Origin of the sequence: Pedobacter zeae (genome assembly GCF_014196715.1) — a bacterium.
In the GTDB taxonomy this organism is placed as follows: Bacteria; Bacteroidota; Bacteroidia; order Sphingobacteriales; family Sphingobacteriaceae; genus Pedobacter; species Pedobacter zeae.
On record NZ_JACIEF010000001.1, the window covers coordinates 918,599 to 1,033,941 of the forward strand.

Consider the following 115,343-nt stretch of genomic DNA (forward strand, 5'->3'; position numbering starts at 1 on the left):
TTTACATCAGCCTGACCAGAAGTAATGGCGATGGAAGTATAGGTTTTTTATCTGATACGAGAAGAATGAATGTAGCCATGACCAGGGCCAGGAAAAAGCTGGTTGTGATCGGGGATAGTGCTACATTATCGAAATCCAGTTTTTATGCTGAGTTTATCCGGTATACAGAGCAACTGAATGCTTACCACAGTGCCTGGGAATTTACAGACTTATATCCATAAAGGTGTTGCATTGTGGTTCTCAGCAGGAAAGTCATTAAAGGTGTTTATTGTTCAACCTTTTCAGCTTTCTTTTCCTCTTCAAGTTTGCCTGATATACTTGCACCGGCAATTAACAGTTCGTGTGTAATGGTTTTAGTATATTCTGTAATTTCAGATTTAAAATCCTTTACCGATGATCCGGAACGAATTTCTTCCAACCTTTTTTCCCATTGTCCGGTAAGTTCGGCCTGCGCGATTTTTTTATCTTTTACTACTTCGTAAACAGCCAAACCTTTATTAGTAGGTACAAGATTTCTCTTTTCCCTTGTGATATATTCTCTGGTAATTAACGTTTCTATAATAGACGCCCGTGTGGCCGGAGTGCCTAGGCCGCTATCTTTCATTGCATAACGCAGCTCTTCATCTTCAATCTCCTTCCCGCAGGTTTCGAGTGCTTTTAACAGTGATGCCTCGTTATACATAGGCTTTGGTTTGGTCTGCTTTTCCAGAAGTGATTTTTCGGTGATAGGCAACTGTTCGCCAACCGCAATTTTCGGTAGTGCGGCATTATCTTCGTCTTTTTTATCATCTTCGGGATCATTAAAAACAGCTCGCCAACCTGCAGATCGGATTACTGTTCCATTGGCTACAAAGGTAACACCCGATTGTATGGTGATTTTAGTAAGCTCTTTTAAGCATTCCTGGTGAAATGCTTCAATCATGCGACCAACAACCATATCATAAACCGCCTGTTTATCCGCACTTAAGCCATATGCCTGTTCGCCGGTAGGTAAAATAGCATGGTGATCGGTTACTTTTTTGGCATTAACACTTCGTTTATTTAATGCAACGGTTTGCAGAAACTGTGCTTGTTTTCCAAAATCAGGATGACCGGTAAATTTTGCAATCAGATCCGGAACGCCGGCAAAAATATCGTCGCCAATATAGCGCGAACCGGTACGGGGATAAGAAACCAATTTACTCTCGTACAGGTTTTGTAGGATACTAAGTGTTTGATCGGCAGTGTATCCTTTTTTCTTATTGGCTTCCTGTTGCAAACTACTCAAATCATGCAGGAGCGGCGGAGGTTCTTTTCTTGGTTTAGCTTCAACCGCCGTAATATTGCCTCCGGCCGGGAAACCCGAAGCTACATCCTCAACCAGTACAAATAACTTTTCTGCTTCTTCCTTTTCTTTATAATTAGCGGTTGATATGGCCTTAAAAACCTGTTCATCTTTGGAAAGTAAGATGCTGATCTGATAGTAAGTTTGAGGAACGAAATTTTTAATCTCCAAAAAACGGGCACAGATCATAGCCAGGGTAGGTGTTTGTACCCGCCCCAACGAAAGAACAGTTCTGTTGCCGGCAGAAATACTCAGTGCCTGTGTAGCATTCATTCCTACCAACCAATCGGATTCTGAACGACAGTGGGCCGAATTAAACAAGGTATCGTAATCTGTACCCGGTTTTAGGTTTCTGAAGCCGTCTTTTATCGCCTCGTCGGTTTGTGAGGAGATCCAAAGGCGTTTAAAAGGCTTTTTGCATTTGAGGTAATAGTAAATATACCTAAAGATCAATTCGCCCTCACGTCCCGCATCTGTTGCTACAATAATTTCTGTAGCCTCATCGAAAAGCTTTTTGATGGTATCCAGCTGTTTCCTCACCGCCGGATCTTCCACAAAACCATCTTTGGTTTTGATTTTTCTTACCGCGAGTTTAAATTTTTGGGGCAGCATGGGTAAATGCTGTTTCCGCCAGCCGATAAAGCCATAATCCTGTGGTGGTGCCAATTGTAACAAATGCCCAAATGCCCAGGTAAAAGAATATCCTTTACCTTCAATGTATCCATCTTTTCTGGTGGTTGCCCCGAAAACTTTGGCAAGCTCACGGCCAACAGAGGGCTTTTCTGCAATTACAATCTTCATGAATGGACTTATCTTTTCAACCCCAAAGATGATTAAAATATCGGCAACAGATTAAAAAAAATTACTCACAATGTATTTAATACCCGTTTTTGGTAAACAATTATCTGAAAATTTTGTCCATCATTTGGATCGGTAATTTTTATATCGAATTGATTAACAATTCAGTAATATATCCATCTAATGGTTACAATTTATTTCAATGAATGGATAAAATTTATGAATTGGCGGGAAATAAAATAAAAGTAGTGCTCGAGCCTCAATTAATCAGGGTATATGGTAATGCTCAACTTTGGGCTTACCTCAAGGGCAAAGCAGATAGGAGGTCTGAGCGGTCTGAGCTTTTGGTAAATACGATTAAAGCCGACTATGAACATCATTTTGGCCAGGCACTTGCTATTTCTAATGCTTCGTTAATAGTAGAAATACTGGTGCATATTTATTGCGATTACCTGGGTTTATCTTTCAACCGTATCGTGCCAATAAAATGGATTCGGAATGTGGTTAAAAAGCTGCTTAAAAGAGCCGAAGTAGTAGATTGCGGTGAAAAAAGTGTAGACAGCAACCGCTGGGTATGGGATTTGTTGGCAGGGAGTAAAGCCCTGTTTATCAGGATTCTTCCTGAAAACCTTAACGCCAGGAATATCAAACAGCATTAATCTAACTGCGCAGTGAACACCTGTTCCTGGTTTAAAACAACGCTGGCTGCCAGGCTTTCATTTAAAAATACCGAGTGGTATTGCTGGTCTGAATTATTGATAAAAAGCACTGTCCGGTCTGAAATGTTGTTGATCACCTGGTCGACCAGTTTTGCAGAAACTGCCGGACAACCCTGGCTTCTACCCAGCCTGCCCAACTGATCGATAGTTTCCTGACTTACGTAACTTGCTCCATGTACCACAATTGATCTTTCTCTGGCATTGCTGTTAAACCCCTGGTCCATACCATCCAATTTGAGCGAACGGCCGTGTTTACCGCTATAAATTTCGCCGGTTAAATAGAAGCCTAAACTACTTTGATTGGAATTTATCGTGTTGGAAAAAGATGAAGGTTTATCGCCACCACTGTTCTGGCCATGTGCCACCCAGGTGTTCATTAATAGTTTCTTACTGGCCAGGTCGATGATATAAAGCCGCTTTTTACAGCTTTCCTGATCAAAATCGGCTATGGTTAAAATGGATTTAGCATGGAGTAAACCAGAATATTTCATGTTGTAAAATCCGGTTAATGCCTTTTCGAAAACCTGTTCACTTAATCCGGCAGAATCTAAACGCACCTGACGATAAATGGTTGAAATGTATCGGTTATACAGGCTGTCTGCAGCAATGGCCTTAACTGCTTCTTGTTGTGTACGTGGAAGCTCCGTAGCTTTCCAGCTTGTTCCGACAATGCTTATACCCACCAAAAAAAACGTAGCAATGCCCAGGATGTATTTCTTCATTCAGTATACTTTGGCTTAATATTGAGTTATTTATACGGTTGTTTAGCCCAGATGTTGCCTATGTTTATTTCGAAATCCCGAAAATGGGACTTGTTTTACATGCTCATGACCTAAATGCCAGTTATAGAGCTGTTAAGAATGTGAATTTGTGATTATTCAGAGAATTGAGCTAACAAAGTCTTTTATTTAGTGTTATCATTTAAATTCCAACCTATGAAAGTTTTATTAACAGGTGCAAATGGCTATATCGGTACCCGATTAATTCCACTTCTACTGGAAGAAAAACATGAAGTTATTTGTATGGTCAGGGATAAGCGGAGGTTCATTTCCGAATCTGAATTAAGTGATCAGGTAAAGATAATTACCGGCGATTTGCTTAAAGCCGAAAGCTTAACTGAAATTCCCGAAGATATAGATGCCGCTTATTACCTCGTACATTCCATGTCATCCAGCCAAACCGGATTTTCAGATATGGAAAAAACTTCTTCTGAAAATTTTTCAGAAGTCATTAAAAAAACAAATTGCAAACAGCTTATTTATTTAACGGGCATAGCAAACGATGAACATTTATCGAGGCATTTAGGATCAAGGTTAGCCGTTGAAGAAGAGCTTAAATTATCAGGAAAAGCCTGCACCATTTTGCGGGCGGCCATTATTATTGGTTCAGGGAGCGCCTCATTTGAGATTATACGCGATTTAACTGAGAAAATACCTTTTATGATTACGCCCAAATGGGTAGAAACACGCTGTCAGCCAATTGGTATACGCGATGTTTTGGCTTATCTCATCGGTGTGCTGCACAATGATAAAGCTTATAATCAAACTTTTGATATCGGTGGACCTGATATTTTAACTTATCGTGAAATGCTTTTGGGGTATGCCAAAGAGCGGGGATTGAAAAGATGGATCGTCACCGTACCCGTATTAACACCAAGGTTATCTTCTTTATGGCTAAACATGATTACAGCTGTACCATATTCGCTTGCCAGAAGTTTGGTAGATAGCATGAAAAACGAAGTGATATGTAAAGATAACCGCATACAGGAAGTAGTTCCCCGTAATTGTTTAAGCTATGCAGAATGCCTGCACCTGGCTTTTGAAAAAATTGATCAGAATTCTATTGTTTCGAGCTGGAAAGATGCTTTGAACCGTGGTTATCTCCATTCGAATTTTATGGACCAGATTAAGGTTCCGCAAAACGGAACCCTGGAGTATAAAGTTAAAATGCCTTTTGAACGCAAAGCGGAAGAAGTATTTGATAATATTTGGAGCATTGGGGGCAATAGGGGCTGGTATTTTATGGATTGGCTTTGGCATTTGCGTGGGTTTTTAGACAAAATGTTTGGTGGGGTAGGAACGCGAAGGGGTAGAACCAGCAACACTGATCTGCAGGCAGGTGATGTGCTGGACTTTTGGCGGGTCTTGCTGGCCGATAAAAAAGCGAAAAGGCTGCTGCTTTATGCAGAAATGAAAGTACCTGGAGAGGCCTGGCTGGAACTTAAATTAATCGAATTTCGAGGAAAAGCCTTTCTGTCTCAGATTGCCACATTCAGGCCGAAGGGTTTATGGGGCAGGATATATTGGTATGCCATGTGGCCTTTTCATATTGTCCTTTTTAAAGGTATGGCTAAAGAGATTACCACCTATAAACCCAAATAATTAAATCTATTTTGCTATTTTTGCAGCAAAAAAGTAGATAAATGCCCAACGAGGAAAATGATTACTCTTTCTGGACCAAGTACAAGCGATTTGCATCAACCGAGATTTTAATGTACCTGATCATGATTATCGGTATTGGCCTCGGAATTATTTTTTTAAGCTGAGGGCAAGTTTTAAATAATCAGCCTCATTGATGTCGTTAATAAATTTAGAAAAGTCGGCATATTTTTCAGCAGGAAACGTTCCGTCATTTAAAACTAACTTTCTATAATACGTTAGTTTTTTGCCTTCCAAAGATGTTTTACAAACATACTGCCCAAAATCACTTTTAAATTTTTTATCCTGTTCCATAATTAAGGCCGTATCTACATTATCAGGCAGCATGTAAACGATGGTATCTTCATCAGTATAACCCCGGTTAATGTAAACGGGAAGATTCCTGTTTCTTATTTCAGGGATTGATCGTTTTATGTTAAACGCATTAAGCTGTAAAAACATCTTATTTCCGTTAACTGGCGCATAATTACGGATATTGACGACGATATCTTCCGTTAATGTAGGGGATAGATCTTTTTTCTGTGCTAAAGATACTGTTCCGAAATCGATGTTATCAATGTTATATGCTTTCTTTAATAACTGATGCTGCTCGGTTGTTGATTTACCAATCAGCGATTCCTGATTTTCATACTGTGAACCAGCATAAACGGTATTCATTTTTCCAGAGACGCTCCCGTCTAAATGAAGGGTTAAATCGGCCTTACGTACCTGTAAATTTTCAGCAGTTGTAAGCTTGGGAGTATGCAGTAGTTTTCCTCCGTCAGCTGTACAGGCCAGTACCAGCCTATCGTCGGTAAAATCGCTTAAAAAACCAAACGGAATCTTTTGGCTGGTGCATTCTAACCAGGTGGTATCGCCCTTTAGTGGCATGCAAAGGATAACATGATTGCCCTGCGCCATACTGGCGTATGTTGGATCTATGCTTTTCTTTTCCGAACCTGCAGATACCACACAGTAATACGCCTCTATATCTGCTGCACCAAGCAGGCTCTGCATATAATTTACCAAAGCTTTACAATCGCCATAACCCAGCCGGTCTACTTCGCTGGCTGCAATGGGCTGAAAACCACCAATACCAATTTGTACACTAACATACCTTGTTTTGTCCTGTAAATACTGATAAATTTTACGCGCTTTGTCTTTCTCTGTTTTTTCGTTTTTTACCAGGTTTTTGACCATTTCTACAGTGGCAGGAGGTAAGGTTTTGCGGGCTGACAACAAATCGTCATATATCCATTTACCCAATTCTTTCCAGTTGCTATAACTCCCTTTATGGTTGTAATAATAAAACTCTTGCGGCGTAATTTGGATATGGGTAGCATAAGTTTCATGTGCCGGACTATAAGGTTCAGTTCTAACGGCCTGGATATTGTTTACTTTCCAGGTTGTTTTTTTCTGCTTGTCATCCGTAAATATTTCAGGCGCCTCGCTATAATTTTGGGTTTTTATTCTTACCTGGTCTGTCGGTTTGCAAATAAAGGTATAAGTACTTTTCTCTACTGAAACATCGGCTGCCGGTTTGGGGCTCCAATCGGGTATAATGAGGTTTTGCTTATTTCTAATTTCATAATTGTAAACCACCGTGTAGGGATATTGGTTTACCGATGGCAGATAGTGTTTTACACGGCTATCAACAAAAAGTGAAAACCCATCGGCGGCACTCATGTCGGAAAAATCATTTTGCGAGAATTTATTGGTGAGTTTACCTACACTGTTGTAAACTTCTCCTTTTATGCCTTTAATGGAAACGGTTTTATCATAGTAGATTACCAAACGGGCTTCGTCCTCTCCGTTTTGGTTAAATACCGTAATCGCCTTTTTAACATTGAGGATTACATTATCGTACGATCGCATATCAATCGTTGTTTCTTCATTTCTGATACAGGCATTGGCCCTGTTACGGAGGCCGGATGGAATTAAATCGACATCATAATTGTCTTGTGCCAAACTGATAGCAGAAACCAAAAGCAAAGAAAACACTGTGAATAAGAATCTCATTTAATTTGCCTTTTTTAGTAAAAGTTCTGTTTTTTGGTTTTGTATAATCTTGCTATAGAATTCTTTTAGGTAAGGATATTCTTCCGGTTGATAAATAGCATTATTAAACTGTAAAACCTGATTCATTGAAATGGTATTTTCATCCATGCCGGTTTGCAACAGATATTTTCCACCGGCGTTGGGTAAAGCAATAGCAAGATCTTTAGGTTTTTCCAGCAATTGGTATTTTTCGGGCAAAATTACATTGATCACAATTCGCTCCTCAGATGCTGCACCCAGATCAACAGGGTAGGTACGGACGTTTAAATTAAACGGGTTTTTGGAAATCGTGTTGATAAAAAACGGGCTAAAATAAAACTGATCTTTATTGGTACCATCGTTTATGCTAAACTCCACGTCATATTTTTCTGTTAAAGAATTTTCTACACTATCCAGGTTCGAAATCTGATGGTTCAGTATCTTAATTCTGGTTAAGCGCTCATCCAGTTTTTCTACATACTCATCAGGAGAATTGTACCTGAGAATCTCTTTACGTTTGCTGTAGGCTGCGTAACCCATGGTATGGGTAGTTAATGTGCCGATAATTTTTCCGTCGGTTGTCATTTTTCCGGTCAGGATATAACTGCTGCTTGTTTTCTGACTTGCCTTTAAATCGATCCAGTAAGATGGTTTTTTTAAATTAATTACCCTTCCCTGATCGTTAATACAACGCAGGGGTAGCAAGCCGAAGGGCAACAGTGGTTCTGTTGCATCCAATAAATAACTTTTATCGGCAATATTTACCTTGGCAATGAGGTAATTAAAATCACTCATTACCGGATAAAGTTTGTTTACGGTTCCATTATCGCGGGTAGAAAGTATAACGGCTTCAGCATCCAAACCAGCTGCAGAAAGTGCTGCAATTAAGCTCAGGTTAATATCTGCCACATTGCCTGATCTGTTCTCGAGTGCCTTTTTAATGTTATCTTCTGAGTATTTTCCGTAATAATTATTCCATTTGATCTGTTTCTTGATGTAGTTATAAATGGATTTTGCTTTGTCTAAATCTGTTGAACTTCCCTTGGTGATTGTTGGAATGAGGTCTTTAAAAACATCTTTCCTTTTCATCTGGTCGCCCAGTGTCTTGTAAGATGACAGTTCGTAATCAATATCCTTCCAAGTTTTGGTATAATACGTTTTGCTGCCATTTAAATTCTGGACATCCGAAAGCTCAAAATAAATAGCCGATTTGAAGTTACTGGGAGCAGTCATGTTATCTTCCTCAATAAATGCCGGGATATTTTTCATCATATAGTTGATTTTTGAGCAATCGATAGCTATCCCCGAAAGCCTTAAACATTCTTTGCTCAACTCTACTTTTTGATCGGTCAGTTTTTGAAATCCGCGCAACGAAACATTGTAATTGTAAATGCCCGGAATGTAAACCAGGTATTCACTGATCACTTTAGGAATATTGCTTTGAAATTCCCATGTTTTGAAATTAAATAAATTGGGAGATTTTAACCTATAGCTGTATTCTATTACCGACCCTTCGCTAAGGTTTGGAAGCGTAAATTTGGTGAGCCGGGTATATTTCGACCGGTTTTCGGTAAAAACAGCCTTTTTGTCCATCACTGTTTCTATAAAATTATTATCAACATAATTAAAAGTAGATGCTTTTAAATCGCTGATCGTTTCTTCGCGGGATTCGTCTTTATAGGTAGGAATAATGATATTGGCTTCCTTAAAGCCATCTTTATTGTAGATTTTAATTTTTACATGGTATTCAAAAATCAGTTCTAAGCTGCCGGTATTATCGTCTCGCTGGATCGATGCCGTACCAAATTCTTTTAAAACAATAGCATTGGCAGTACTGTCTAATTTTTTTCTGTCGAATTCATAATCGTCGTGGGTGATCGATCCAAAGGTAAAATCTTGAGCGTAAAGGTTTAGTGATAAAAACAGGAAGAATATTATGGATAATGCCTTATTCATTTGAGCGTATATAAATTGCCGCAATTTAGTCTTAGAAACCTGTATTCTAAAATAATTTTTGAATTAAAATTATAAATTAATAAAGCGGTTTTACAGAACTAATGAAACCTTTTTAGCACTTTTGAAAAAAAGAATCCGACATTCCGATTCAGATCTAAATGTCGCCAATCTCACATAATAAGAAATGAAATTAAATTTAAAACGCCCTTTAGCATTTTTTGATTTAGAAGCTACCGGAATTAATGTTGGAGCCGACAGGATCGTTGAAATAGCGATTTTAAAAGCCATGCCAGATGGTTCTGAGCTTGTTAAAACCTGGCGCATAAATCCTGAAATGCCTATTCCGTTACAAACTTCGCTAATACACGGTATTTACGATGAAGATGTTGCCAATGAGCCTACTTTTAAAGCCCTGGCAGCAGAAATTGCCGCTTTTATTGGAGAAAGTGACCTGGCCGGATACAATTCAAATAAATTTGATATTCCAATGCTCCTGGAAGAATTTTTAAGGGCAGAAGTGGATTTTGATATGAACAATCGCAAGTTTGTTGATGTACAGAATATTTTCCACCAAATGGAACAGCGTACCTTAAAAGCGGCATATAAATTCTATTGCCAGGAAGACCTGGTTAACGCACATAATGCAGAGGCAGATGTAATTGCAACCTATAAGGTTTTACTCGGGCAACTGGAAATGTACAAGGAAACGGAGTTCGAAAACAAACAGGGCGTAAAAAGTATTCCGGTTGTAAATGATGTAGATGCCTTACATGTATTTACCAATATCAACAAACCCGTAGATTTTGCCGGCCGCCTGGTATACAATGATCATGATGAGGTGTGCTTTAACTTTGGTAAGCACAAAGGTAAAACCACCGCTCAGGTATTTTCGGTAGAGCCTAGTTATTATGCATGGATGAAGAATGGCGATTTTCCATTGTACACGAAAAAGAAGTTAGATGAAGAGTGGGCGAAGTTCAATGCGAAGAAAAATGAGAGCAAGGTGGCAAAACCTCAACCCAATGCGCCGGCAAACAAACCTCAATATCAACGGAAACCCCAGCCGAAGCAGGAGGAACCAGCAAAGCCGATCAATTCAGATATGTTGGAACAATTGAAAATGAAGTTTGGTAAGTAAATAACTTGTTAGGCGGTTAATTGTTTAAACTGGTTAACTGATGTTAAACGCTATGCGCATTGCGCTAAGCCCTAAGCTCAAAAAATGAAATCTATAAAAATATTTGGTCTTTTATTGTGTGGAGCATTTTATGCGGATGCACAAACAATTTTACCGGTAGCTCCCGAATTTCAGAAAGCCTACCAGAAAGAAACCAGGAACACAAATGGTAAGCCTGGTAAGAATTACTGGCAGAATAGTTCAAAGTACGATTTAAATGTAGATTTTAATCCTGTAAGCAGGCTGCTGAAAGGAAAAGTACAGGTTACTTATAGCAACAACAGTCCGGATACTTTGAAAGAAATCTGGTTTAAGCTTTATCCTAATCTTTACAAAAAAGGGACACCAAGGAAAGCAAAGTTTGCAGAGTTAGACCTGGGCGATGGTGTGGCAATTGAAAAATTGATAGCCAACGGAAAGGCAGTAACTGACTTTAAGATTGACGGTACCAATATGACCGTTAATGTTCCGGCTGTTTTACCCGGAAAAACAATCAGTTTTTCTATTAATTACAGTTATACTTTAAATAAAGGGTCGCATATGCGTACTGGTCAGGTAGATGAGGGTTCTCATTTTGTGGCTTACTTCTTTCCGCGTATTGCAGTTTATGATGATATTGATGGCTGGAATAAATATCCTTACACCGGTGCCGAGGAGTTTTATAACGATTTCGATCAGTTTAATGCGGCCATTACCGTACCGGGCGATTATGGCGTTTGGGCAACCGGCGATTTGAAAAATCCCTCCGAGGTTTTTCAAAAAGATGTGGTGTCGAGAATGCTGGCTGCTGAAAAAAACAATAATGTTGTTGATGTGATTACGGATAAAGATCTGGCTGATAAAAAAGTAACACAACCCAATGCTTTCAATACTTTTAAGTTTGAAGCCAAAAATGTTACCGATTTTGTATTTGCCTTGAGCGATCATTACCTGTGGAAATCGAGCAGTTTGGTTGTTGATCCCAAAACGAAAAGAAGAACCCGCGTGGATGCGGTTTTTAATTCAAAACATAAAGATTATTACGAGGTAATCGATTTTGCCAGTAAAACGGTAGAAGCCATGAGTTATACTTTCCCGAAATGGCCTTTTCCGTATAACCACGAAACAATATTTGATGGTTTAGACCAGATGGAATACCCTATGATGGTGAACGACAACCCTGTTGATAACCGTACTGATGCCATTACCTTAACCGATCATGAAATTTTCCACACCATGTTTCCGTTTTACATGGGCATAAACGAAACCAAATATGGCTGGATGGATGAGGGCTGGGCAACTATTGGCGAGTGGCTTATCTCACCAATGATCGATTCTACCATCGTAGACGAGTATGGTGTTCAGCCTACTGCATCATCTTCAGGAGGCAAAGATGATACGCCGATTATGACCTTAACGCCAGATTTAAAAGGATCAGGCTCTTTTACCAACTCTTACCCTAAACCTGGTTTAGCTTATTTATATGTTAAAGATTACCTGGGGGATGAATTGTTTACCAAAGCTTTGCACACCTATATTCAAAACTGGAATGGTAAACACCCCATGCCCTATGATTTCTTTAATAGCATAAATGCAGGTAGTGGTAAAGATTTGAACTGGTTTTGGAAAGCCTGGTTTTTTGAAGATGGCGTAACCGATATGGCCATAAAAGCTGTTGATCAAACTTCAGGCGGTTATACGGTTACTGTAGAAAATAAGAGCATTAAGCCTTTACCTATCGATTTAACCCTGACTTATGAAGATGGTTCTGTTGAAAAGCGCCACAGTACGATCGGCATTTGGGAAAAAGGAGATAAACAGGTTAAAATAAATGTAAAAACGAGCAAAAAATTATCAAAGGTGGTGATGGGAGATCCGCATACACCCGATAAGGTGAAAAGCGATAATAGTTTTTCGGTAAAATAGGTTCGCCTAAGCAAGCCAGGTTGCGCTATAATTTGCTTAGTTCGGCCTGACTTGCTTAATACTGATAGTTTTGTTATGCTTCGTCATCCCGACTGTAGCAAAGCGAGGGGAGAGATCTTTAAATATAATATTGTCCCGGGTCTTCGACTCCGCTCAGACTGACATATTGATATGGATTTCTGGACCAGTTGCAGTTCGCCCGAAATGACGAAAATATTATTCAGGTTTCAAAAAATCGATATTTCTTTTCAAACCGGCAAATTTGGTGCGCTTCACTGCTGAGCCCTTAAAAACCTTTTTAAAAACATCATCCGTAATTTCGGTCAGGTCTTTTGCATTCAAGTCCAGCAATCCATTTACGGGCTTAAAGGCTTCCTCATCGTGTGCTTTAGAGAAACGGTTCCACGGGCAAACATCCTGGCAGATATCGCAACCGAACATCCAGTTGCTCATTTTATTTCTAAATTCTGCGGGAATTTCATTTTTGAGCTCAATAGTGAGGTAGGAGATACATTTTGTTCCATCTACAACCTGCGGTGCGATAATCGCATCGGTAGGGCATGCATCTAAACAGCGGGTGCAGGTTCCGCAGTAATCGGCATGGTATGGATGATCGTATTCCAGTTCCAAATCAACAATTAACTCAGCCAGGAAGAAAAAAGAACCAGCGGTTTTACTGATCAGGTTAGAATTTTTGCCTATCCAGCCGATACCCGATTTTTTCGCCCAGGCACGGTCTAAAACCGGAGCTGAATCTACAAATGCCCTTCCGGAAACCTCTCCGATATTTTCTTCTATAAAATGAGTGAGTTCCTTTAATTTTTCCTTGATTACGGTATGGTAGTCCTGTCCATAGGCATACTTTGAAATCTTCGGCGCATTGGGGTCTGACTGTTTTTCTTCGGTGTAATAGTTTAGCGACAAGGAAATTACTGATTTAGCCCCATCAACCAGCAGCCTGGGATCGAGTCGTTTATCAAAATAATTTTCCATGTATTTCATTTCGCCATGGTGATTTTGCATCAACCATTTTTCCAGCCTTGGCGCTTCTTCTTCAAGAAACTCGGCCTTTGAAATGCCACAGGCCATAAAACCCAAACGGAGGGCTTCATCTTTAATCAACTGGCTATATTTTGCAGAATTGTTATACACCGAAATGCAAAGATAAGGCTTATGATTTAAAACATTTTTATTAATCGCTTGTTCTGAATATGAAAACTAAATTAATTGATTATCGTTCTTCCCCACCAGGATTTACCGAAAAGGAGGGACTTATTAAAGATAAGATATGGAAAATACCGATCCACAACATACGGAATCAGGAGGAGCTCCTAAACCGATTGAAAAAGATTACGAAAGTCATAAAGAAGATCCGGGACCAGCCAAACCGGCAGTTACCGAAAAAGATGAGAACGGCGCCGGACAGGCCTTGAAATGGGTATTGCCCCTAGCGGTAATTATTGGCCTGGTGATATGGTTTTTGATGAGAAAATAATTAGCTTTAGATAAAAATGAAATGCCGGTACATTAATTTGACCGGCATTTCTTTATGGTACTTATTTTAAAAGTTTAACCTGGTAAAGATCTCTCCGCCTGTCTTTCATCACTTTTACTGTTCCATAATGATGCAGTTCTTCCAATAAATGCAGATCAACGTCTACTACCAGTACCATTTCGGTATTCGGCGTTGCCTCGGCTTTGATCGCATTGGTTGGAAAAGCAAAGTCGGATGGGGTAAAAACTGCAGATTGCGCAAACTGGATATCCATGTTATTGACCTTCGGCAAATTGCCCACACAGCCTGCAATGGCCACGTAACATTCGTTCTCTATGGCCCTTGCCTGTGCACAATGGCGAACGCGCGTATAACCGTTCTGGGTATCGGTTAAAAAGGGTACAAATAAAATTTGCATACCCTGCTCGGCATAAATACGGCTCAATTCAGGGAATTCTACATCATAGCAAATCAAAATACCTACTTTACCACAATCGGTATCGAAAACCTGTACTTTATCTCCACCAATCATACCGTAATATTTTTGCTCGTTGGGCGTAATGTGAATTTTCCTATATTCATCTATTTTCCCGGTGCGGTGACACAGGTAAGTGGCATTGTATAGTTTACCATCCTCAATAAGCGGCATGCTGCCGGTAATGATGTTGGTATTGTAGCTTAATGAATATTCGTGCATTTTCTGTACGATCTCTTCTGTTTTTTCAGCGAGCTTGCGCATAGCCTCAATTTCCGGTAAATGGTTATATGGCTGCAGCAGGGGCGTATTAAACAGCTCCGGGAACATGACGAAATCTGATTTGTAACCACTCAAAGCATCTACAAAAAATTCTACCTGTTCGTAAAAGGCCTCCATATTTGGGAATAACCTCATTTCCCATTGCACCAAGCCTAAACGGATGGTCATTGCCGATCGCGCTGAGGCATCAATGCCCTGGTAATAAATATTATTCCACTCAATGAGGGTGGCATATTCTTTCGATTCTTTATCCCCAGGTAAATAATTTTTTAATACTTTCCTGACGTGAAAATCATTAGAGATCTGGAAAGTGAGGGTAGGATCGTAAATTTCTTTAGCTTTTACTTTATCAATGTACTGTCTCGGGCTAAGCTGCTCTGCATATTGATGGTATCCCGGAATTCGGCCACCGGCTATGATGCTTTTTAAGTTTAAGCTTTCGCAAAGTTCTTTGCGCGCTTCATACAATCTTCTGCCTAAACGCAGGCCACGGAAATCAGGATGCACGAAAATTTCTATGCCATAAAGCGTATCGCCATTTGGATCGTGTGTGGTAAAAGAGTAGTCGCCAGTAATTAATTTATAGGTGTGCCGGTCTCCGTACTCATCATAGTTTACAATAATGGCAAGCGAGCAGGCCACAACTTTATCATCAACGGCAATGCAAAGTTGTCCTTCCGGGAAAATATTTAAAAGTTTTGCAATACTTGATTTTGGCCAGATGGAACCGCCCATGCTATCGTAGGCCTGTAACATTGATTCTTTAAGATCAGCATAATCTTCGAGCGTTAGTTTACGTAATTCAATATTCATACGGTTTGATTTGTATTTAATGAACACAGAAGTTACCTTAATGTTTTCCTTAAATCTGTTAAACAAGTTTTTCCAGATAGAGCTCGATATATATGTTTCTGGAATAAATTATTTAGATTTAAGCAATGACAGAAAACGAAGTATCTTATATTATTAGAGGAAGTATTTTTAATGTATATAATACACTTGGCCCAGGATTGCTTGAATCTGCTTATGAAGCTCCTTAAAATATGAAATAGAAAAAGCAGGTTTGTTTATAGAAAGACAGGTTTCTTTACCAATGCAGTACGAAGAAATCACTGTTGATGTAGGATATAGATTGGATCTTTTAGTAGAAAAAAAGGTTGTCATTGAATTAAAATCAGTTGAATTTGTTACGAACGTCCATCATAAACAATTACTTACCTATTTGAAGTTGTCAGGGTATAAATTGGGGTTATTAGTCAATTTTAATACCGATAATATTGCAGATAATATTTTCAGGAAAGCTTATCGGTTAGATCTTTAAATACCTTTTCATTTTTTCCCACAGATGTAGCAGATCAGGCGCGCAGATTAAAAAGATTTTTTGGATCTGTAGCCAACATATCAAATCTGTGATGATCTGTGTTTTTTATCTGAGTTAATCTGTGGGATAATATTTAATTAAAACAGTTTTCCTGCTTGTCCCGGATAATTTTTCTTTAAGTGTTTATAAGCCGCTTCGGTAACTTCGCGTCCACGTGAAGTGCGCATAATATAACCTTCCTGGATTAAAAATGGTTCATAAACCTCTTCTATAGTACCTTCATCTTCTCCAACGGCAGTTGCAATGGTTTTTAAACCAACCGGACCGCCCTTAAACTTGTCGATGATAGTAAGCAAAATTCTGTTATCCATTTCATCCAAGCCATGCTCATCTACATTCAATGCATCCAATGCATAACGGGCAATTTCGGTATCAATACTTCCATTTCCCTTAATTTGTGCGAAATCCCTTGTTCTCCGCAAAAGTGCATTGGCAATACGGGGTGTACCGCGGCTGCGGCGTGCTATTTCGTAAGCACCCTCATCGCTTATTGGAGTTTTTAATATTTCGGACGACCTTAAAACAATCGTTGTTAATAATTTAGCGTCGTAATAAGCTAAGCGCGCATTAATCCCAAAACGCGCCCTTAAAGGAGCGGTTAGCAAGCCAGAACGGGTGGTAGCGCCAACCAGCGTAAAAGGATTAAGCGATATCTGCACAGAACGGGCATTAGGGCCGGTTTCTAACATGATATCGATCTTAAAATCCTCCATGGCCGAATAGAGGTATTCTTCTACCAAAGGCGATAAACGGTGAATTTCATCAATAAAAAGAATATCGCCTTCGTCCAGTCCGGTTAACAAGCCGGCTAAATCGCCAGGTTTATCCAAAACAGGGCCTGAAGTTACCTTTATACCGGTGGCCATTTCATTAGCGATGATATGTGAGAGGGTAGTTTTGCCCAATCCCGGAGGACCATGCAAAAGCACGTGGTCTAAGGCTTCTCCACGGAGTTTTGCGGCCTGAACAAAAATCTTCAGGTTTTCCATCACTTTTTCCTGCCCTGTAAAGTCTTCAAAAGCCTGCGGCCTTAAAACCCGTTCGATATCACGATCGGTAGGGGTTAGGTTGCTTGCTTCAGGGTCCAGATGCTCATTCATACAGCAAATATAAAATTAAATGCTAAAAAAATTAGGAATTTTTAAATTTATCAGAAACCACAAGTTCTTTTGATCCCGGAGTATATTTATAAAAACCTTCGCCACTTTTGGCACCCTTTTTGCCTGCAGTAACCATATTTACCAATAAAGGACAAGGCGCATATTTAGGATTTCCAAAACCATCATGCAGCACCTTTAAAATTGCTAAACAAACATCGAGGCCTATAAAATCGGCTAATTGCAGCGGACCCATAGGATGGGCCATTCCCAGTTTCATTACCGTATCGATTTCATGAACACCTGCAACGCCTTCATATAAAGTATATATGGCTTCATTAATCATTGGCATTAAAATGCGGTTGGCTACAAAGCCAGGGTAATCATTTACTTCTACCGGTACTTTTTCTAAACTTTGCGAAAGCGACATAATTGTACCGGTTGTTTCATCACTCGTGGCATAACCCCTTATTACCTCAACCAATTTCATCACCGGAACCGGGTTCATAAAGTGCATGCCGATTACCTTATCACCTCTACCGGTTACGGAAGCAATCTGCGTAATGGAAATGGAGGAGGTATTGGAAGCCAGGATAGCATGTGCAGGTGCATACGCATCCAAATCCTTAAAAATATTTAGTTTTAAGTCTATATTCTCGGTAGCGGCTTCTACAATCAAATCGGCACTTTGAACGCCATCTTTTATTGAGGTATAGGTGGTGATGTGATTAAGAGTGGCCGCTTTCTGATCCTCCGTTAAGGTTCCTTTGGCAACCTGCCTGTCTAAATTTTTGGTAATGGTTTGTATTGCCTTATCCAATGCAGGCTGGTTGATATCAACCAGGTTTACTTTATAATTGAACTGTGCAAAAGTATGGGCGATGCCATTTCCCATGGTACCCGATCCTATAACTGCGATTTGTTTCATCTTTAGGCGATTAAAAAAGAGAATTTAATGGTAAACAATTAATTGAATAAAGATCTTGCGCTGTAGGTGATCTCTTTTAATTTTATAACAACCTTATGGTGCCAACCTGGTTTTGGTCCAGGTTCCTTTAACCTTTTCGAAATTTATCCGGTCGTGCAGCCGGCTGCTTCTGCCTTGCCAAAATTCTATCCGGGTAGGTTTAACGATATAACCGCCCCAATGTGCAGGTTTGGCTATACCTTTACCAGCACTTTCAGTTTTTAAAGCTTCAAATTTTTCCTCCAGAAATACCCTGTTTGGAATAACCTGACTCTGTGGAGAGGCTACCGCTCCGATCTGACTATCAACAGGTCTGGTATTGAAATATTCTTCGGAAGTTTCTTTATCCAGTTTTTCTACCGTTCCTTCAATTCTTACCTGTCTTTCCAGTTCGGGCCAGAAAAATACCAATGCTGCAAAAGGGTTCCGCTTCAGTTCTTTTCCTTTTGCACTCAGGTAATTCGTAAAGAACCTGAATCCATCTGTATCAACGCCTTTAAGTAACACGATACGGGCATCTGGCCGGCCGGCTTTATCTGCCGTAGCCAAAGTCATTACATTGGGCTCGTAGATCTGGGCGTCAACTGCATCCTGAAACCATTTCTGAAACTGGACAACCGGATCCTGGTCAACATCAGATTCGTCCAGTGAAGCGCTTTTGTAATCTTGGCGCAGGTTTTGTAGAAATTCATTTGTAACTTGCATTTAACAAAAATAGGCATCTTTTACGGTGTAACAAATGATTATCATCATGCTGAACAATATAAAACCAAAAACCGGCCGCTTGCTTATCTCAGAACCCTTTATGGCCGATCCCAATTTTAAGAGATCTGTTGTGCTCCTGACCGAACATGGTGAAGATGGTACGGTGGGTTATATCCTTAACCAGGTAGGAAACCTGGTTTTAAATGATGTGATCCAGGATTTGTGGAGCGCGCAAAATTATATCTATTTCGGCGGACCTGTTGCAGCTGATACCCTGCATTTTATCCATAGAAGTTACGATAAACTTCAAAGCGGCGAAGATATCGGAAATGGTTTGTACTGGGGTGGGAACTTTGAAACGCTTAAAATCCTCATTAATACCAATGCAATTAATGCTGATGAAATTAAATTTTTTATGGGTTATTCGGGATGGGATAAGGGCCAGTTAGACCGCGAAATAGAGCAAAATGCCTGGATGGTGAGCGATAAATTTAACCCTGACCTTATTTTCAGTAACGACGACGAAAAGTTATGGAGAGACGTGATTGTAAACTTAGGCCCGAAATACGCACACATCAGTAATTTTCCGGCAGATCCAAGTTTGAACTGATCCGTTTTCAGTCGGCAATTAATAGTTGGCAGATACAATCGAATTATGTTTTTAAAATAAAACGATAAATTTTTATTGTTTTATTTTAAATATTGTTTTATGTTTGTTTCATACTCAAATGAATTGATGATGAAACTCTCAGAAAGCAAAGTAATTAAAGCCTTAAATGGATTGGCAACTGTGGCATTGGTTTTATACGTTATAATCCTGTTGATTAAGTTATTTAGCTCAGGTGTACCAAGTGCTACTCAAGGCATCAAATGGTATGGGGTATACAATGTAAAAGCAGAGCCATCAATAAAAAATAAGGTTGTATCTAAAAATGAAGGATTAGCCAAATGGTTTAATAATAAGGTTTTAGTAAGTGAAACCAAGAGGGCGATGGTGCAATTAAGGTTTAAAACTTATACCGAGTTATTTTCTTTGCCTGCGATCGGTTTTCAATTGGTTTATTTAATTTATTTTCTCAGTATAGGTTTTATAATTCTTTCTGTGAAACGGTTTTTTAAATCCCTTACTGTAAATGAGGTATTTACCAGGAAAAACACATCAATTATTATGTGGTGCAGTGTAATATTAATCTGTTTGCCTATTATAAGGTGGCTTACTCAAGAATTATTTATTAATTGTATCCTCAATTTAAACCTGAACGATTCGGGTTATTATCTGAGCAATGGTGTAGGATTATTGGATACGGAAACAATTATCGGCTTAGTTTTAATGGCATTTGGTTTTGCTTTTAAAGTTGGCGTTGATATCAAACAAGAAAATGAATCATTTGTATAAAGCTGATCATGCCTATCGTTATTAATTTAGATATCATGTTAGCCAAACGAAAGATGTCGTTAACCGAGCTCTCAGAAAAGGTTGGCTTAACGATTGTAAATCTATCGATATTAAAAACCGGAAAGGCAAAAGGAGTAAGGTTCGATACTTTAGAAGCGATCTGTAAGGTTTTAGATTGCAAACCCGGCGATATTATAGATATCGAATAATATATTGGTGATATATTATATAAAGTTGTCGTCATCTCGACTGAAGCGCAGCGGAATGGAGAGATCTATCTAAATAGATTTCTCGGCTGCGTTGCAACTCCGCTCGAAATGACGACTCTTTAAGTTTATGATTTACATTTAAAACTAAAGACTATCAGCACTTTCCTCAACCTTTTTTCTCAAATCATCTTTATAAGCCTGCATTTTAACTGTTAAAGTGTCATCAGCTGTGGCCAGGATTTGCGTAGCCAGTAAACCTGCATTTTTAGCAGCATTTAAGGCCACTGTAGCTACCGGAATGCCATTGGGCATCTGTAAAATCGATAAAATGCTGTCCCAGCCATCTATTGAGTTTGATGATTTAACGGGAACGCCGATTACGGGTAAGGTAGTGATGGAAGCTACCATACCTGGCAAATGAGCAGCACCGCCGGCACCGGCAATAATTACCTTCAAACCACGGCCTTGTGCATCTTTAGCATAATTAAACATGCGTTCTGGTGTTCTGTGAGCAGAAACAACCGTAATTTCGTAGTTTATTCCAAATTCTTTTAATACATCAGCAGCATCCTGCATTACAGGCAGATCTGATTTACTGCCCATTATAATTCCAACCAATGCCGAATTTGAATTTTCTTGACTCATATTTATTTGATTTCTTTTTTAATTTCCTTTGATCTGTGCCATCCTGGTTTTAGCTTTCATTCCAGAACTTATGCGATTACTTTTAATGTTTTTTGTACAAACCGTGCTTTTTCGATCGCTTTTTCCCTGTCGATATCTACAATGGTTACATGGCCCATTTTGCGGAAGGGTTTGGTATACTTTTTACCGTACAAGTGAACATAAACACCATCAACAGCCAGAATTTTCTCTAAATTTTCGTATCTGGCTACACCTTCATGGCCTTTTTCACCTAGCAGATTAATCATGATGGCATTGGTAATGCTGCTGGTATCGCCCAATGGTAAATTATAGATGGAGCGTAAATGTTGCTCAAATTGAGAAACATAATTGCCTTCAATGGTTTGGTGACCGCTATTGTGCGGGCGGGGAGCAACTTCATTAACCAATAATTCTCCATCTTTGCAAACAAACATCTCAACGGCTAAGATTCCGGTGATGTTCATGGCTGAAGCAATGTTTTTGGCAATATTTTCTGCCCTTTGCTGTAAACTTTCCGCAAAAGTTGAAGGAGAAATCAAAAATTCGACCAGGTTGGCTTCCGGATTAAATTCCATCTCCACCATAGGGAAGGTTTTCATATCGCCATTGGCATTGCGCGCCACAATTACGGCAACTTCTTTATCAAAATCGACTAATTTTTCAATAATACATGGGGCATCAAAGGCATTATCAAGGTCTTTTGCACTATTGATTTTCATTACACCTTTACCATCGTAACCATCTTTTCTTAATTTCAGAATGTATGGAAAATGGAAAGGACTGTTCTCCATATCTTCCCTGGTATTTACAATCTGGAAAGGAGAGGTAGGAATATCATTTTCTTTAAAAAACTGCTTCTGTACACCTTTATCCTGAATTAAACGGATCACCCTCGATTGAGGAAAAACTTTTTTACCTTCTTTTTCGAGCTGTTCCAGCGCATCGATATTTACCTTTTCAATTTCAATGGTGATGATATCAGCTTTTTTTCCAAAGTTATAAACGGTATCAAAATCAGTAATGGAACCATTTTCGAAATAATTTGAAATATGTTTACAGGGAGCATCAGGATCCGGGTCTAAAACTAATGTGGTTACATTGTAATTGATTGCCTGTTGAATGAGCATCCTGCCCAATTGCCCGCCACCTAAAATACCTAATTTTAATTCGCTAATCTGTTTTGCCATGCGCTTGAAAATAATGCTACTTTTGTGCAAAAGTAACCATAATAAATTTATTGATGAATGCTGATGCAATAATTATTGGGGCTGGTGCTTGCGGATTGATGTGTGCGGTACAGGCAGGATATCTGGGAAAGAAGGTAATTGTACTCGAGAAAAACGAAAAACCCGGTGCTAAAATTTTAATTTCTGGAGGCGGTCGCTGCAACTTTACAAACCAATTTACATCAGCTGAGCAGTTTATATCTGCCAACCCGCATTTTGTAAAATCGGCCTTTACCCAGTGGACGGTTGACGATACCATCAGCTTTTTTGAAACCTATGGCATTCAGGGCAAAGAAAAAACCCTGGGGCAATTGTTCCCTGATGATAAAAATGCCAAAGACGTAGTGCAGGTTTTTACTTCAGTTTGTGAAGATTTTGGTCAGGAAATTAGGTGCAGTGCTGATGTAAAGGATATTGAAATACTACCTGCTGGCTTTAAAGTAACTTATGAGAAAAATGGAAAAACAGTTGTTTTAGCTTCCGAAAAGCTCGTTATTGCTACGGGTGGTCTCCCTATTCCAAAAATGGGTGCTACCGATTTTGCCTTGCGTTTTGCCAGAAAACAGGGGCTGAAAATAATCGAAACCGCTCCGGCGTTGGTTCCCTTAACCATTACTGGAAAAGATGAAGAGTGGTTTGCACGGCTTTCGGGTAATTCTGTTTTTTGTGAAGCAAGTAATAATGAGATAGCTTTCGAAGAAAACATTCTTTTTACCCATTGGGGATTAAGCGGTCCGGCTATTTTGCAGATTTCTTCATTCTGGAGAAGGGGCGAAACCATCAACCTGAACCTGTTGCCTCAACAGAATATAGTCGCATTACTGGATGAGGAAAGGAAAACAAACGGCAAAACATTATTGTCGACCATGCTGAACCGGATTTATACCAGGAAGTTCACTGATGCTTTAGACAAGTTTTTGCCTTTAAATAAACCCGTTGCTGCATTAACAAAAGGAGAAATTGATTTAATTGAACAAACGATCCACCATTTTAAGGTTAAACCTGCAGGCGATAAAGGTTACGATAAGGCGGAAGTAATGCGTGGCGGAATTGATACCAACGAAATTTCTTCTAAAACGCTGGAATGTAAAAAAATCCCCAACCTGTTTTTTGGCGGCGAATGTTTGGATGTTACCGGTTGGCTGGGGGGCTATAACTTTCAATGGGCCTGGGCAAGTGGTTTTGTGATAGCGCAGAATTTATAAAACCTATCAGGTTTCAAAACCTGATAGGTTTGAAGATTGTTCCTTTACAAATAAACATCCGGCATAATTTCCCATGCCCAGGGTTTTTTAAATGTTTTAAAAGTTCTCAGTTGCGAAAAATATAAAACTTCACTGGTTTTCTTGTTGCCGATATCCCTTCTGTGCAGATTACCAACGGTGGTAAATAATTCACGCGTTTTAAAATCATAAACCCTTTCGGTCATGTCGCCGTTATTTTGGTTGTAATAAAGGTTAATCGCACTGGTTAAAAACCAATCTTTATTTTCGAATTTAAAAGTATAGCCTAATTCCCAGCGCCATTCAGAACCTCCCTGAAAACGTAGATAAAGCTGTTGGTCTTTAATCGCCATCTGCTGCAGTGGGTCACCCAGTTTACCACCTTCTTCTGAGCGTAAGATAAAATCGTTATTCTGCGTAGATAAACTTAAAATACCTGTCGATTTATCCCTGAAAAATATGGCTAAAATTCTCGGTTTTTGTGTTTCTTTTATGAAGGCATTGCTATTGTCGCCATACGCACGGGTTTCATCAACCGCTTTACTGTATTCAAAAACCACAGCTAAATCTGCTGAATCATCATTGTTCAGGTCGCCGTTAACCTGATCGATCACTTTCCAGCTGGCCGGTGTAAGCTGCTCCACAGCAGTACCTTGTGTTTTAATTTTAGGGAATATAAATGTTTTCTGCGCAAAGCTGATTTGCGTCCAAAGCATCAGAATGTACAAATAAAAAACTTTCATGCAGGCCAAAAAGGTGTTGATGTAAGGATAAAACGTGTTAAGTGGGCTTTTAGTTTGTTGTTGAGCGGAAAGGCAATCAACGGTCACTGAATCACAGAAAACGTGGAAACTTAATCGCAGTTCATATTGAGTTAGTGCTATAGTGTTAAAATTACACCGCTAAAACTTATAAAAATCCTGTACTTTTGCAGAAAAACAATTCCTTTTGAAAACCGAAATTTTTGCCATTACACCGCCATTTACCCAGCTGAATACCCCATATCCAGCAACGGCGTATATAAAAGGTTTTCTGAACACCAAAAATATCAGCTCATCACAGGCTGATTTGGGAATTGAGGTTATTTTAGAGCTGTTTTCTAAAAAAGGATTAGAGGATCTATTCTGTCACACGGAGCGGAGTCGAAGTGAAGACGGTCCAAAACCAAAAAGCGATAATGCCAGGCGTATTTTTGCTTTACAGGATGAGTATTTAAAAACCATTGATGCTGTAATCGGCTTCCTTCAAGGGAAAAACCCAACACTGGCCTTACAAATCTGTAGTGATGATTTTTTGCCTCAGGCTTCCCGCTTTTCGCAGTTAGAAGAGCTCGACTGGGCCTTTGGGGCTATGGGTACACAGGATAAAGCAAAACATCTGGCCACACTTTATCTTGAGGATATATCCGATTATATCGTAGAGTGCATCGACGAAAATTTTGGTTTTAGCCGCTATGCCGAACGTTTAGGCAGGAGTGCGAACTCTTTTGATGAGTTATATAATGCCTTATCAAAAGAACCCACTTATATTGATCATATCCTGATTTCGATTTTAAAAAGGAAAATTGAAACGGTACAACCCAAATTATTTTTGATTTCCGTGCCTTTTCCGGGCAATTTGTACAGTGCTTTCCGTTGTGCACAATGGGTAAAAGCCAATCATCCTGAGATCAAAATTTCTATGGGGGGTGGTTTTCCAAACACCGAATTAAGATCCTTGTCGGATGTAAGGGTTTTCGAATTTTTTGATTACATCACCCTCGACGACGGGGAGCTGCCGATCGAATTGCTGTACCATAATATTACACATCCCATCCCTGAAGAAGCCCATTTTTATAAGCGAACTTTTCTGCTTGAAAAAGGTAAAGTGGTTTATCGCAACGATGCTTTCAGAAACGACTACAAACAGGCCGATGTAGGCACTCCCGATTATACAGGGCTGTTTTTAGATAAGTACATTTCAGTAATTGAAATTGTTAACCCCATGCACCGCATGTGGAGCGATGGGAGGTGGAACAAACTTACGATGGCACATGGCTGCTATTGGGGCAAGTGTACCTTTTGCGATATTTCATTGGATTACATCAAAGTTTACGAACCTGTTGCTGCCAAATTAATTGTTGACCGCATGGAGGTTTTATGTGCTAAAACCGGGCAAAATGGATTCCATTTTGTGGATGAAGCAGCTCCGCCAGCACTCATGCGTGAAGTGGCATTAGAGATTATCAGAAGGAAATTGGCGGTTACCTGGTGGACAAATATCCGGTTTGAGAAAAGCTTTAGCCGTGATTTATGCTTGTTGCTCAAGGCTTCAGGTTGTATTGCTGTTTCTGGCGGGTTGGAAGTAGCATCCGATCGTTTGTTAAAACTGATCGATAAAGGGGTAACAGTAGAACAGGTAGCTCGGGTAACCCGTAATTTCACCGAAGCCGGGATTATGGTACATGCTTATTTAATGTATGGTTATCCTACTCAAACGGTACAGGAAACAGTCGATAGTTTGGAAATGGTTCGTCAATTATTTGAATTAGGCATACTGCAATCTGGCTTTTGGCACCAGTTTGCCATGACCGCGCATAGCCCGGTTGGGATGTACCCAGAAAAATTTGGCGTAGTTAAAGAAACCGAAGCCATTGGCACTTTTGCCAACAACGATATTAACTATATTGATAAAACCGGAATCGACCACAATAAATTCAGCTATGGACTGAAAAAATCACTTTTCAATTTTATGCACGGTATCTGTTTTGATTATGAACTGCAAGATTGGTTTGATTTTAAGATTCCCAGGACGAAAATCCCTGCCGATTTTATCGAAAGCGCATTAGATGAAGGGGATCATTTTAATATCAAACCCACAGCAAAAGTAGTGTGGATAGGAGGAAAGCCTGTATCTGATTATTTTACGAAATCTAAAAAAGGAAATACCTGGGAAATGGTTTCACTTACATTTCACGATAAAAAGGAAACTTTTACGATTCAAACGAATAAAAAAGAAGGCGAATGGTTAATCACCCTTTTAGATAAAATTTCGGTATCGAATGAAAAAGTATATACTTTTCAGGAGATTAAGGCCGATTTTGAAACAACATTGGAAAACTTTGAACTTTTTTGGTATTCTAAACCCATCAATACGTTAAGAGCATATGGCTTGTTGGTTTTGTGAGTACTTCTCAAAAAATCAGGTTGACTGTCGTCCTTTATTTTTAATGACGCCCTTTTCGTATTAAAGATTCTTCACTGCGTTCAGAATGACAAGAATGGGAGCTTTATTCGGGCTAACTATTTCCAGTTAAAATTTATAATGCTTTTTTTCATCTAAAAATATCTAATGAAATAGCCTTCTTCTCGCATTTCCGTCGCCCTAAACTCGATTCAGGGTCTATTTGGGGTAAAAATACAGGTTCCAATTTGAGAGCTCAGTTAAGTGTCGTTCTTAAATCTACCCTTTAGACGATTCTTCACTGCGTTCAAGAACGACAGGTATGAGAGCTTTAAAAAGGTAACAAGTTGTATCATAACTTACTCAGGTATCCATCACTACATCTTCATTTTAAAATGCGTCAGAAAGTAAATGATGCAAATGAGTACAATCGAGTTTACGATAAGCAGCAACCATGCAATAACAAATTTTCGGTTTTTCATTACGGCAATAAAAGAAGTAATGTAAGCCATTGCAATCAGTGCTAGAAACAGGTTTACCGTTTGGATACCCAAAATGTAATAACCGCTATACGAGAAAACCAGTACGCTTAGTAGTAGGAATACAAGCGACGAAGCAAGGTATAGTTTGTTGGGTTTCATATCCTGTAAATTACCTGTTGTAGCACATATTTATATTGACCAAAAAATTAGTCACAATGCGGAACCGTAAAAGTCCAGGTTTCTGATTCTCCGGTTGGAATGATATAACCATTTCCCTTAATATTCTCAAACCACAATTTTCCGCGGAGTTTTTCCCTTGTACCTACTTCGTTTAGGGTAGCGCTGTCATAAAGACGACCATTGATCATCACATATTTGATCTTTTCCGAATTCCTGATGTCATCTAAGGGATTGGCATCCATAATCACCATATCTGCTAATTTACCCACTTCCAATGAACCAATTTCTTTGTTCATACCCAAATAGCTCGCACCATTTAACGTTGCTGCCCTAATGGCCTGCAGCGGACTAAAACCACCCTGAACCAGCATCCACAACTCCCAATGTGCCCCTAAACCCTGGATCTGTCCGTGTGCGCCCAGGTTAACTTTGGTACCCCCATCTGCAATCTGTTTCGCTGCTTTGGCAATATCGATGTGGTTATAATCGCTGTATTCTGAAGTGGTTCTGCGTCTGGCCCTTGCGTCTATTATGGAGCGTGGCGTATAAGTCATCAATTTTTCGTTTTCCCAAACATTTGTTCTATCGTACCAATAGTTTTCGCCCCATTGCCCTCCATAAGCCACAATTAATGTAGGGGTATAAGCCACTTCGGTACTGTTCCAAAGTGTGGTTACATCTTTATAAACCGGTAAAACCGGGATACTGTGCTCAATTCCGGTATGGCCGTCAGCAACCATATTCATATTGGTGAAAAAAGTAGAGCCCCCTTCAGGTACAACTTCCATTTTTAACTGCCTGGCGGCTTCTAAAATCTGCTGGCGCTGCTCTCTCCGTGGCTGATTGTACGATTTTACCGAAAAGGCTCCAACTGCTTTTAACCTGCGTAAATGGGCCAGTGCATCATCCAAACTGTTAATCACTACTTTAAAATCGCCATCGGCACCATATAAAATAGAACCTGTAGAATAAACTCTTGGTCCAATCATTCTGCCCGCCCTAAGCATTTCGCTTTGGCTAAAAACCATTTCCGTATTACTCGATGGATCGTGCGAAGTAGTTACGCCGAAGGCCAAATTGGCCATATAACTCCAGTCGCTCTGCGGTGTAATCCCATCCGGACTGGTGCGTAAATGCGCGTGAACATCAACAATACCGGGCATAATGGTTTTGCCGTTAACATCAATTACTTTGGCATTGGCAGGGATAGTTACCGCATCAGATTTTCCGATCGCCGTAATTTTATTTCCGTCAGTAAGAATGGTTCCATTTTCAATTACTTCGTCACCCTTCATCGAAATGATTCTGGCGCCTTTTAAAGCCACGGTGCCGGTAGGAACATCAGATTTTAAAGTCAGATTAATCTCGACAGAGGAAGCCTCGGTTTTTGGAGTGGTTCCGTCAAAATTAAAGGCACTGTTTACATCAATGGTGAAATATTTTGGTCCTAATGTCCAATGGAGGGTTTTACTATCAGTACTCCATTGTATGTAGGTTCCGCCGTCGGTAGTTACTTTAGCAACAGGGATGGCTTTATTTCCGGCAGAAGCATCCTGAGCAGTCCCAACATTGATCATCGGTGTGATGTAAACGTTAAAAAGCTCGTTAAAGGCCAGCCATTTATTGTCAGGACTGATAACAAACTGGTTTGCATATTGCGAAGTAAAATGCGTTCTTTCATTTGCACCATTTAGATCGATGCTTTTTAAAGCCTTTTTGCCATCCGCATAACTTTGGAAATAAATACGGGTATCGGTATTGTTAAACTGCGGGCGTATGCCGTTATCAGAAATTAAAGTTTTCGCCCCCCCGCTAGCCGGCATAATAAAAATGCCGGTTCCACGGCCATAATTGTAACCTAATACGTCATTTCCGCTTCCTTTTCTGAAAACAATCTTATCGCCTTTGGTCGAATATTGTGGGGAGTAATAAAAACCTTTTTCATCGCTCAGCGTAATGGTTTTACCTGATTTTAGATCGGTTCTTTTTATTGCTCCGCGTAATTCATCACTCCAGGTAGTATACACTACATATTTCCCATCCGGACTAAAAGCCGGTTCGAATTCGAAATCTAAACCATTGGTTAGCCTCTCGGGTATTCCTACGGGTAATTCCTGTTTATATAGATATCCTGCAGCATTAAAAACGATTGTTTTTCCATCAGGGGAGGTCGTAAGTTGTCTCAGCATTTTGGATGAAAACTCGTTGCTGAAAACCTGTTGCTCAAAATGTAAAGCCTGCTGTACAGTTTGAATGGTATTGGCCTGAAAAGGAATGGTAGTGTTGATCAATGTGCTGATTTCCGTTTTCCTGATTTTTCCTTTCGCATAAAAAACAATGCTTTTGCTGTCTGGGGTCCACGCAAAATTCGGATAAACACCAAAGATTGCCCAGGTTTCCTGCTGATCATGCGATAAATCTTCATTTACAGGCCATTCTTCGCCAGTTTTAAGATTTTGTACATACAAAGTAGATTTTAAACGCACACGTTTTACAAAAGCGATCATATTTCCGTCAGGTGAAACCTGTGGGCGACAGGCGCCGCCCTGCTCATTAATCAAGGTAGTTAATTTTCCTGTGGTTAAATCGAGCTGACGGATGGCATAAATGGTTGCATTGGGATCTTTGCTGTATTCGAAATTCGGCCCAGGACTAACATCTTCGCTAAAATAAACGTACCTTCCATCTGGCGAAACATTTGGCTCACCGGCATCCTGTTGATCATTTTTTCGCTTGGTTAATTGTACACCATCGCCACCATTTATGCTGTACATCCACATTTCACCGGCACCTAATGACCGGCTGGCCGTAAAATGCTTTCTGGCTACCAGGTATTCGCTATTTGGCATCCAGGTAGCATTATTCAATAACCTGAAATTCTCTTTGGTAACCTGTTTTTTGCCTGAACCATCGCGGTTCATGATCCAGATATTATCGCCTCCGCTTTTATCACTTGTGTAAGAGATGTATTTCCCGTTTGGACTAAACCTTGGCTGTACATCCCAGGCAGCACCTCCACTGATCAGTTTGGCCATGCCACCGGTAATTGGCATCACATAGATATCGCCCAGTAAATCAAAAACAATTTCTTGTCCATCGGCACTTACATCAAGGTTCATCCAGGTACCTTCATCTGTATTTAGGGTGAAGTTTTTTGTAGTACCCAGATATTTTTCAATGTCCCATTTTTTTTCCTGGGCATAAGAACTGAAAAACAGCAAGGAGAGAGCAGAGAGAAAATAGAGGTGTTTCATCAAATTTTTGATTAATTGTGCTGCAATTTAGCAATATCAACAGCTTTTTTATAGTTTTGATACTGCCGATTTATGACAGCAATAGAGATTTTACAAAAATATTGGGGATACCAGGCTTTCAGGCCACTGCAGGAAGATATTATTGCTTCGGTTTTAGAAGGGAAAGATAGCTTAGCCCTTTTACCCACCGGGGGTGGCAAATCGATTTGCTTTCAGGTGCCTGCAATGGTAAAAGAAGGCATTTGCATTGTGGTTTCGCCCCTTATTGCCCTGATGAAAGATCAGGTAGAAAACCTAAAATCGAAAGGGATCGAAGCCATAGCGATCTACGCAGGAATGGGTAAACGCGAAATAGATATTCTGCTCGACAACTGTATCTACGGTAAAATTAAATTCCTTTATCTGTCTCCGGAACGCTTATTGGCCGATTTAGTACGCGTGCGTATTTCGTATATGAATGTAAACCTTATTGCGGTTGATGAGGCACACTGCATTTCGCAATGGGGTTACGATTTTCGGCCACCCTACCTGGAGCTGTCCAAACTCCGCGAAATTTTGCCGGATGTTCCGGTTTTAGCACTTACTGCCACTGCCACTGATTTTGTAAGAAAAGACATTATAGAAAAACTCGAAATGAAAGCCCCAGAGGTTTTTGTTAAAAGTTTCGCCAGGGAAAATTTAAGTTATGTGGTTTTCGGTAACGAAGATAAATACAAAAAGCTGATCGATATTTGCCAGAATGTAAAAGGAGCGGGACTGGTTTATGTGCGTAACCGCAGGGAAACTGCCGAAGTAGCCAATTTTATTAACCGAAATGGTATCAAGGCCGATTTTTACCATGCTGGGTTAGAACGTGGCGTTCGTTTTTTGAAACAGGAGGAATGGAAAAACAATAAAACCCGGATCATGGTGGCAACCAATGCTTTCGGAATGGGTATCGATAAAGCCGATGTGCGTTTTGTGGTGCACCTTGATCTGCCCGAGAGCCTGGAGGCGTATTACCAGGAAGCCGGAAGGGCCGGACGTGATGAAAAAAGGAGCTATGCGGTGCTATTGGCCCATCAGTCTGATATCCTTGGCCTGGAATCCCGGTATTTAGATAGTTTTCCTTTACCGGATGAGATCAGAAAAACCTATCATTACCTGGGCAATTATTTTCAATTGGCCTTTGGAGCAGGAGAAGGTTTAACCTTTGATTTTGATATTGCCGATTTTTGCAAACGGTTTAATATAAGTATATTAAAAACCATTTCTGCACTTAAATTTTTAGAGCATGATGGCTACTTAACCCTTTCCGAAAGTGTTTTTCTGCCATCCAGGATAATGTTTATTGCCGGTCATGAAGATATTTACCGTTTCCAGATCGAAAATAAAGCTTACGATGGCATTATCAAAACCATTTTGCGCTCACATGGAGGTGCCTTTGATGGTTTTGTGAAAATAAATGAAGCTGATCTTGCTAAAAAAACCGGACACTCTTACCAAGAAATTATCGCACTGCTTAATAAACTCCAAAGCATTGAACTGCTTACCTATATCCCGCAAACTGATCAGCCCCAATTGCAATATGTCAGGCCCCGGGTAGATATGGATCATTTCGACCTTGATGTAAAATACCTCAACCTGAGAAAAGAGATTTTACATAAACAGATTAATGCGGTGGTGGCTTATGCTACCTCTAATGTATGCCGGAGTGTGCAATTGTTAAACTATTTTGATGAATACCATGCTTCAAAATGTGGTGTCTGCGATGTTTGTCTGGCTGAAAAAAGAGCGGAAAACCAAAATAAGATGGGAGAACAAATCGAATTTGAAATTTTCTCTTTACTTCAGCAGCAACCTTTAGGCCTCGATGACCTGGTTACCAATATTAAAAATGGAACTGAAACTGAAAGGATTGAAACGATCAGGGAATTATTAGATGCCGGTAAGATTAAAACTGACGGGAAGAAATATTATATTTAGATGTGAGATGTGAGATGTGAGATGTGAGAGGTGAGAGGTGAGATGTGAGAGGTGAGAGGTGAGAGGTGAGAGGTGAGAGGTGAGAGGTGAGAGGTGAGAGGTGAGAGGTGAGAAAAATGACCAAACAAGTTAGCAATAAAATATTAGTTTTGTAATGAACTATAATCTGTAATCAAACAATCAATATAATCTTTCCGCGAAGCGAAAAAAATGATAGAAAAAGACAATAAGAAAACCATCCGTTCTTGGGCTTTCTTCGATTGGGCAAATTCTGCCTATAACCTGGTCATCACCTCAACAATTTTTCCCGTTTATTATGTAGCCATTACCACCACAAAGGAACATGGGGATGAAGTTACCTTTTTCGGAAGAACGTTCATTAATACCGTTTTATCCAATTATGCACTGTCATTCGCTTACCTGATTATGGTGGTTTTGCTGCCAATATTATCGTCTTATGCCGATGCCAAGGGGAAAAAGAAATTTTTTATGCAATTGTTCACTTATATCGGTTCAATTGCCTGTATGGGATTGTTTTTCTTTAAACTTGAAACGCTGGAAGCGGGAATTATCTGCTTTGTTCTGGCCGCTATGGGCTATGTAGGCGGAGTAATGTTTAACAATTCTTACCTGCCAATTGTTGCTTCTGCCGAAAATCAGGATAAGGTTAGTGCTCAGGGTTTTTCTTATGGCTATGTTGGAAGTGTTTTGTTACAACTCATCTGCTTTGTTTTTGTATTGAAACCCGAACTATTCGGTATAACGGATAAATCGCTGCCTGCACAGATCTCATTTTTGCTTGTGGGCATCTGGTGGTTTTTATTTGCCCAGATTCCATTTAAGGTGTTACCCAAAGATTTACCCAATCCTTCAGCAGCAGGTAGGGGGATTATAAAAAGTAGTTTCCACGAATTTGTGAAAGTGTGGAACCAACTTAAACAGATGAGTTTTTTAAAAACCTATCTCCTTGCTTTTTTCTTTTATTCAATGGGCGTACAAACCATTATGCTGGCAGCAGCCGGTTTTGGTGCCAAGGTTTTAAAACTGGAATCGGGAAGTTTGATTGCCGTAATACTCATTATTCAATTGGTTGCCATTTTAGGCGCCTGGTTAATGTCGCTTTTAGCAAAGAAACTGGGGAATATAAATGTTTTAATCATTGTGGTGCTCATCTGGATAGGTTGCTGTATTTATGGCTATACCATCACAAACGCTTTGCAGTTTTATGTCCTGGCAGCAATAGTGGGATTAATAATGGGGGGTATACAATCATTGTCGCGCTCCACTTATTCGAAAAACATTCCTGAAAACACTACAGATACGGCGTCTTTTTTTAGTTTTTACGATGCTACAGAGAAATTGGCAATTGTTATCGGTTTATTCAGTTTTGCGCTTATTGAGGGGATTACGCATAATATGCGTCAATCGATCATCGCTTTGGCATCATTTTTTATAATTGGATTAATCTTTTTGCTGATCTCAAGGAAAATTGAGCGCAAATAACCGGCAAAATTGTAAGTTTGCAGTCGTTTAGTATATGATGAAAGTAGAATTATTTGTTCCCTGTTTTGTAGATCAGTTATACCCCGAAACTGCCTTTAATACGCTAAGGTTACTGGAAAAATCGGGATGTGAGGTGAGCTATAATTCAAAGCAAACCTGTTGCGGACAACCGGCATATAATGCGGGGTATTGGGATGAAGCGAAAGAAGTGGGTACGAAATTTCTGAACGATTTTACCGAAAATACTTATGTGGTAGCACCATCGGCATCGTGCGTAGGGATGGTGAAAGGTGGTTTTAACGATCTTTTTACCAATACTATTGTACACAACAAATGCCGTAGCCTGCAATCGAATATCTGGGAGCTTTCTGATTTCCTGATCAATGTGGCCAAAAAAGATTATTTCGGTGCTGAACTGGAAGGTAAAGCGGTTTATCACGATTCGTGCAGCGCTTTACGCGAATGCAAAATCAAAGATGAACCCCGCCAGCTTTTATCAAAAGTACATGGTTTGGAAATGATCGAAATGGAAGATACCGATATGTGCTGCGGTTTTGGCGGTACTTTTGCCGTAAAATTCGACGCTATTTCTTCAGCCATGGCCGAACAGAAAGTTAACCATGCATTGGCTCAACAAGCCGATTATATTATTTCTACGGATTTATCGTGCCTTTTACACCTTCAGGGGTATATCGATAAAAATAAGCTGCCGATCAAAACCATGCACATTGCCGATGTGCTTTGTAACGGTTGGCTGGAGAGTACTGAATATTAGCCCTCAGCCCCTAAAGGGAGAAGATCTTTAAATCTACCAGATTTCTGAAACCTGATAGGTTTTCTATTTAATTTAACGTGTTTTTATCGGGATTAAGCAAGGGGCGGGATTGTTGCAAAAGAACTACGGGTATTGCTTTCCTGAAAGAAAAGATCAGATCAATTGGATGAGTTGATCAATGATCGGAAATCATCAGGATTGTAATATTTAAATTACTTTCAGCACAAATCTGTCTTTAGGGCATCTAATTACAATCTTTAACATGTTTTATATTGCAATCTACAATATCTTTGTTAAACCTTTTAAAGGCTTTTATATCTAACAGACAAAACAAAATCATAATGAAAAAAATATTCATCGCGTTAATGGGAGTAATGTCTATTGTGGCTGTTGCAAATGCACAAAAGAAAACTTCAGGCGCAATACAGTTTGAAAATACCATCGATCCGGCTGCTATGGCCTCGGCCAGCGGTATACAGTTAACCGACCAGATGAAGGCTAGGATGCCTTCATCAAGTAAAACCAATTTCGAATTATTGTTTACGGCAACAAATGCCAGTTATATGCCTGTTGAAGAAACCGAAGACAGCAATGGTGCAGGTGGCGGTGGCGGCGGAATGGGCCGTATGATGATGCGTTTTGGTGGCGGAGGTGGTAACCGCGAATACTATTATACTTTCGCTGATAAAAGCCTGGTAGAAGTTTTTGACCTGAACGATACAACATACTACATGCCAAGCAAGTTAACCTTGTCTACATCGGGCCCTATAGGTTCGTTCAGGATGGGTGGCGGAAACCCGAACGATACAACCAAGGCAAAACCTGTGGCGCCAACCATCGAAGTGGTTAAAACCGATTCTACCAAACAGATTTTAGGTTTTACCTGTCACCAGGCAATTGTAAGATCGACCAGGCCAATCAAAATTTTGGATATGGATAAAAACGTTGTCGAAGAAACCAAAATCTGGTACACCAAAGATTTAGGCTTCGATTTTTCTCCAAATCCAAATATGTGGACAGAAGGCGCGGTTCTGGCTATTGAAGGGCGGGGCAACAGTTCTATTGCCAAAAGCATCGAATACAGAAATGTAAGTTCGAAAGATGTAACCGCACCCAAAAAGGCAAAACTGATTACTGCTGAAGAATATAAAACTAAAATGGAGAACATGATGAAACGTTTTAGACAGAACAGACCTGGTGGCGGTGGCCAGATCAGGGCATTTGGGATGAACTAGTATCTTAGACTTTAGATTTCAGAAGTTGGCATGGCACAGCGCAAGGCACAAACTTCGGAAGTCAGGAATTACAACCACCATAATAATTCTATTTGGCCCTTAAAGCTTAAGCTTTAAGGGCTTTTTTGTATCATTTTTGAATATTATACTTCATTGTATGCCGTAATTTTGCCATATAAAACAAGAATGACTATTATTGATAGAAAATATTAACTAGCCAAAGTGATTACAACTGAAAACCGTACGAATTTACTAGCAAGCAAGCAGCATTTTGAAATTTTGGATGGATTAAGAGGGGTAGCAGCCATTGTAGTGGTGATTTATCATTTTATGGAAATCGCCATTACCAATTACAATAAGAACTTTCTTTCGCATGGTTTCCTGGCAGTCGATTTCTTTTTCTGTTTATCCGGTTTTGTTATTGCCTATGCTTACGATAGCCGTGCACCACATATCGGCATTACACAGTTTTTTAAATTAAGACTGATCCGTTTGCATCCGCTGGTGGTTATCGGTTCGGTTTTAGGGCTGATCACTTTCCTTGTTGATCCGTATAGCGATCTTTATGACGTTTATGGGCTCGGAAAGACCTTTCTTTTATTTTTATCCTCGGTTTTTTTAATCCCATATCCGGCTATGCCCGAGCGGTATACCAATTTATTCTGCTTAAATGCACCGGCCTGGTCGTTATTTTGGGAGTATATTGCCAATATCTTTTACATCATTGTGCTTTATCGCCTGGGCAAAAAAAAACTAATCCCTTTGGTGGTTATTGGGGCAGTATGCCTCTGTTATGTTGCGGTTCGTGCTACCAATGTAGGTGGTGGATGGGGCGGACAGAATTTTTGGGACGGCGGGGCGCGTGTGCTGTACTCTTTTACGGCAGGTATGTTGGTTTATCGCTTAAACTGGATAATCAAAAATAGGCTTGGCTTTTTAGGGATGATTGTATTGTTGCTCGCAGCCTTTTTAGTTCCTTTTAACGATAAATACAATTTCATTACCGAACCTATACTCGTACTGTTTTACTTTCCACTTTTAGTGGCTTTGGGCGCAGGAGCAACATTAAACCCATCGTTTAAAAAGATCTGTAACCTATCAGGCGAAATCTCGTACCCGCTTTACATGGTACATTATCCATTTGTTTGGATATTTTTAACTTATGTGGCCGAAGTTCAGCCGGCAGCATCGTCGCTTTGGGTAGTTATCCCCGTTTCGGTACTGCTTTTAATTATTTTCTCTTATTTGGTGATGAAATTCGTGGACATTCCTTTGCGCAGGTACCTTAAAGAAAAATTTTTAAACCATAACAGAAAATGAAACCGTTAAAGTTTGCCTTGCTTTTCTTTCCCCTAAGTTTATTGTTTAGCTGTGTGTCATCTACCAATGATTATGCCTATAACGAGAAGGTGACTTCAATTTTCTTAAGTCAGATGAAGCAGATCGATGAAACAGACAGCGTCTTCAAAGATACATTAAAGGTTTATCTGAACGGATTTCCTGATTCTATTTTCTTATCGAACAAAGCTGAAAACCTGATCAATAACTCGAAAACAGATCTTGCTGATATCATGTCACTGAAACCCAGCAAGGCTGCTGAAAAATTTAATAATGACGTAATTTCCTATCTAAAAGCGATAAACGATTATGGTAAAACGGCAAAGCAGATGCTGCACACGCAAAACATGAATGAAAAGAAGAAAATACATGAACAGCTGATGCTGAAGTATAAGAAACTGAATACTTACCCTGATCGGGTATTAGCTGTACAGAAAAAATACCTGAATGAAGTGGGCCTGCAAGCCAGGTAAAATTTCAAGTTTATCTATCAATAACCATCTAAAATTCGTACCTTTGCACAAAATAAAATCACATTGTAAGTGATCTTTAAAACTTTTTTATTTAAAAATTTAAATCATAGTTGTAGATGATTAACATTACTTTACCTGACGGTTCTGTACGTCAGTATGAAAAGGGCACTTCTGCCCATCAAATTGCATTGTCAATTTCTGAGGGCCTGGCCCGTAACGTATTAGCCGCTGAGGTTAATGGCGAGGTTTGGGATTCAACAAGACCCATCGAATCTGATTCGTCAGTAAAATTGTTAACCTGGAGTGATGCTGCCGGAAAATCGACCTTTTGGCATTCATCGGCGCATTTAATGGCCGAGGCTTTAGAAGCGCTTTATCCTGGAACCAAATTTGGTATCGGTCCGGCAATTGAAACCGGTTTTTATTATGACGTAGACTTTGGCGGCCGCGAATTTTCTTCGGATGATTTCAAAGCCATCGAAACCAAAATGATCGAACTGGCCAAACAAAAGGAAACTTTTGTGCGTGAAAGTGTAAGCAAAGCTGATGCTGTTAAATATTTCACCGAGAAGGGTGATGAATATAAGCTGGATTTGATTGATGGCCTTGAAGATGGTAAAATTACCTTTTATACCCAGGGCGCATTTACCGATTTATGCCGTGGTCCGCATATTCCGAACACAGGTTTTATAAAAGCGGTAAAACTGATGAATGTGGCCGGCGCTTACTGGCGCGGCGACGAAACCAAAAAACAGCTGACCCGTATTTATGGCGTAACTTTTCCTAAAGCCAGCGAGCTTAGTGAATACCTGTTGATGATCGAAGAAGCTAAAAAACGCGATCACCGTAAACTGGGTAAAGAACTGGAATTGTTTGCTTTCTCAGAAAAAGTGGGCATGGGCTTGCCATTATGGTTACCAAAAGGAACCGCTTTGCGCGAGCGTTTGGTTAACTTCTTGACTAAGGCACAAGCTAAAGCGGGTTACGAGCAAGTGGTTACACCACATATCGGCCATAAAAACCTGTATGTCACTTCAGGCCACTGGGAAAAATATGGTAAAGATTCGTTCCAGCCGATTAAAACCCCGCAGGAAGGAGAGGAGTTTTTCTTAAAACCAATGAACTGCCCGCACCACTGCGAGATTTACAAAACAAAACCACGTTCTTATAAAGATCTTCCGGTTCGTTTTGCTGAATTTGGTACCGTTTACCGTTACGAACAAAGTGGCGAATTACACGGTTTAACCCGTGTACGTGGCTTTACTCAGGATGATGCACACTTGTTCTGTATGCCGGAGCAGGTTAAAGATGAGTTTAAAAAAGTAATCGATCTGGTGCTTTATGTATTTAAATCTTTAGGTTTTGAAAACTATACTGCCCAGGTTTCGTTAAGGGATCCGGAGAATAAAGCCAAATATATCGGTTCTGATGAGAACTGGAGGCTATCTGAAAATGCCATCATCGAAGCAGCGGCCGAAAAAGGTTTAAATACCGTTGTAGAATATGGCGAAGCCGCTTTCTATGGTCCGAAGCTCGATTTTATGGTTAAAGATGCTTTAGGCAGAAAATGGCAGCTGGGTACTATCCAGGTTGATTATAACCTTCCGGAGCGTTTCGAACTGGAATACACCGGTAGCGATAACCAGAAGCACCGTCCGGTAATGATCCACCGTGCACCATTTGGTTCGCTGGAAAGATTTATCGCCGTACTGATCGAACACTGTGCCGGAAACTTCCCTTTATGGTTGAGTCCGGAGCAATTTATTATTCTTCCTATTTCAGAAAAATATGAAGAATATGCAAAAAAAGTTTTAGATGAACTAAATAATTCCGATATTCGCGGGCTGATTGACTTTCGTGATGAAAAAATCGGTCGCAAAATACGTGATTCGGAAGTTAAAAAGATCCCTTACATGCTCATTATCGGCGATAAAGAGATGGCAGAAGGAAAAGTTTCTGTGCGTAAACATGGTGAGGGAGATTTAGGCGAAATGACGTTGGAAGAGTTCAACAATTTATTAAGAAAAGAAATAACAGTTTAAATTAAAATAATACAAATTTGGCATTAGGAAGACCAGGATTTAACAGGGGACCACGTCCACCTTTTAAGAAAAAAGAAGCAGAGCATAACATTAATCAGTATATAAAATCGCCTGAAGTGCGTTTAGCTGGCGATAATGTTGAACCGGGGATTTATCCTTTGGCGAAAGCTTTGGCACTTGCTGATGAACTGGAACTGGATTTGGTAGAGATTTCTCCAAATGCTGTACCACCAGTTTGTAGAATTATTGATTACAGTAAATTTGTTTACGAGCAAAAGAAAAAGCAAAAAGAAATTAAAGCTAATGCCAAACAAACTGTAATTAAGGAGATCCGTTTTGGACCTAATACGAACGATCACGATTTCCAGTTTAAATTAAAACATGCCGTAAGCTTTTTGGAGAACGGAGAGAAAGTTAGGGCTTATGTGCATTTTAAAGGTAGGGCAATTGTGTACAAAGAACAGGGAGAAATTTTATTATTGAAATTTGCCCAGGCTTTGGAAGATGTAGGGAAGGTAGAGTTGTTACCAAAGTTGGAAGGTAAACGGATGTTCCTTACTGTTGCGCCTAAAGTAGCAAAAAAATAAAAACAATTTTATAAATTAAATAACAGGTTATGCCAAAAATGAAAACCAATTCCAGTGCCAAAAAGCGTTTTTCGCTTACTGGAACAGGTAAAATCAAAAGAAACAAAGCATACAAAAGTCACATCTTAACCAAGATGAGTACTAAACGTAAACGTGCGCTTGGAAATGCAGGAATTGTAACAGATGCAGATTCAGGTAACGTAAAACGTATGCTTTGCATCGGAAAGTAATTCATTAATTTCACCAGGTATCAGGCATTAAAGTTCCTTAACTGGACGCCGCTTACCAAAAAACAACAACAACATGCCACGTTCGGTAAACGCAGTAGCTTCGAGAAGAAGAAGAAAAAAGATCCTTAATTTAGCCAAAGGTTATTGGGGAGCAAGAAGTAAGGTTTATACTGTTGCCAAAAACACAGTAGAAAAAGGTTTGCAATATGCATACCGTGACCGTAAAGTTAAGAAAAGAGAATTCCGCGGATTGTGGATCCAACGTATCAACGCTGGTGCACGTCAGCACGGTATTTCTTACTCTCAATTAATCGGTAAATTAGCTTCAAAAGAAATCGGTTTAAACCGTAAAGTATTGGCTGATTTAGCAATGAATCATCCTGAAGCTTTCAAAGCTGTAATTGATGCAGTAAAATAGAATTTTCGTTTCGACGATAATCATATTTAAAAAAGGGAACCAAATGGGTTCCCTTTTTTAATGGGCTTAACTTTGGTCATCTGTTTCGGCATCCGGTGCATTTTTTTGAACAGATTCGATTCCATTATCTCTCGCGGAAGTACTTTCGTACATTTCGCTAGAACCTATAATCTGACCGTTTGTTGCTTTTAAGCTAAAATAATACTTGCAATTGCTTGAGGTTTTCCGTTCAAATTTCGAATCGTCCTTCGCATTCTTTTTAACCGATTCAATTCCGTTTTCGCAGCTCGATTTCGCGGCATAACCTTCACTGCTTAAAATAACCTGACCATTTCCGGCTTTCAGATTAAACTGGTATTCGCCATTGCTCCTTTTAGTAATCACAAATTTTCCCATAGTGCTGATATTTAATTATTTGGTTTAAAGTACCTTACTCTTAAAGTTATAAAAATTTCGAAGCAAAATCAATATGCTTTCGAGAATTAAAAATAAGTTAATATTTAATATGGAGTGTTATATCGCTAAAAGCAAGATCGTCATTTCTGCGAAAGTGTGAATCTTCGAATAGTTTTTTAGACTCCGTTATACTCCGCTCGAAATGACGATAATTTTATTAATATAATCCCAGTTCTGCTAAACAGGCAAATTGCTGACCATCATGTGCAGATTTAGCGATAATTTTATAGTATAGGAATGTTTGAGGAGAAGCGAAATCAAAATACTGTACTCCGGTTACGTTTTTAGCAACGTAATTGCCCTGTGATGTAAAATTGATGCCATCTGTACTGGTTAAAATTTCAAAATCGTTAACCGCCCTGCTTAAGCTGCTGCGCTGCAATAAACTTACGCCACTCGCTGTTTTAGAAGTTGTACCAACTTTAATAACCACATTGTGAGGGTAAGAAGTGGCAGATGTTCTCCATCTCGAATGCCAAACAGTAGCCGGATCATTATCAATTAAACTGGTCGCTTTACCATCTGAACTTTCTTCAGAACTGAACGAAGCAATGCTCCATCCTGTTTTGCTTAGCTCGTTCTTTGTTGAGAAACCTAATACAGGTAATCCTCCGGAAAAGGTATAGCTATAAATCTGTTCGGTTACTGTGCCATTATCGTGTACAAGTTTTACTTTTAGTTCGTAAGGAATACCATCGGCTTTTTCCTGCAGATCGGCAATTGGCATCACCACCCTGAAACTATCTGTACCAATTTTTTTCGACTCCCAGGTGATGGCATTGTAATCCTTGTTTACGCCTGTACCTTCATTGTTTACATTTGGATCATTGTAATATAAAATGCTGGTTACGTTACCGGTAGAGGTAAATTTTCCGGATACCACTATTGATGCCAGGCCACTATCGTAACTGGCGTATATTTTAGGGATGCTGGTGGTAACCGAGCCGTAATAACTATTGGAGTTATTATTAAAAACCTGGTTAACATTTAAAATAGCAGCATCGGCAGCGGTTAAAAAAGTTGGGCTCTTGCCCAGTGTTCCATTACCGGCCCACATTAATGCCATACCCAATGTAGAATTTTCAGAAACTTTTTGTCTGTTGTGCGGTAAATTTAAACCATGGCCCAATTCGTGAACCATGCCGCCAAACCAAACGCTGAATCGGTTACCTACCGTTGTATTTAAGCCAAGGTTGGCAATATCCATTTCCTCATAATCAAGGGCATAGCACCAGCGGCCGGTACCATAAAACGGACCACCGCTTGGCGTACCATTGGTGCCGATGGAATACCTCGGGATAATCACCAGGGTATGATCGCTGGTTTTATCTGCAGGGTGGGCTGCAAAATAAGCGTTTATTTCGCTGGCAACAGCTCCTGAACCGCCTGAGTAGGGGTAACTGCTTTTTGGTAAATTTCCCCTGATGGTTAAGATTTTTACGCCACCAGAGCCATCATCGGCCAGGCCAAAAGTTTTATTGCCATAACCGTTCCGGTTCATTTCCTGTTTATACCAGTCTTGGGTCCACAGCAAAAGGTCGCTTAATCTTTTCCGATAACCCGCTAAGGTATCCAGATCGTTAGGTACAAAATACACGATGTTTACATTGCGTGTTTGCGTAACAATACTGGCCGTGGCCATCTTCTGGCTAATTTTAAATGTTTTTTCTTCATTTTGTAAGTTTTCGGCTTTTTTACAAGATAAGACAGCCAGACAGGCGGATACAAGGCCCGCAAGAAGTACACTGTTTTTTTTCATTTGATAATTTTTAGGTTTGGATTGATAATATGCAATTTGGTTAATACTGCCTTGTTTAACGTGCTGAGCTCAGCCACATGCCCTGGTTCTTGTAAAGAAAACACATCATCATCATTTGCCAAACCTGGCCGCTATCCTCTGTATTCTGTTTAAAAATGATGTGTAATAAGCCGGTTCCTATTTGTCCTGTAACCCTTAAGTTACACACAGTAGCCGTACTTTATTAAAATAAATCAGCGCAAACGTTTGTGTTACAATTGTATGAAGTGTATATATCGATTAAGCCAGAAAAACGTATAAAGCGTGTTTTTCAAATCTTTTATCGCAATCAATCATGAATTTGAAGATTACAACACGCAAACGTTTGATTTTATAGTCGGGAAGGCCCTAATTTGCTTACGTTTTGCGGTTATTTTAGTTATGTAGTATTTTTTAGGCTTTTAAGTTTATGTTTTGTATAGCGAAAGGGGCAGGAAGAAATCGCAGCTTGATTGCTACAAAAGAATGAAAGACCAGCAGGTTAATTTGCAGAAAATTAGCGTTGTATGAAGTAGAACAACCTGAACGTACTGATGATCCGGAGGCAAGAATAATTCAAAAATAAACCGGGTTTTTAACCTAAAGTATTGGTGAATTTCATTCTGATTCCACTTTGAAAATTAAGAATAATTTTAAAGATCTCAACAAGTGTTACCTTTTCGATTTTGGATAGTGTATCTATTTCGATAAAATTGTTGGGTACAGACTGGTGATTGATAATTAAATTGGCCTGGTGTTTTAACCTTAAACCCATCAGGTAATAATAAGATTGGGAGAGTTCATTAAACTGTTGTTCGGTAAAAATGCCCAGTTCTTTTAAAGCTTTTAAACGTTCGCCGGTATTTTCTTTCTGAAATATCCTGTTTTGCAGGGCGTAAACCCTTGCCAGATCGACAATAGGGGTCATGGCGGTTTTAATATCGAAAACTTCCTTTTTATGTATTTTTTGGGTCCTGATATTTCTGAAATAGGTTAGTGGAGGTTCATACAGTAAGGCATTTTTGGCCAGGTAGACATAAAATTTTTCAATGGGTTTCTGCAGTTCTTCATCTACAAAAGACCTTAAGCTTTCCATAATGCTTAAATCGCCATAAATTGCCCGGCAATCGAAAAAAGCTGCAAATTTTACTGCCGCTTCGGGCAAGGCTTCTTCAATCCAGTTTTTGTAGTTGTATTTCCAGTGCGATAAAGAGTGTGTCCAGTTTGGATTGGTAGCCATATAATCTCCATCGCAGTATACAAAGCCAACATGATTCAGCTTATCAGAAACCTGCGTGGCCAGGTCGAGAAAATAGGTGCGTACAGCCGCCCTTTTATCTTCAGGTGTATCTTCATAAATAATTGCGTTATCCTGATCGGTTTTAAGGCTTAGCTCTTTACGGCCCTCGCTACCTAAAACCATAAACACAAATTTTGCTGGTGGTGGTCCGAGTTTAGCAATTACTTCTTCAATAATTTTAAATGAAATGGTATCTGCAATGGTAGTAACCACCTCGTTTACAATCTTTGCATGAACTCCTCTGTTTAATAGCTGTGCAACAATATGTGGTACTTTCTGCCATTTTAACTTCAGGTCGTTGGTGTTAACAGCCGATTTAACCGACTGAATGAAAACCAAAGGAGATTCTGCCTGCTCGCTCAGGAGCCTGTTCCGGCTTAAAAAACCTACGTAGTTGCCATGATCATTTATCAGCAAATAGCGCGACTTTTTACTGAACATCATCAGGATAGCTTCGTAAACGTAAGCATCGGGTGTTATGGATACGATATTTTTATCCATAACCGTTTCAATGGGCAGGCTGGCACTTAACTGTTTTGCAATAACTTCATCCCTTAAAGTAATATCGGTTACGAAACCCAGGTAACCTTGCAGCTCATCTTTAATAAAAAGGCAGCTGGTTTTCTGTTCAGCCATTTTAATCGCTGCTTCAAAAATAGGCGTTTTGGGCCCGCAACTCACTATTTTTTTAAAGGTGATGTCCCCGATACGGGCTGTATAAATACGGTCGGTTAATTTATCTTCCATTAAAAATACCCTTTAAAACTTTTTTGAATGAAAATGCTTCTGCTTTCTTCTTTTCACGGTTAAAGCCGTGTTGCTGACTATAAACTGATGACAGGCTGATTTTTTTACTTTCGATGAGGTGAAAAAATATTTTAGCGGCGCTTAATGCATCAGAAAGAGCATTATGCATATTCTCCGGTACCTCGTTAAATAATATGGTATAGAATTTATCGAGTTTCAGGTGGCTGATTACAGAATCGGTAATATACAGCGCACTGGCTTTCATGGTACAGAAAAAAGATAAGCCTTTAAAAACATCTTCCTTGCCCATTCTAAATAGCTCCACATTCAGCATATGATAATCGAGTTCAATAAAATGGCCGATAACCAGGGGTTTATATTTTTTAATATCAGCATAGAAACTGAGCATAATTTCTCTCTTGTCTTCCCCGTGTAGCTGCAGGTATTCTGCGCTGATGTTATGAATTTTTTGTGCAGCTTTATCAATTTTAATTCCCGTATTGCTGATGTAGTGGTTGGCCCGCTTGATTTCGTTATGCTGCTGATCGTAAATAATCCAGGCAATTTGAACGATATGGGGCCAGTTTTTTTCATTTCCATAAGGTGCCGACCAGTTTTTTGGTAAACCAGATGTTTCGGTATCAACAACTAAGAAATATTCCTCCAATTTTAGATGGTTGGTTAGGTAAAAAGTGGCACAATCTTAATCAAAGATAATTATTATTTGGCAGCTGTATGAAAGAAATATTAAAGCAGCGAAAGAAATTGATCCTCCTTTCGAGAGATCAGTTTTTTGGAAAAACAGGAGTATAGCTGATCTGGTAACTATTTAGTAATCAATGAATATGGTGCTGTATGGAGGTGAATCGTTCCAAGATTATCATCACCCTGAATCCCTTTCAGGGTCTTTCAAACGAGGTAAATCTCTTGGTTTCACGATGTTTCAGTCGAGATGACGATTCTATTTCTATTTAATCAACCAACCTTAACCATTAAGAATATTTAAGAACTTAAATGCCTATATGGTGAATAATTAGCGCTCGATGAAGCCAAATCTGTGCAGACAGATCTCTTCATTTCACTATATTCCGGTCGAGATGACGATGTGCCATCACTACTTACCAATTAACAGAAATGCTATCGCGGCCAATACGGATCCAATAATTGGACCTACAACAGGTATCCAGGCATAAGCCCAGTCGCTGCTGCCTTTTCCTTTCATTGGGATTAAAGCATGAACAATCCGGGGACCTAAATCTCTTGCCGGGTTGATGGCATATCCTGTTGTTCCGCCCAGTGCCAAACCGATAACCCACACTAAAAATGCAACAGGTATGGCACCCATCGAGCCTAATCCTATAGGTGTAACGGTTTCTTTAGTACCCATACTGGCATCTGTAAAATAAAAAATCACAAATATGAGTACAAAAGTGCCAATGATTTCGGAAGCAAGATTTGATGTTTTGTTTCTGATCGCCGGCGAAGTGGCAAAAGGTGCGGCTTTTAAACCGGAATCGTCTGTAGCATCGAAGTGATCCTTGTAAATAACCCAGACCAAAAAAGAACCGGTCATGGCACCAGCCAGCTGTGCCAGGATATAATATGGTACAAGGGCCCAGCTAAAGCCTTTTCCAATGGCCAAGCCTAAGGTTACCACAGGATTTAAATGTGCGCCACTGTATGGCCCTGCCACCACAACGCCTACGAAAACAGCAAGAGCCCAGGCGGTTGTAATGACAATCCAGCCACTGTTATTTCCTTTTGTGGCCTTTAATACTACATTCGCAACCACACCATTTCCCAGGAGGATCATTAAAGCAGTGCCAATAAATTCTGCGAGATATACATTCATTGTAAAAAAAATAAGCGATTAATAATTAATTTACTATTCCAGACAGATTAATTTCTTTATCTGAATAAAGGCTTAAAACTAAACTAACTTCGTTGAGCCAGCAATACCCGGTTTCAGGATGATGATGGCTTATGGTTAGTCCTCCGCATTTACCCTGGCCGCTTTTACAGCCCTGTTCCAGCCTTTTATTCTTTCTGTATTGTCTATGCCTTCTTCAGCCGTGAAAGTTCTGTTTATTTTCCATTGCTTGCGGATCTGGTCGATATTTTCCCAAAAACCCGTAGCCAGGCCTGCCAGGTAAGCAGCACCTATGGCCGTTACCTCGGTAACTTCCGGCCTGATGACCTCGCACTTTAAAAGATCTGCCTGAAACTGCATCAATAAATCGTTTGCGGTAACACCGCCATCTACGCGGAGTTCGGTGATATTTACCCCTGCGTCAGCTTCCATGGCCTTTAATACATCCATGGTTTGGTAAGCAATGCTCTCTAAGGCAGCCCTTGCAATGTGCGATTTATTTGTTCCCCTCGTTAATCCGGTTATTGTTCCGCGCGCATGCTGGTCCCAATGTGGTGCACCTAAACCTGCAAAAGCAGGCACTACGTATACACCATCGGTATCTTTTACCTTTTTAGCCAGGGTTTCTACATCGGCCGACCTTGAAATAAAACCCATCTCGTCCCTCAACCATTGTACAACCGCACCGCCTATAAAAATACTTCCTTCAAGTGCATAATTTACCTGACCGTTAATTTGCCAGGCGATGGTGGTTAAAAGGTTATTGGCAGAAATCCGTGGTTTTTCCCCGATATTCATCAGCATGAAACAGCCTGTGCCATAGGTATTTTTTACCATACCTGTTTCAGTACACATCTGGCCAAACAGCGCCGATTGCTGGTCGCCGGCTATGCCTGCTATCGGGATTTTAGCGGCCAGTATTCTTCCTGCCGTTTCGCCATAAACCTCGCTTGATGATTTTACCTCAGGAAGCATCTCTTTCGGGATAGAAAATAATTCGAGCAGTTCTTCATCCCAGTTAAGGGTATGGATGTTATAAAGCATGGTACGCGAGGCGTTGGTTACATCGGTAACATGTTTCCCGCCGGCTGTTAATTTCCAGATCAACCAGGTATCTATTGTACCGAAGGCCAGTTTTCCTGCTTCGGCCTTTTCCCTTGCGCCTTCTACATTTTCCAAAATCCATCTGGCTTTGGTTGCAGAAAAATAAGAATCGATAATCAGACCGGTTTTTTCCTGGATTTTTCCTGCTAAACCTTTAGCCTTAATTTCATCACAATAGGCAGAAGTACGCCTGTCTTGCCAAACAATGGCGTTATAAATGGGCATTCCACTTTCTTTATCCCATACCACGGTAGTTTCGCGCTGGTTGGTAATGCCAATGGCGGCTATATCGTTTACCGTAAGGCTCGCTTTAACAATTACTTCGGTAACAACAGCCAGCTGTGTCGACCAGATTTCCATAGGGTCGTGTTCTACCCATCCGGCTTTCGGGTATACCTGAGTGAATTCTTTTTGTGCAATGGCAACAATTTCGCCATTGTGGTTAAAAATAATGGCTCTCGAACTTGTGGTTCCCTGATCGATAGACAAGATGTATTTGCTCATAATTAAGAATTTGGTTAGAGGGTTATGCCTTCTCGGTTATAATAGGTTAATGATAAAGGTAACCATCAGCTAGTTTATTAAATGTTTCAATTTGCTCGACCTCCCAACGCTCATCTGCAGATAATTCTTTCGAGAGGAGTGAGGCCACCCTTGGTGCCATACTTTTCGCAGCCTGCGCATCAATAAATAATACCCTAAGTCTTCTGCTTAAAATATCCTCTACGGTTTCGGCCATTTCGTTCCTTGCTGACCAAATTACTTCGGCTTCAACAAAGGGGAAAGATGGATGTAACTGCTGCCCAAGGCTTGGGTTTTGTTTGATTAAAGCTTCAATTTTATCCCGGTCAGATCCATATATCGATAAATGATCATCTTCCTTCATGAGTTGGCTTCCGTGAATGCTCAGATTTTCTGTTATACATACTTTCGGTTCTAAACCGGCCTGTTTAATGGCTAAGTCTACAGTTTCTTGGGCCATGCGACGGTAGGTTGTCCATTTTCCACCGGTTATGGTAATCAATCCCTTTGCCGAAACAATCAGTTTATGGTCTCTGCTGATTTCTTTTGTGCTGTTCCCATCGCCATTTGTTGGTGCTGCCAGTGGTCTTAAGCCAGAGAATACGCTCAATATATCTTTTTCCTGTGGCTTGCGGTTGAAGTAACCAGCGGCGGTACCCATAATAAAATCTACTTCTTCTTTTAAAGCGTGTGGTTCAAGGCTATGCTCGTTCAGTGGGGTATCGGTGGTACCTACAAGTAAATGTTCGTGCCAGGGAACTGCAAATAATACACGGCCATCAGATGTTTTTGGAATCATCAACGCCGACTCGCTGTTTAAGAAACTTTTTTCCAGCACTACATGAACACCCTGGCTTGGGCGCACCAGTTTTTTTGTGTTGGGATTGTTCATCAGCAGGATATCATCCACAAAAACCCCGGTGGCATTGATTACTATTTTGCCTGTAAACTGGGATTTCAAGCCCGTAATGGTATCTTTTGTTTCAATACCAGTAACGGTTTCGCCATTTTTTAATAAACCGGTTACTTTTGTGTAGTTTAATAGTGTAGCTCCTTTTTCAATGGCTGTTTGAGCAATATTGATGGCTAAACGGGCATCGTCAAACTTTCCGTCGTAATACCTGATGCTGCCTTTTAAACCTTTTGCTTTAATGCCGGGCATCATGGCCAGCGTTTCCTTTTTAGAGAAATAGCTGGATTTGCCGAAGCTGTATTTTCCTGCCAGCCAATCGTACAGGGTAAGCCCTGTTAAATATTTAATAATGGAAAACCAATTGTAGCAGGGGATCAGGAATGCTTCTTTATGTACGAGGTGTTTAGCGTTCTGTTGTAATAACCCACGCTCTTTAAGGGCATGTCTCACCAGTCCGATATCTCCCTGGGCCAAATAGCGCACCCCTCCGTGCACCAGCTTTGTGCTCCGGCTCGATGTTCCTTTTGCATAATCAGCCTGTTCTACCAATAAGGTTTTATAGCCACGGCTGGCTGCATCAAGTGCTGTACCCAGGCCCGTTGCCCCACCACCAATGATAATCAGGTCCCAATTTATGTTTTCTGCAATGAGCGGCTGGTGTAATCTTTTCATTCTTATGATTAAAAGTAATAAATCGAAACAATACGCAATTATAAGAAATCATAATCGGAATAATATAATATCTTCGTGAAAAAATTATTAATTATTTGATCAAAATATTCTAAAGACTGTTTTTATTGTTAATTTGCAGGCTGCAAATTAAATATACTATGATGAATTTGGCTGAAAGGCACCAGTTTATATTAAGTCGCCTGCAACGTGATCAATACATAAATGTAGTCGATTTATGTAAGGAGTTGAAAGTATCTTCCGTAACAATAAGAAAGGATTTAAAACTACTTGAGGATAAGAGTCTGTTATTTAGAACCCATGGTGGTGCTACCGTAAATAATCCATACACGGTAGACCGCCCGGTTAATGAGAAAGAAAAATTACAATCTACCGAAAAAAATAAAATAGGTATAGCTGCTGCAGCCTTATTAAATGAAAATGATTCAATCGTTATCGCCTCAGGTACTACGGTGCTTTATTTTGCGAAGAACATTGCGCCTGCAACAAACTTAACCGTAGTTACTTCTGCATTAAATGTGGCCTTAGAATTAATGCGCGAACCAAGTATCGAAGTGATTCAGTTGGGTGGCCTGTTAAGAAAAAGTTCCTCATCGGTAATGGGTGCCTATGCTGAACAGGTTTTACAGGATTTTTATTTCAACAAGCTGTTTTTGGGGGTAGATGGCATTGACCTGGATTTCGGATTAACCACCACAAATGCCATGGAGGCTCATTTGAACCGAAAAATGATCGCTGCATCACAAAAAACAATTGTACTTGCAGATTCAACCAAATTTGGGAAACGGGGCTTTGGAAAAATATGCGGGTTAGAAGAAATTGATCATATTATTACCGATAAAGGAATTTCTGAACAAATTGTTAAACATTTAGAGAGTTTAGGTGTTACTGTTACTATCGTATAGTGCATTCCACACGAGAACGGTATAATCCAAACATATAATTTGAACATGGAAAGAAAACGAATACACATTTTAGAAGACGATCAGGAGATCAGAAACGTTATTGAAATCCTTTTAAAGGATGAGGGGTTTGAACTGCAGCTTTCATCATCATTTGAGGAATTAAAGAAAAACATTCAGGACGCAATGCCCGATCTTTTCTTGCTTGATGTCATGTTGCCGGATGGAAACGGAGCAGAAATCTGCGAAGATTTAAAAAATGATATTTTTACTAAACACATTCCAATCATTGTAATGTCTGCGCAAAACAACAGCCAACAAAAGGCCATTGATGCATTAGCTGATGATTATATCAGTAAACCTTTTGATATCGATGATATTTTAAAGCGTATTAACGCCCAATTGAAGCGAAGTGCTGAAAACAGCGTTAAAAGTTAATTGAAAATTAGCAGCCTGTTTAAAATCAATATAAGCTAGATAGATAAAAGAAATGTCGTCATTGCGAGAAGGCTTTGTCCTTCCTTCCCGTAATGACGATTTTTGGAGGAATGAATACCGTTGCATTTTCCTGTTATTTTATTCATTTTATACAATAAATTAACCTTCAGGATAGCATAGTACAACCTCTGTTTGATGAAAGTGATTTATGGTGGTCATTAATATTCGATTACCACTTTACCAATAGTTTTTCCGCTTTCTAGTAAACGATGGGCTTCCTTTAGGTTTTCTACTGTAAATCCTTTCAGGGTAGTATTTAATGTGGTTTTAAGCGTGCCATTATCAAGTAATGAGGCGAGTTTGTTTAAAATATGGTGCTGCTCTTCCATATCGTCGGTTTGGTACATCGAACGGGTGTACATCAGTTCCCAAGAAAAAGTAACGCTTTTGTTTTTTAATTTGTTTAAAGCAATAGGGCTGGCTGATCCGGTGATAGAAACGATATGGCCCTGCGGTTTAATCAGTTCTACCAGGTCATCCCAATAGCTGTTCAGGTCTACAAAATCGAGAATAAAATCTACTTCTTTAAAACCTGCTGCCCGTACTTCTTCAACCAGGTTTTTATGGTCGACCACCACATCGGCCCCCATGGCTTTACACCAGTCTTTTGTTTCCGGTCTAGAGGCGGTAGTAATTACTTTAAGGCCGCTTATTTTTTTTGCAAGCTGTATGGCAATAGACCCTACGCCACCGGCGCCACCTATAATCAGAATGCTTTTACCATTGTCTTTTTGATTGTTCATCCGGATACGGTCGTACAGCGATTCCCATGCTGTAAGTGCCGTTAAGGGCATAGCAGCAGCTTCCGCACTACTTAGCTTAACGGGTTTTAGGCCTGCAATCCGTTCATCTATCAATTGATATTCGCTATTGGAGCCACTACGGGTAAGATCGCCGGCATAATAAACCTCATCTCCGGGTTTAAAAAAAGTTACACCTTCTCCAATAGCCTCTACTGTTCCTGTTGCATCCCATCCAATTACTTTGGGATTTTCCAATATGGTATCTTTTGCACTGTTCTGACGGATTTTAAAATCAACCGGATTTACGCTGATGGCCTTAATTTTTACAAGGATATCGCGCCCTTTTGCTTCAGGGATCGGGGTTTCAAATTCAATAAAACTTTCGCTTTCGTTAATGGGTAATGAGGTTTTAAATCCTATCGCTTTCATAGCTTCCTAATTATTTTAATATTAAGTTATTCTTTTTTTTGTATGGCAAATATAAACTGCAAAATTTTAATAATCCGGTATAAATTCGCTTTTAATCGGTAAATTTGTGCCTGGTTTTTTACAGTATGATTAAAGAAACTTTATACGAGCCATACGAAATTGTATATCAAAAGCTTGATGAATGCCCGAAATATGGCCATAAGCACCTGTTTTTCGAACTGGTTTATATTTTATCGGGTAGTGGTAAACAATGCATCAATAATAACAAGTTTGACTATCGTGCCGGGCACATGTTCCTGATCACGCCGGATGATTGTCATTCTTTCGATATTGAAAACACAACCGAATTTTTCTTTCTACGCTTTGGCAACGTATACCTGCGCTCCAAAGATTTTAATACCGACGATTTGAAAAGAATGGAATATATCCTTCAAAATGCCAGCCACCAGCCTGGATGTATACTTAAAAACTTTTCAGACAAGCCCCTGGTTAAATCATTGATTGAGGCCATGATTGCGGAATATGTAAACCGCGATATTTATAACAAAGAATTGATCACCAAAATGGTCGATACCATGATTGTACTGGTAGCACGTAATATTGCCAAATACCTGCCCGCTGGTATTAAGGAAGATTCTGAACAAAAAACACTTGATCTGTTAAACTATATCCAGGCAAACATCTACAATCCAGAGAAACTCAGGGCCGAAAAGCTCAGTGCCGAATTCGGAATCTCAGAAAATTACTTCGGCAAATATTTTAAAAAGCAGACGAAAGAAACGTTACAGCAATACATTGCCAATTTGAGGATCAAACTGATAGAAGCCCGTTTACGTTTTAGCGATATGCGGATCAACGAAATTGCTTTCGAACTTGGTTTTACCGATGAGAGCCATTTGAACAAATTTTTTAAATCGCACAAGGGTATGAGCCTTAAAGCTTACAGGAGCTCGGTAGCGAGTTAAAGGTTATAATTTACTGCGTCCGTTTCTTTTCTTCTTCACTCGCTGAAGTTCTTTTCCTTACGGCAGTTGGATTACCGCCCAACCGGTAAGAGAAGCTTAACGTAACACTGCGCGTGTCGTTTTTTTCAATAAAACCATTTTTCTGATCCTGGTAATCAACATCGATCCGGTAGGCATTACTGTAAAAAATGTCGTTTACAGCAAGCCTGATTGTTCCTTGTCCCTTAAGTAATGTTTTTCGTAGTCCGGCACTTATATCGTACAACCGTGCAATATGGTAAATGCCCTGTATGGTAGGGGAAGAATACCATGCGCTGATTTCGGCCTTGAGCCCCTGTGCCTTGTTCAGGGTAAAGGCGTGGTTAGAACTTAAATAAATGCCCCAAGCGTGGTAATCGTAACGGGCCTGCAGGTATCCCGACTTTTCCTGGCGGTAAGAGCCCTGAGCATAATTGTTGATTTCCCACCACGAAGTTGGCTTGGTTGGAAAAGAGACTGAAAAACCCATCTCCTGGCTTAGGTCCAGGTTTCTCTGGGTATCATAAAAAAGTTTTGTGGTATTATCCTGTATGGTGATATTACTGAAATAATTGGTTGTCCGCCTTAAATAAAATGAAATATTATATTGCTGCTTATAGGTATAACCCAGTTCACTGTTATAAATAAAGGCAGGTTGCAATGCGGGATTACCCTCAAGGTAAGCGTACGGACTTGTGTAGGATTTAAAAGGGTTAAGCCTCCAATATTCTGGCCGGCTGATCCTTGAATTATAATTGAAATTGATTTCGTTGTCTTTATTTACCTTATAAACCACAAAAAGTGTTGGGAAAAGTTTAAAATAGTTGTTCTGGCTATTGGTGTTTAATACGATCGATCTGCCAGTTGTGCGGGTATATTCGCCACGCAAACCACCTTCAAAACTCCATTTGCCTAAATCTCCTGTAAGGCTGGTGTAAATGGCTGATACATTTTCTGAATATTCGAAGCGGTCGCTACGGTTTGGTACCAATTCGGGACCGCTAGCCGGATTGTTATAAAAATCAAAACTGTTGCGTGTACGGATACTGCTGTATTTCAGACCCGATTCAAATGTCCATTTCTTCCAGAATTTATCGGTATAATCCAGTTTTCCGGAATAGATATCAATATGCTGATCGGAAGGGGTAAAGATGTGGTAAGTGTCAGGAAGCAAGCTACCGGTCCCTAATGTTCCGTAAGTATTTACCTGCTGGCTGTTTTTGTTCTGATAGGGTACATAATCAAGATCTACATTAATATTCCTGCCATTTGTGTCCAATTTGATTTTGTAATTAAGATTAAAACTATACTGATATGCTTTCCCGTTAGAAAAATTTTGGGTATGCAGAAGGGAATCAGGCGTAACGGCGTGATTGTTAGTGATAGTGGTTAATATGTTGTTTGGCCTGCTGTTGGCACCGTTGTAACCATTTACCAAAATACCGATCACTTGTTGAGCGTTAAGGTTGTAATCGGCACCAATTTTATAACTGTTGGCATTTCCCAGGCGTAAACCCGATTTTTCATTCCGCCAATCAGAATAGCCACCAGGAGCATCATAAATGATATATTCACTTTCGTCGTGGTCTTTTTTACGCCTGTTATAGCCATAACTGCCATAAATATTCAATTTATCTTTACGGTAGTTGAATACCATGCTCGGGCTATAGCTACTGTAGGTAGATTGTGTATAGGCACCTGAAAGTACCAGGTTAAAACCGTCGCCTTTTGGCTTTTTGGAAATAATGTTGATTACGGCGCCGCCCTGGGCGTCATACCGGGCAGTAGGGTTGGCAATAATTTCTATTTTGGCAATATTATCTGAAGGCAGGCTGCGGAGATAGGCCGCCAGATCTTCGCCCGATAACCTGATCGGTTTATCATCCATATAAATTACCACGTTTTTATTATTTGCCGTTACCCCGCCATCAAAACGTGTTTGTACGCCCGGTGCTTTACCCAGCGCATCCCAAACTGTTGCACTACTGGCAACAATGCTGTTTTCGACATTAAATATCACCCGGTCTATTTTTCTAACGATAAGCGGTTTTGAGGCCGATACCGTTACCTGGTCGAGGGTTTTGTCGTCACTGATCATTACTATGGTAACCGAATCCATTGGAAGATTTATCGGTTTGCTCATCTCTTTATATCCAACAGCTTTCAGCATTAAAATATAACGGCCTTTTAAAGGCTGCAAGAAACTGAACAGGCCATTTTTTGAAACGTGGAGGGCTAGGGACGAGTCTGCCTGGCGAAGGCTGATGTTGACCCCGTCAATCGGTTCGCCCTTTTTATCGGTTACCAAACCTTTATGTAATTGCGCAAAAGTGATCAGAGGAGAAAAGAAAAGAAGGGCAAGGATTAACTTTTTCATGTTTCAAAACTAAGTGCCCTGCATGTTAAGTAAAGTTAACCTCAGTTAAATATGGTTAAATCTTCCGTGCATACTTTCATTGATAAAATGATTTGTTCAATTTAGAAGGATGAAATGGCTTACGTCCAGATATGTTTTTCTTTTGGCGGTTATCACACTGATCATTAGCCTTTGCCTGCAGTGTGCATGGATCCGGCAACTGTATACGGCGCAAAAGAAATCGGTTGCAACAGCACTCGAATCTATTGTTAGTGATGCTTCAAGGCGGGTGACCTATCAGAGCATCGCCAGAGGGCATGAGAAAAGCATCCGTTTTCAGCAGTTTTTCCTTTCACCGGAATGGTTAGCGCTCAGGCAGGCTTTTGACGACCTGAAAGTAGATAACCTGCGTAGCCAGTTTCATTATGGAATTACCAATGATAGTTCGGTAGTAGAAATGAAAATGTCGTTTCTGAACGATCCTAAAAAGAAAATCAGCCATCGCTCGAGTGCCGTTACCGATGGCAAATCGCAGCAGGAGGTTTCGCTGCAAGATCGGCGCGACCTGAAAGTAATGGACAGTTTAGTCAACCATCAGCTGGATTTATTGGGTTTGCATATTAATAGAAGTTATGCGCTTTATGATTATGCTGATGGGAAATTGGTAAAAGGCAGGGCGATCCCTAATGCTTCATCTGCTTTTGTTAGTGGCAAATATACTTATAACCTTAAATTTCAGAACCGGTACCAGCTGGTGGTTCCAACCATAACCTGGTTAATCATTTATCAGATGAAGTATTATCTCATTTCGTCATTTATGATGTTGGCGCTTACAGCGGCGGCCTTTTACCTGCTGATCAGGCTGATGAAAAAACAGCAGCTTTATGCGCAGGCGAAAATGAGTTTTACCAGTAATATGACACATGAGCTCCAAACTCCGATCTCAACGATTGCTGTTGCGCTGGAATCGATCAATAAGTACCATTTAATTGAAGAACCCGAAAAGCTGGAAAATTACATCAATATAAGCCGTCACGAATTACAGCGCTTACAGGCAATGATCGAAAAGGTGCTGAAGCAGGAGCAGATGGATATCGGAAAAACAAAGCTGCAATTCAGTCTCATTGAAATTCAATCTGTGCTGAAACAGGTGACGCGCTCTATGGATATTCAGGTGCGCGAAAAAAACATGCAACTGTTACTTGCATCCGCCAATGAACCTTATTTTATTAAAGGTGATGCCATGCATATCGCTAATGTATGTTATAACCTGATCGATAATGCATTGAAATATTCGCCTGCACAATCGAGGATTGAGGTATCATGCAGTATTGCTGATCATGAGCTAACCATCAGTGTTAAAGATAATGGTCCGGGGATTAAGGAGATTTATCATCAACAGGTTTTTGAGCGCTTTTTCAGGATTTTTAACCAGGATAATATTCATAATGTGAAAGGCTCTGGGCTGGGGCTTCACTATGTAAAGCAGGTGGTAACGCTCCACGGCGGACGTGTTGCCCTGCAGAGTAAAATAGGAAAAGGAAGTAATTTTATGATCATTTTGCCCTTGTATGAAGAAAACTAAGGTTTTATATGCCGAGGATGAGCCTTTTTTGGCGAGGATTGTGCTCGATGGTTTAACCAGTAGTGGTTACGAGGTAAAACTTGCTGCCGACGGAGCGCAGGCCTGGAAACAATTTTTAGCAGAAAAACCCGATATCTGTGTGTTCGATATTATGATGCCGGAGAAGGATGGTTATACACTGGCAGCTGAAATCAGAAAATCAGACCCCAATGTTCCGATTATCTTTTTGAGTGCCAAAGCCCTCACAGAAGATGTGGTGATGGGGTTTAAAAAGGGAGGGAATGACTACCTTAAAAAACCTTTTAGTATTGATGAGCTGCTGGTGCGGATGGAATCACTTTTAGTCAGATTTGGTTCTGCAGGTAAAGAAGAAAATAAAAAATACCGGTTCAGAAACTGCGAACTCGATCCAATAGCCCAAAAATTAAAAACGTCTGCGGGCGAATATTCTCTTTCTTATAAAGAAACCGTTCTGCTCGAATTGCTGCTGAGAAACCGCAATAACATTTTAGAACGGGAAGATGCATTGGTTCAAATATGGGGGGAAGATAGTTTTTACAATGGCCGTAGTATGGATGTTTTTATGGCACACCTGCGCAAACTGTTAAAAAGTGAAGCAGAAATCCAGATCATCAGTTTAAGGGGAGTGGGATATAAGCTGATCTGTTGATTGGCAGATTATCACATAACAATTTACACATAGCAGTTGATGTTGTAGAAATCTTTATGTTAGGTTATTATCGTGCACGGGTTGCTTTGTCGAAGGAAAAGATTAGGCTCTTCTCCTCTATTTTATTTAATGGTACCTCTGTTGTCGTTTTTCCGTTATCTTCCGTGAAATAAACCTTCGCGCTGTAATCCTTGTTTTTCTTCACTCCGTCTTCGAACAAAGCAATACCGAAAAGGGATGGATCCGTGGAGGATTTCGCTATGATACTTACTGTACCCAGATCGTAATCACCACGGTTTTTCAAAGTTATGATTCCGTTCCTGTACGAATAGCTGAGCCCTTTTATCGTCTCGAGGTAGGTTTTATTCGTACTGGTAGATGGCCTGTATGTTTGTGAATATCCTGAAGTTGTTATGGCCAATAATAAAGCGATTGATGCAAATAATTTCATTTTTTTTATTTTAAAATTACGGATAAGAAACGCCAACTTTAACGATTACAATATTTCTTTTGTCAGGCAAATATGATTTTTTTAAAGGGAGGATTGAAAAGGAAATAGCGGCTACTAGACTAAACATATTATAAGATTTTTTGTCATTGCGAGGCGGGATATGAGCAAACCCAAGCAATCTATTATCAAAAAATATTTTTCATTTGTGACTTATTGTTTTATGGTATTCAAGCTCGCTTTGGGGGTGCTTCACTTCTATAAAAAGCCATTGCTTCAGTTCGCAACGACGAAATTAGGAACCAAAACTCAAGTTATAAGGGCTTAATTTAATTATTAGAAGGGTTTACTAATGAAACGCTTATGCTTTTTTTGTTAAATTCAATATTCAGGTGAACGAATATCCTTACTGTTATCTTCTGTTTATCTTGTTCCCCAGGAATCCAAGGAGGTGCGCTTAACATCGCATCAATAATAGCCTTATCTACTTCTAAGTTTATATCTTCATCGATAATTTTTCTTGTTGTCATCACACTTGGCTGAATAATTCGTCCTGCTGTATCTACGTTAAAGGTATAAACCGATCTTTTTGTGCCAATTTATTCCAGGTTTTTAGTAGCCAGCCTCCGGATCTATCTGGATTTTCCACATTGTCTGCTCACCATTACCCAACTGATTAAACCAAATGGCTTTCATAAAGAGATATTCCCACTTGGAATGCATGGCAAACTTTTACTTTGGCTAAAGTACCGGTACACAGGAATAGCCGTTTATCTTATCAGTGTTAAACTTCCGGTAATATTAGAGCAACCCGTTCTCAAAGAAATTATAAAATAATAAACACCCACAGGCAACTGTCCGTTATTTTGCGTGCCGTTAAAACTGAATTTTGGATCTTGCGTACTATAAACATTCTGTCCCATTCGATTAAAGATTTTGAGTGTGAATTCTGGATAATTTTCCAAACCGCCAATCCCCCAAGTATCATTAAAACCATCATTGTTTGGAGTAAATGATGAGGCAATCTTCAGGGCTTTTTCTGCAACTTCTACAGTTACCGGTATCCTTTTGCTCTCGCAGATACCTATAGTATAACTTACATAGTAGGTTACATTTTTATCAACCTGGATCCTGAATATGTTTGTTGTTGATGCAAGGGGCTGACTGGATGTTTCCGTTTGGTAAAGCAAAAATTTCCCTTCTTTTTGTTGTGCGGGTATGATGATGGCATTTCCAGGAGCGCAGATCTGTACGGGCAATACTTCAGGCGCTTCAAGCATTGCCGTCTCTGTATTTATGGTATAAATTTCACTATTAACCTCGCACTTTTCTCCATCTACCACTTTTAGCCTATATTTCCCAGCAAAGGCATTCTCCAATGAAGGCTTATTGCTGACTATTTTATTGTCTTGATCAAGCCAGGTATAATTATACGGAAGGCTACCACCTGATATGGATATTCCCTTAATACTACCAGTTCCTAAACCACATTTATCTGTTTCTATCGTAATAGCACGTTCCGTTATCACTGGTGGTAAAATAGAGGTAATTTCGTAAGCATCATACAACGATTCGCAATTATTCTCATCGGTAATATAAAGTTTATAAATGCCGGCTCCCAGATTCGTTAATGTCGAAGATAAGCTTAATGTTACCGATGGATTATTTTCATCAATCCATCTTAACGATTTTGGCGCTTCGCCGAAATTGATGGATATACTACCATTTTTTTGGTTACAGGTGGCGTTTCTTACTTTTTTTTCCGAGATGTAATTCTTTGTGCTGGCCTCACTTATGGTAAATACCGAACTCATTTTGGTGCAATATGGGCCTGTAACCATAAGTTTATATCTTCCTTTAGGTACCTGTTTAAGTTCAATGCCTGTTCCTACCACTTCTCCATTTTCATTTAACCACTTAAATGTGCCATTTCCATTAATTTTGATTCCGGTTATGGATCCGTTAGCTTTTCCACATGTAGTTTTTGAACTCAATGCCAACATTTCATCTATTTCGATGTTGTTCTCTGAAGCGATGTCAAAGGTATTGGTCAGTATTTCACAGGCACTCTCATCTTTAACCTCCAAAATGTACTTCCCAGCTTTTGCTCCGGTAAGATCAAGATTGTGTGAAATAATATTGTTCTTTTCATCTTTCCAGGTATACTGCAGGTTATTTAATCCCGTTGCAGTTATACCGCTAATGGCACCATCACTGTTATCGCAGTTAGCTTTTTTTATCATAATGGATGTACGGTCAATGTTTGGGCCTTCCGTATTTTCCAGTTTGATTGGGCCGTAGGATTTGGTACAGTTAGACCCCGTGGTAACAATTAATGTATAACTGCCAGGCCCCACATTGTTAAGTTCAACATTTCCAGCGCTTACCGTTTCACCGTTTTCATCAACCCACTTTGTACTGGCGGCACCACCACCAAAAAGGTTAAAATATAAGCCCTTGATACTCCCATTTTTCTTACCGCATCCTGGTTGTTGTATTTTCTTGTTTGTAGTCACAAATACTGGCTCAATATTAAATAGAGAAGCATTATATGGCGAAATTGTATAGCATTTCCCATTGTAACCTTTTGCGTAATATTCTCCAGCTGGCAAATTTTCCACTTTATTTCCTTCCCCAACTTTTTCTCCCTTACGATTATACCACTCCACTTTCATCAGGTGCAGTGCATTGGTTAGTGACAAGCTTCCGTTGCTCATACCGCAAGAAGCATCTGTTTTGTCATACCAATAGCCACTTCTCCCGGCTAATATATGAGGTTGGGTAAATTCGCTCGAAACTGTAATAAGTGTGGTGTTAGCCACAAACTTCATATTGGTAAAGTTACCGGTAATACCCCACTTCCCCGATGCATCTGTAATAAGCTTTTGGTAGAATTGTAAAGGACTGCAGGAAGTGCAATCCGTATAGTCGTTGTAGATATATACTTCTGAATTCGGCGTAGCTGTTCCCGAATATTCAGTATCACTATTGATCAGTACTTGGATACTTGGTGTAGCAAAATCCCGTACAGAATAGGCATAGGCGCTACAATGGATTATGTTTTTTCTGATCTCTATGTTCTTGCTTCCACCATTCCTAAAAGGTCCATCCAAAGAAGGTAAAAATTCATTTACATCGGCAATATCGTCACTACCAATTTGGATATTTTGGGAGTAATTAAAGTATATTCCACCTGAAAAAAGATTTGCAACCTGATATAATTCCTTATTACGGAGGATTTTGACGTTTTTCGAGCCCATTTCTATCGCAAATCGACTGGCCAGATTATCTGAAAATTCGCCATTTGTAATACTTAAATTTATAGTTACTCCAACTCTTTGACTCAAGCCTCCATTGCCATCAAAGCCAAAACGGTTGAAACGGATTTTGATATTTTCGCCATTTACAGAAAGACCATATGCCGAAAACCCACCCAGAACATTTCCATAACTTGGATCTGGGCCACCAAATTCTGTATCTTTCGAGATAATATGCGCCAAAGCCGACTTTTGTTGAAATGATTCTGTCCCATCTAGATAAAGTCCAAACCAATTAGATTGTACTTTTAACTTTCCATTGGTATTTTGATGTTGCACATCCGATGATGCATAAATACCCACGTCGTTCTGTATAAAAACGTTGCCTCTTCCTGGTGCACCAATGGTAATCCCACTACTTGACACGATATAGATGCCACTGGCGTTACTTGACTGTCCGTTAGAGTTGGTTTTGGTTGTGAGGCTACGGAATTGGTCAAATGCAAGTCCGTAAATTTGTACATCGGTAACGTTAAGTATATTAAAACATCCGTAATCATATTGCGATGAAAGGTATGATGTACGGTCGGCCACGAGCAAAATCTTTGCTGAACTGTTACCTAAAGCATTTCCAGATTGTGTGGTACCATCTATAATAAGATGTCCGCTTATTAATGGAAGTTCATCCCTAATTACTATGGTGCGGTCTGCCAGGGTATTACCCGGAAGGTTGAAATGAATGTAATCGTCGGTTGCTATGCCATTGGCAGCAGCCATTGTAAGTGCTTCACGAAAACTTCCGGGACCGCTATTTTGCATTATTGACTACTACAAAAACAGCTGCAGTTGCAAAATAACAAGATATAAGAATAAGAAGCAGACAAATAAACCCTGTTTTCATTATGAGGCATTAAAGTAGTAAAGAGGCTAAAATAAAAGTTTAATATGGATATTTTTTAATTGACTAATAGATAATAATTATAATCTGACGATTTTTCTGCGGAGTATCCGGTATTGCCTGCGCCCTTTTTCCGTGCGTCTTTTTGTATCTGGAATTTGAGGTTTTAAAGCTTGGCATTAGCGAAAAGCCCAGAAAACAAAAAACCCGACGATTGTCGGGCTCTATTTTTCTGGCGGAAAGCGAGGGATTCGAACCCCCGGACCTGTTACAGTCAACAGTTTTCAAGACTGCCGCATTCGACCACTCTGCCAGCTTTCCGGAGGCAAAAGTACGAACTCCGGTTAAAACTGCAAACTATGAATGCTTTTTTTTTATATAAACTTGATAATTACTTAACACAGAGGGAGAAAAAATTATTTCTTCCTGATATTTTCTTCAATTGGCTCCGATTTTTTGAACAAATTAAAGGTAGGGCGGATGATCTTTACACTTCTTTTGCTTACATCTACACTGGCATTGAGCTCAAAACCGATCAATAAAATCAAAGAATTAAGGTAAAGCCAGATCATTACTACAATTAATGTTCCGATAGAACCATATACTTTGTTATACGAGGCAAAATGGTTGATATAGAAAGAAAAGCCCCAGATGGTAAGGAAGGCCAGTATGGTAGCCAGCCACGAACCTGCACTGAACAGGCGCCATTTTTTAGTGTGCGACGGGCCGTAACGGTATAAAATAGAAATGGTAATAAAATACAGGATCGCCAATAAGGCCCAACGTGTAAATTTTATGGTATAAACCAAAAAGCTGTCTTTCAGGTGCAGTTCGTCGTTGATTTTGTTGAGCAAAACTTCGCCCAAGGCCATCGCACTGATGCAGATGATGATCGAAAAACAGATAATAACGGTGAGCACCAGCGCAATTAAACGTTGTTTTATCCAGCCCCTCGTTTCGATAATCAACGATGATTTGTTAAAAGCCTTCATTAAGTTTTTAACGCCATTGGTAGCAAAAAACAGTGCAGATAAAAAACCGAAAGACAACAAACCCGTATTCTGTTTTTTGATGATGTCTTTCAATGTGGTTTCAAAGGCATCAAAAGCATTGTGCGGAAGGACCAGCTGGATTAAATTTAACAGTTGATCCTGGAAACCTTTAATCGGGATAAAAGGGATCAGGGTAAACAAAAAGATAATACCCGGAAAAATGGCCAGCATAAAACTGTAGGCCAGCGATGAAGATTTGTTTACCAATGCATCTTTACCGATTTCGCGGAAGAAAAACGTAGCAACCGTATAAAGCGGGAGTGGGCTAAACCCGGGCAAAATACATCCCTTAGTCCATTCTATGAATCTTGAATAGAACTTAAGATGTAATAATTGCCGGTGTAACCATTCCATTTTAGTTGTTAATTAAAAAATACCGATAACTTTTCCATAAAGTTTTGGGGAGGGTTGGTGGGTTTGTTTTTTTTCATATCGACAAAAACAAGCGTGGTCGCCCCAATGTTTATTAATTCTTCATTTTCATTGTACAACTCGTACTCAAAGAAAATACGGATACCCGGCAGCGTTTTAATAATGGTTTTAACCATAATTTCCTGATCATATAACGCAGGTTTGATGTATTTGCATTTCAATTCTAAAACAGGCATCATAATGCCATCAGCTTCCATAGAACTGTAACTCATACCCAAACTCCTCAGCATTTCTACACGCCCAACTTCGTAATATTGGGCGTAATTGCCATAATACATATAACCCATCTGATCAGTTTCGCCGTAACGCACCCTGATTTTCGTACTGTGACTATACATTATTTGAAGATATTTCTTTTGTTTAAAGCCTCACGGTATTTTTTTGCATTGATTTCGTGTTCTGCCTTGGTTTCGGCAAAGTTATGGTAACCCGAGAAATCTTCTTTGGCGCACATGTAAATGTAGTTGTTTTTATCGCGGTTTAACACGGCATCAATGGCATTAATACTGGGCATCATAATCGGGCCCGGAGGTAAACCGGCATATTTATACGTATTGTAAAGCGATTGCACCTGCAATAATTTCCCGGTAACCCTTTTTACCGTAAAATCGTTGTTTGCAAAAATCACAGTTGGATCGGCCTGAAGCAAAATGCCATTGTTAAGGCGGTTTAAATACAAGCCTGCAATGATTGGCATCTCCTTGTCATAAAGTGCCTCTGCATCAACAATAGATGCTAAAGTATATACCTGTGCAGGGGTAAGGTTTAAGCTTGCTGCTTTTTGTTTACGGTCGGCATTCCAGAATTTATCATATTCCTTGTGCATGCGCTCAAAGAAATCAACCGGCGAAATGTTCCAGTACATTTCGTAAGTATTCGGGATAAACATGGCATATACATTATCCTGGTTAAAACCATATTTGCTAATCAGTGCAGCAGAGTCTAAAACATGGATAAAGCTTAACGAATCGGCTTCGAGGTTATTAGCCAGGTAGGCCGCGAAATTTTCCTTTTTACGGATATTCTGAAACTTCAGCTTAACAGGATCCTGGTTCCCGGCTTTGATCATATTAATCAATGTACGGTTGGTCATTCCTTTTTTCAAACGGTAGCGGCCAGGTTTAACGCTTGTTGCCAGGTTCATTTTTGTGGCAGCCGCAGTAAAAGTACCGATGCTTTTTACCAGGTCTTTCTTTTTGATTTCGGCAAGCAGGTCATCATAGCTGCTGCCTGTTTTAATGTATAAATATTTTTGATTTTCGGTAATGTTAGGGGCAAAGTAAAGCCTGTAAATATTTAATGCAAAGTAACCGGCAATTAAAATAACAACGAGTGCAATAATTATTGCCACTTTTTTGCCTGTACTCATGTTCTTTTTTTCTATTTCAGTCATCTGTAATGTAATACGTGTTTTATTGTGGTTTGTTAGATAGGGTAATGTTAATCTTTGTGCCTATAGCCACTTTGGTTAACGAATCAACCGGCATAGGGTCTTGTTTGATAATGGTTGCAGCAGCGCTGTCGGTTATCGGGCCATCATAAATGATGGTACCTAAACCCAGGTTAGAGCCCCTTAAACTAAACTTCGCTTCGTCCATGGTTAAACCTATTAATTGCGGAATATCTACTTCTTCGTTCCCACGTCCATCACCCAGTACCAGGTTAATTCTAGAACCTACCGGAATAATTTGACCGGCGGTAATTGGTTGGCCTCCAAAAGAAGCTTCCAGTACCACATCGCGGCTTACATCAGGTTTATAGGTGGTATCTCCGAGTTTTAACCTCGAACTTTCAATAATGGCCTGTGCTTCACGTAAGGTTTTGAAGGTAATATCCGGGAATTTTGTATTTGGGGTTTTACCCGCATTAATGGTTAAATAAATCGTGCGGTTGTCTTTTACAAACGTATTAGGGTCAGGGTCCTGGTCAATTACAATTCCGGCTGGCTGATCCATAATAAAAACAGAATCTACTTCGTATTTTAACCCGGCATCTTCCAGTTTTTTTACGGCCTGCTCAAAAGAGAGGCCTTTTACCGTTGGCACATTTAAGCCTTCACCGTGTTTGGTGTAATATCTTAAGCTAAAAAATGCAATCAGAAGCAATGCAATAACGGTAATTATGGCAGCTATGATGTTGTTTCTAAATGATTTGGTTTTTAAGTACTCTATAAATTTAGACATGTATCTTAAATGGGGTTTATGCGTATAAGCTCAAATGTAACTATTTTAATTAGTGATTGAATTATGGAATCTAAATCGCTGTCCAATCATATACTGTTTTTTATCAATTGCAATGCATCAATTAGTTCAATTCTCATTCAATAATTGTTCCGTTAATAGGACCAAAGCACAAAGATATTTATATTTTTGGGGATATATTTATATTCAATTTCTATTTATAAAAGGATTTCTGACATGAAGAAAACGATTGCGTTGTTAACAGGCGGTACCACAGGCGAATGGGTTGTTTCGGTAAAAAGTGCTGCAACAATTGCCCAGAACATCGACCCTAATTTATACGATGTTTATAAAATTATGCTGAACGAAAAGGGATGGTTTTATGAACCTGCAGATTCCGTTAAGATTGAAATTGATAAGAATGATTTTTCGCTAACGCTTGATGGCCGCAGGATAAAGTTTGATGGGGTTTTTATTGCCATTCATGGCTCACCAGGTGAAGATGGAAAATTACAGGGTTATTTCGATATGCTCGGTATTCCATACACCACCTGTGATGCGCTAACCTCGTCTATTACCATGAACAAGGGCTATACCAAAGCCATTGTGGCAGGCATTGATAACCTGTACACTGCAAAATCTGTACAGATATTTAAGGGCGGAAATTATAATGTGAACCAGATTAAACAGGATTTAAGGCTGCCTTATTTTGTGAAACCGAACAGCGGCGGCAGCAGCATTGGCATGAGTAAGGTAAAACACCCGGATGACCTTGATGAGGCCATTGAAAAGGCTTTTAAAGAAGACAGCCAGATTTTGATCGAGGAGTTTGTAAGTGGAAGGGAATTTTCGGTAGGCATTTTTGGTGCTGAGGGAAAAATCATTGTTTTACCTGCAACCGAAGTGATCCCTCAAAATGAATTCTTCGATTTTGAGGCAAAATATACACCCGGAGCAACAGAAGAAATTACTCCTGGCCGCATGAGCGAAGAAGAATTACACCGTGTACAGCAAGTGGTTACCGAGGTTTATAAAAAGCTGAACTGCAGGGGGGTAGTGCGTATAGATTATTTCCTGGAGCACGAAACAGGCAAGTTTTATTTTATCGAGATCAATACCATCCCCGGGCAAACCGCAACAAGTTTTATTCCACAGCAGGTAGCTGCAATGGGTATATCGCTTAAAGAATTTTATACCCGTTTAATGAAAGAAACGTTAGGGTAACCCCAACATATATTTGAATGATGCGATATCGTTATTTCTATAGATAATGTGCAGTATAAAACTAATATGAGTGACGGGCGAATTTAATGGGATGTATCTTCTCGAAAAATCGTCATTACACGAAGGCTCATTTAGCCGACGAAGCAATCTTACAAGGACCAATATTAACTTCCTGGATAAGAATTGCCTGCCTGCTGCAGGCAGGCTGTGTCGTTCCTGCCTGCAATGACAATATCCGTTAATGGTGGTGCGATGACATACTGAATTAATTCCTCCCAGAAAAAACTTCACAATGATGACTATCCAAAAATTAATTGATAAGGGCTTAAAAGTTAAAAACTACCCCAAGGATTCGATTATTTATGAGCCTGGCATGCATCCACGGTATGTGTATTTTATCAAATCAGGTGAGGTAAGAATGGTTACCGTTAGCGATGAAGGGAAGGAGTTTATTCAAGGGGTTTTTAAAACAGGACAATATTTTGGCGAACCTGCATTGTTAATAGGCCGCCCTTATTTGGCTTTTACCATTAGCAATATAGATTCGCAGCTAATTGCGGTAAACCAGGAAGATTTTTTTAACCTGATCAAGCATGAGCCCGATTTTAGTATGGAGCTTATTCAGACACTGAGTCGCCGGCTTTTTTATAAATCGATGATGCTTGAAGAATTAGCCAATGAAAAGGCTGATCATCGTTTATTAACGATTATTAATTACCTCCTTAACGATATTGCCACCGGCGAAAATTTAAAAGTAACGCGACAGGAATTGGCCGATATGACCGGCCTTCGGGTAGAAACGGTAATTCGCGGGGTAAAAATGCTTGCAGAAAGGGGTTTGATTAAAATGGTTAAGGGAAAAATAATCAAGCAGGGGAAATAAGTGCATTTGCCCTGGAAACAAATAAACATGATGCAGATCATAATTTGCTGCGTTAATAAAGCCTAACTTTGTGGTATCAAATCAGAATATTATGGCTGAGTTATCGAAATTTCAATCCTTTATACAGTGTAAATGTCCGCGTTGCCGTAAAGGTGATATCTTTACAGGAAGTGCTTATTCCTTCAGGTTGCAAAAAACCAATATCAACTGCCCACATTGTAACTTAAAATTTGAGCGCGAGCCAGGTTTTTTCTATGTGGCTATGTTTGTAAGCTACGCGATGAACGTGGCTGAGATCATTACCATTGGGGTAGCAGCATACATTCTGGGCTTACCTTTGGTTTATGAAAACCTTTGGTATTATGTGGCCCTGATCTTAACCGGCGTATTACTTTTATCGCCTATTAATTACCGTTATTCGCGGGTAATTTTATTACACTATTTAACGCCCGGCCTGCATTATGTGCCCGGTAGCGGAGATTAACAAGATTTAAGATATAAATGTTAAGTCAGATGGAAACATCTGACTTTTAGTGTTATAGGTGATTTTTCACTACTATTGATTGAAGTTCTTTCCGATAATTTCGGTCAAAGCCCTAACTTTAGTTACAGAGGTTAATTCGTAACGGTACTCATCTTCAATACTGCCCATTTTGGATTCGTTGTTTCTGAAGGTCATTTTACTGGCCACGAATTCCTTGGCCGAGGCATGGAATTGCGTTGCCCCGGTCTTATCGATCAGCTGTTGAATATTGGTTTCATTTATTCCGGCACCGGGCATGATGGTAATCCGGCCATTTGCTTTTTTTATCAGCTGTGCTAATTTTTCTGCCCCAAGAATGGCAGAAGAAGCACCCCCGGAGCTCAGTACCCTTTTTATTTTGAGTGAGATCAAATCTTCAAGGGCCTGGTCCATATCGTTACTCATATCGAATGCCCTGTGAAAGGCTACCTCCATCGGTTTAGCCAGCTCAATAAGTTCAGCGCACCTTTCTTTGTCGATCGTGCCATCTGCCTTAAGTATACCGATAACTACGCCTTCACAATTTAATGATTTACAGATTTTTATATCTTCTTTCATTAGCTCGAACTCAATAGCGGAATATAGAAAATCTCCTCCTCGTGGACGTATAATTGGCCAAACTTCTACAGATAGATTTTTCTTGGCTAATGAAATTTGGCCATAACTGGGCGTGGTTCCGCCTTCGGCCAGGTTATCACAAAATTCAACCCTTTTTGCACCACCATTTTGCGCGGCGAGGGCCGATGTATAAGAATTGGCACATACTTCCAAGCAAGCAATTGCTTCTACACTCATTATATTAGTTTTTTTTGATTTGTATTATTCTAAGAGCCTTTACGCGCCGGAAAATTCGATATAATTGTCGTCTAAGTTGGATTGAGCTTTAGTTAATAATAACTTTTGCCTTTAATTAAAAGATCTTGTTTTTCTGCATTGCAAACCGCATAACTAAAGCCTTGTTGAATTGCATAAGCTCCGTATTCGCCCTTTTTATTGATGGCTAAAAATCCTACCTGTATGTTCTTGGCCGTTTCAGGCTTCTTTTTAATGATACGCATAACTGCTTCTTTACAGGCTGCTTCTGGTGTATAGCCTTGGCGCATGAGTTCTACCACTAAAAATGACCCTACATTCCGAACCACTTCTTCACCTACACCGGTTGAAGTTGCGCCACCAACCTCATTGTCTACATAAAGGCCGGCTCCGATAATGGGGCTATCCCCAATTCTTCCATGTAATTTATAAGCCATTCCGCTGGTGGTGCAGGCACCAGAAATATTACCTTTAACATCAATAGCCAACATGCCAATGGTATCGTGATTATATTGATTGCCCGGCAGTTTTTGCGGGGCAGCCTTTTGGTAAAGCTTATTTTCAATATTCATTACAGGCGCATATTTTGCTGTTTTTAGCCATTCTTTCCATGCTTTTTCGCTGGCAGGGGTAAGCAGGTTCTCTTTTTTGAAGCCCTGCTCCAACGCAAACTGTAAGGCACCATCGCCAGCCAGCATTACATGCGGTGTTTTTTCCATCACTTTACGTGCTACCGAAATAGGGTGTTTAATATGCTCGAGCGCTAAAACAGCGCCACAATTACCCAATTCGTCCATAATGCAGGCATCCAGGGTAACATGGCCATCGCGGTCTGGCAAACCGCCATACCCAACCGATTGATTGTGCTCATCGGCTTCAGGTACCCAAACGCCTTGTTCTACCGCATCTAGGGCACGTCCGCCAGCGGATAAAACTTTCCAGGCATCAGCATTTGCAGCGATTCCAAAATCCCATGTAGAAATTACAATGGGAAAATTCCCTGCTTTTGACGTTTTTTTGGGAAGTACTTCAGCTATACTGTTTTTATCAATGGCCAGCAATCCGGCCGATAAGGCAGATGCTTTTATAAATTTCCGGCGGTTAAACATTTGATATTTGGATGGTTTAATTGTTTTTAATTGTGGTGTTGTAAACCGGTCGATCTTACCTGATCGTGAAGGTTTTAACACGGGTTATTTTTAATGATTAATCGTTTTACTTCTAGTAGAATACTATAATTGGTAATGAGTGATAACCGGTATTTAATATTTAATTATAGTTAATGAGGTTCAATCGTAAATTTATCCGCATCTTTTAAAAACGGGAATTGTCTCCTGATTTTAACCAGTTCTTCGTAATTGATGCTAAAGGTATATAGATCTTCATCCTCAGGCTTGTAATAAACAGTGTTCCCGTAAGGATCCAAACACATTGATAATCCGCTGTGGTAAATCTGGTTTCCGTCATGGCCGACACGGTTTACTGCAATCACGTAACTTTGATTTTCAATTGCCCTGGCCGGGATTAGTGCCTTCCAATGTGCCGATCGTTTATCAGGCCAGTTGGCAACCAGGAGCAAGATATCGTATTCCTGACCAACGTTGCGCAACCAAACCGGAAAACGCAGGTCGTAACAAATGGCCAGTCTGATTTTCCAGCCTTTAAGTTCGACTATCAGTTTTTCTTTACCGGGACTAAAGTGCTGATCTTCGTCGCCCATGCCAAACAGGTGGCGTTTATCATAATGCTGGCTTTTGCCATCTGGCTCCATCCAGATCAGGCGGTTAAAATATTGATTGTTTTCTTTTATGATTAAGCTTCCGGTAACAACGCAGTTATACTGATATGCCATTTTTTGCATCCATTGCATCGTTTTTCCACCCATTTCTTCGGCTAACGCTTCAGAGTTCATGCTAAAACCTGTATTGAACATTTCGGGTAAAATAATAATATCGGTTTTCTCCCTTACACCCATCGATAATCTAAGTGCCAGATTTAAAAGGTTTTTCTCAATGTTTTCCCAAAAAAGATAGGCCTGAAAAACGGTTACTTTCAGATTTTCTATTTGAGTGTAAACAGGTGCTTCCATTTTTTATAGGTTTAGTCTGGTTAAACGTTTTTTAATTTCCCGGCAGCCAAGGCAAGTGTAGTGTCCTCTTTGGCAAAGCAGAACCTGATAATTTTATGATCTGTTGCTTTCTGGTAAAAGGCAGAAACCGGAATGGAGGCCACTCCAAATTCTTTAATTAACCTGACGCTAAAATCCGTATCCTTTTCATCGCTGATGTCGCTATAACTTACACATTGAAAATAGGAACCGTTGCAGGGCAGAAGTTTAAACCGGCTTTCTGCCAACAGGTTTCTAAAGTAATCCCTTTTCTGCTGAAAGAAACTGCCTATTTCAGTATAGTTTTTTGGTTCTTTAAGGTAATCGGCAATTGCCTGCTGCATGGGACTATTAACGCTGAAAACATTAAATTGGTGTACCTTTCTAAATTCTTTGGTTAATTTCTCCGGTGCAAGGCAATAGCCAAGTTTCCAGCCGGTAGCGTGTAAGAGTTTGCCAAAGGAGGCTACAATAAAGCTTCTTTGCTTTAATTCAGGATAGCGCATTACACTTTGGTGCTTTTGTTCATCATAAATCAGATGTTCATAAACTTCGTCGCTGAGGATTAAAATATCGGTACCCGTAACGAGTTTAATAAGCGATTTCATATCATCTGATGATAAAATACTTCCAGTTGGGTTTTGTGGTGTATTTAAGATGATCATTCTGGTTTTTGCTGTAAACAGCTTTTTAACCATATCCCAGTCGATAGCGTAGGTGGGCGGGGCAAGCTCGTAAGTTTTAACCAGGCCGCCTAATAGCTTGACTGTAGGTGCGTAGCTATCGTAAGCCGGTTCGAAAATAATCACTTCGTCGCCTGCATTAATAATGGCCGCCAATGCGGTAAAAATAGCCTGCGTACCACCTGCAGTAACCGTAATCTCCGTTTCAGGATGATATTTTATATCATATAATTTTTCAACTTTCTCTGCAATCGCTTCTTTTAAAAAGGTAGATCCAGGCATAGGCGCATATTGATTAAAACCATCTTTCATGGCTTTATTTACCAATTCAACTAGTTTTGGATCACAAGGATAATCGGGAAATCCCTGAGAAAGATTAATGGCATTGTGTTCTACAGCAAGTTTACTCATCACCGAAAAGATGGTGGTACTTACTCCAGGAAGTTTAGATTGTATATTAAGCATCTTATAAGCGAAAATAGGAAAAAAAGCTTAAGGCATAAAACCTGAACCCAAAGCCATACCGTATAACAGCACAGTTGTGATTAATGCCAAAGGGAAAAACTTTCCAAAGGAACATTAAACCCTTATCCTGTATTAACGTCAATAACGCTATAACCAATATTCTGATCTGATGATTAAACCTGAATTCCGGATAGGATTTTGCATTATTTAAAATATATTTATGCTTATTTAAAATTGTTCCAAATAAACTGCTTTCTTTGCAATTAAAATCTCAAACATCCATTGAATATGAAGTTTAAACACCTAACTGCTGCCTTTATACTGGTAATAATTGCATCAGCATTTGTTAACCCCAAAAAGCCTTTAACAACATTTGTTTCCAATTATGAAAATGTATTGGGTACATCGCTAGAATTAAAATTTAAAACCAGCAGCCAGGCTGATGCAGATGCAGCCGAAGCGCGCGCGTTAAACGAAATAGACAGGTTGGATGGTATTTTAAGTGCTTATAAAGCAGACAGTGAATTTAGCAGGTGGATGAGCAAGGGTAAACAAACCACCAAAGTTTCGTCAGAATTATTTGAGGTGTTAAAACAGTTTGAATATTATAAAACATTAACCCATGGCGCTCTTGATGCATCTGCCAAAGTAATTGGCGATGTTTGGAAAAAGGCAGCTGCCGAAGGCCATAAACCTTCTGCGTCCGTATTACAGCAGGCGGTTACTTTGGTTAAACAAAAGCATTACCTTTTAAATGAGCAGGATAAAACCGTTACCCGTTTGGATGATGTGCCATTGGCTTTAAATTCGTTTGCAAAAAGTTACATCATTAATAAAGCTGCTGAGCAAGCCGTTCAAAGCCCGGGTATTGAAAATGTGGTCGTGAATATTGGTGGCGATATGGTAATTAAAGGAAACGGGCCGGAGCTTATCGAAATAGCAAACCCTAAAGCTGATGCTGAAAACGATGCTGCACTTGCAACAATCAAAGTAGCCAACATGGCCGTGGCAACCAGCGGTAATTACCGCAGGGGTTTTGATGTAAATGGAAAGTGGTACTCGCACATTGTTGATCCGCGTACCGGAAAACCCGCTTCAGAAATCATCAGTGCAACGGTTATTGGGCCTGATGCCAGTGAGGCAGGTGCTTTAGCCACTTCCTTTAATGTGCTTTCTGTTGCCGAAATCGAAGCAGTAACTGCTAAAAGAAACGATATTGCATACTTGTTGGTCACTAAAGAAGGGAAAGAGATTAAAAGTAAGGAGTGGACTAACTATGAGGTTGCCCTAAAGAAACCTACTGCTACCTTAGCGAAAACAACTAAAGCCGATAAACTTTGGAACACAAAATATGAGCTGGTGGTAAACTTCGAAATTGCTGATATACAGCCTACTGATGGTAAGCGTGTCCGTCGACCATTTGTAGCAGTATGGATTGAAGATCAGGTAAAAACTCCGGTACGTAACTTGGCTATTTGGTACAATAAACCACGCTGGTTACCGGATTTAAAATCCTGGAACCGTGCTAACGGCGAGGAATTTAAAAAAGGTGCTGAAGGAAAACTGAGCTCAACGAGTTCCGCTACGCGTGGTCCGGGAAAATATAGCCTATCATGGGATGGAAAAGATGATAGCGGTAAATTGGTAAAAGCAGGAATTTATACCGTTTTTATCGAAGTAGCCCGTGAGCATGGAACTTACCAGGTGATTGCCAAAGAAATGAAATTTACCGGCTCGGCACAAAAGGTAGAATTAACACCAAATACGGAACTAACATCAGCATCCCTTGACTACAGAAAAATCGGAATCTCTAAAAAATAACATCGTCCCTGCGCCTGGTGGCCTGGGAAAAAAACAGGTTAAAAAAAATAGCGGAAAAGGTAAGGGTAAAAAGCGCTTAGCTGGTTTATCACGCTGGCTCCACATTTATTTATCGATGGTGAGTTTTACCATCCTGCTATTCTTTGCAGTATCGGGCTTAACCTTAAATCATGCAGATTGGTTTACTTCGGGTAAGGAGCTGGTTACTAAAGATTCCGGATCGGTAAACTTAAAATGGGTAAACCAACCCGACACCAATAAGATCAATAAGTTGCAACTTGTTGAGTTTTTCAGGAACAAACATGAGGTTAAGGGTGCATTGAGCGATTTCAGGATAGATGACAGGGAACTGAGTTTAACCTTTAACGGACCCGGTTATCTGGCCGATTCTTTTATAGACCGCGAAACCGGTAAGTATGAGTTAACTGTTACCCGGTTTGGTGTTGTAGCTGTGATCAATGATTTGCACAAAGGAAGGGATTCAGGAAAGGCCTGGTCCTGGATTATTGATATCTCTGCAGTGCTGATGACCCTCGTGTCTGTCTCAGGCATCATTCTCATCTGTTTTATCAAAAAGAAGCGCCTAAGTGGTTTTATTATTGCAGCGATAGGTACTATTGTTTGCTATTTAATTTACAAGTTATTTGTACCGTAAATTAACCACCAAGAAACTAAGGGCATTGAGAGGTGATCTCTTTTTGTTCTTGGTGTCTTGGTGGTGTAGTATTAGTGCGCTGCCACAGTCGCATCGGTGCTGGCTTCAACTTCTGCGGTAATAAACCTTCTGCCAATTAACAGGCAGCCTAAGGCGATAAACGCAGCTGCCGTCATTACCAATGGCATAGGAACGACCGAATGTTCGTTAAATAAACTAACCATTACCGAAGCCAGGGCGCCTAATCCCATTTGCAAAGCACCCATTAGGGCAGATGCACTCCCGGCATTTTTCGTAAAAGGTGCAAGGGCTAAAGCCGCAGCATTTGGGTTAATTAAACCTAAGCAGGCCAAAAACAATGCTATAAAACCTATTGTAGCATATAAATTTAACCAGTTATTTAAAGCAAAAACCAAAAAGATTAAACTGAAAATACATTGCGCAGCAAGTGCATAGGTTACAATATTTTTACTGGTAAACCATTTTAACAGTAAGCTGTTTACCTGGCTGGAACCAATAAATGAAACCGACAGTAAAGCGAAGATCCAGCCGTAGCCTGTTTTACTTACGTTGTAAATCTTCATAAATACCGTAGGAGAGGATGATACATAAGCAAACAACCCCGAAAAGGTAATGGAGGCGATTAATGCATAGGTATAAAACTGCGGCTCTTTTAGAACGGTAAAGAAATTGGTTAAAATAGGCCTGGGCTTTAAAGAATAACCGGGATCAGGTTTGTAGCTTTCCGGTAATTTAAAAATGGAGGCCAAAAGCATTAATACAGCCATCAGACCTAAAAATACAAATACGTATTTCCAGCCGAATGCCGAAATTAAATAACTGCCACCTGTTGGTGCGAGCATTGGGGAAACGGCAATAACCAGCATTAACGATGCAAATACCTTGGGGCTTTCTTCTACAGAGAATAAATCTCTAACCATGGCTACCGAAGCAACTGCCGTGGCGCAGCTCCCGATCGCCTGTATAAATCGTAAAACAATAAGCTGGTTTACATCGGTTACCGCTAAACATAATAGAGAGGATAGGATGTAAAGGCCCAAACCAAAATACAATGGTTTTTTACGTCCGTATTTATCGAGTAAAGGACCATATAAAAGCTGACCGGCAGAAATTCCGATAAAAAAGCTCGATAAAGACAATGCTACTGTAGATTCGGTACTTTTTAGATCTTTTGCAATATCCAAAAAACCCGGGAGGTACATGTCAATCGAGAAGGGACCAAGCGCAGCAAGCGAACCCAAAATAAGGATCAGGAAAAAGTGTTGTTTTTTAGCCATGGAATTACCGGAATTTGATGGCGCAAAGATTGTGAGATTTAAGTTGCCAACCTATTTTTACCGTCGAACGATTGTAAAAAATTATCCTAATGATTTTAAAACTGATTTTACAGTAGGCAGCTGCGTAATCTTTGTGTTATCTCTGTTAAAAATAGGCGCATCTTTATGCTAAAATATGTGATTTATTTTTAGATTTATAGTCTATGACTTTTAAGACGAAAGAAAGCCGTTTACTACTTGTTCTGGGTAGTTTTTTTGTGGCCAATGCCATATTATCAGAGTTTATCGGGGTTAAATTATTCAGCGTGGAGGAAACGCTTGGGATTAAAAAATTTGATATTAACCTGCTCGGTGTTCCTAACCTGTCGTTTGTGATGTCTGCAGGTGTGTTAACCTGGCCAATTATTTTTATCATGACCGATATCATAAATGAATATTTTGGGGTGAAACAGGTTCGTTTTTTATCCATTCTTACCTCTATTCTCATTGCTTTTGCCTTTATCGTAGTTTGGGGCTCCATGCATTTAAGTGCAGCCGATTTTTGGGTACATCAAAAGATAAATGGCGAAGACCTGAACATGAATAACGCGTTCGCCGGTATTTTTGGGCAGGGGATGTGGATTATTGTAGGGTCTATCACCGCCTTTATCATCGGGCAGCTGGCCGATGTGCTGATTTTTCACCGGATTAAAAAAATTACCGGAGAGCGTGCATTATGGTTGCGGGCAACCGGCTCAACATTGGTTTCCCAGCTTATTGATAGTTTCGTGGTAATTTTTATTGCTTTTTATTTAAATCCGCAATACCATTACAGCTGGCAAATGGTTGCCGCAATAGGTTTGGTGAATTATACATATAAATTCATTGTGGCTATTTTAATGACACCCATTTTATACATAGTACATACCATAATAGACGGTTATTTAGGAAAAGACCTGGCTCATAAACTGATTAAAATGGCCGGCAGGGGGTAAAATTAAACCAATAGCATGATGAGGAGATTAAATATTTTAATGCTCGTAGCGGGCCTTTCGTTATTGGCCTGTTCAACTGAAAAGAAAAGCGAGAAAAGCCTGGAACTCGAGGGGACCTGGCAATTGATTTCGGCAACTACTATTGATAAAGGAAAAAGTGAGACCACTGATTATTCAGGGAAGTTAAAAATGATCAAAATGTTTAACGATAGTCATTTCGCATTTTTGAAACATAGCCTTGATCCCAAAGATACGGTAAGTTTTGATGCAGGCGGAGGTACTTTTGTGTTAAAGGGTGAAGATTATACCGAGCACCTGGAATATTATAAAAACAAGAATTGGGAGGGGAAAACGTTTAACTTTAAACTGGCTATCCATAACGATACATTGATCCAAAAAGGGATCGAGAAAGTTGAAGCTGCCGGTGTTGACCGTGTAATTATCGAAAAATACCTTAAAGTACGCTAAAGGCAAAAGGTCAGAATCGCTCTGACCTTTATACTTAACAACAAAACAAATAAAAAAAATAACCTTAAAATAAATTATAGGCTTGCCAATTCCTCGGCAAAAACGTTTCCGCTCAACTGCTCCTGTTTGTAAATCTGCCTGCCGGTATAGGCCACAAAAACAGATTGATCTAAAAGCAGGTCACGGTTTTTAATTAAACTTTCCAGCTTCACGGTTCCAACCACATATTTATAGCTGCTGGCCGCATACCGTTCGCTGATGTCATCAAAATTCAACAGGGTAATCAGATCTTCATCAGCATAACGCAGATAGATTTCTAATAGAATATCTTCGGTATGTTTTACACCGTTTTCAGAGTGATATTTTTTGTATTCATAGCGGTAATCGTAACGCAAGGCCGCAATATCAGAAAGTACGGCTGCACCGGTAGGATGGCCACCTGCACCCTTACCATAAAAAAACTGTTTATCTGCAAAAGCTGCCTGAACCGCAACTGCATTATACTCGTTTTCTACATTGTAAAGAAAATCGTCTTTAGCCACCAGTTTAGGGAGTACATAAGTTACAATATCTTTTGTATTCACCTTACGCGCTGTAGGAACCAACTTAATTTTAAAGTTTTTCTCACGTGCATATTTGATATCGTGGTTGGAAAGGTTCTGTATACCGATGTTTAAAATGGCATCAGGGTTTACGAATAAACCATAAGCATGTGCGGTAGCAATGGCCAGTTTATATTTCGGATCATAACCTCCCACATCCAAAATAGGGTCGGTTTCAGCAAAACCTAAATCCTGGGCCTCTTTTAATGCCGAATCGTAACTTTGGTTCTTATCGAATATTTTAGAAAGAATATAGTTGGATGATCCATTAAAAATACCACTCAGGGCATGGAATAATTCGTTGTCATAATACTCTTCCAGGTTGCGGATAATTGGTATACTGCCACAAACAGCTCCTTCGTACAATAAAGAAGTACCATACTCCTGCTGTAGATCTACCAGTTCTTTTAAGTGTGTGGCAATCATTTTTTTATTGGCAGATACTACATTTTTGCCATTTTTTAATGCGGTAGTTACAATTTCATAGGCCGCATCGGCATCATTAATCAGCTCTACAATCGTATTGATTTCTGTATTGTTCAGTATTTCGTTGCGGTCAGTAATAAACAGGTCCTTATTCAGGGTACGCTTCTTCCTTGGGTCTTTTATCGCGATTTTAATGATTTCCAGGTTCAGGTTCTGGCTTTGGATAATATCCAGTAAACCTTGTCCCACAACCCCGAAACCAAATAAACCGATTTTTAGATTTTTACTCATTGTTATAAATTGATTATACAGATAGACGGATTACACCGTTATAGCTGTTCTTATTTTTGTAATTTGTTTTAATTGTATGAGGTGTCCGGTCAACCACCTTTCACCTTTAAGCTCTGAATCTGCGACCTTTCTAAGCGGTATGCTGCAACTTGATAATCTTTTTATTGCGGCTTTCCTTGATAAAATTTCCGATGATATTGGTCAGGGCATCTGTTTCGATCAGGAAACCATCGTGGCCATAATCAGAATGTAAAGCAGTAAACTCAGCCCCATTAATGTGGTCAGCCAGGTATTTTTGCTCAGATAACGGGAATAAGACATCATTTTCTATACCGATTACCAAAGTATTTGCCGTAATAAGTTTTAGCGCGTCAGCAATGCTTTTGCGGTTACGGCCAACATTGTGGCTGTCCATTGCCTTGGTTAGATAATAATAGCTGTAAGCATTAAAGCGGTTGATTAACTTTTCTCCCTGGTAATTCTGATAAGAAGAAGAACGGAAGTTATCGGTTTTATCATTTACACTTTCTACCTGGGTGCTTCCATAAGCATGATAGGTTCTGTAACTTAATAACGCAATGCTGCGTGCAGTTTTTAAGCCTTTGCTGCCTCCGTTTGGCTGGTTGGCATAAAAAGTTCTGTCGGTAGTAATGGCCAAACGCTGACTTTCGTTAAAAGCAATTCCCCATGGAGAATGTGCGGCATTGGTGGCAATCAGGATCAGATTTTCTATCTTATTTGGTTCTGAAATGCTCCACTCAACAGCTTGTTGCCCACCCAAAGAACCACCGATTAATAATTTAATATAATCAACACCCAGGTGCGAAGCTAATAACTGGTGTGCTGATACCAGATCGCGGATGGTGAACTGTGGAAACGAAAGGTAATAAGGTAAACCTGTTACCGGGTTGGTGCTTAAAGGATTGGTGCTACCGTAATGTGAGCCTAAAACATTGGCGCAAACGATATAATGTTCTTCAGGATTAAATAAGGCATTTTGACCAAACAAACCTTCCCACCATTCAAAAACATCTGCATTGGCAGTAAGCGCATGGCAAACCCAAATTACATTGTCTTTATTGGCGTTTAATTTGCCATAAGTTTGATAGGCAATTTGCAGGTTGCGGATTTTTTTTCCGCTTTCTAACTTGAACGGTTTATTATATTGATAGGTTTCTCCTAAATTTCCTGATGGAGATTTTGAAGTGCTATGGTGATTACTGTTATGCATTTTGTAATGTTGTTGTTGTAAAAAAAACCTTTAAGGGCTTTTGAGTTTAGCTTTGTAAACTCACTTCTGGTGCAGTAGCTTTAATTTTTGCAAACGCTTGTTCGAAATCGGCCTTAATATCATCAATATGCTCAATACCAACCGATACCCTCAATGCATTTGGTTTTACGCCTGCTGCTAATTGTTCTTCCTCGCTTAATTGCTGGTGTGTTGTAGCCGAGGGCTGAATGATCAATGTTTTCGCATCGCCCACGTTGGCCAGGTGCGACACCAGCTTTAAATGATCAATTACCTGTGTTGCATGTTCTTTGCTTCCGGCTAATTCAAAAGATAAAACCGCACCAAAACCGTTGCTTAAATATTTTTTAGCGAGGCCATTATACTTATTGCTGGCTAAGCCCGGGTACTGAACTTCTTTAACTAAAGGATGGTTTTCTAACCAGGTGGCTAATTCCAGTGCATTATCGACATGGCGTTGAACACGGAGCGATAAAGTTTCCAATCCCTGTAACAAAAGAAAAGAGTTGAAAGGCGAAAGGGAAGGCCCTAAATCTCTCAGCCCTTCTACGCGCGCCCGGATAATAAACTGGATATTACCGAATGGCCCGCCGATACCAAAAACATCGCTGAAAACCAAGCCATGATAGCCTTCTGACGGTTCAGAGAACTGAGGGAATTTTCCATTGCCCCAATTGTAATTACCACCATCAACAATAACGCCGCCAATACTGGTTCCATGGCCACCAATCCATTTGGTTGCCGATTCTACCACAATATTAGCACCGTGTTCCAATGGTTTAAACAAATACCCTGCTGCTCCGAAAGTATTGTCGACCACTAAAGGAAGATCGTGTTTTTTGGCTATTGCGGCAATTTTCTCAAAATCGGGTACGCTAAACGCAGGGTTACCGATGGTTTCCAGGTAGATTGCTTTAGTTTTCTCAGTTATTTTAGATTCAAATTCTTCCGGTACATCCGGATTTGCAAAATCAACATAAATGCCCAAGCGCTTAAAAGCTACCTTAAACTGGTTGTAAGTTCCGCCGTAAATATGTGAAGAGGAAACGATATGGTCGCCAGCCTGAAGGATATTATTTAAAGCAATAAATTGGGCAGCCTGTCCTGATGATACCGCTAAGGCAGCTACGCCACCTTCTAAAGCAGCAATGCGTTTTTCGAAAACATCATTGGTAGGATTCATGATCCTGGTGTAGATATTCCCAAACTCCTTTAAGGCAAATAAATTGGCGCCGTGTTCGGCACTGTTAAATCCGTAAGAAGTGGTTTGGTATATAGGAACTGCTCTTGAGCCTGTGGTTGGGTCTATTTCCTGGCCTGCATGTAATTGTAAAGTTTCAAATTTATATGATGTTGACATGATTTCTATTTTTTTTAATGATGTGATTGGGTAGCAGAAATGAGGGACATCCTGATTTCTAATAAGGGGGCGTATCCCGGTTTCCCGGGACCTTCCAGTTTGAAAGAAACAAAAAAGGAAGATTTTTTAGATTACTGTATGCAACAGCACATACAGGTAACCGCAAGTTTATCACAACAAATAAGAGAAATAGAAGCATGTTCTATCTTTTTCTGTTTTGCACCGGGCTCGCTTAGCGATTGAAGATTTAATGTTTTCATCAGTTTTAATTTATATCTCCGAACAACACCGTGTTATCCGGTCAGGAATTGGCACCTTCTCTTTCTGAGGGTTGCCAGTGGGTCATCGAGCCAGTCTCTCGCCACTTCTTTATAAATCAACCCGTGAAGATTGACTTTTATTTAGCTTTCCGCCAAATAATATTTCAAATGTCTGAATTTAATTTTAATTCACAAAATAAAATTTCGAATTAATGTTAAGGTATTGATAATGAGTGGTGTATTTTTGTTTTTGGAGAACAGATTTAAATTTTTAATATAAAATTAACGCCTAAAATTCTAATTTTGTGTGATCTACCTAAATCTAATGATGATAAAAAAAACGAAATCTCTGTGCCTGGCACTGTTATTTAGTATAACGTGCTTAACAAGTGTAAAGGCTCAATTCGGCGGTTTAAAAGATAAGTTGCTGAAAATTGGTACTGCCCAGGGGGCTAAAGCTTTGGGAGTAGACAAGTTTTTAAAGCAACCTGCTGCCATTACCACCAGTTTTGAAGACGTGAACCGGGAAGGCGAAAAAATGCCTGATTTTTTAAATGACTTAAAATTAAAGGCTCAACCATTATATCTGTTACCTAAAAATCCCGATGGTGGTTTTGTACTTTGCGAAGGATTGTACGAAATGACGAATAAAAGTTACTGCTTAAAAGCCGGAACTTTCGCACCGTCAAAAGGCGATGGTTACATGTTTGCCCCGGTTTTAGGCCCGAAGGAAGAAATTGTAGTTTCCATCTTAAAAAGTGCCGAAAAACATCCTGAAGTAGAACAGCACGATATACAGGCATTGCTTTGGACAATTATTGCCAGGACCAAATTTGCCGATTACAGCGGACAGGTTAAGGTAACTGCCATAAAGCTGTTAACAACTAAACAGCTTACGCAGTTAGAAGGTGGTGCGCTGGGCATTTTGCCTTTCGATGTTATGGAAAAAACCAAAGAGCAGTTACCTTCGGGTGTCAGAGCAGTTTTTGAAGCCGAAAACAATATACGCCAACTGGTGGCTTCGGGTAATTATACTTATGCCGATCTGGAGAAGTATGCCATTGTTGCCGGAATGGCACCACCCCGTAGCGATGTGCCAAGTGGCATCTGGACCAAACACCCTGACGGATATTATGTGCGTTATTTCCCTTCTGGATATTCGGTTACCAAAGTGCAGGTATATGTACCGAAAGAATTATTGGCTAATGGAGCAAAATTAATCTATGATGCTACCGGCGATATTGCCTGTCCGGCCAATACCGGATCGCAGCGTTTGGCGCAGACCAATGAACCTTTGGAAGCTGATTATTCGCTTAAATTAACTACTATTTGTAATCCTAAATAAGATTAATAAAGCCTTTTAGGTCTTTTAAGACCTAAAAGGCTTTATTATTTTACCCCAAGGCCTGCGCTAAATCGGCAATAATATCATCTATATGCTCTAATCCTACAGAAATACGGAGCAGGTTTTTAGGTGTTTTACTATCCGGTCCCTCAACCGAATAGCGGTGTTCAATCAGGCTTTCCACGCCGCCTAAACTGGTTGCCTGTGCAAATAATTTAACTTTATTAACCACTTTGTGAGCGGTTTCAACATTGCCCTTAACTAAAAACGACATCATTCCACTAAAATCCTTCATCTGTTTTTTTGCTATTTCGTGCTGAGGGTGACTTTCCAGCCCGGGATAAAAAACAGCTTCTACATTCGGATGCCCATTTAAATAATCTGCTACAATCTTTCCGTTTTCAGAATGTCCTTTCATGCGGTAGGCCAGGGTTTTTATGCTGCGGGTGAGTAAAAAGCAATCGAAAGGCGATGGTACCGCACCACCAGTTTGCTGGATGTTTTTGATTTTTTCCCACAGCTCATCTTTTTTAGCAGTTACCAGGATTCCACCGAGTATATCACTGTGGCCGCCCAGGTATTTTGTACTGCTGTGCATTACTATATCAGCACCCAATAAAATTGGATTCTGTAAAATAGGAGAGGCAAAGGTACTATCGCATACCAGCGGAATATTTTTAGCTTTGGCAATTTTGGCTATTTCTTCAATATCTGTGATTTTTAATAGTGGATTCGATGGCGTTTCAATCCAGATTAACTGTGTATTGGGCTTTATGCTACGCTGTATCAGATTTAAATCGGTCTGGTCAATAAAATCGAATTCCAAATGCTCATTAAAGATCGTGAGCAATTGTTTTTTAATTCCCCAGTACATATCATCAGGAGCTATGATGTGGCTGCCGGGCTTTAAGGCCTGAAACACGGCCAGGCCGCAGGTATTGCCCGAAGAAAAAGCAGCTGCATCTTCACCATATTCTAATTTGGCTACAGTGTTTTCTAAAGCAGACCGGTTTGGATTGCTTACCCTACTGTACATGTGACCGCCCGGGTAACCGCCATCTTCGCCCCGAAAAAAAGTTGTGCTTAAGTTAAGCGGTGGCGTAACATCGCCTGTGGCTGTTTTTACAAGATTAGAGGCGTGGATAGCAAGGGTTTCGGGTTTCATAACAATTGATAGTGATACAGGTATTATTGGGAGATAATTTAATAATTTGCTGCTAATTTAAGGTTCGTAATCGTTTTGGCAAGATTTATGTAACAAGTTCGTCGAAATTTAATTAAACAAAAAATGAAAAGATTATTTATAGCTATCGCAATAGCATGTTCTACTTTAGTAATGTTACAAAGCTGCAACACTGCAAAAAGGGTTACTGCCGGTGTTACGGGGAGCAGGGGTACAGTGGTTCGCGACTGGGTAGTAAGTAATGTAGCGCTGGAAGGATTACCTGATGGTGCAGTTCAAGGATTATTTGGCGAAAAATCGTACAAATGTTTTCAGGGCAGTACCTGGCATTTAACCAATAGTGGTAACGGTTCTTATACTTTGCCGGCATCAAGTGCATGTGGTTCGGTAATGCAGACCATTTTCTGGTCGGCAGCACCTAAAGATCAGACTTTCCAGTTTAAAAAAATATACGAGGGCGATAAAGCTAAAAATGTAACTGAAGGTTACCGTTTAGTATTAACTGATCTTTCGAGCACACAAATGATTTTAAAATCGCCAATCGAATTTGGAGGCAGAACTGCAAACATTGTCTTAACTTTTGTGCCTGCAGCAAGATAATATTTAACATTGAAAAACATACCCCAAAGCACTTCTGAAAAGAGGTGCTTTTTTTGTAGCTATACCAATGAATATAGGGTCTGTATGAAGCTAAATTTATTCAGATAGATCGCTCTCCAGTTCCCTGCGTTCCAGTCAAGATGAGGATGGCAGTAAAGTTTTGGAAAATGAAATCACCCGATAGCGATGTTCAGCCGTGGTAATTATCACGGCTGACATTCAAAAATCGCCGTTTGTTACAAGAAAATGATTTTCAAATCGCCTCATTATTGTATTTTTGTTCAAAATAAATCAGGAATGAATACAACTGAGCAAGTTGAAAAAATATTAGCTGATACCAATTTATCAACTGAATTACAAAACATAGCACACAAAGTTCTTCACGGAGAGCGGATTACCTTTGATGAAGGCGTATATCTTTACGAACATGCCGAACTGGGCTACCTTGGTATTCTTGCCAATTATATCCGCGAGAAAAAACACGGTGATAAAACTTATTTCAATCGTAATTTCCACTTGGAACCAACCAATCTTTGTGTTTACGACTGTAAATTCTGCTCTTATTCGCGTTTAATCAAACAAAAAGAAGAGGGCTGGGCATTAACCATGGAGCAGATGCTCGATATAGTTAAAAAATACGATGGGGAGCCGGTAACCGAAGTACATATTGTTGGCGGTGTTCTTCCACAATACGATGTGGCATTTTATTCTGCACTATTTACGGCCATCAAACAACACCGCCCTGATCTGCATGTAAAGGCATTAACACCGGTAGAATACCACTATATTTTCAAAAAGGCCAAAATTGATTACGCAACAGGCATGCGTTTAATGAAAGAAGCCGGACTGGAATCGATACCGGGTGGTGGTGCAGAGATATTCCATCCCGAGATCAGGGAGCAGATTGCTAAAGATAAATGTACCGGCCAGCAGTGGTTGGATATACACGAAGAATGGCACAAATTGGGTATGCGCAGTAATGCAACCATGCTTTATGGACATATCGAAAAATACTGGCACCGTGTTGATCATATGGAGAAACTGCGCGAACTGCAGGACCGTACCGGTGGTTTTCAGACCTTTATTCCTTTAAAATTCAGGAACCAGCACAACCAGATGAGCCACGTGCCCGAATCGTCGGTGGTTGAAGATTTAAGAAATTATGCCATTGCCCGTATCTATATGGATAACTTCGACCATATTAAAGCCTATTGGGCAATGATCAGTCGCGAAACAGCCCAGTTATCCCTGAATTATGGTGTTGATGATATAGATGGCACTTTAGACGATACCACAAAAATATACTCTATGGCCGGTGCAGAAGAACAAACACCTGCAATGAGCACTAAAGAATTGGTTAATCTGATTAAACAGGTGGGCAGAAAGGCAATTGAGCGCGATACCTTATACAACGTGGTTACTGATTTCGAGAACGTTGTTTTCGAGGAAGAGAAGAAACCACAGTACTATAAATTACCAGTGGTGAATTAGTGGTAGGATATTGAATGATTGAACAAGCATATTGAGCGTTAAATTTAACATTCAATCATTCAAAAATTCCTCATCCGATAGTGAATTAGATGAAAGAAATATACATTATACGCCACGGCGAAACGGAACTTAACAGGCAGGGAATCGTACAGGGCAGGGGAATAAATTCTGACTTAAATGCTTTAGGAAGGGCGCAGGCTGAGGCTTTTTATCAAACCTATAAAGATATTCCTTTTGATAAGATTTACACCTCAGATTTAAAACGTACCTGGCAAACCGTTCAAAAATTTATTGATTCAGGACTACCATGGGAAAGGCTTTCGGGATTGGATGAATTGGCCTGGGGTATCTGGGAAGGAAAGCCAAATACTGAAAGTGCACGTGAGGCTTTCCGTGAGATGTTACAGAGTTGGGAAAATGGGAATTATACCGCTCATTTCGAAGGTGGCGAAAGCGTTCAGGATGTGTACGAACGTTTAAAACATCCCATGGAAATTTTAATGACCAGGCCTGAGGAAAAAACAGTGCTGCTTTGTATGCATGGCAGGGCAATGCGTGTTTTCCTGTGCTTGCTGTTAGGTAAACCTTTGAGCGAAATGATTGAATTCCCTCATCAGAATACGGTGCTTTATAAAATGGGTTTCGAAGATGGGAAATTTACGGTTCTTGAATTTAACAGTGCCGTCCATTTAGACGGAATAGTAATTGAATAATTTTCTCAGTTCGTTATCCTGAACTTGTTTTAGGATCTGTTAAGATAGATGCTGAAATAAATTCAGCATGACGGCAACAATTAAAAATAGCATAACACCTTGAATAAGATTAAAATATCAGCTGTTGCTTACACCAACACTAAAGCTTTTATATACGGATTAACGCATTCAGATATTATCAATAAAATTGATTTAAGTTTAGATATTCCTTCAGATTGTGCGGCGAAAGTAATTAGCAATCAGGTAGATATAGGTTTGATGCCTGTGGCAGCTATTCCCTATGTGCCCAACGCCAATATTGTAGCCGATTATTGTATTGGGAGCGATGGCGCGGTAAATTCAGTATTTATTTTTAGCCATGTACCGGTGAATGAAATTAAAACCCTGCGTTTAGATGCACATTCCAGAACCTCAAATAACCTGGCTAAGGTATTGCTCAAATTTCATTGGGAGCAGGAGGTATCATTTACTACCGATCAAAATGAGGAAACTGACGCTTTTGTATTAATTGGCGACAGAACTTTCGGTAAAAAAGAAGATTTTGCTTACGCTTACGATATGGGCGAGGAATGGAAAAATTTTACCGGATTGCCCTTTATGTATGCCGCCTGGGTGGCCAATAAAGAAATTCCGCAGGCGTTTAAAGATGAATTTAATGCTGCGTTAAAATTTGGTTTAGATCACCGTAAGGAAGTTTTACAGGAGTTGCCGGCATTGCCAAACTTCGACCTGGATGACTATTTGTACCACAAATTGCAATTTGAGGTAACAGACGACCGTAAAAAAGCGTTGAAGCTGTTTTTAAGCTATATAGAAGAACTGGAAAAAGTTAGTTTGTAATTCCAAAAGCAATCTCGTCAGATTGCTTTTTTGTTATTATTATGCCGAACCTTTTCAGCATCTTAATTGCGAGGTAAAAAGTGCTCATTTATTGTTTTTATGTTTAATTGAGTCTATAAAATAGATATTTCTTTAATATTTTACTTTTGTAGGTTTTATAAGCATGTCTTTTTTGACAATTATCGCAAGCACAGTCGTCTGCCGGATGTGTGCAATGACAGCCCTTTGCACAGCCATCTGAATGTCTATTATATAATATGGTTATTTCCCATTGATTTGGTGTTCTCATTACTACAATTTTTAGTTAATCGGCTCAATATATATTTGTTTCCCCCAAAGCTGTAAATCTGCAACCGGTAGGTAAGGATGTTCAAAAAGCAAGTCAATTTCTTTCCTTATTTCCCGGATGGCATTTATATCTGTTGTTCTGATTCGGGTTTCATGATTAAAGTGAGTACCACTCTGGGTAAAGTTTAATGAACCCATATATGCTATCTGGTCATCAATTAAGTAAATTTTACTATGAATTAAAGATGTTTTTTCGTTAGCTATGTATACTTTAAATGGAAACAACTGTGTATAATAATAAGAGTAAATCTGCAGTTTTCTTATTTTGGCTTTGTATAATCTTTGGATTAAAAAAATGATAATAATAGGCGTAAAACCAAAAAACACATTAACATCCCTGAAATAATAGGCCATGATAATTAATAGTGCTATTAAACTAAAGCCAATGTAAGAAAGACGGTTTGTAAAATTGATCCACTTGTCTCTGATTCTTTGTTTCTGAATGTCCGTATTTCGATTTTGAATAATCAGTTTATAGATATTTTTTTCACGATAGCCATAAAAATCTTCTATGTTATTTGTCGTAATTAATTTGATATCAATGTTGTTGTCTTTTAGATAGATCAACTCTGAAATCAAATAAGGAGATAAAAAAGGGGAAACTATCTTAACTGAACGCTTCGCAGCTTTCATATCATTTATAAGCTTCTTGCCAGCTCCGCTTCCAATATAGATATCACAAAGGGCGTTATTGTAAAACATATCAAAATGAGGGATAGTTTGATCAGATTAATTATTTACAGCCCTCGAAAATAAATTTAAGAAAATTTACTTGATTTGTGATCTTAGAAATAAGCCCTTGTTCATAAACCTGATTGAAGCGGTAGCTCCCGATTGAAAAGAGGGACTACAAGCAAAAAGCAGGACCGCAGCCCCCGAAATGTTCAGGACCTTTCATTTCCAAAAAATGGTTAACCGCTTAATTGTATAAACCGGTAATTGGAACAGACGGGGTAATGCCTAGATGGGCTGACTGTGATATCTTACGGTTAACCTATTAACCTTTCCATTTTAAACAATTTCTCAATTTTTCAACAAAACAGCCACAGAATGCTTATTCGTATTATCTTTATGGCTTTTGTAAATTAATTTCAGTTTTGGCTAAAGACACGAATAAAGAAACCCCGTTAATGCAACAATACAACGCCATTAAAGCGAAGTATCCGGGTGCACTTTTACTATTTAGGGTTGGCGATTTTTATGAAACCTTTGGCGAAGATGCCATTAAAACGGCACAGATTTTAGGTATAGTGCTCACCCGAAGGGGTACAGGGCCTAATGGTGGTGCTTTGGAATTGGCAGGTTTTCCGCATCACTCACTGGATAATTATCTTTCTAAACTGGTTAGGGCGGGGCAGCGGGTGGCCATATGCGATCAGCTCGAAGATCCTAAAGCAACTAAAACTATTGTTAAACGTGGTGTAACCGAGTTGGTTACCCCGGGTGTAGCCTATGGCGATAATATTGTTAATCAGAAATCGAACAATTTTCTGGCCTGCGTTTTCTTTGATAAAACGCAGTTGGGCATTTCATTTTTAGATATTTCAACCGGCGAATTTTTAATTGCACAAGGTAATAGTGATTATATTGATAAACTTTTACAGGGTTTTAAGCCTACAGAGGTGATTTTTCAAAAATCTAAGCGACAAGCCTTTACTGAAAACTTTGGCGACCGTTTTTATACTTTTGGGTTAGACGAATGGCCTTTTACTGCCGATTTCGGTAACGAAACCTTGATGAAACACTTTGAGGTTTCATCTTTAAAAGGTTTTGGGGTGGAGCGCTTGCAGAGTGGAATCGTTGCAGCCGGGGTGATTTTACATTATTTGGGCGAAACTGAGCACCGTAACCTGCAGCACATCAGTTCGATAAGCCGCATTGAGGAAGACCGCTATATGTGGCTAGACCGCTTTACCATCCGTAACCTGGAGCTGGTGAATTCGCCAAATGATAATGCGGTAACCCTTTTTGATATTTTGGATCATACCTGTACCCCAATGGGTGCGCGTTTGCTGCAAAAATGGATCATCATGCCTTTAAAAGAGCTTAAACCCATCCAGGAACGCCTTGGGATGGTAGAGTATTTTGTTGGTCATGAAGAACTGCAGGGTGAATTTTTAAATAATATTAAACAGATCGGCGATTTAGAGCGGCTGATCTCAAAAGTAGGTTTGCAGCGGGTTGGGCCAAGGGAACTCGTGGCCTTAAAGCGCGCATTGTACCACATCGAAGCCGTTAAAAAATTAGCAGCTGATTCTAAAAATCCGTTCCTGATTAAAATAGCAGATCAGTTGAACCCCTGTTTAGCGATCAGGGAAAGAATTGAGCGGGAATTGCAGGCCGAGCCACCAGCTTTGCTGATTAAAGGGAATGTAATCGCCGACGGTGTTGATGAAGAATTAGACCGTTTGCGTAAAATTGCATTCGGGGGGAAAGATTACCTGGTGCAGATCCAGAAACGTGAATCGGAAGCTACCGGTATCCCGTCCTTAAAAATAGCTTTTAATAATGTTTTTGGATATTATTTAGAGGTTACCCATACCCATAAGGATAAAGTGCCGGAGGGATGGATCCGCAAACAAACGCTGGTAAATGCCGAACGTTATATTACGCCTGAGCTTAAAGAATATGAAGACCAGATTTTAGGTGCTGAAGAGAAAATCCAAGCCATTGAAATCAGGCTATATAACGAACTGATGTACGAAACAGCCAGTTACATCAAACCCATACAACTCAATTCTTTTTTAATTGCCCAGCTGGATTGTTTATTGTGCTTTGCACAACTGGCTGCTAAAAACCACTATAACAAACCAAAAGTTACCGAAAATAAGGTGCTTGATATTAAAGGCGGACGGCACCCGGTAATTGAAAAACAGTTGCCTGTGGGGCAGGAGTACATCACGAATGATGTTTACCTGGATACCGATAGCCAGCAGATTATTATGATCACCGGCCCCAACATGGCGGGTAAATCGGCTATTCTAAGGCAAACAGCCTTAATCGTGCTGATGGCGCAAATGGGTTCGTTTGTACCTGCAAAAGATGCTGAAGTGGGCTTGGTAGATAAGATTTTTACCCGCGTAGGCGCTTCTGATAATATCTCGTCAGGAGAAAGTACCTTCATGGTGGAAATGAATGAAACTGCCAGTATTCTAAACAATATTTCGGATAACAGTTTAATTTTATTGGATGAAATTGGCCGCGGAACAAGTACCTACGATGGTATTTCTATTGCCTGGGCCATCGCAGAGTTTTTGCACCAACATCCTACATCCCGACCGAAAACGCTTTTTGCTACCCACTATCATGAACTGAACGAGCTGGCCAACACCATGCCGCGCATTAAAAACTTTAATGTTTCGGTAAAGGAGATGGCCAATAAAGTTATCTTTTTACGTAAACTGGTTCCGGGCGGAAGTGAACATAGTTTTGGTATACACGTAGCTAAAATGGCAGGTATGCCACCAAAACTGATCGGCCGTGCCAATGAAATACTGAAAAAACTGGAAATAGACCGTACAGAAGGACAAAGTATAAAAGACAGCATCAAAAAAGTACAGAATCAGGCTTATCAGTTACAGATGTTTGCTATTGACGATCCTATCCTGGTGAAAATCCGCGATACCCTGAACAATCTGGATGTAAATGCATTAACGCCTGTAGAAGCACTGCTGAAACTCGATGAAATACAAAGATTGATCAAAAATTAGAAAGGTTGTAGGACGTAGGATTTAAGGCATAAGGTTTTAAATCTTACCACATACAACGATTATACTATACGATGGAAAGAACCTTAAACCTTACGCCTTTTACCTTACGCCTCCAAAGGAATATATTCTTTTTAATAGTAATTGTATTCTTCATTTCATCATGCGGAACAAGAAAATATACCGTTAAAAGTGATACCAAAGCCTCGAAAGCGGCCGATGCCATGGCCAATTTAAAAAGCAAATCGCTTTACCGCTTTATTACCGATTGGACGGGAGTGAAGTACCGTTTCGGAGGTTTGGATAAGGGAGGGGTTGACTGCTCCGGCTTTGCTTATCTGTTGGAAAAGGAAATTTACGGGATAACATTACCGCGCATCTCACGCGATCAGGCCAATGTAATCCGCAAGAAAGATATTGATCAGTTAAAGGAGGGAGACCTGGTGTTTTTCTCTTTTGGCGGTAATGATGTTGATCATGTAGGTGTTTACCTCAATAATGGCTTTTTTGTACATGCCAGCACTACCAGAGGGGTTATTGTTGATGACCTGAGTTTACCTGCCTATCAGCGGGTACTGGTTAAATCGGGATCGGTTAATTAATATTTGTTTGTTCATGTCATTCTGAATGTAATGAAGAATCTTTCCTTTTAGAGTAAATTAGAGTAAAGAAAAGATTCTTCGCTTTGCTATCAATGATGCTATTTTGTAATCGCCTATTAATGAGTGAACTGTGGTGTTGTGTATTTCCGTGTAGCTAGGCCATAGCACAGTACCCCCGTTCTACTTAAAACCGGCCTAATAAATTTTTCGGGCTGCACTGCCCTGTCCGGCTAGGACTAATAAAACACCCCGTCCTGCGGACACCCCTCTGAAAGAGGGGAATTGCCTATCGCACAAGACCAATAATTAAATGTCACTTATATTGATTTTTATACAATAAATTATCCCTCAGAATGACAAAGAATAATAAAACAAATCTTTTCATTTTTCGTTATCTCTCTATGCGTATATTTTTTTTAATCTGCTTATCTTTAATAAGTTATTCCGTAAGTGCGCAGGTAAAACTGCTTACACTTGATGAGCTGGATAAACGCCTGGCTGCCGGAAAAGATACTACGTATGTTGTTAACTTCTGGGCCACCTGGTGTTCGCCGTGTGTAGCGGAGTTGCCGAATTTTGAGAAATTGCGGCTGTCCAATTTAAAAAAACCGGTTAAGGTGCTTTTGGTAAGCTTGGATTTTAAATCGAAACTGCAAAAAGAAGTAATTCCTTTTGTCGCTAAAAACCAGGTCAGGGCAGAGGTATTTCTTTTAAATGAGCCCGACCAGCAAAAATATATCGAAAGGATAGATCCTAAATGGACGGGTGCTATACCTGCAACCTTATTTGTAAAGCAGAAAACCCGGCGGTTTTACGAACAGGAATTTACAGAGAAACAACTTGAAAATACTTTGTTAAACTTTAAATAAACAGCTATGAAACAGTTATTTCTAATGGGTTTGATGTTAATTTCGCTGGGTGTCAGTGCACAAAGCGAAGGGTATAAAGTTGGTGATGTAGTGAAAGATTTCGCCTTAAAAAATGTAGACAATAAAACAGTCTCAATGGCAGATTACAAAGATGCCAAGGGTTTTATTGTGGTTTTTACCTGTAATACCTGTCCGGTAGCCCAGGCTTATCAGGCCCGGGTAGCCGAACTTAATAGCAGTTTTGCCGCAAAAGGATACCCGGTTATTGCCATTAACCCTAATGATGCGGGAGCTGTTCCGGCCGAAAGTTTTGAAAAAATGCAGGCTTTGGCAGCTGAAAAGAAATTCAATTTCCCTTACTTACTAGACCCCGGTCATGTGGTTACCAAGCAGTTTGGCGCAACCAGAACGCCACATGTTTTTTTGCTGAATAAAACCAATAAAGGTAATGTAGTTGAATACATCGGTGCAATAGATAATGATCCTGAGGAGGCAAATGCGACAAAAATCGAATATGTTAAAAATGCAATAAACGAACTATCCACAGGTAAAAAGCCTACCGTTACCGCAACTAAGGCTGTGGGTTGTACCATCAAATGGAAAAAGGGTTAAACATAGCTTAACCACCATTGCCGGTGTGTTTCTTTGTATCTTTTAAACCACCTGCAAGGCCAATAGAGCGATGCCACTACAGCCAGCCAGATTAAATAAACAAGCGGTAAATGGAAACCAAATATTGCAGGCCTGAACATAAAGGGTACCTGAACAATTTCTTTAGTGCCATGTCCTGTAGCAAAAAATACAATAACCAGCAGGGTATGCAGCAGGTAAAAGTGCAATACGTAATAGAAAAACGGAACCGCACCGTATACCGAAGTTACTTTGGTAAACCAATTGTTTACTTTTTCTGTAACTGCCAAAAAGAGCATGGCTGGGCCTAAGGTCATGCATGCATATTGTAAAGAGGGCGGGTATTTGCTTACATTGAAAAAAGCCAGTAAATTCTTGAACAGGTCGTGATATTCCTTTCTCGGAGCAGGATCGCCGTAGATGTTGATCAACCGGAGCGATATAAATACCAGTATGGCAAATAAACCTGCAATGAATAAATTGCGCTGTCTGTGCTCTGCAGCATAATCTTTTTTAAACCAGTAACCAACTCCATAGCCGATAAACATGATACCCGTCCATGGAAGGATGGCGTAAAATACGTAGATGAAGTGCTTGCCTGAAAGCGGGACAACTGTTCCTGATGCTGTAAAAAATACTTTTAATAGTAAACCGCCATCCGGGTCTACGGGAGCAGGAAATAAGTTAAAAAGGTTATGTCCGAAAACGAGCAACAATCCAACAATGAATACTACTTTATAGGATAAGCGACTGAAAATTGCCAAAAAAATCATGCTGGTACCTATAGCCCAGATGACCTGCAGGATAAGAAAGTTATAACCTGGGTTAAAAGTTAGTCCGAAAGTGATTATCACTAATTCTACAAAAATGAGCCACAGCCCCCGCTTTGCTAAAAAAGAACTGGCCGAGCCGGGTGTTTTATGTTGTGCCGATAAATAAGCCGATAAACCTGATAAAAAAACAAAGGTCGGCGCGCAAAAGTGCGTAATCCAGCGGGTAAAAAACAACATACCGGTGGTGGTATCGGGGTTTAAGGGATCGCCTGTCATGGCGCCGATATGAAAAAAATCGCGGGTATGATCCAAAGCCATAATGATCATCACCAGGCCGCGAAGGATATCAATAGATAAAATACGTTTCGATCGTGTAGTTTGTGCTGCATCCATAGCAAGAAGTTTGGTTAATAAAGATACAAATTCCATTGATTTCTACCTGGGTTAGAACTTTGTATTATGGGCGATTTCGCTGTACCGCTAACTCATCAAGAAAATCGATTTAGGAGTATCTTAATTGGCAATTCGAATTTTGATCTTCAAAAAATTATCCTAATATTTGTTAAATGCTAACCGAATATCCTATTAAACAGACCACGTATCAACAATAGCCGGTTAGTGCTCATTAAAGCTAAAAAGACTATACACATCGTAATGAACAGAAGAACATTTATACAAAACACAGGTTTGCTTGGAGCAGGCGTAATGGCTTCCAAATTCTCTTTTGCAGCTAATTTAGCCCCCGGATTTCCTGTTGTACGTGTAGCCGCGGGGAAGAGACATTTCCAGAGCAAGGCAGTAGATAATGCCATTAAAACCTTTCAGGCCAATGTTAAAAACCCTGAACTCGCCTGGTTGTTCGAAAACTGTTTTCCTAATACCTTAGATACAACGGTTTATTATACCGAAAATGGGGGCAGACCCGATACCTATGTAATTACCGGAGACATTGATGCCATGTGGCTACGCGATAGTTCGGCACAGGTTTGGCCTTACCTGCAATTTGTAAACGAAGACGAGCCGTTAAAAAAACTGATTGCCGGTGTAATTATACACCAAACCAAATGCATTCTGAAAGACCCCTATGCCAATGCTTTTTATGGCGATGCCAGCAAAGTAGGAGAATGGAAAACCGATAAAACAGCCATGCAGCCGGGCGTACACGAACGCAAATGGGAAATTGACTCGTTATGTTATCCTATCCGTTTAGCTTACCATTACTGGAAAAAAACCGGCGATAAAACACCTTTCGATGCCGATTGGAAAAAAGGAATTGAAGCCACTTTAAAAACATTTAAAGAGCAACAGCGAAAAACGGATAAAGGACCATACCACTTTCAGCGGGAAACTACACAACCTACCGATTCGTTGCCAATGGCGGGGTATGGATTTCCGGTAAATCCGGTAGGCTTAATTTGTTCGGCTTTCCGCCCGAGTGACGATGCTACCATTTTCCCATTCCTGGTGCCCTCTAATTTCTTTGCTGTATCGAGTTTAAGACAGGCGGCTGAAATGATTAAGGCCTTAAACAGCGACCAGGCCCTCGAAAGCAGTTTGTTAAATCTTGCAGATGAGGTAAATGCTGCCCTTCAGAAACACGCCATTGTAAACCATCCAAAATACGGTAAAATTTATGCTTTTGAGGTGGATGGATTTGGAAGTTCCTACCTAATGGACGATTCTAATGTGCCTAGTTTGTTGGGTTTACCTTATTTGGGCGCTATGAAAATTGAAGATCCCATTTATCAGAATACCCGGAAATTTGCGCTTTCGAAAGATAACCCGTATTTCTTTAAGGGAACTGCAGCAGAAGGAATCGGTGGTCCGCATGCCGGCCAGGATATGATTTGGCCCATGAGCATCACCATGCGGGCATTAACCTCTAAAGACGATGCCGAAATTAAAGCCTGTATAGAAAGTTTACGCAAAACACATGCTGGCAAAGGTTTTATGCACGAATCGTTCCATAAAGATAACCCGGCTAATTTTACCAGGGCCTGGTTTGCCTGGTCGAATACCTTATTTGGTGAGCTCCTCTGGAAAACTTACCACGAGAAACCCGCTTTATTAAAGCCATAATCAGAAAAACCGTGTTGGTGTTGATGGTCTTGTTTAACCTGACAATTGATATAAACACGGTTTTCTTTTGTTCAACACATGCTTAACCTCATTTTAACCTGTAAATTGCAACTTTATACCAATTGTAATATGGCCAGCATTTTTGTAAGCGATAAACTCCCCACTTCAACACTTTTAGAATTAAAGGTTGGCGATTTGATTAATAACAACCAGGACCTGTCCGGTACCATTCAAAAGATTAAAATCAGCGAAACCGATGAATTTTTAATGTTCTGCTTTGTATTGGCCCATGGTGAAATTGAAGTAAAAAAGCTTAAACAGGTTTGTTAGTTATAAAATCGGTCTCGGATCGAAGATCACCTGAAACGATTGGATCTTTTCATCTCTCAGTTTATACCAGCCACAGGCAAAAATCGTTTTGGGCCCCATATTAATGTCGTACCAAAGGCAAACCTCTTCTCCATCTGCAAATACCTTTTTTACATCATATTTGAATTTCATTTTTTTCATGTCCTCGATATAGACATCGGCACCGCTTCTTTCGCCCATAACGCCCTTAAAATGCAGATCATCGTGCAGTTGCTGCCGTGCCAGGTCAAAATCTTCGGCGTTTAGGGCACTTAAAAAATCCTGTACTACAACTTTTGCATTGTGCTCAGTGAATAGTCTGTTACTGTTAAAAGAACTCATAATAATTGCTTTGGAAATAAACATTCAGACATAAAAAAATGTTTCAGCGCATTAGTGAATGGCTTTCAGGTCGAGAACGTTTAAACCTTTTGTATGTATTTAATTAAACTGATATGTTTTTCCGGCCACGGTATTAAAGCTATACCTGAAATCTTTTCCCTGTTTTTCCTCGGTTATTCCTTTTATATTGCTTTTAAGTTGATGAGGACTTCTTACAATACAGTTTTCGCCCGATAATGATTTAATGGAGAGTTTTACAATTTTACCATCTTTCCATTGCAGATCCGTAATTTCGAAATTACCCCTGGCCCTTAAGCCCTGGATACTTCCTGTGGCCCATTGGTCAGGTAAAGCGGGTAAAAACTGCAATTCGCCGGTTTGGCTTTGCAGCAGCATTTCTGAAATGCCGGCAGTATAGCCAAAGTTTCCGTCAATCTGAAAGGGCGGGTGTGCACAAAATAGGTTGGCATAAATTCCACCCCCTTTGTTATAATCGGTACCTGAGCCACCAACAGGAGTGATAAAGTTCTGCAAGATTTTATAAGCGTGATTGCCATCCTGCAAACGTGCCCAGAAATTCATTTTCCAGGCCATAGACCAACCGGTTGATTCATCGCCACGGGCCGTTAGCGTAACCCTAGCCGCTTTTGCCAATTCCGGCGTTTTAATGGTGCTGATTTCCCTGCCAGGGTGTAAACCAAATAAATGGGAAATATGCCTGTGCTGATCTTTAGGGTCGTCGCGGTCGGTTTCCCATTCCTGCAGTTGTCCCCATTTCCCGATTTTTGGTTTCAGTAAATGCGCTTTAAGATCCGCAATATGGTTTTTATAATCAGCATCAATACCTAAAACGTCAGCGGCTTCTATATAGTTGGTAAACAGGTCAAATACGATCTGTTGGTCGTGCGTTACCCCATCTTCGGTAGGCCCGTGTTCCGGCGACCATCCCAATGGCGATACCAATGTTCCGTCGGGCCTTCTTTTTAAATGGTCATCCCAAAACTCGGCAATTTCCTTTATAATCGGGTAAGCGAAATTCTTCAGATAATTTTTATCTTTTGTAAAGGCATAATGCTCCCAGAGCGCCTGTGCATACCAGGCACTGCCAGGGGTATTCCAAAGGAAGCTCATGCCACCAAAAATATTGTTTTCGGTTTTTACCGTCCAGCCCCTGGTATTGGGATACTGCTTGCGGGTAGCTATTGCACTCACTTCCCGCATGCTATTAATGTAGTCGAGGTACGGGATCTGACATTCAGAAAGATTGGTCGGCTCGGCCAGCCAATAGTTCATCTGGATATTGATGTTGGAGTGGTAATCGCTTCCCCAGGGTGGGGTATTACTTTCGTTCCAAAGCCCCTGCAGGTTTGCCGGTAAGCCACCCGGTCTGGATGAACTGATTAACAGGTACCTGCCATATTGAAAAATTAAGGCTTCGAGTGCCGGATCGGCTACCTTTTTATAATTGATCAGCCTTTGGTAGGTTGGCAGTTTTTGGGTCGCGATATTAACCGTTCCAAGATTTATAGAAAGGCGGTTATACAAGCGGCGGTAATCCCCGATGTGTGTTTTTAAAAGGTCATCATAAGTTTTAGCCTTAACCGCGTTTAAAACGCGTTCAATTTTAGGCGCAGGTTCTTCACCTTTCCAGTGTTGTTCGCGTTTATTGAGGTAATTGGTTGCTGCCGTAAAAATAAGCGTAACCGCATCTGCACCCGTTATTTTTAATTTTTCCTGATCACCATCTTTTATTGCTTCCAGCTTTCCACCTTCTACTTTAACTAAAGCAGTGGCCTGGTAAGTCATGCCGTTGGGTAGTTTACCGGTAATACTGATGGTATTTTTGCCCGCGCTTATGGTGCCCTGATGTGCATCTTTTAAACTCACCATGGCCGAGTAAGCTTTTTTCTGGTTAGCTGTGAACCGCAGTACCATTACTTTATCCGGAAAGCTGCAAAAATATTCGCGTTTAAATTCGGTGCCATTTTGTGCGTAGTTAATGGTATGAACCGCTTTGGTAATATCCAATTTGCGGCTATAGCTGGTAAATGGCTTATCTTTATTGCCGAAATCAATAAACAGATCGCCAAAAGCCTGGTACATGCCTCGGTCATTTTCATCTCCCGTCCAAAGCGTATTGTCGTTAAACTGAATGTGTTCCTGATCTACACCGCCGAAAATCATCCCGCCAATGCGGCCATTGCCAATGGGATAGGCTTCGGTCATCCATTTGGACGCCGGCTTATTGTCCCACATGGTGAAAGCAGGATTTTCTTTGTTCTGAGCTAAAAGGCGGTTTGGAAAGGAAAAGAGTAATAAACACGATAATACCGTGCAAAAAATGTTTTGCCTGTAATTTGGAAGCATGTTGGTTATTTGATTAGTGTGTGAACCAAAGATATATAAAATAGAATAGGAGGCACGAAAAGCCAGGCAATAAAGCATCCCGTTATTTGGCAAATTATTCAACTATTTAAGCATAGTATGTTGCCGTATTCTTTAAATTAATTGGTAACTATTATGATATTTTATTGCCAGGCCTGATAGATTTTATATTTTTACTAAAACGTTTTATTTAAAATGAAATCACTAACCAGATTGTTAAACATTCTCCTGTTTCTGAGCTTTGGGTATCAAACTCAGGCGCAAACCAAATTAACGAAATACGTAAACACCTTTATTGGTACTGCGCCTTTAACTGATCCCAAAATCTTGGGGTACGAATTACCCCAGGGTTGGCGATCGTGGGCAGGTTTAACTTTCCCGGGTAGCTCGCTGCCCAACGCCATGGTGCAATTAAGTCCGGTTACGGAATTTGGCTCCGGTGCCGGTTATGAATATGAAGATGATATCATTTACGGTTTTGCGCATACCAATAAAGGTCATTGGAACCTCTGTAATATTCCGGTTTTACCGCTTTCTAATCCAACAGATAAGTTTGGATCAAAATTTTCGCATAAAAATGAAAGTTCTGCGCCAGGTTATTATCAGGTTTACCTGGATGATTATGAAGTAAATGTAAAGCTCACTTCAACTTTAAGGGCAGGATTTCATCAATACGAATACAAAAATAGCCGTGACCGGCAAATACTTTTTTTAATGGGTAAAGCCAATAGCGGTGTTTCTACCTGGAATATCGAACAAGTGGGTACCTCGGCTGTACAGGGTTTTCAGGGTGGTGAAAATATTTATTTCTATGCTACCGTAAATGGCAAAATAGCTAAACTCAATCAAAAAGATGCCGGCAAACGCTCAGGTTATGCCATTGTGCATCTGGCTGATGGGGGCAAAGGACCGGTAGAACTAAAAATAGGCCTTTCTTTTGTGAGTACAGCCAATGCCAAAGAAAATTTAGAAAAGGAGATCGGTCATAAAACCTTTATGCAGATAAGGGATGAGGCTACTGCAAAATGGGAGGGCCTGTTGTCCAACATCCGGGTTAAAGGTGGTACGGAGAAACAAAAACAGCTGTTATATTCGTGTCTGTACCGGTCTTTTTTATGGCCAGCTTTGAGAAGTGATGTGAATGGTGAATTTAAAGATGCAAAACGAAACGTAGTTAAAGGCAATTTTAACTATTATACCGAGCCATCACTTTGGGATACCTACCGCAATAAAGATGTACTTTTAGGTTTAATTACGCCTAAAGTGACCTTGGATGTAATCAAATCAATGAAAGATGTGGGCGATAAAACCGGTTTCATCCCAACCTTTTTTCACGGCGATCATGGGGCATCGTCTATTGCCGGTTCTTACTTAAGGGGGATTGATGATTTCGATATTCAAGGTACTTATCAGCTTTTATTACGTAATGCCAACGTAGATGGTGGTGCCCGTCCGTTTGTAAAGGAATATATCGAGAAGGGGTATATTTCCGATCCTGATGTAAAAAATCCACATGTAGAAACCAAAGCGAAAGCGGGTGTTTCTAAAACATTAGAGTATTCTTACGATGATTACTCGCTGGCACAGATCGCGAAGAAACTGGGCGACAGCAGTAATTACCGGATTTTAATGGCCAGGTCTAAAAATTATAAAAACATGTTTGATCCAGTTACCCGTTTTATGAGGGGGCGATTAGATAATGGCGACTGGATTAAACCTTTTAACCCACAATATCCTTATTACGAATACATGTACAGGGAAGCCAATGCCTGGCAGGTTTCGTTTTATGCTCCGCATGATATGAAAGGGTTAATTGAACTATATGGGGGTGCGAAAGAATTTGAATCCAAACTGGATTCATTATTCACCTTGCCCTGGAACCCTAAATACATTGCACGCAATGTTGAAACCATGATTGGGCAATATTGCCAGGGCAATCAGCCTGATCATGAAGCGCCCTTTGCATATACTATTATCGGCAAACCCGAAAAATCGCAAAAAATTATTGATAAAATCTTAAACGAATTATACGGCATAGGGGACGAAGGTTTAGCACTTTCCGGCATGGATGATGCCGGCGAGATGTCGGCCTGGTATGTATTTGGTTCACTGGGATTGTATCCATTTTCGGCAACCGATCCAAATTATATCGTTACCGCGCCGCTTTTTGATGAGGTAAAATGGAAAACCAGCAGTGGTAAAGTGTTAACCATTAGCAAGCCTGGCAAGGGCAGGGGTATTACCGAAATTAAAGTAGATGGAAAAATTAACCAGGGCTATTTTATTTCTCATGATCTGTTCAGGAATGGGGGTAAGGTAGAAATTAATACTAAATAAAAACTTTCAGGAAGCTAAATATTTATCGCTCGTTTGTCACAAATTCACCTTTTTCTGATACGATCTGATTTCCCCACATGGTGATGGTCTCTAAAATGGGTATAAATGTTTTTCCAAAATCGGTCAGAGCATAAACAACCTTAATCGGTGGCTTTTCGCCATATACTTTTCTGGATACCAGGCCATCTTTTTCCAGCTGTTTTAACTGTAAACTCAATGTCATTTCGGTGATATGCGGCATCTCTTTTCGAAGTTCATTGTAACGCTTTTCAGTATCTTTTAAATGATAAAGGATTACGGCTTTCCATTTTCCACCGATCAGATCCATTGCCAGGCTTACTGTACACGGATAAATTTTTCCTTTTAGTTTCACGTAATCAGCTATACATTCTGTTTTCATCTGTATTTCTTTTTTGACCTATCGTTTTGGATAGTTATTGCAAATCTATTTAACTAAAAATAGTTTTGCAACTATAATTTTTATAGTTAAAATATAATACACATGAAATCAGACTTAAATGCCGCTGAGGCAATAAGAAAACAAGAGAAACCTTTAATTACTATTGTGGGTGTTTTAGGAAAACAGGGACTGAGTGCAGCACGTACACTCTTAGAAAGCGGACGTTACCGGGTGCGCGGGATTACCAGGCGGATTGATTCGCATGAGGCGCAGCATTTGTCCGGGCTGGGAGCTGAACTGATAGGTATACCGCTTGATCTCGGTTATAAAAAAGATTTTGTGGAAGCATTCCGGGGATCATATGGTGTTTTCATGATGACCCCAAGCATTGCTCCGCCGCAAACACATGAAATGGAATTGGGCATCCAGTTAGCAGATGCTGCTGTTGAAGCAGGTGTTCAGCATATTATTTTCAGTAGCCTTGAAAATGTAGATAAAATTACAGATGGCAAGAAATTTGCCCCTCATTTCACTGACAAAGCCAAGATTGAAGAATATATACGAACACTTCCGATTACTAGCTCATTTATCTATATGGCTTTTTTCTATACCAACCTTATGGAGTTTTATCCTCCCCGTATGGATGGCGATACACTGGTGTTTCCTATTTACTTACCAAAAGATTTCCGTGCACCTTTTGTAGACCCTCTTACGGCTACCGGGCCAGCTGTACTGGAAATTTTTTCAAATCCTGAATATTATGCAGGTAAATCATTGCCGGTGATTGGCGATATGATCTCCCCAAAGGAAATGGTTGATACTTTCGCAAAGGTTACGGGAAAAAAGGCTGCCTATAGTTCGGCGTTTACCCGGGAGGAGATGCTTCACCATTTTCCTGAATTTAGCACTAATGAACTTTTGGTCAGTGAGATTCTGGGAATGGCAGAATATGCGGTCGAATATGGTTATTTTAAAGAAGATCGTGATTTGCAATGGAGCAGAAAGATCAATGCGAATAGCCTGACCTGGGAAGAGTTTCTGCGCAGCTCAGGCTGGCAAGGTGAAAAGCTGGCGTTTTAATTAACTTTTGCCTGCTGAAAAGTGATCATTTCCGGTTATGTACGGCTTTATTCCTGGTATCTTCATTCAAGGAAAGTAATATGTTTTTATGCAGGGAATACGGTATATTTTTTTCAGGACAAAAAAAAGCACTGTACATAATGCCTTTATCTATAAAAATGAATGGTGATGCAACCTTCGATCAATCTTGATCGTCTTTCCTCAAAACATAATTAATATATAGCTGTAGCACCAAACCATTTTAACATGAAAAAATCTATCTACCTTTTTATTTTCGCCCTTTGCGTTCTTGCAAATTCTTGCACAATGATGGTTAAGGGATTTGCTAAACTCCTGGTTAAAAATTATAACGACTATACCAGTACTCATATTTCTGATATACAGCTTGTAGATTTGAAGGGAAAGCATCAAACTTTTGGCAATTTATACAGTGGAAAAACAGTTTATCTATATGTTTGGAAGGATAAAAAACTGTCTGCTGAGCAGGAAAAAGAATACCTTTTATTAAAAAAGCGCTTTGCTAAATATCCGGACGTAGTGTTTGCCAATCTTTGTGTAGGTTCAGATACCTCCGCAAATGTTAACAGGCTCGTTGATAATGATTCATCAGCCGAATTCAGGAGGATTCTGAAAATTAGTGATCCCGCACCATTTATTATTGGAAAAGACGGTGCAATATTATCTTACAAGGGACCGAAACCTGAAGACAAAATTATAGTTGATTATGTGATTTGCCAAGCCATGAAGGGTGAAGATGGAACCAAATCTGCCAAACGGTTCATTAGAGGTGTGAATGGGAACAGTCAGTTTAAGTCTGTTCAACTCATTGAATGGTATACTGACCATTTTGGCAAAGCTCCTTCAAATAAACTTTCCATGTCTTTATCTTCTACAAACTAAATTTTAATCCTATGGGTTAATTTTAGTTTGTAGAAATATTAGCAAAGGCGTGTACTGATTGATCGGTGTAAAATGAAAAAACTTGAACTTAACACAGGCGCTTTTTCTATATATCCAGTACAGGGTATGGGCCTTCCGTAAAGGTTTCAGCATGATAACCTTTTATGCCTACATCAAGTGATAGTTGACTGCGAAAGTCTTTGCCTGCGGCAATACAATCTAATACATAGCCAAAGTCGTACTTGGGTTTCCAGCCTAATTCACATCTTGCTTTTTCATTTACATAAACACGATCAATCTTTGGTAGCATTGTCCAGCCTTTCTTTGCAAATAATGTTCTGAAGTCCGGAAATATTTTTTCAACCACTGCACTGGCATCAGTGTGGAGTTCCGTTAAATGCTGCTGTTCAAATGGTGAGGTTGAACTGATGATATATTTACCAAAGCCAATTTCCTGTACTTTGTCAATGGCTAATAAGTGAGCGGTTACCACATCTTCAACATCCACCCTGCGATATAAGTACTCGGTTGCCTTGATGTTCAGGTCCTGATAATTTTCCCTGATTGATTTCTTGTCATCTTCTTCGGGAAAGAATCGCGATGTTTTTAAAACCAGGCAGGGTAACTTATGGTTACGGCAGAATATTTGGCAAAGATCTTCAGCGGCACTTTTTGTAACCCCGTAAATGTTCTTTGGAAGGCCAATTGTTTTTTCGGTTATCCAAATTGCCGGCTCATTTGGCTTAGGCGTTAAGGTATCGCCGAAAGTACTTGTGGTGCTGGTATAAATAAAGCCTTTAATGTTTGCTTTTCGTGCTGCTTCCAATAAGGTGAGTGTACCTGTGATGTTGGTGTCTATAAAATCCTGGCTGGCATGTGTACCAACATGGGGTTTGTGAAGTGTTGCCGTGTGAATTATAAAATCGACCTGGTTTACCAGGCTGTTTACCAGTGCTGTGTTGGTAATTGATCCTGTATGAGTAGTGAATTCTGATGGATTCAGGTCGAGCCCGATATAATCGCGGTGATTTGCTTTTAATTGCCTGGCTATTGCTTCTCCTAAATGCCCGCTTGTTCCTGTTATGAGTATTTTCATTTCTTGAAGTTTAAAATTAGTGCTAACGTCAGAAAAAAACTGTCGATATAACGGCATTTTATCACCACAGCCGCTACGGATTAAAGATACAAAAGTCCAATTATTTTATTTCCTCACCGAATAAGGATGATCGGTTTTTGGTGGATTTTAGTACCAACAGCCCGACAAGGAAAAATTCAACGATCTCGTTAGGCCTTTTCGAATCTCCTATTGATTTACGGAAGGAAATCTGAGAACAAAATTATACTTTTGAATGGACTGAAAACCAGAGAAGCTTGCCTCAATAAACTTAAATGTATGCCGACAGCCAAAGAGATTCAACAGATTTTTGCTCCGTATTACCATGCAGATATTAATATCTGGGAAGCATTCTCAAAGAAAATCTCAGTAAGGCAATTCCTTAAGAATGAAATTGTTAAAGACTACAACGATATTGAAAGGTATCTGAATATCGTAGTGTCAGGTTCCGTAGCGCTTTTTGTCTGGAATGGCAAAAAAGACATCTGTATAAATTTACTGTACGAAAAGAGCTTCATGAGCGACTACCTTTCTTTTCTTAAACAAGCCCCGTCCGGAATTAAAACAGCGGCATTGGAAGATTGTACGCTATGGTCTATCAGTTATCCTGACCTAAATGAACTTTATGCCCGCAATGAGACCGGATTACGCATTGGTAAAGCTGTTTCTGATATTCTTTTTCTCAGGAAACAACAGGAGCAAATCAATCTTCTCACGCTCACTCCAGATGAACGTTATCTTAGGCTGATCAAGCAAAGGCCTGAAATCTTCCAACGGACACCGCTTAAAATCATTGCTTCGTATCTCGGACTAACAGCGGAGAGCTTAAGCCGGTTAAGAAAAAGGCTTGCTGCAAAGTAAAACTTACCCATCGTCAATTTTTTACAGGGTATTTATCAATAGATTTGAGCATTCTAATTTAAAAACAATCTATGGATAAGAAATTTCCTTATAAAGGACTCTTCATATTTTATCTTGTTGCTCTATTTTTCCGTTTTATTGCCGTTAAAACTACGCTATACAGCAGCATTGATAATGAATACCTGCTGATTCTGCTTAGCGGAATCGGTCCGGCGATAGGAGCCTTCATAGCCATCAAAGTAACTCAGATTCCGCTAAACCTCTCGTTAAAAGGAAACTACCGTAACCTGTTTTTGCCCTTGATGGTCTTCTGGGGCTTTCCTGTTATACTCATCGGCGCGGTATCTTATGTACAACAGGGAAGTTTTCCTTTTTTATTGCTGGTTACCGTTTTACTGTATGGCTTATTGGAAGAAATCGGTTGGCGTGGATTTTTACAGGAGCAGTTCAAAAACTTACCAAAGCTGCAATCTGTGGTCCTTATCACTGTTCTTTGGTTTGTGTGGCATCTGAATTTTGAGTTAACGGCTTCCAACCTGATTTTTTTTGCTGTGTTGTTTTTCGGAACCTGGGGAATTGGCAAAGTATACAGCAGTACATATTCTTTACTGGCAGTAGCAGGTTTTCATTCCCTGAATAATTTTTTCAGAAATGGTTTGCACGGAACCGAACTTATTTTAATTGCCGTTCTGCTGGCCTGCTGGATTGGATTTATGCTTTGGTATAAGCAGAAATATCGTCAGGAACAGGAAGTTTGGGAAATTAACATGAATCTTCAAAAAGCCGGTTCCGAAAAAATGACATCAGGCCATATTTAAATAAAAAAGCAATAATTAACCATACTACATGAAAAATATCCTTTCCATAATCACCTGCATGCTACTAATCAGCTGTGCATCCCGTAAAATGACGGTCTCCCAGAAAGAAGCAGTTTTAAAAGAACTCAAATACATTTACGACATCGATCAGAAGTTTGCCGGACTTCCACCCAAGGGACTTATAGATCAGTATGGCAATAAAAAAGGGTGGGAGATTTTTCTCGCACAACGAGACAGTGTGGGCAACGATAACCAGAAAAGAATTAAAAAGTTATACCAGCAATATGGCTATCTTGGACTTAAGCAGGTAGGAGAAAAGGAAACGGATTTCTGGATTTCCATACAACATGCCGATAATGATATTGCTTTTCAGAAACAAATGCTTAATGTACTAAAAAAAGAAATCAGAAGAAATAACGCGCCTAAAATACACTATGCCATGCTGGAAGACCGTATTGCTGTTAATTTAAAGCAAAAACAACGGTTCGGCTCGCAGGTAACCTATAACAAAATCGGGCAGGCTATCCCTAAAATCGGGCTTATCGATAGTGCCAATGTTGAAAAACTGAGAAAAGAATATGATATGCCTTCATTCAAAAAGTATTATAACGATATGACCATGATGCATTTTGAAATGAATAAGGAACAACTTAAAAAAATCGGCATTAACGAACCACAGTTGTACAAATAATGATGATTAAGGGCTATAGAAACTCTTTTTAGCCATACAACTAAACAGGTTCGGATTAACCTGCACGATAAATTCGGATCATATCATTGGCAATAGCATAGGTAAGGAGGTAAGGATAGGTGATGCCGGTGGCCATACACGCAGCAGGATAGGAACTGACCAGCCGCTCCGCAGAAATCATCTAAATAGCCTGGTGGTGCTACGCAATCAAATCCACCCGCTGCCTGAAATGATCAATATCAAATGGTTTGCTGATAAAATCAGCATTACAGCCAGACTCTTCAATATCTCTTTTGGTTTTATTGGCAGACATCATTAAAACAGGAATAGCGGAAGTAACCTCATTCCCTTGCAGCTGTTTACAAATATCCAGGCCATTGCCGTCAGGGAGTAGTATATCCAGGATAATGATATCAGGTAAGTGCGCTAAAATGGCTTCATTGAACAGCGCTGCTGTTCCATATTCCTTTATGTTATAACCGGCCTCTGTAAGAATAAAAGCGACTATTTCTCTTATATCCGGATCATCTTCTAGTATATAGACCAATTTTGCCCTCATATATTCAACGTATCAAATAGTGTATCTTAATTTTTATGTGGAATGGTAAAAATAAAAGTTGCTCCTTTTCCACGCTCGCTCTCTACCCAAATGCGACCATTATGCCGTTCTACAATTTCTTTTGTGATAAAAAGACCCAGGCCTAACCCCGAAACATGCTGATCCCTATTGCGAACCCTGTAAAACTGGCTGAATATATTCTGCTGATCTGCTTTACTGATTCCTATACCGTAATCGGTAATGGAAATTACATTTTCAGCATGATTTTTTATCGCCCTGATATCTACCTGGAGAGCGTCGGGAGCATATTTAACCGCGTTATTGATGAGATTGATGATCACCTGTTCCAGGCGCATTTTGTCGCCGTAAATGAAAAGTTCATTTTCTAAGTCGCAGGCAAAAGTACGGGTAGGCATAGATTGCCTGAATGTATCGCAAACCTCCTGGATTAATTCTCCAAGATCAAAATGTTCGAAGAAAAACTGCATTTTTCCTGCCTGTACTTTTGAAATATCGAAAAGATCATTAACCAGGCGGTTTAGTTTTTCGAGCTGATGTATCGATTTATCTAAAAACTTTTTACCTAACCCCTCGGTAACCATTGTCTTTTGTAGTATTTGCAAAAATCCGCTCATCGAGGTTAAGGGTGTTTTGAGTTCGTGTGATGCAAGGGCTATAAACTCATCTTTTTTCCTGCTCAGCGCAGATACTTCTTCAAAGAGTTTCGAATTGTCGAGGGCTATGGCCGCTTGCGACGCTATGCTGACCACAACATCTTCGTGTTCTTCCAAAAAAACACCCTGTTCAGGATGCCCAAAAAAGAGGCCACCGGTTACCGCACCTGAGGCCGATATAACCGGAACAGCGAGGTAGCTGCGCACGGGCAGATGGCCTTCGGGCATTCCAAAATGCGGGGCCATTTTACCATACCTGGGATCTTTGGTAATATCGTCGACCCTAACCACGCCTAATCCACTAAAGGTAGGATGGAACAGTGCAGTGTTCCTAGGCATCCCTAATTTTTCAAATGCCTCTCGTGGTGCCCCTGAAAGGGTAAAGAGCATATAAGATTCACCGTTCTCATCCAACTTATTATAAAAGAAAGCACCAAATGCAGCTCCGGTTAGCTTGGTAGTGGCATCGGTAACTTTTTGCAGGATAACATTCACATCCATTTGTTCGCTGATGCTTTTCCCGATAGAGTTCAGCAGCAATAGTTTTTGCGAATTGTTTTCCATCGCAATTTCCGCTTCACGGGCAGCAGTGATATCCCGCGCAATTTTTGAGGCGCCAATAACAGTGCCATCTGAACTGAGAATAGGGGACACAGTGAGTGCTATTGGTATTTCTTTGCCATCTTTCCGGATGCGGATGGTTTGATAATGGTCTATTTTTTTTCCGCTCCTGATGCTGCTTATGATGCGGTCTTCCTCATCAAGACGGTTATGTGGGATCAGAATCGAAATGTGGCGACCAACGGCCTCACTTTCCGTGTACCCGAAAATATGCTCAGCGCCCTTATTCCAGGTGATGATAATACCTTCAAGCGTTTTACTGATAATGGCATCATCGGAACTTTCAACAATTGCGGCAAGCGTAGCCCGCTTTTCGTCGGCCAGTTTTTGGGCAGTGATGTTGCGGGCAATTTTGCTGGTGCCGATCACATCACCTTTTTTGTTGCGTACCGGAGAAACTGTAAGGGATACCGGAATAAGCGTGCCATCCTTGGCAATATGGACAGTTTGAAAATGGGCTGTTTTATTACTCTGGCTCACTTTGCTGTTAATCATATCTTCTTCATGACGGCGATCAGCAGGCAGGAGTAAGGCCATATGTCTTCCCGTTACTTCGGACGCGGCATAGCCGAATATGGTTTGTGCACCCTTGTTCCAGCTGGTTATAATGCCATCCAAAGTTGTAGATATGATTGCATCATCTAATCCTTCAATAATCGCAGCCAGTGTAGCCTGCTGCTGTTCAGCAATAATTTCCCTGGAGATATCGCGAATAATCTGGGAAGCGCCAACTATATTTCCATCTTCGTCGGAAATCGGAGAAATGGTAATGGCCACAGGAATATCTTTTCCGGCGCGGGTTTTCCTAACTGAATGAAAGTTGTCTATTTTAACGCCATTTAAAATATCATTAAGCATCTGATGCTGCTCTCCAAAATAGCCCGCATCCATGATGATGTTCATGCTTGCTCCATCCGTTTCAATGCTGCTATAGCCAAAAAGGATTTCAGCCGCAGGATTCCAATGGGTAATGGAGAAATCGAGGTCATGGCAAATGACCGCATCTTCCATTCCATCAAAAATTGACTTGAATGTGAATAGCTGCTTTGAATACTCCATAGTTCAGTTTAGGGTTTGGCGATACCTATATAAAACAGCATTGATTTTAAATTGTTTTTGATAGCATTCAGTTATTTCTTAAACAGCCTGGCGAAAGTAGCGCCCTGATTGTAGTCTTATGTGGATCGGATCTGGAGTAAGGGCTATCATTCGCTTTTGATAGTTTAACCTTTAATCGCATCGATTTAAGGGCAATTTTTGGCTCTCGCAAGCCTGTGGTAAAAGACGGTAGCAGCATTTCGAACCAGGATTTGAATCCTTAAAAAAAACTTGTTTTAATTTTTTACGCTGAATAAACTAAGCAAATACTGTTTTTCTAGGTGAATTAACTATGCTTTGTTCTAAAATTCCAATAAACAGGCTGCATTGATTTGTTTTATGCTTAGCTTTAAATGCAAACAAAAATGAAAGAAAATTACATTACACCGAGGCTTATATGCAGTAGATTAGGATTGCCTGATACCGATTTTATTTTTGAACTATTAAATTCACCCGAATGGATAAAGTTTATTGGAGACAGGGGTATTACGAGCAAGACAGCTGCGGAAGATTATATCAAAAGATAACCAATGATCCTGCCAGTAACTTTTGGGTAGTAAAAATTAAGGATATAGAAATACCAATTGGTATTATAACTTTTATCAAACGGGAATACCTGGATGATTATGATATTGGTTTTGCATTTCTTAATAAATATTCAAAAAAAGGTTACGCACTGGAAGCTTCAGCAGCTTTTTTAATGGATCAGATAAAAAATGAGGGACGTTCCAATATCTTTGCGATAACTACAAAAGCAAATTCGGATTCTATTCAACTTTTAGAAAAGTTAGGTATGCAATTTTCAAAGGAATTGGATCGCGAAAATAGCTCGCTGCAGGTTTATTCGCTAATGACCGATAAATTTCTGCTCAATGAATTGACCTGGCAATTTTTTGATGTTTTTACAAATGCCGATCAACGCGAGCCCGATTGGGAGAATATTTATCGTATCTGCCTGCCCGAAGTCATAATAATCAGAAAGCATGAAGATTCCAGCGATATTTACAATTTAAGCTCTTTTATTGAACCAAGAAGGGCGATGCTTATGGATGGTACGTTGACCGGATTTGAAGAAAGGGAAACTTTTGCTGAGACTAAAATAATTGGGAATATCGCGCAGCGGCATTCAAAATATCAGAAAGAAGGCTATGTTAACGGCGTTTATTTTAAGGGTAAAGGAAATAAATTTTTCCAGTTTATCCGAACAGATGGCTGCTGGAAAATATGCTCAGTGATTTGGGAAGACGAGTAAACCGCTTGTGGACCCCTATGTAAGCTCATATAAATCAGGTTGAGCGTAGTTAAGGATGATCCTTCACTACTTATTTGTAACATTTACGATTTAATTTGAAACGATTGTTTCAGATAATTTATCTTTGTACCGATATGGCCAGAAATGTTGAATTTGACGAAGCACTTGCGATCCAGAAAGCGATGGAAGTTTTTTGGAAGAAGGGGTATAACGGTGCTTCGCTTCGTGACCTGACCGATGCGATGAAGATTAACAGCAGCAGCCTGTACAATACTATTGGTGATAAGCAGGAACTTTTTGTGCGTTGTGTGCAGCATTATACTGATCTGCGAAAGCTGGATTGGGAAAAGCGCCTGAAAAGCAAGAAATCACCGCTAGCTACCTTAGTGGATTATATCCACGAAGCGGTGAATATTATTATCAATGGTGAAGACAGTTGTATGGCCGTTAAAAGCGCATTTGAAGTTGCTACAAATGACCTGCGCGTGAAACAAATCCTGGCGGCAGACGATCAGCGGTCTTACCAATTCCTGCACGACTTGATTAAGAATGCCATGCAACAGGGTGAAATCCGTGATGACGAAGACCCCGCTTTACTGGCTGATTATTTTAACAGCACCTGGACGGGTTGGTACGAAAGCTATATCCTTCACAAAGACCCGGTGAAGATCAGGCGAATGGCAGAATATTTTATTAAACAATTATCAAAGTAAATTTTTTTTCACTATTTCTGAAACAATTGTTTCAGAATAATTATTCAAGAATATGGAAACACTAGATTTAAAAGGTAAAACAGTTTTAGTAACAGGTGGTACGAAGGGTATCGGCAAAGCTATAGCTGATGAATTGGCCAAAGCAGGCGCACAAGTCATTGTCAGTGCAAGAACAAAACCCAATGAGACTTCACATCATTTTATTGCGGCAGACCTTACCAGTGCCAGTGACGTGGACCGGCTATCCAAAGAAATTGATGACACCTTTGGAGGTATTGACATCCTGATTAACAATGTGGGCGGGCTGACTACACCGGGTGGCGGGCACAGTACACTGACCGATGCGCATTGGCAACAGGAATTAGACCTGAACCTCATTTCTGCCATCCGCCTGGACAGGATCTTGCTGCCAAAGATGATCGAAAAGCAAAGCGGGGTGATCATTCACATTTCTTCGGTCGCAGGCAAACAAGCATTATGGAACCTGAATTTAGCTTATGCTGTTTCTAAAGCGGCACTGAACAGTTACAGTAAAGCATTGGCAACCGAACTGGCCGGTAAGGGTGTACGTGTTTTGACTGTAGCACCAGGAGCGACCAAAACAGCACCCATGGTAAAATTCCTGGAAGACTATTCGGCCTCAGCAGGCATTAGTCCCGAAGAGGGTATGAAACAACTGATGGCACAGACCGGCGGTATTCCAATGGGGCGGATGGCAGAGCCGGAAGAGGTTGCCCAGCTTGTCCACTTCCTGGTTTCACCTTCAGCCGCTTACCTTACCGGAACGATCTACGCCATAGATGGCGGATCATTGCCGGTGGTCAATTAAATTTAATAGCAATTATTGGTTCATGGAAAGCTTTTAACAGCCGCTAAAGGCTTTCCATGTGCTGTAACGATTGCGTTTAAACCTCCCTATTCTTTGATGCTGCTGTAAAAAATTGCAAATTGCAGTAA

Annotated in this window: 102 protein-coding genes, 1 tRNA gene and 1 riboswitch (1 of these 104 cut by a window edge); of the genes, 55 read left to right on the forward strand and 48 right to left on the reverse strand. The window is 40.0% G+C overall.

All coding sequences use genetic code 11. The annotated features are described in order from the left end of the window. On the forward strand, positions 1-221 hold the end of the coding sequence (locus GGQ60_RS03790; protein ID WP_183760045.1) for an AAA domain-containing protein. 1,699 nt of this gene lie to the left of the window's left edge; the window shows 221 of its 1,920 coding nt (coding positions 1,700-1,920); its start codon lies beyond the left edge, outside the window; it ends in the stop codon at positions 219-221. 44 nt (positions 222-265) lie between these two features. Here the strand turns inward: GGQ60_RS03790 and GGQ60_RS03795 are convergent, their stop codons facing one another. Next, positions 266-2,125 (reverse strand): DNA topoisomerase 3, encoded by a 1,860-nt coding sequence (locus GGQ60_RS03795; RefSeq protein WP_183760046.1) that lies wholly within the window; start codon positions 2,123-2,125, stop codon positions 266-268. A gap of 203 nt (positions 2,126-2,328) precedes the next feature. On the opposite strand from GGQ60_RS03795, the gene GGQ60_RS03800 reads away from it, so the two are divergent. Then, entirely contained in the window at positions 2,329-2,781 is a 453-nt protein-coding gene (locus GGQ60_RS03800; protein WP_183760047.1) for a hypothetical protein, read from the forward strand. On the opposite strand, the gene GGQ60_RS03805 is transcribed toward GGQ60_RS03800, so the two are convergent. After that, positions 2,778-3,563, reverse strand: a complete 786-nt coding sequence (locus GGQ60_RS03805) for a murein L,D-transpeptidase catalytic domain family protein (protein WP_183760048.1) — start codon at positions 3,561-3,563, stop codon at positions 2,778-2,780. The genes GGQ60_RS03800 and GGQ60_RS03805 overlap by 4 nt on opposite strands. Positions 3,564-3,776: 213 nt before the next feature. On the opposite strand from GGQ60_RS03805, the gene GGQ60_RS03810 reads away from it, so the two are divergent. After that, complete coding sequence (locus tag GGQ60_RS03810; protein ID WP_183760049.1) at positions 3,777-5,222, forward strand: SDR family oxidoreductase; 1,446 nt, start codon at positions 3,777-3,779, stop codon at positions 5,220-5,222. A gap of 147 nt (positions 5,223-5,369) precedes the next feature. Here the strand turns inward: GGQ60_RS03810 and GGQ60_RS03815 are convergent, their stop codons facing one another. After that, positions 5,370-7,277, reverse strand: coding sequence for a DUF3857 domain-containing transglutaminase family protein (locus tag GGQ60_RS03815; protein ID WP_183760050.1), 1,908 nt, complete (start codon positions 7,275-7,277; stop codon positions 5,370-5,372). Next, entirely contained in the window at positions 7,278-9,251 is a 1,974-nt protein-coding gene (locus GGQ60_RS03820; RefSeq protein WP_183760051.1) for a transglutaminase family protein, read from the reverse strand. It abuts the gene before it with no gap. A 184-nt stretch (positions 9,252-9,435) separates the two neighbouring features. On the opposite strand from GGQ60_RS03820, the gene GGQ60_RS03825 reads away from it, so the two are divergent. Together GGQ60_RS03825 and GGQ60_RS03830 are read left to right on the forward strand one after the other, a co-directional pair. Beyond that, positions 9,436-10,389 carry an exonuclease domain-containing protein gene (locus GGQ60_RS03825; RefSeq protein WP_183760052.1) on the forward strand — a complete coding sequence of 318 codons (954 nt, stop codon included), beginning with the start codon at positions 9,436-9,438 and terminating at the stop codon, positions 10,387-10,389. Positions 10,390-10,473: 84 nt separating this feature from the next. Then, positions 10,474-12,333, forward strand: coding sequence for a M1 family metallopeptidase (locus GGQ60_RS03830; protein WP_183760053.1), 1,860 nt, complete (start codon positions 10,474-10,476; stop codon positions 12,331-12,333). A gap of 216 nt (positions 12,334-12,549) precedes the next feature. Here GGQ60_RS03830 and queG read toward each other — a convergent pair whose 3' ends face one another. Then, entirely contained in the window at positions 12,550-13,485 is a 936-nt protein-coding gene (gene queG / locus GGQ60_RS03835; RefSeq protein ID WP_183760054.1) for a tRNA epoxyqueuosine(34) reductase QueG, read from the reverse strand. 136 nt (positions 13,486-13,621) lie between these two features. On the opposite strand from queG, the gene GGQ60_RS03840 reads away from it, so the two are divergent. Beyond that, complete coding sequence (locus GGQ60_RS03840) at positions 13,622-13,828, forward strand: hypothetical protein (protein ID WP_183760055.1); 207 nt, start codon at positions 13,622-13,624, stop codon at positions 13,826-13,828. Positions 13,829-13,889: 61 nt separating this feature from the next. Here the strand turns inward: GGQ60_RS03840 and GGQ60_RS03845 are convergent, their stop codons facing one another. Beyond that, entirely contained in the window at positions 13,890-15,398 is a 1,509-nt protein-coding gene (locus GGQ60_RS03845) for a bifunctional GNAT family N-acetyltransferase/carbon-nitrogen hydrolase family protein (protein WP_183760056.1), read from the reverse strand. A gap of 125 nt (positions 15,399-15,523) precedes the next feature. Between GGQ60_RS03845 and GGQ60_RS23145 the strand changes: the two genes are divergently transcribed. Together GGQ60_RS23145 and GGQ60_RS23150 are read left to right on the forward strand one after the other, a co-directional pair. Beyond that, complete coding sequence (locus tag GGQ60_RS23145) at positions 15,524-15,625, forward strand: GxxExxY protein (RefSeq protein ID WP_260300577.1); 102 nt, start codon at positions 15,524-15,526, stop codon at positions 15,623-15,625. A 53-nt stretch (positions 15,626-15,678) separates the two neighbouring features. Beyond that, the gene (locus GGQ60_RS23150; protein WP_260300578.1) at positions 15,679-15,906 is read left to right on the forward strand and encodes a GxxExxY protein; all 228 of its coding nucleotides are present in this window, start codon (positions 15,679-15,681) and stop codon (positions 15,904-15,906) included. A gap of 137 nt (positions 15,907-16,043) precedes the next feature. Here GGQ60_RS23150 and ruvB read toward each other — a convergent pair whose 3' ends face one another. From ruvB to pdxH, 3 genes are all read right to left on the reverse strand, one after another. Further along, positions 16,044-17,066, reverse strand: coding sequence for a Holliday junction branch migration DNA helicase RuvB (gene ruvB, locus GGQ60_RS03855; RefSeq protein WP_183760057.1), 1,023 nt, complete (start codon positions 17,064-17,066; stop codon positions 16,044-16,046). 31 nt (positions 17,067-17,097) lie between these two features. Beyond that, complete coding sequence (locus GGQ60_RS03860; protein ID WP_183760058.1) at positions 17,098-17,991, reverse strand: 3-hydroxyacyl-CoA dehydrogenase family protein; 894 nt, start codon at positions 17,989-17,991, stop codon at positions 17,098-17,100. Between the two features lie 93 nt (positions 17,992-18,084). Beyond that, complete coding sequence (gene pdxH, locus GGQ60_RS03865; protein WP_183760060.1) at positions 18,085-18,735, reverse strand: pyridoxamine 5'-phosphate oxidase; 651 nt, start codon at positions 18,733-18,735, stop codon at positions 18,085-18,087. Positions 18,736-18,781: 46 nt separating this feature from the next. Here pdxH and GGQ60_RS03870 point away from each other — a divergent pair, with 46 nt between their 5' ends. The 3 genes from GGQ60_RS03870 (at position 18,782) to GGQ60_RS03880 (ending at position 20,340) form a co-directional block, all read left to right on the forward strand. Beyond that, complete coding sequence (locus GGQ60_RS03870) at positions 18,782-19,345, forward strand: YqgE/AlgH family protein (RefSeq protein ID WP_183760062.1); 564 nt, start codon at positions 18,782-18,784, stop codon at positions 19,343-19,345. 75 nt (positions 19,346-19,420) lie between these two features. Beyond that, the gene (locus GGQ60_RS03875) at positions 19,421-20,131 is read left to right on the forward strand and encodes a DUF2975 domain-containing protein (protein ID WP_183760064.1); all 711 of its coding nucleotides are present in this window, start codon (positions 19,421-19,423) and stop codon (positions 20,129-20,131) included. Positions 20,132-20,139: 8 nt separating this feature from the next. Beyond that, on the forward strand, positions 20,140-20,340 hold the full coding sequence (locus GGQ60_RS03880; RefSeq protein WP_183760066.1) for a helix-turn-helix domain-containing protein: 201 nt from the start codon (positions 20,140-20,142) through the stop codon (positions 20,338-20,340). 144 nt (positions 20,341-20,484) lie between these two features. Here GGQ60_RS03880 and purE read toward each other — a convergent pair whose 3' ends face one another. Both purE and GGQ60_RS03890 read right to left on the reverse strand, forming a co-directional pair. Continuing rightward, positions 20,485-20,985: a 5-(carboxyamino)imidazole ribonucleotide mutase gene (purE, locus tag GGQ60_RS03885; protein ID WP_183760068.1), complete on the reverse strand. Its 501-nt coding sequence runs from the start codon at positions 20,983-20,985 to the stop codon at positions 20,485-20,487. Positions 20,986-21,053: 68 nt separating this feature from the next. Further along, positions 21,054-22,193 carry a 5-(carboxyamino)imidazole ribonucleotide synthase gene (locus GGQ60_RS03890; protein ID WP_183760070.1) on the reverse strand — a complete coding sequence of 380 codons (1,140 nt, stop codon included), beginning with the start codon at positions 22,191-22,193 and terminating at the stop codon, positions 21,054-21,056. 53 nt (positions 22,194-22,246) lie between these two features. On the opposite strand from GGQ60_RS03890, the gene GGQ60_RS03895 reads away from it, so the two are divergent. Next, positions 22,247-23,437, forward strand: a complete 1,191-nt coding sequence (locus tag GGQ60_RS03895) for a BaiN/RdsA family NAD(P)/FAD-dependent oxidoreductase (protein ID WP_183760072.1) — start codon at positions 22,247-22,249, stop codon at positions 23,435-23,437. Positions 23,438-23,481: 44 nt separating this feature from the next. Here the strand turns inward: GGQ60_RS03895 and GGQ60_RS03900 are convergent, their stop codons facing one another. Further along, on the reverse strand, positions 23,482-24,198 hold the full coding sequence (locus GGQ60_RS03900; RefSeq protein ID WP_183760074.1) for a hypothetical protein: 717 nt from the start codon (positions 24,196-24,198) through the stop codon (positions 23,482-23,484). Positions 24,199-24,403: 205 nt separating this feature from the next. On the opposite strand from GGQ60_RS03900, the gene GGQ60_RS03905 reads away from it, so the two are divergent. Beyond that, a complete protein-coding gene (locus tag GGQ60_RS03905) occupies positions 24,404-26,620 on the forward strand; it encodes a B12-binding domain-containing radical SAM protein (protein WP_183760076.1) in 2,217 nt (738 codons plus the stop codon). Between the two features lie 374 nt (positions 26,621-26,994). On the opposite strand, the gene GGQ60_RS03910 is transcribed toward GGQ60_RS03905, so the two are convergent. Both GGQ60_RS03910 and GGQ60_RS03915 read right to left on the reverse strand, forming a co-directional pair. Next, the gene (locus GGQ60_RS03910) at positions 26,995-27,258 is read right to left on the reverse strand and encodes a hypothetical protein (protein ID WP_183760077.1); all 264 of its coding nucleotides are present in this window, start codon (positions 27,256-27,258) and stop codon (positions 26,995-26,997) included. Positions 27,259-27,305: 47 nt separating this feature from the next. Continuing rightward, complete coding sequence (locus GGQ60_RS03915) at positions 27,306-30,533, reverse strand: amidohydrolase family protein (RefSeq protein ID WP_183760079.1); 3,228 nt, start codon at positions 30,531-30,533, stop codon at positions 27,306-27,308. Positions 30,534-30,605: 72 nt separating this feature from the next. Here GGQ60_RS03915 and GGQ60_RS03920 point away from each other — a divergent pair, with 72 nt between their 5' ends. The 10 genes from GGQ60_RS03920 (at position 30,606) to rplT (ending at position 41,099) form a co-directional block, all read left to right on the forward strand. After that, a complete protein-coding gene (locus GGQ60_RS03920; RefSeq protein ID WP_183760081.1) occupies positions 30,606-32,498 on the forward strand; it encodes a RecQ family ATP-dependent DNA helicase in 1,893 nt (630 codons plus the stop codon). Positions 32,499-32,708: 210 nt separating this feature from the next. Continuing rightward, on the forward strand, positions 32,709-34,001 hold the full coding sequence (locus GGQ60_RS03925) for an MFS transporter (RefSeq protein ID WP_183760083.1): 1,293 nt from the start codon (positions 32,709-32,711) through the stop codon (positions 33,999-34,001). Positions 34,002-34,038: 37 nt separating this feature from the next. Then, positions 34,039-34,776: a (Fe-S)-binding protein gene (locus GGQ60_RS03930; RefSeq protein WP_183761250.1), complete on the forward strand. Its 738-nt coding sequence runs from the start codon at positions 34,039-34,041 to the stop codon at positions 34,774-34,776. Between the two features lie 341 nt (positions 34,777-35,117). After that, entirely contained in the window at positions 35,118-36,011 is an 894-nt protein-coding gene (locus tag GGQ60_RS03935; RefSeq protein ID WP_183760085.1) for a hypothetical protein, read from the forward strand. Positions 36,012-36,233: 222 nt separating this feature from the next. Then, positions 36,234-37,331 carry an acyltransferase family protein gene (locus GGQ60_RS03940; protein ID WP_229685083.1) on the forward strand — a complete coding sequence of 366 codons (1,098 nt, stop codon included), beginning with the start codon at positions 36,234-36,236 and terminating at the stop codon, positions 37,329-37,331. Continuing rightward, positions 37,328-37,822 (forward strand): hypothetical protein, encoded by a 495-nt coding sequence (locus GGQ60_RS03945; protein WP_183760087.1) that lies wholly within the window; start codon positions 37,328-37,330, stop codon positions 37,820-37,822. Before GGQ60_RS03940 ends, GGQ60_RS03945 begins: the two co-directional genes overlap by 4 nt. Positions 37,823-37,938: 116 nt before the next feature. Continuing rightward, entirely contained in the window at positions 37,939-39,864 is a 1,926-nt protein-coding gene (gene thrS / locus GGQ60_RS03950; RefSeq protein WP_183760089.1) for a threonine--tRNA ligase, read from the forward strand. Between the two features lie 17 nt (positions 39,865-39,881). Then, complete coding sequence (infC, locus tag GGQ60_RS03955; protein WP_051691975.1) at positions 39,882-40,451, forward strand: translation initiation factor IF-3; 570 nt, start codon at positions 39,882-39,884, stop codon at positions 40,449-40,451. Between the two features lie 29 nt (positions 40,452-40,480). Further along, positions 40,481-40,681: a 50S ribosomal protein L35 gene (gene rpmI / locus GGQ60_RS03960; protein ID WP_010600880.1), complete on the forward strand. Its 201-nt coding sequence runs from the start codon at positions 40,481-40,483 to the stop codon at positions 40,679-40,681. 73 nt (positions 40,682-40,754) lie between these two features. Next, a complete protein-coding gene (gene rplT / locus GGQ60_RS03965; RefSeq protein ID WP_025144714.1) occupies positions 40,755-41,099 on the forward strand; it encodes a 50S ribosomal protein L20 in 345 nt (114 codons plus the stop codon). 66 nt (positions 41,100-41,165) lie between these two features. Here the strand turns inward: rplT and GGQ60_RS03970 are convergent, their stop codons facing one another. The 7 genes from GGQ60_RS03970 to GGQ60_RS04000 all read right to left on the reverse strand — a co-directional run bounded on the left by GGQ60_RS03970 (position 41,166) and on the right by GGQ60_RS04000 (position 50,460). Beyond that, positions 41,166-41,495 (reverse strand): YegP family protein, encoded by a 330-nt coding sequence (locus tag GGQ60_RS03970; protein WP_183760091.1) that lies wholly within the window; start codon positions 41,493-41,495, stop codon positions 41,166-41,168. Between the two features lie 217 nt (positions 41,496-41,712). Beyond that, on the reverse strand, positions 41,713-43,314 hold the full coding sequence (locus GGQ60_RS03975; RefSeq protein ID WP_183760093.1) for a discoidin domain-containing protein: 1,602 nt from the start codon (positions 43,312-43,314) through the stop codon (positions 41,713-41,715). A 613-nt stretch (positions 43,315-43,927) separates the two neighbouring features. After that, a complete protein-coding gene (locus GGQ60_RS03980; protein WP_183760095.1) occupies positions 43,928-45,379 on the reverse strand; it encodes a DUF294 nucleotidyltransferase-like domain-containing protein in 1,452 nt (483 codons plus the stop codon). Further along, complete coding sequence (locus GGQ60_RS03985; protein WP_183760097.1) at positions 45,369-46,046, reverse strand: 3'-5' exonuclease; 678 nt, start codon at positions 46,044-46,046, stop codon at positions 45,369-45,371. Before GGQ60_RS03985 ends, GGQ60_RS03980 begins: the two co-directional genes overlap by 11 nt. Before the next feature lie 447 nt (positions 46,047-46,493). Continuing rightward, positions 46,494-47,231, reverse strand: coding sequence for an MIP/aquaporin family protein (locus GGQ60_RS03990; RefSeq protein ID WP_183760099.1), 738 nt, complete (start codon positions 47,229-47,231; stop codon positions 46,494-46,496). 135 nt (positions 47,232-47,366) lie between these two features. Next, positions 47,367-48,857 (reverse strand): glycerol kinase GlpK, encoded by a 1,491-nt coding sequence (gene glpK, locus GGQ60_RS03995; RefSeq protein WP_221235872.1) that lies wholly within the window; start codon positions 48,855-48,857, stop codon positions 47,367-47,369. A gap of 46 nt (positions 48,858-48,903) precedes the next feature. Next, on the reverse strand, positions 48,904-50,460 hold the full coding sequence (locus GGQ60_RS04000) for a glycerol-3-phosphate dehydrogenase/oxidase (RefSeq protein WP_183760101.1): 1,557 nt from the start codon (positions 50,458-50,460) through the stop codon (positions 48,904-48,906). Positions 50,461-50,618: 158 nt separating this feature from the next. Between GGQ60_RS04000 and GGQ60_RS04005 the strand changes: the two genes are divergently transcribed. Then, entirely contained in the window at positions 50,619-51,383 is a 765-nt protein-coding gene (locus GGQ60_RS04005) for a DeoR/GlpR family DNA-binding transcription regulator (RefSeq protein ID WP_183760103.1), read from the forward strand. Positions 51,384-51,428: 45 nt separating this feature from the next. Then, positions 51,429-51,818, forward strand: a complete 390-nt coding sequence (locus tag GGQ60_RS04010) for a response regulator transcription factor (protein WP_183760105.1) — start codon at positions 51,429-51,431, stop codon at positions 51,816-51,818. Positions 51,819-52,036: 218 nt separating this feature from the next. Here GGQ60_RS04010 and GGQ60_RS04015 read toward each other — a convergent pair whose 3' ends face one another. Continuing rightward, entirely contained in the window at positions 52,037-53,050 is a 1,014-nt protein-coding gene (locus GGQ60_RS04015; protein ID WP_183760107.1) for a zinc-binding alcohol dehydrogenase family protein, read from the reverse strand. Between the two features lie 125 nt (positions 53,051-53,175). On the opposite strand from GGQ60_RS04015, the gene GGQ60_RS04020 reads away from it, so the two are divergent. After that, complete coding sequence (locus GGQ60_RS04020; protein WP_183760109.1) at positions 53,176-54,015, forward strand: AraC family transcriptional regulator; 840 nt, start codon at positions 53,176-53,178, stop codon at positions 54,013-54,015. A gap of 10 nt (positions 54,016-54,025) precedes the next feature. Here GGQ60_RS04020 and GGQ60_RS04025 read toward each other — a convergent pair whose 3' ends face one another. Beyond that, positions 54,026-56,410, reverse strand: a complete 2,385-nt coding sequence (locus GGQ60_RS04025) for a TonB-dependent receptor (RefSeq protein ID WP_183760111.1) — start codon at positions 56,408-56,410, stop codon at positions 54,026-54,028. A gap of 109 nt (positions 56,411-56,519) precedes the next feature. Between GGQ60_RS04025 and GGQ60_RS04030 the strand changes: the two genes are divergently transcribed. Together GGQ60_RS04030 and GGQ60_RS04035 are read left to right on the forward strand one after the other, a co-directional pair. Then, entirely contained in the window at positions 56,520-57,974 is a 1,455-nt protein-coding gene (locus GGQ60_RS04030; RefSeq protein ID WP_183760113.1) for a sensor histidine kinase, read from the forward strand. Next, positions 57,961-58,644 carry a response regulator transcription factor gene (locus tag GGQ60_RS04035; RefSeq protein ID WP_183760115.1) on the forward strand — a complete coding sequence of 228 codons (684 nt, stop codon included), beginning with the start codon at positions 57,961-57,963 and terminating at the stop codon, positions 58,642-58,644. The genes GGQ60_RS04030 and GGQ60_RS04035 overlap by 14 nt, the downstream gene beginning before the upstream one ends. Positions 58,645-58,711: 67 nt before the next feature. Here the strand turns inward: GGQ60_RS04035 and GGQ60_RS04040 are convergent, their stop codons facing one another. The 8 genes from GGQ60_RS04040 to GGQ60_RS04075 form a co-directional block, all read right to left on the reverse strand. Further along, the gene (locus tag GGQ60_RS04040) at positions 58,712-59,095 is read right to left on the reverse strand and encodes a hypothetical protein (RefSeq protein WP_183760117.1); all 384 of its coding nucleotides are present in this window, start codon (positions 59,093-59,095) and stop codon (positions 58,712-58,714) included. 326 nt (positions 59,096-59,421) lie between these two features. Continuing rightward, complete coding sequence (locus GGQ60_RS04045) at positions 59,422-59,622, reverse strand: hypothetical protein (RefSeq protein ID WP_183760119.1); 201 nt, start codon at positions 59,620-59,622, stop codon at positions 59,422-59,424. A 240-nt stretch (positions 59,623-59,862) separates the two neighbouring features. Further along, entirely contained in the window at positions 59,863-63,168 is a 3,306-nt protein-coding gene (locus tag GGQ60_RS04050; protein ID WP_183760121.1) for a T9SS type B sorting domain-containing protein, read from the reverse strand. 312 nt (positions 63,169-63,480) lie between these two features. Continuing rightward, positions 63,481-63,568 (reverse strand) — tRNA-Ser (locus GGQ60_RS04055). Positions 63,569-63,663: 95 nt separating this feature from the next. Then, complete coding sequence (locus GGQ60_RS04060) at positions 63,664-64,653, reverse strand: YihY/virulence factor BrkB family protein (protein WP_183760123.1); 990 nt, start codon at positions 64,651-64,653, stop codon at positions 63,664-63,666. Between the two features lie 8 nt (positions 64,654-64,661). Further along, positions 64,662-65,069, reverse strand: coding sequence for an acyl-CoA thioesterase (locus GGQ60_RS04065; RefSeq protein WP_183760125.1), 408 nt, complete (start codon positions 65,067-65,069; stop codon positions 64,662-64,664). Further along, positions 65,069-66,124 (reverse strand): endolytic transglycosylase MltG, encoded by a 1,056-nt coding sequence (mltG, locus tag GGQ60_RS04070; RefSeq protein WP_183760127.1) that lies wholly within the window; start codon positions 66,122-66,124, stop codon positions 65,069-65,071. Before mltG ends, GGQ60_RS04065 begins: the two co-directional genes overlap by 1 nt. Before the next feature lie 19 nt (positions 66,125-66,143). Next, complete coding sequence (locus GGQ60_RS04075) at positions 66,144-66,914, reverse strand: PASTA domain-containing protein (RefSeq protein WP_183760129.1); 771 nt, start codon at positions 66,912-66,914, stop codon at positions 66,144-66,146. Between the two features lie 234 nt (positions 66,915-67,148). On the opposite strand from GGQ60_RS04075, the gene GGQ60_RS04080 reads away from it, so the two are divergent. The 3 genes from GGQ60_RS04080 (at position 67,149) to GGQ60_RS04090 (ending at position 69,502) form a co-directional block, all read left to right on the forward strand. Continuing rightward, positions 67,149-68,135, forward strand: a complete 987-nt coding sequence (locus tag GGQ60_RS04080; protein WP_183760131.1) for a D-alanine--D-alanine ligase — start codon at positions 67,149-67,151, stop codon at positions 68,133-68,135. A gap of 292 nt (positions 68,136-68,427) precedes the next feature. Further along, positions 68,428-69,018 (forward strand): Crp/Fnr family transcriptional regulator, encoded by a 591-nt coding sequence (locus tag GGQ60_RS04085; protein WP_229685084.1) that lies wholly within the window; start codon positions 68,428-68,430, stop codon positions 69,016-69,018. Positions 69,019-69,109: 91 nt separating this feature from the next. Beyond that, complete coding sequence (locus tag GGQ60_RS04090; RefSeq protein WP_183760133.1) at positions 69,110-69,502, forward strand: DUF983 domain-containing protein; 393 nt, start codon at positions 69,110-69,112, stop codon at positions 69,500-69,502. 72 nt (positions 69,503-69,574) lie between these two features. Here the strand turns inward: GGQ60_RS04090 and GGQ60_RS04095 are convergent, their stop codons facing one another. The 4 genes from GGQ60_RS04095 to GGQ60_RS04110 all read right to left on the reverse strand — a co-directional run bounded on the left by GGQ60_RS04095 (position 69,575) and on the right by GGQ60_RS04110 (position 73,609). Next, a complete protein-coding gene (locus GGQ60_RS04095; protein ID WP_183760134.1) occupies positions 69,575-70,336 on the reverse strand; it encodes a copper homeostasis protein CutC in 762 nt (253 codons plus the stop codon). 92 nt (positions 70,337-70,428) lie between these two features. Further along, positions 70,429-71,463, reverse strand: a complete 1,035-nt coding sequence (locus GGQ60_RS04100) for a glycosylasparaginase (protein ID WP_183760136.1) — start codon at positions 71,461-71,463, stop codon at positions 70,429-70,431. A gap of 170 nt (positions 71,464-71,633) precedes the next feature. Next, a complete protein-coding gene (locus GGQ60_RS04105) occupies positions 71,634-72,443 on the reverse strand; it encodes a nitrilase family protein (RefSeq protein ID WP_183760138.1) in 810 nt (269 codons plus the stop codon). A gap of 20 nt (positions 72,444-72,463) precedes the next feature. Continuing rightward, positions 72,464-73,609 (reverse strand): methionine aminotransferase, encoded by a 1,146-nt coding sequence (locus GGQ60_RS04110; RefSeq protein WP_183760140.1) that lies wholly within the window; start codon positions 73,607-73,609, stop codon positions 72,464-72,466. Between the two features lie 288 nt (positions 73,610-73,897). Between GGQ60_RS04110 and GGQ60_RS04115 the strand changes: the two genes are divergently transcribed. Beyond that, on the forward strand, positions 73,898-75,430 hold the full coding sequence (locus GGQ60_RS04115) for a DUF2271 domain-containing protein (protein WP_183760142.1): 1,533 nt from the start codon (positions 73,898-73,900) through the stop codon (positions 75,428-75,430). Then, positions 75,396-76,085: a PepSY-associated TM helix domain-containing protein gene (locus GGQ60_RS04120; RefSeq protein WP_221235873.1), complete on the forward strand. Its 690-nt coding sequence runs from the start codon at positions 75,396-75,398 to the stop codon at positions 76,083-76,085. Before GGQ60_RS04115 ends, GGQ60_RS04120 begins: the two co-directional genes overlap by 35 nt. Before the next feature lie 71 nt (positions 76,086-76,156). On the opposite strand, the gene GGQ60_RS04125 is transcribed toward GGQ60_RS04120, so the two are convergent. After that, positions 76,157-77,383: a multidrug effflux MFS transporter gene (locus GGQ60_RS04125; protein WP_183760144.1), complete on the reverse strand. Its 1,227-nt coding sequence runs from the start codon at positions 77,381-77,383 to the stop codon at positions 76,157-76,159. A 203-nt stretch (positions 77,384-77,586) separates the two neighbouring features. Between GGQ60_RS04125 and GGQ60_RS04130 the strand changes: the two genes are divergently transcribed. Together GGQ60_RS04130 and GGQ60_RS04135 are read left to right on the forward strand one after the other, a co-directional pair. Then, positions 77,587-78,357, forward strand: a complete 771-nt coding sequence (locus GGQ60_RS04130; protein WP_183760146.1) for a queuosine precursor transporter — start codon at positions 77,587-77,589, stop codon at positions 78,355-78,357. A 15-nt stretch (positions 78,358-78,372) separates the two neighbouring features. Then, on the forward strand, positions 78,373-78,825 hold the full coding sequence (locus tag GGQ60_RS04135; protein WP_229685085.1) for a DUF4488 domain-containing protein: 453 nt from the start codon (positions 78,373-78,375) through the stop codon (positions 78,823-78,825). 74 nt (positions 78,826-78,899) lie between these two features. Here the strand turns inward: GGQ60_RS04135 and GGQ60_RS04140 are convergent, their stop codons facing one another. The 3 genes from GGQ60_RS04140 to GGQ60_RS04150 all read right to left on the reverse strand — a co-directional run bounded on the left by GGQ60_RS04140 (position 78,900) and on the right by GGQ60_RS04150 (position 82,753). Then, positions 78,900-80,144 carry a homoserine dehydrogenase gene (locus GGQ60_RS04140; RefSeq protein ID WP_183760147.1) on the reverse strand — a complete coding sequence of 415 codons (1,245 nt, stop codon included), beginning with the start codon at positions 80,142-80,144 and terminating at the stop codon, positions 78,900-78,902. Between the two features lie 130 nt (positions 80,145-80,274). Continuing rightward, positions 80,275-81,375, reverse strand: coding sequence for a homoserine O-acetyltransferase family protein (locus tag GGQ60_RS04145; RefSeq protein WP_183760149.1), 1,101 nt, complete (start codon positions 81,373-81,375; stop codon positions 80,275-80,277). 46 nt (positions 81,376-81,421) lie between these two features. Beyond that, positions 81,422-82,753 carry an O-acetylhomoserine aminocarboxypropyltransferase/cysteine synthase family protein gene (locus tag GGQ60_RS04150; RefSeq protein WP_183760151.1) on the reverse strand — a complete coding sequence of 444 codons (1,332 nt, stop codon included), beginning with the start codon at positions 82,751-82,753 and terminating at the stop codon, positions 81,422-81,424. Between the two features lie 267 nt (positions 82,754-83,020). After that, positions 83,021-83,131, reverse strand: a riboswitch (SAM riboswitch). A gap of 207 nt (positions 83,132-83,338) precedes the next feature. On the opposite strand from GGQ60_RS04150, the gene GGQ60_RS04155 reads away from it, so the two are divergent. Beyond that, the gene (locus GGQ60_RS04155) at positions 83,339-84,358 is read left to right on the forward strand and encodes a hypothetical protein (protein WP_183760153.1); all 1,020 of its coding nucleotides are present in this window, start codon (positions 83,339-83,341) and stop codon (positions 84,356-84,358) included. A gap of 49 nt (positions 84,359-84,407) precedes the next feature. Here the strand turns inward: GGQ60_RS04155 and GGQ60_RS04160 are convergent, their stop codons facing one another. Then, positions 84,408-85,523, reverse strand: a complete 1,116-nt coding sequence (locus GGQ60_RS04160) for a trans-sulfuration enzyme family protein (RefSeq protein WP_183760155.1) — start codon at positions 85,521-85,523, stop codon at positions 84,408-84,410. A gap of 123 nt (positions 85,524-85,646) precedes the next feature. Between GGQ60_RS04160 and GGQ60_RS04165 the strand changes: the two genes are divergently transcribed. The 4 genes from GGQ60_RS04165 to GGQ60_RS04180 all read left to right on the forward strand — a co-directional run bounded on the left by GGQ60_RS04165 (position 85,647) and on the right by GGQ60_RS04180 (position 89,185). Next, complete coding sequence (locus GGQ60_RS04165) at positions 85,647-86,141, forward strand: hypothetical protein (protein ID WP_229685086.1); 495 nt, start codon at positions 85,647-85,649, stop codon at positions 86,139-86,141. Positions 86,142-86,438: 297 nt separating this feature from the next. Continuing rightward, entirely contained in the window at positions 86,439-87,632 is a 1,194-nt protein-coding gene (gene mqnE / locus GGQ60_RS04170) for an aminofutalosine synthase MqnE (protein WP_183760156.1), read from the forward strand. An 89-nt stretch (positions 87,633-87,721) separates the two neighbouring features. Beyond that, positions 87,722-88,345 carry a histidine phosphatase family protein gene (locus tag GGQ60_RS04175; RefSeq protein WP_183760158.1) on the forward strand — a complete coding sequence of 208 codons (624 nt, stop codon included), beginning with the start codon at positions 87,722-87,724 and terminating at the stop codon, positions 88,343-88,345. 99 nt (positions 88,346-88,444) lie between these two features. Continuing rightward, positions 88,445-89,185 carry a menaquinone biosynthetic enzyme MqnA/MqnD family protein gene (locus GGQ60_RS04180; protein ID WP_183760160.1) on the forward strand — a complete coding sequence of 247 codons (741 nt, stop codon included), beginning with the start codon at positions 88,445-88,447 and terminating at the stop codon, positions 89,183-89,185. A gap of 300 nt (positions 89,186-89,485) precedes the next feature. On the opposite strand, the gene GGQ60_RS22875 is transcribed toward GGQ60_RS04180, so the two are convergent. Beyond that, positions 89,486-90,235 carry a phospholipase D-like domain-containing protein gene (locus GGQ60_RS22875; RefSeq protein ID WP_221235874.1) on the reverse strand — a complete coding sequence of 250 codons (750 nt, stop codon included), beginning with the start codon at positions 90,233-90,235 and terminating at the stop codon, positions 89,486-89,488. Between the two features lie 428 nt (positions 90,236-90,663). On the opposite strand from GGQ60_RS22875, the gene mutS reads away from it, so the two are divergent. From mutS to GGQ60_RS04205, 4 genes are all read left to right on the forward strand, one after another. Next, positions 90,664-93,243 carry a DNA mismatch repair protein MutS gene (mutS, locus tag GGQ60_RS04190; protein ID WP_183760162.1) on the forward strand — a complete coding sequence of 860 codons (2,580 nt, stop codon included), beginning with the start codon at positions 90,664-90,666 and terminating at the stop codon, positions 93,241-93,243. A gap of 71 nt (positions 93,244-93,314) precedes the next feature. After that, positions 93,315-93,842, forward strand: coding sequence for a C40 family peptidase (locus GGQ60_RS04195; protein ID WP_183760164.1), 528 nt, complete (start codon positions 93,315-93,317; stop codon positions 93,840-93,842). 401 nt (positions 93,843-94,243) lie between these two features. Beyond that, a complete protein-coding gene (locus tag GGQ60_RS04200) occupies positions 94,244-94,711 on the forward strand; it encodes a TlpA disulfide reductase family protein (RefSeq protein WP_183760165.1) in 468 nt (155 codons plus the stop codon). A 6-nt stretch (positions 94,712-94,717) separates the two neighbouring features. Then, positions 94,718-95,323 (forward strand): thioredoxin family protein, encoded by a 606-nt coding sequence (locus GGQ60_RS04205; RefSeq protein ID WP_183760167.1) that lies wholly within the window; start codon positions 94,718-94,720, stop codon positions 95,321-95,323. Here the strand turns inward: GGQ60_RS04205 and GGQ60_RS04210 are convergent. Beyond that, positions 95,320-96,543, reverse strand: coding sequence for an acetyltransferase domain-containing protein (locus GGQ60_RS04210; RefSeq protein ID WP_221235876.1), 1,224 nt, complete (start codon positions 96,541-96,543; stop codon positions 95,320-95,322). The genes GGQ60_RS04205 and GGQ60_RS04210 overlap by 4 nt on opposite strands. Before the next feature lie 225 nt (positions 96,544-96,768). Here GGQ60_RS04210 and GGQ60_RS04215 point away from each other — a divergent pair, with 225 nt between their 5' ends. Continuing rightward, on the forward strand, positions 96,769-98,193 hold the full coding sequence (locus GGQ60_RS04215) for a glycoside hydrolase family 125 protein (RefSeq protein ID WP_183760169.1): 1,425 nt from the start codon (positions 96,769-96,771) through the stop codon (positions 98,191-98,193). Between the two features lie 78 nt (positions 98,194-98,271). Continuing rightward, complete coding sequence (locus tag GGQ60_RS04220; RefSeq protein WP_183760171.1) at positions 98,272-98,523, forward strand: hypothetical protein; 252 nt, start codon at positions 98,272-98,274, stop codon at positions 98,521-98,523. Here GGQ60_RS04220 and GGQ60_RS04225 read toward each other — a convergent pair whose 3' ends face one another. Then, positions 98,524-98,883, reverse strand: a complete 360-nt coding sequence (locus tag GGQ60_RS04225; RefSeq protein WP_183760173.1) for a nuclear transport factor 2 family protein — start codon at positions 98,881-98,883, stop codon at positions 98,524-98,526. It abuts the gene before it with no gap. Between the two features lie 99 nt (positions 98,884-98,982). After that, positions 98,983-101,139, reverse strand: coding sequence for a glycoside hydrolase family 95 protein (locus GGQ60_RS04230; RefSeq protein WP_183760175.1), 2,157 nt, complete (start codon positions 101,137-101,139; stop codon positions 98,983-98,985). Positions 101,140-101,463: 324 nt separating this feature from the next. Here GGQ60_RS04230 and GGQ60_RS04235 point away from each other — a divergent pair, with 324 nt between their 5' ends. After that, complete coding sequence (locus GGQ60_RS04235) at positions 101,464-103,605, forward strand: GH92 family glycosyl hydrolase (protein WP_183760177.1); 2,142 nt, start codon at positions 101,464-101,466, stop codon at positions 103,603-103,605. A gap of 22 nt (positions 103,606-103,627) precedes the next feature. Here the strand turns inward: GGQ60_RS04235 and GGQ60_RS04240 are convergent, their stop codons facing one another. After that, on the reverse strand, positions 103,628-104,005 hold the full coding sequence (locus GGQ60_RS04240; protein ID WP_183760179.1) for a winged helix-turn-helix transcriptional regulator: 378 nt from the start codon (positions 104,003-104,005) through the stop codon (positions 103,628-103,630). 102 nt (positions 104,006-104,107) lie between these two features. Here GGQ60_RS04240 and GGQ60_RS04245 point away from each other — a divergent pair, with 102 nt between their 5' ends. Then, a complete protein-coding gene (locus GGQ60_RS04245) occupies positions 104,108-105,085 on the forward strand; it encodes an NmrA/HSCARG family protein (RefSeq protein WP_221235877.1) in 978 nt (325 codons plus the stop codon). 246 nt (positions 105,086-105,331) lie between these two features. Next, positions 105,332-105,985 (forward strand): thioredoxin family protein, encoded by a 654-nt coding sequence (locus GGQ60_RS04250; RefSeq protein WP_183760181.1) that lies wholly within the window; start codon positions 105,332-105,334, stop codon positions 105,983-105,985. A gap of 106 nt (positions 105,986-106,091) precedes the next feature. Here GGQ60_RS04250 and GGQ60_RS04255 read toward each other — a convergent pair whose 3' ends face one another. Then, a complete protein-coding gene (locus GGQ60_RS04255) occupies positions 106,092-107,081 on the reverse strand; it encodes an NAD-dependent epimerase/dehydratase family protein (protein ID WP_183760183.1) in 990 nt (329 codons plus the stop codon). A gap of 297 nt (positions 107,082-107,378) precedes the next feature. On the opposite strand from GGQ60_RS04255, the gene GGQ60_RS04260 reads away from it, so the two are divergent. From GGQ60_RS04260 to GGQ60_RS04270, 3 genes are all read left to right on the forward strand, one after another. Beyond that, complete coding sequence (locus GGQ60_RS04260; protein ID WP_183760185.1) at positions 107,379-107,960, forward strand: Crp/Fnr family transcriptional regulator; 582 nt, start codon at positions 107,379-107,381, stop codon at positions 107,958-107,960. A gap of 71 nt (positions 107,961-108,031) precedes the next feature. Continuing rightward, complete coding sequence (locus GGQ60_RS04265; RefSeq protein WP_183760187.1) at positions 108,032-108,778, forward strand: CPBP family intramembrane glutamic endopeptidase; 747 nt, start codon at positions 108,032-108,034, stop codon at positions 108,776-108,778. 28 nt (positions 108,779-108,806) lie between these two features. Further along, the gene (locus GGQ60_RS04270; RefSeq protein ID WP_183760190.1) at positions 108,807-109,469 is read left to right on the forward strand and encodes a DUF6624 domain-containing protein; all 663 of its coding nucleotides are present in this window, start codon (positions 108,807-108,809) and stop codon (positions 109,467-109,469) included. A 199-nt stretch (positions 109,470-109,668) separates the two neighbouring features. On the opposite strand, the gene GGQ60_RS04275 is transcribed toward GGQ60_RS04270, so the two are convergent. Both GGQ60_RS04275 and GGQ60_RS04280 read right to left on the reverse strand, forming a co-directional pair. After that, positions 109,669-110,028 carry a response regulator gene (locus GGQ60_RS04275; RefSeq protein WP_183760192.1) on the reverse strand — a complete coding sequence of 120 codons (360 nt, stop codon included), beginning with the start codon at positions 110,026-110,028 and terminating at the stop codon, positions 109,669-109,671. A 26-nt stretch (positions 110,029-110,054) separates the two neighbouring features. Beyond that, entirely contained in the window at positions 110,055-112,382 is a 2,328-nt protein-coding gene (locus GGQ60_RS04280; protein ID WP_229685087.1) for a sensor histidine kinase, read from the reverse strand. Between the two features lie 496 nt (positions 112,383-112,878). On the opposite strand from GGQ60_RS04280, the gene GGQ60_RS04285 reads away from it, so the two are divergent. From GGQ60_RS04285 to GGQ60_RS04295, 3 genes are all read left to right on the forward strand, one after another. Continuing rightward, a complete protein-coding gene (locus tag GGQ60_RS04285) occupies positions 112,879-113,673 on the forward strand; it encodes a GNAT family N-acetyltransferase (protein WP_183760194.1) in 795 nt (264 codons plus the stop codon). Positions 113,674-113,807: 134 nt separating this feature from the next. Further along, a complete protein-coding gene (locus tag GGQ60_RS04290) occupies positions 113,808-114,386 on the forward strand; it encodes a TetR/AcrR family transcriptional regulator (protein WP_183760196.1) in 579 nt (192 codons plus the stop codon). A 52-nt stretch (positions 114,387-114,438) separates the two neighbouring features. Next, positions 114,439-115,215: an SDR family oxidoreductase gene (locus GGQ60_RS04295; RefSeq protein ID WP_183760198.1), complete on the forward strand. Its 777-nt coding sequence runs from the start codon at positions 114,439-114,441 to the stop codon at positions 115,213-115,215. The last annotated feature ends 128 nt before the right edge of the window (positions 115,216-115,343 follow it).

Bases quoted from the DNA above. Each gene is read 5' to 3' on its own strand.
- GGQ60_RS03810 (WP_183760049.1), top strand. From the start codon at position 3,777: ATGAAAGTTTTATTAACAGGTGCAAATGGCTATATCGGTACCCGATTA.
- GGQ60_RS04090 (WP_183760133.1), top strand. From the start codon at position 69,110: ATGGCTGAGTTATCGAAATTTCAATCCTTTATACAGTGTAAATGTCCG.
- GGQ60_RS04040 (WP_183760117.1), bottom strand. From the start codon at position 59,095: ATGAAATTATTTGCATCAATCGCTTTATTATTGGCCATAACAACTTCA.
- GGQ60_RS04015 (WP_183760107.1), bottom strand. From the start codon at position 53,050: ATGAAAGCGATAGGATTTAAAACCTCATTACCCATTAACGAAAGCGAA.
- GGQ60_RS04295 (WP_183760198.1), top strand. From the start codon at position 114,439: ATGGAAACACTAGATTTAAAAGGTAAAACAGTTTTAGTAACAGGTGGT.
- GGQ60_RS04200 (WP_183760165.1), top strand. From the start codon at position 94,244: ATGCGTATATTTTTTTTAATCTGCTTATCTTTAATAAGTTATTCCGTA.
- GGQ60_RS03815 (WP_183760050.1), bottom strand. From the start codon at position 7,277: ATGAGATTCTTATTCACAGTGTTTTCTTTGCTTTTGGTTTCTGCTATC.
- GGQ60_RS03970 (WP_183760091.1), bottom strand. From the start codon at position 41,495: ATGGGAAAATTTGTGATTACTAAAAGGAGCAATGGCGAATACCAGTTT.
- GGQ60_RS23150 (WP_260300578.1), top strand. From the start codon at position 15,679: ATGCAGTACGAAGAAATCACTGTTGATGTAGGATATAGATTGGATCTT.
- GGQ60_RS03870 (WP_183760062.1), top strand. From the start codon at position 18,782: ATGCTGAACAATATAAAACCAAAAACCGGCCGCTTGCTTATCTCAGAA.
- GGQ60_RS03830 (WP_183760053.1), top strand. From the start codon at position 10,474: ATGAAATCTATAAAAATATTTGGTCTTTTATTGTGTGGAGCATTTTAT.
- GGQ60_RS03890 (WP_183760070.1), bottom strand. From the start codon at position 22,193: ATGGCAAAACAGATTAGCGAATTAAAATTAGGTATTTTAGGTGGCGGG.
- GGQ60_RS04210 (WP_221235876.1), bottom strand. From the start codon at position 96,543: ATGGAATTTGTATCTTTATTAACCAAACTTCTTGCTATGGATGCAGCA.
- GGQ60_RS03980 (WP_183760095.1), bottom strand. From the start codon at position 45,379: ATGGAAGATAAATTAACCGACCGTATTTATACAGCCCGTATCGGGGAC.
- GGQ60_RS04255 (WP_183760183.1), bottom strand. From the start codon at position 107,081: ATGAAAATACTCATAACAGGAACAAGCGGGCATTTAGGAGAAGCAATA.
- thrS (WP_183760089.1), top strand. From the start codon at position 37,939: ATGATTAACATTACTTTACCTGACGGTTCTGTACGTCAGTATGAAAAG.
- GGQ60_RS04125 (WP_183760144.1), bottom strand. From the start codon at position 77,383: ATGGCTAAAAAACAACACTTTTTCCTGATCCTTATTTTGGGTTCGCTT.
- glpK (WP_221235872.1), bottom strand. From the start codon at position 48,857: ATGAGCAAATACATCTTGTCTATCGATCAGGGAACCACAAGTTCGAGA.
- GGQ60_RS03805 (WP_183760048.1), bottom strand. From the start codon at position 3,563: ATGAAGAAATACATCCTGGGCATTGCTACGTTTTTTTTGGTGGGTATA.
- rpmI (WP_010600880.1), top strand. From the start codon at position 40,481: ATGCCAAAAATGAAAACCAATTCCAGTGCCAAAAAGCGTTTTTCGCTT.
- GGQ60_RS03840 (WP_183760055.1), top strand. From the start codon at position 13,622: ATGGAAAATACCGATCCACAACATACGGAATCAGGAGGAGCTCCTAAA.
- GGQ60_RS04095 (WP_183760134.1), bottom strand. From the start codon at position 70,336: ATGAGTGTAGAAGCAATTGCTTGCTTGGAAGTATGTGCCAATTCTTAT.
- GGQ60_RS04205 (WP_183760167.1), top strand. From the start codon at position 94,718: ATGAAACAGTTATTTCTAATGGGTTTGATGTTAATTTCGCTGGGTGTC.
- GGQ60_RS04000 (WP_183760101.1), bottom strand. From the start codon at position 50,460: ATGAAAAGATTACACCAGCCGCTCATTGCAGAAAACATAAATTGGGAC.
- GGQ60_RS04145 (WP_183760149.1), bottom strand. From the start codon at position 81,375: ATGCATAACAGTAATCACCATAGCACTTCAAAATCTCCATCAGGAAAT.
- GGQ60_RS23145 (WP_260300577.1), top strand. From the start codon at position 15,524: ATGACAGAAAACGAAGTATCTTATATTATTAGAGGAAGTATTTTTAAT.
- GGQ60_RS04165 (WP_229685086.1), top strand. From the start codon at position 85,647: ATGAAAAGATTATTTATAGCTATCGCAATAGCATGTTCTACTTTAGTA.
- GGQ60_RS04080 (WP_183760131.1), top strand. From the start codon at position 67,149: ATGAAGAAAACGATTGCGTTGTTAACAGGCGGTACCACAGGCGAATGG.
- GGQ60_RS03920 (WP_183760081.1), top strand. From the start codon at position 30,606: ATGACAGCAATAGAGATTTTACAAAAATATTGGGGATACCAGGCTTTC.
- GGQ60_RS04005 (WP_183760103.1), top strand. From the start codon at position 50,619: ATGATGAATTTGGCTGAAAGGCACCAGTTTATATTAAGTCGCCTGCAA.
- GGQ60_RS04275 (WP_183760192.1), bottom strand. From the start codon at position 110,028: ATGAGGGCAAAATTGGTCTATATACTAGAAGATGATCCGGATATAAGA.
- GGQ60_RS03935 (WP_183760085.1), top strand. From the start codon at position 35,118: ATGAAAAAAATATTCATCGCGTTAATGGGAGTAATGTCTATTGTGGCT.
- GGQ60_RS04225 (WP_183760173.1), bottom strand. From the start codon at position 98,883: ATGAGTTCTTTTAACAGTAACAGACTATTCACTGAGCACAATGCAAAA.
- GGQ60_RS03795 (WP_183760046.1), bottom strand. From the start codon at position 2,125: ATGAAGATTGTAATTGCAGAAAAGCCCTCTGTTGGCCGTGAGCTTGCC.
- GGQ60_RS04140 (WP_183760147.1), bottom strand. From the start codon at position 80,144: ATGAGTAAAAATCTAAAAATCGGTTTATTTGGTTTCGGGGTTGTGGGA.
- GGQ60_RS04100 (WP_183760136.1), bottom strand. From the start codon at position 71,463: ATGTTTAACCGCCGGAAATTTATAAAAGCATCTGCCTTATCGGCCGGA.
- GGQ60_RS04025 (WP_183760111.1), bottom strand. From the start codon at position 56,410: ATGAAAAAGTTAATCCTTGCCCTTCTTTTCTTTTCTCCTCTGATCACT.
- GGQ60_RS04130 (WP_183760146.1), top strand. From the start codon at position 77,587: ATGACTTTTAAGACGAAAGAAAGCCGTTTACTACTTGTTCTGGGTAGT.
- GGQ60_RS03860 (WP_183760058.1), bottom strand. From the start codon at position 17,991: ATGAAACAAATCGCAGTTATAGGATCGGGTACCATGGGAAATGGCATC.
- GGQ60_RS04045 (WP_183760119.1), bottom strand. From the start codon at position 59,622: ATGACAACAAGAAAAATTATCGATGAAGATATAAACTTAGAAGTAGAT.
- GGQ60_RS04105 (WP_183760138.1), bottom strand. From the start codon at position 72,443: ATGGAAGCACCTGTTTACACTCAAATAGAAAATCTGAAAGTAACCGTT.
- GGQ60_RS04010 (WP_183760105.1), top strand. From the start codon at position 51,429: ATGGAAAGAAAACGAATACACATTTTAGAAGACGATCAGGAGATCAGA.
- GGQ60_RS04285 (WP_183760194.1), top strand. From the start codon at position 112,879: ATGGATAAAGTTTATTGGAGACAGGGGTATTACGAGCAAGACAGCTGC.
- GGQ60_RS03990 (WP_183760099.1), bottom strand. From the start codon at position 47,231: ATGAATGTATATCTCGCAGAATTTATTGGCACTGCTTTAATGATCCTC.
- GGQ60_RS04230 (WP_183760175.1), bottom strand. From the start codon at position 101,139: ATGTGGGACAATAAGCCGGCGTCCAAATGGATGACCGAAGCCTATCCC.
- GGQ60_RS04035 (WP_183760115.1), top strand. From the start codon at position 57,961: ATGAAGAAAACTAAGGTTTTATATGCCGAGGATGAGCCTTTTTTGGCG.
- GGQ60_RS04135 (WP_229685085.1), top strand. From the start codon at position 78,373: ATGATGAGGAGATTAAATATTTTAATGCTCGTAGCGGGCCTTTCGTTA.
- GGQ60_RS04160 (WP_183760155.1), bottom strand. From the start codon at position 85,523: ATGAAACCCGAAACCCTTGCTATCCACGCCTCTAATCTTGTAAAAACA.
- GGQ60_RS03845 (WP_183760056.1), bottom strand. From the start codon at position 15,398: ATGAATATTGAATTACGTAAACTAACGCTCGAAGATTATGCTGATCTT.
- GGQ60_RS03880 (WP_183760066.1), top strand. From the start codon at position 20,140: ATGCCTATCGTTATTAATTTAGATATCATGTTAGCCAAACGAAAGATG.
- GGQ60_RS04270 (WP_183760190.1), top strand. From the start codon at position 108,807: ATGAAAAATATCCTTTCCATAATCACCTGCATGCTACTAATCAGCTGT.
- rplT (WP_025144714.1), top strand. From the start codon at position 40,755: ATGCCACGTTCGGTAAACGCAGTAGCTTCGAGAAGAAGAAGAAAAAAG.
- GGQ60_RS04050 (WP_183760121.1), bottom strand. From the start codon at position 63,168: ATGCAAAATAGCGGTCCCGGAAGTTTTCGTGAAGCACTTACAATGGCT.
- GGQ60_RS04260 (WP_183760185.1), top strand. From the start codon at position 107,379: ATGCCGACAGCCAAAGAGATTCAACAGATTTTTGCTCCGTATTACCAT.
- GGQ60_RS04085 (WP_229685084.1), top strand. From the start codon at position 68,428: ATGATGACTATCCAAAAATTAATTGATAAGGGCTTAAAAGTTAAAAAC.
- GGQ60_RS04065 (WP_183760125.1), bottom strand. From the start codon at position 65,069: ATGTATAGTCACAGTACGAAAATCAGGGTGCGTTACGGCGAAACTGAT.
- GGQ60_RS04220 (WP_183760171.1), top strand. From the start codon at position 98,272: ATGCTTAACCTCATTTTAACCTGTAAATTGCAACTTTATACCAATTGT.
- purE (WP_183760068.1), bottom strand. From the start codon at position 20,985: ATGAGTCAAGAAAATTCAAATTCGGCATTGGTTGGAATTATAATGGGC.
- GGQ60_RS03825 (WP_183760052.1), top strand. From the start codon at position 9,436: ATGAAATTAAATTTAAAACGCCCTTTAGCATTTTTTGATTTAGAAGCT.
- GGQ60_RS03975 (WP_183760093.1), bottom strand. From the start codon at position 43,314: ATGAAAAAAAACAGTGTACTTCTTGCGGGCCTTGTATCCGCCTGTCTG.
- GGQ60_RS04250 (WP_183760181.1), top strand. From the start codon at position 105,332: ATGAAAAAATCTATCTACCTTTTTATTTTCGCCCTTTGCGTTCTTGCA.
- GGQ60_RS04175 (WP_183760158.1), top strand. From the start codon at position 87,722: ATGAAAGAAATATACATTATACGCCACGGCGAAACGGAACTTAACAGG.
- GGQ60_RS04060 (WP_183760123.1), bottom strand. From the start codon at position 64,653: ATGGAATGGTTACACCGGCAATTATTACATCTTAAGTTCTATTCAAGA.
- ruvB (WP_183760057.1), bottom strand. From the start codon at position 17,066: ATGAATGAGCATCTGGACCCTGAAGCAAGCAACCTAACCCCTACCGAT.
- mutS (WP_183760162.1), top strand. From the start codon at position 90,664: ATGCAACAATACAACGCCATTAAAGCGAAGTATCCGGGTGCACTTTTA.
- GGQ60_RS22875 (WP_221235874.1), bottom strand. From the start codon at position 90,235: ATGTTTTACAATAACGCCCTTTGTGATATCTATATTGGAAGCGGAGCT.
- GGQ60_RS04235 (WP_183760177.1), top strand. From the start codon at position 101,464: ATGAAATCACTAACCAGATTGTTAAACATTCTCCTGTTTCTGAGCTTT.
- GGQ60_RS03800 (WP_183760047.1), top strand. From the start codon at position 2,329: ATGGATAAAATTTATGAATTGGCGGGAAATAAAATAAAAGTAGTGCTC.
- GGQ60_RS03930 (WP_183761250.1), top strand. From the start codon at position 34,039: ATGAAAGTAGAATTATTTGTTCCCTGTTTTGTAGATCAGTTATACCCC.
- mltG (WP_183760127.1), bottom strand. From the start codon at position 66,124: ATGACTGAAATAGAAAAAAAGAACATGAGTACAGGCAAAAAAGTGGCA.
- GGQ60_RS04030 (WP_183760113.1), top strand. From the start codon at position 56,520: ATGAAATGGCTTACGTCCAGATATGTTTTTCTTTTGGCGGTTATCACA.
- GGQ60_RS03915 (WP_183760079.1), bottom strand. From the start codon at position 30,533: ATGAAACACCTCTATTTTCTCTCTGCTCTCTCCTTGCTGTTTTTCAGT.
- GGQ60_RS04115 (WP_183760142.1), top strand. From the start codon at position 73,898: ATGAAGTTTAAACACCTAACTGCTGCCTTTATACTGGTAATAATTGCA.
- GGQ60_RS04215 (WP_183760169.1), top strand. From the start codon at position 96,769: ATGAACAGAAGAACATTTATACAAAACACAGGTTTGCTTGGAGCAGGC.
- GGQ60_RS04240 (WP_183760179.1), bottom strand. From the start codon at position 104,005: ATGAAAACAGAATGTATAGCTGATTACGTGAAACTAAAAGGAAAAATT.
- GGQ60_RS04280 (WP_229685087.1), bottom strand. From the start codon at position 112,382: ATGGAGTATTCAAAGCAGCTATTCACATTCAAGTCAATTTTTGATGGA.
- GGQ60_RS04195 (WP_183760164.1), top strand. From the start codon at position 93,315: ATGGAAAGAACCTTAAACCTTACGCCTTTTACCTTACGCCTCCAAAGG.
- GGQ60_RS04020 (WP_183760109.1), top strand. From the start codon at position 53,176: ATGATTAAAGAAACTTTATACGAGCCATACGAAATTGTATATCAAAAG.
- GGQ60_RS04265 (WP_183760187.1), top strand. From the start codon at position 108,032: ATGGATAAGAAATTTCCTTATAAAGGACTCTTCATATTTTATCTTGTT.
- GGQ60_RS03820 (WP_183760051.1), bottom strand. From the start codon at position 9,251: ATGAATAAGGCATTATCCATAATATTCTTCCTGTTTTTATCACTAAAC.
- GGQ60_RS04110 (WP_183760140.1), bottom strand. From the start codon at position 73,609: ATGCTTAATATACAATCTAAACTTCCTGGAGTAAGTACCACCATCTTT.
- GGQ60_RS04245 (WP_221235877.1), top strand. From the start codon at position 104,108: ATGAAATCAGACTTAAATGCCGCTGAGGCAATAAGAAAACAAGAGAAA.
- GGQ60_RS03925 (WP_183760083.1), top strand. From the start codon at position 32,709: ATGATAGAAAAAGACAATAAGAAAACCATCCGTTCTTGGGCTTTCTTC.
- GGQ60_RS03900 (WP_183760074.1), bottom strand. From the start codon at position 24,198: ATGAAAGTTTTTTATTTGTACATTCTGATGCTTTGGACGCAAATCAGC.
- pdxH (WP_183760060.1), bottom strand. From the start codon at position 18,735: ATGCAAGTTACAAATGAATTTCTACAAAACCTGCGCCAAGATTACAAA.
- GGQ60_RS04155 (WP_183760153.1), top strand. From the start codon at position 83,339: ATGATGATAAAAAAAACGAAATCTCTGTGCCTGGCACTGTTATTTAGT.
- GGQ60_RS03945 (WP_183760087.1), top strand. From the start codon at position 37,328: ATGAAACCGTTAAAGTTTGCCTTGCTTTTCTTTCCCCTAAGTTTATTG.
- GGQ60_RS03895 (WP_183760072.1), top strand. From the start codon at position 22,247: ATGAATGCTGATGCAATAATTATTGGGGCTGGTGCTTGCGGATTGATG.
- GGQ60_RS04290 (WP_183760196.1), top strand. From the start codon at position 113,808: ATGGCCAGAAATGTTGAATTTGACGAAGCACTTGCGATCCAGAAAGCG.
- GGQ60_RS03910 (WP_183760077.1), bottom strand. From the start codon at position 27,258: ATGAAACCCAACAAACTATACCTTGCTTCGTCGCTTGTATTCCTACTA.
- GGQ60_RS04075 (WP_183760129.1), bottom strand. From the start codon at position 66,914: ATGTCTAAATTTATAGAGTACTTAAAAACCAAATCATTTAGAAACAAC.
- GGQ60_RS04150 (WP_183760151.1), bottom strand. From the start codon at position 82,753: ATGTCAACATCATATAAATTTGAAACTTTACAATTACATGCAGGCCAG.
- mqnE (WP_183760156.1), top strand. From the start codon at position 86,439: ATGAATACAACTGAGCAAGTTGAAAAAATATTAGCTGATACCAATTTA.